Source organism: Paenibacillus sp. GCM10012306 (assembly GCF_042649265.1).
Taxonomy (GTDB): Bacteria; Bacillota; Bacilli; order Paenibacillales; family Paenibacillaceae; genus Paenibacillus_AQ.
Genome location: NZ_JBHRYW010000003.1, coordinates 115,344 through 230,686 on the forward strand (window position 1 = coordinate 115,344; position 115,343 = coordinate 230,686).

Annotated in this window: 112 protein-coding genes, 2 pseudogenes and 1 riboswitch (2 of these 115 cut by a window edge); of the genes and pseudogenes, 76 read left to right on the forward strand and 38 right to left on the reverse strand. The window is 46.0% G+C overall.

Annotation, left to right across the window (positions count from 1 at the left end):
- Positions 1 to 350, reverse strand: partial view of a LacI family DNA-binding transcriptional regulator gene (locus ACFORK_RS07795; protein ID WP_379197400.1) — the 5' end (the start) only. The gene continues 643 nt to the left of window position 1, outside the view; only the first 350 of its 993 coding nucleotides appear in the window; its start codon is at positions 348 to 350; its stop codon lies off the left edge, out of view.
- Positions 351 to 576: 226 nt separating this feature from the next.
- On the opposite strand from ACFORK_RS07795, the gene ACFORK_RS07800 reads away from it, so the two are divergent.
- A complete protein-coding gene (locus ACFORK_RS07800; RefSeq protein WP_379197402.1) occupies positions 577 to 1,071 on the forward strand; it encodes a class I SAM-dependent methyltransferase in 495 nt (164 codons plus the stop codon).
- Positions 1,072 to 1,183: 112 nt separating this feature from the next.
- On the opposite strand, the gene ACFORK_RS07805 is transcribed toward ACFORK_RS07800, so the two are convergent.
- The 3 genes from ACFORK_RS07805 to ACFORK_RS07815 all read right to left on the reverse strand — a co-directional run bounded on the left by ACFORK_RS07805 (position 1,184) and on the right by ACFORK_RS07815 (position 3,864).
- Entirely contained in the window at positions 1,184 to 1,750 is a 567-nt protein-coding gene (locus tag ACFORK_RS07805) for a hypothetical protein (RefSeq protein ID WP_379197404.1), read from the reverse strand.
- A gap of 16 nt (positions 1,751 to 1,766) precedes the next feature.
- A complete protein-coding gene (locus tag ACFORK_RS07810) occupies positions 1,767 to 3,197 on the reverse strand; it encodes a family 43 glycosylhydrolase (RefSeq protein WP_379197406.1) in 1,431 nt (476 codons plus the stop codon).
- Between the two features lie 199 nt (positions 3,198 to 3,396).
- The gene (locus tag ACFORK_RS07815; protein ID WP_379197408.1) at positions 3,397 to 3,864 is read right to left on the reverse strand and encodes a GNAT family N-acetyltransferase; all 468 of its coding nucleotides are present in this window, start codon (positions 3,862 to 3,864) and stop codon (positions 3,397 to 3,399) included.
- Positions 3,865 to 4,086: 222 nt separating this feature from the next.
- On the opposite strand from ACFORK_RS07815, the gene ACFORK_RS07820 reads away from it, so the two are divergent.
- From ACFORK_RS07820 to lgt, 3 genes are all read left to right on the forward strand, one after another.
- Complete coding sequence (locus ACFORK_RS07820) at positions 4,087 to 4,518, forward strand: BlaI/MecI/CopY family transcriptional regulator (protein WP_379197410.1); 432 nt, start codon at positions 4,087 to 4,089, stop codon at positions 4,516 to 4,518.
- Positions 4,515 to 5,312, forward strand: coding sequence for a M56 family metallopeptidase (locus ACFORK_RS07825; RefSeq protein WP_379197412.1), 798 nt, complete (start codon positions 4,515 to 4,517; stop codon positions 5,310 to 5,312). Before ACFORK_RS07820 ends, ACFORK_RS07825 begins: the two co-directional genes overlap by 4 nt.
- Positions 5,313 to 5,374: 62 nt before the next feature.
- Positions 5,375 to 6,172 (forward strand): prolipoprotein diacylglyceryl transferase, encoded by a 798-nt coding sequence (gene lgt, locus ACFORK_RS07830; RefSeq protein ID WP_379197414.1) that lies wholly within the window; start codon positions 5,375 to 5,377, stop codon positions 6,170 to 6,172.
- Positions 6,173 to 6,252: 80 nt separating this feature from the next.
- Here the strand turns inward: lgt and ACFORK_RS07835 are convergent, their stop codons facing one another.
- The gene (locus ACFORK_RS07835; protein WP_379197416.1) at positions 6,253 to 7,242 is read right to left on the reverse strand and encodes an alpha/beta fold hydrolase; all 990 of its coding nucleotides are present in this window, start codon (positions 7,240 to 7,242) and stop codon (positions 6,253 to 6,255) included.
- A gap of 205 nt (positions 7,243 to 7,447) precedes the next feature.
- On the opposite strand from ACFORK_RS07835, the gene ACFORK_RS07840 reads away from it, so the two are divergent.
- Together ACFORK_RS07840 and ACFORK_RS07845 are read left to right on the forward strand one after the other, a co-directional pair.
- Positions 7,448 to 7,879, forward strand: coding sequence for a DUF3888 domain-containing protein (locus ACFORK_RS07840; protein WP_379197418.1), 432 nt, complete (start codon positions 7,448 to 7,450; stop codon positions 7,877 to 7,879).
- Between the two features lie 92 nt (positions 7,880 to 7,971).
- Entirely contained in the window at positions 7,972 to 8,319 is a 348-nt protein-coding gene (locus ACFORK_RS07845) for a VOC family protein (protein WP_175374718.1), read from the forward strand.
- Between the two features lie 126 nt (positions 8,320 to 8,445).
- Here ACFORK_RS07845 and ACFORK_RS07850 read toward each other — a convergent pair whose 3' ends face one another.
- A complete protein-coding gene (locus tag ACFORK_RS07850) occupies positions 8,446 to 9,810 on the reverse strand; it encodes an LLM class flavin-dependent oxidoreductase (protein ID WP_379197420.1) in 1,365 nt (454 codons plus the stop codon).
- 298 nt (positions 9,811 to 10,108) lie between these two features.
- Between ACFORK_RS07850 and ACFORK_RS07855 the strand changes: the two genes are divergently transcribed.
- The 3 genes from ACFORK_RS07855 to ACFORK_RS07865 are packed head-to-tail and all read left to right on the forward strand — an operon-like array spanning position 10,109 to position 12,473.
- Positions 10,109 to 10,894, forward strand: coding sequence for a methionine ABC transporter ATP-binding protein (locus ACFORK_RS07855; RefSeq protein WP_379197422.1), 786 nt, complete (start codon positions 10,109 to 10,111; stop codon positions 10,892 to 10,894).
- The gene (locus ACFORK_RS07860; RefSeq protein WP_379197424.1) at positions 10,891 to 11,559 is read left to right on the forward strand and encodes a methionine ABC transporter permease; all 669 of its coding nucleotides are present in this window, start codon (positions 10,891 to 10,893) and stop codon (positions 11,557 to 11,559) included. Before ACFORK_RS07855 ends, ACFORK_RS07860 begins: the two co-directional genes overlap by 4 nt.
- Positions 11,560 to 11,618: 59 nt before the next feature.
- Positions 11,619 to 12,473 carry a MetQ/NlpA family ABC transporter substrate-binding protein gene (locus ACFORK_RS07865; protein WP_379198544.1) on the forward strand — a complete coding sequence of 285 codons (855 nt, stop codon included), beginning with the start codon at positions 11,619 to 11,621 and terminating at the stop codon, positions 12,471 to 12,473.
- Between the two features lie 232 nt (positions 12,474 to 12,705).
- Here the strand turns inward: ACFORK_RS07865 and ACFORK_RS07870 are convergent, their stop codons facing one another.
- Positions 12,706 to 13,149, reverse strand: coding sequence for a GNAT family N-acetyltransferase (locus ACFORK_RS07870; protein ID WP_379197426.1), 444 nt, complete (start codon positions 13,147 to 13,149; stop codon positions 12,706 to 12,708).
- A 246-nt stretch (positions 13,150 to 13,395) separates the two neighbouring features.
- Here ACFORK_RS07870 and ACFORK_RS07875 point away from each other — a divergent pair, with 246 nt between their 5' ends.
- Together ACFORK_RS07875 and ACFORK_RS07880 are read left to right on the forward strand one after the other, a co-directional pair.
- Entirely contained in the window at positions 13,396 to 14,445 is a 1,050-nt protein-coding gene (locus ACFORK_RS07875) for a serine hydrolase domain-containing protein (RefSeq protein ID WP_379197428.1), read from the forward strand.
- A 161-nt stretch (positions 14,446 to 14,606) separates the two neighbouring features.
- Positions 14,607 to 15,596, forward strand: a complete 990-nt coding sequence (locus ACFORK_RS07880) for a serine hydrolase domain-containing protein (RefSeq protein WP_379197430.1) — start codon at positions 14,607 to 14,609, stop codon at positions 15,594 to 15,596.
- Positions 15,597 to 15,630: 34 nt separating this feature from the next.
- On the opposite strand, the gene ACFORK_RS07885 is transcribed toward ACFORK_RS07880, so the two are convergent.
- Complete coding sequence (locus ACFORK_RS07885; protein ID WP_379197432.1) at positions 15,631 to 16,158, reverse strand: GNAT family N-acetyltransferase; 528 nt, start codon at positions 16,156 to 16,158, stop codon at positions 15,631 to 15,633.
- Positions 16,159 to 16,396: 238 nt separating this feature from the next.
- Between ACFORK_RS07885 and ACFORK_RS07890 the strand changes: the two genes are divergently transcribed.
- The 14 genes and pseudogenes from ACFORK_RS07890 to ACFORK_RS07955 all read left to right on the forward strand — a co-directional run bounded on the left by ACFORK_RS07890 (position 16,397) and on the right by ACFORK_RS07955 (position 29,438).
- Positions 16,397 to 17,257, forward strand: a complete 861-nt coding sequence (locus ACFORK_RS07890) for an ankyrin repeat domain-containing protein (RefSeq protein WP_379197434.1) — start codon at positions 16,397 to 16,399, stop codon at positions 17,255 to 17,257.
- Positions 17,258 to 17,379: 122 nt separating this feature from the next.
- Entirely contained in the window at positions 17,380 to 18,369 is a 990-nt protein-coding gene (locus tag ACFORK_RS07895) for an aldo/keto reductase (protein ID WP_379197436.1), read from the forward strand.
- Positions 18,370 to 18,416: 47 nt separating this feature from the next.
- Positions 18,417 to 19,784, forward strand: a complete 1,368-nt coding sequence (locus ACFORK_RS07900; RefSeq protein WP_379197438.1) for an LLM class flavin-dependent oxidoreductase — start codon at positions 18,417 to 18,419, stop codon at positions 19,782 to 19,784.
- Positions 19,785 to 19,832: 48 nt separating this feature from the next.
- A complete protein-coding gene (locus ACFORK_RS07905) occupies positions 19,833 to 20,615 on the forward strand; it encodes an ABC transporter permease (protein WP_379197440.1) in 783 nt (260 codons plus the stop codon).
- Between the two features lie 32 nt (positions 20,616 to 20,647).
- Positions 20,648 to 21,676, forward strand: coding sequence for an ABC transporter substrate-binding protein (locus tag ACFORK_RS07910; RefSeq protein WP_379197442.1), 1,029 nt, complete (start codon positions 20,648 to 20,650; stop codon positions 21,674 to 21,676).
- An 18-nt stretch (positions 21,677 to 21,694) separates the two neighbouring features.
- Positions 21,695 to 22,468 (forward strand): ABC transporter ATP-binding protein, encoded by a 774-nt coding sequence (locus tag ACFORK_RS07915; protein WP_379197444.1) that lies wholly within the window; start codon positions 21,695 to 21,697, stop codon positions 22,466 to 22,468.
- 29 nt (positions 22,469 to 22,497) lie between these two features.
- Positions 22,498 to 23,346: a sulfurtransferase gene (locus tag ACFORK_RS07920; RefSeq protein ID WP_379197446.1), complete on the forward strand. Its 849-nt coding sequence runs from the start codon at positions 22,498 to 22,500 to the stop codon at positions 23,344 to 23,346.
- Between the two features lie 603 nt (positions 23,347 to 23,949).
- On the forward strand, positions 23,950 to 24,750 hold the full coding sequence (locus tag ACFORK_RS07925) for a helix-turn-helix domain-containing protein (RefSeq protein WP_379197448.1): 801 nt from the start codon (positions 23,950 to 23,952) through the stop codon (positions 24,748 to 24,750).
- On the forward strand, positions 24,747 to 25,376 hold the full coding sequence (locus ACFORK_RS07930) for a GNAT family N-acetyltransferase (protein WP_379197450.1): 630 nt from the start codon (positions 24,747 to 24,749) through the stop codon (positions 25,374 to 25,376). Before ACFORK_RS07925 ends, ACFORK_RS07930 begins: the two co-directional genes overlap by 4 nt.
- Positions 25,349 to 26,434, forward strand: coding sequence for an alpha/beta hydrolase family protein (locus ACFORK_RS07935; protein WP_379197452.1), 1,086 nt, complete (start codon positions 25,349 to 25,351; stop codon positions 26,432 to 26,434). The genes ACFORK_RS07930 and ACFORK_RS07935 overlap by 28 nt, the downstream gene beginning before the upstream one ends.
- 29 nt (positions 26,435 to 26,463) lie before the next feature.
- Positions 26,464 to 26,550 (forward strand): annotated as a pseudogene (locus ACFORK_RS07940) (sulfurtransferase); the annotation flags it as partial.
- 200 nt (positions 26,551 to 26,750) lie between these two features.
- Positions 26,751 to 27,458, forward strand: a complete 708-nt coding sequence (locus tag ACFORK_RS07945) for an ABC transporter ATP-binding protein (protein ID WP_379197454.1) — start codon at positions 26,751 to 26,753, stop codon at positions 27,456 to 27,458.
- Positions 27,451 to 29,058 carry a hypothetical protein gene (locus ACFORK_RS07950; RefSeq protein WP_379197456.1) on the forward strand — a complete coding sequence of 536 codons (1,608 nt, stop codon included), beginning with the start codon at positions 27,451 to 27,453 and terminating at the stop codon, positions 29,056 to 29,058. The genes ACFORK_RS07945 and ACFORK_RS07950 overlap by 8 nt, the downstream gene beginning before the upstream one ends.
- A 122-nt stretch (positions 29,059 to 29,180) precedes the next feature.
- Positions 29,181 to 29,438 carry a nuclear transport factor 2 family protein gene (locus tag ACFORK_RS07955; RefSeq protein WP_379197458.1) on the forward strand — a complete coding sequence of 86 codons (258 nt, stop codon included), beginning with the start codon at positions 29,181 to 29,183 and terminating at the stop codon, positions 29,436 to 29,438.
- A gap of 238 nt (positions 29,439 to 29,676) precedes the next feature.
- Here the strand turns inward: ACFORK_RS07955 and ACFORK_RS07960 are convergent, their stop codons facing one another.
- The 4 genes from ACFORK_RS07960 to ACFORK_RS07975 form a co-directional block, all read right to left on the reverse strand.
- Positions 29,677 to 30,657, reverse strand: coding sequence for an ABC transporter ATP-binding protein (locus ACFORK_RS07960; protein WP_379197460.1), 981 nt, complete (start codon positions 30,655 to 30,657; stop codon positions 29,677 to 29,679).
- Between the two features lie 11 nt (positions 30,658 to 30,668).
- Positions 30,669 to 31,481, reverse strand: coding sequence for an ABC transporter permease (locus ACFORK_RS07965; protein WP_379197461.1), 813 nt, complete (start codon positions 31,479 to 31,481; stop codon positions 30,669 to 30,671).
- Between the two features lie 7 nt (positions 31,482 to 31,488).
- Entirely contained in the window at positions 31,489 to 32,289 is an 801-nt protein-coding gene (locus tag ACFORK_RS07970; RefSeq protein ID WP_379197463.1) for an ABC transporter permease, read from the reverse strand.
- A 206-nt stretch (positions 32,290 to 32,495) separates the two neighbouring features.
- On the reverse strand, positions 32,496 to 33,053 hold the full coding sequence (locus ACFORK_RS07975) for an AAA family ATPase (protein ID WP_379197465.1): 558 nt from the start codon (positions 33,051 to 33,053) through the stop codon (positions 32,496 to 32,498).
- A 280-nt stretch (positions 33,054 to 33,333) separates the two neighbouring features.
- Between ACFORK_RS07975 and ACFORK_RS07980 the strand changes: the two genes are divergently transcribed.
- The 9 genes from ACFORK_RS07980 (at position 33,334) to ACFORK_RS08020 (ending at position 43,881) form a co-directional block, all read left to right on the forward strand.
- Entirely contained in the window at positions 33,334 to 33,834 is a 501-nt protein-coding gene (locus tag ACFORK_RS07980) for a DUF427 domain-containing protein (protein WP_379197467.1), read from the forward strand.
- Between the two features lie 214 nt (positions 33,835 to 34,048).
- Positions 34,049 to 34,672 (forward strand): hypothetical protein, encoded by a 624-nt coding sequence (locus tag ACFORK_RS07985; protein WP_379197469.1) that lies wholly within the window; start codon positions 34,049 to 34,051, stop codon positions 34,670 to 34,672.
- A gap of 204 nt (positions 34,673 to 34,876) precedes the next feature.
- Positions 34,877 to 35,533, forward strand: a complete 657-nt coding sequence (locus ACFORK_RS07990) for an SDR family NAD(P)-dependent oxidoreductase (protein ID WP_379197471.1) — start codon at positions 34,877 to 34,879, stop codon at positions 35,531 to 35,533.
- Positions 35,534 to 35,800: 267 nt separating this feature from the next.
- Positions 35,801 to 37,768, forward strand: a complete 1,968-nt coding sequence (locus ACFORK_RS07995; protein WP_379197473.1) for an AraC family transcriptional regulator — start codon at positions 35,801 to 35,803, stop codon at positions 37,766 to 37,768.
- Entirely contained in the window at positions 37,755 to 38,804 is a 1,050-nt protein-coding gene (locus ACFORK_RS08000; RefSeq protein ID WP_379197475.1) for a FecCD family ABC transporter permease, read from the forward strand. The genes ACFORK_RS07995 and ACFORK_RS08000 overlap by 14 nt, the downstream gene beginning before the upstream one ends.
- Positions 38,801 to 39,808 carry a FecCD family ABC transporter permease gene (locus ACFORK_RS08005; protein ID WP_066369909.1) on the forward strand — a complete coding sequence of 336 codons (1,008 nt, stop codon included), beginning with the start codon at positions 38,801 to 38,803 and terminating at the stop codon, positions 39,806 to 39,808. Before ACFORK_RS08000 ends, ACFORK_RS08005 begins: the two co-directional genes overlap by 4 nt.
- Before the next feature lie 289 nt (positions 39,809 to 40,097).
- The gene (locus tag ACFORK_RS08010; protein WP_379197477.1) at positions 40,098 to 40,715 is read left to right on the forward strand and encodes a thioredoxin family protein; all 618 of its coding nucleotides are present in this window, start codon (positions 40,098 to 40,100) and stop codon (positions 40,713 to 40,715) included.
- A 196-nt stretch (positions 40,716 to 40,911) separates the two neighbouring features.
- Entirely contained in the window at positions 40,912 to 42,348 is a 1,437-nt protein-coding gene (locus ACFORK_RS08015; RefSeq protein ID WP_379197479.1) for an alpha/beta hydrolase family protein, read from the forward strand.
- 96 nt (positions 42,349 to 42,444) lie between these two features.
- Complete coding sequence (locus tag ACFORK_RS08020) at positions 42,445 to 43,881, forward strand: alpha/beta hydrolase family protein (protein ID WP_379197481.1); 1,437 nt, start codon at positions 42,445 to 42,447, stop codon at positions 43,879 to 43,881.
- 59 nt (positions 43,882 to 43,940) lie between these two features.
- On the opposite strand, the gene ACFORK_RS08025 is transcribed toward ACFORK_RS08020, so the two are convergent.
- Complete coding sequence (locus ACFORK_RS08025; RefSeq protein WP_379197483.1) at positions 43,941 to 44,942, reverse strand: MerR family transcriptional regulator; 1,002 nt, start codon at positions 44,940 to 44,942, stop codon at positions 43,941 to 43,943.
- A 162-nt stretch (positions 44,943 to 45,104) separates the two neighbouring features.
- On the opposite strand from ACFORK_RS08025, the gene ACFORK_RS08030 reads away from it, so the two are divergent.
- Positions 45,105 to 46,538 (forward strand): alpha/beta hydrolase, encoded by a 1,434-nt coding sequence (locus tag ACFORK_RS08030; protein WP_379197485.1) that lies wholly within the window; start codon positions 45,105 to 45,107, stop codon positions 46,536 to 46,538.
- A gap of 26 nt (positions 46,539 to 46,564) precedes the next feature.
- Here ACFORK_RS08030 and ACFORK_RS08035 read toward each other — a convergent pair whose 3' ends face one another.
- On the reverse strand, positions 46,565 to 47,593 hold the full coding sequence (locus ACFORK_RS08035; protein ID WP_379197487.1) for a MerR family transcriptional regulator: 1,029 nt from the start codon (positions 47,591 to 47,593) through the stop codon (positions 46,565 to 46,567).
- Positions 47,594 to 47,721: 128 nt separating this feature from the next.
- Positions 47,722 to 48,032 (reverse strand): annotated as a pseudogene (locus ACFORK_RS08040) (N-acetyltransferase).
- A 216-nt stretch (positions 48,033 to 48,248) separates the two neighbouring features.
- Between ACFORK_RS08040 and ACFORK_RS08045 the strand changes: the two are divergent.
- Entirely contained in the window at positions 48,249 to 48,674 is a 426-nt protein-coding gene (locus ACFORK_RS08045) for an exosporium protein C (protein WP_379197489.1), read from the forward strand.
- Between the two features lie 135 nt (positions 48,675 to 48,809).
- Here the strand turns inward: ACFORK_RS08045 and ACFORK_RS08050 are convergent, their stop codons facing one another.
- A complete protein-coding gene (locus tag ACFORK_RS08050) occupies positions 48,810 to 50,165 on the reverse strand; it encodes a DJ-1/PfpI family protein (RefSeq protein WP_379197491.1) in 1,356 nt (451 codons plus the stop codon).
- Positions 50,166 to 50,747: 582 nt separating this feature from the next.
- On the opposite strand from ACFORK_RS08050, the gene ACFORK_RS08055 reads away from it, so the two are divergent.
- From ACFORK_RS08055 to ACFORK_RS08085, 7 genes are all read left to right on the forward strand, one after another.
- The gene (locus ACFORK_RS08055; RefSeq protein ID WP_379197493.1) at positions 50,748 to 51,677 is read left to right on the forward strand and encodes a sugar ABC transporter substrate-binding protein; all 930 of its coding nucleotides are present in this window, start codon (positions 50,748 to 50,750) and stop codon (positions 51,675 to 51,677) included.
- A complete protein-coding gene (locus ACFORK_RS08060) occupies positions 51,674 to 53,125 on the forward strand; it encodes a sensor histidine kinase (RefSeq protein WP_379197495.1) in 1,452 nt (483 codons plus the stop codon). Before ACFORK_RS08055 ends, ACFORK_RS08060 begins: the two co-directional genes overlap by 4 nt.
- On the forward strand, positions 53,118 to 54,668 hold the full coding sequence (locus tag ACFORK_RS08065) for a response regulator (RefSeq protein WP_379197497.1): 1,551 nt from the start codon (positions 53,118 to 53,120) through the stop codon (positions 54,666 to 54,668). Before ACFORK_RS08060 ends, ACFORK_RS08065 begins: the two co-directional genes overlap by 8 nt.
- A gap of 55 nt (positions 54,669 to 54,723) precedes the next feature.
- Positions 54,724 to 55,830, forward strand: a complete 1,107-nt coding sequence (xylF, locus tag ACFORK_RS08070; protein WP_483874842.1) for a D-xylose ABC transporter substrate-binding protein — start codon at positions 54,724 to 54,726, stop codon at positions 55,828 to 55,830.
- Positions 55,831 to 55,935: 105 nt separating this feature from the next.
- Positions 55,936 to 57,063, forward strand: coding sequence for a sugar ABC transporter substrate-binding protein (locus ACFORK_RS08075; RefSeq protein ID WP_379197499.1), 1,128 nt, complete (start codon positions 55,936 to 55,938; stop codon positions 57,061 to 57,063).
- A 102-nt stretch (positions 57,064 to 57,165) separates the two neighbouring features.
- Complete coding sequence (locus tag ACFORK_RS08080; protein ID WP_379197501.1) at positions 57,166 to 58,686, forward strand: ATP-binding cassette domain-containing protein; 1,521 nt, start codon at positions 57,166 to 57,168, stop codon at positions 58,684 to 58,686.
- A gap of 12 nt (positions 58,687 to 58,698) precedes the next feature.
- The gene (locus tag ACFORK_RS08085; RefSeq protein WP_379197503.1) at positions 58,699 to 59,874 is read left to right on the forward strand and encodes a sugar ABC transporter permease; all 1,176 of its coding nucleotides are present in this window, start codon (positions 58,699 to 58,701) and stop codon (positions 59,872 to 59,874) included.
- An 83-nt stretch (positions 59,875 to 59,957) separates the two neighbouring features.
- On the opposite strand, the gene ACFORK_RS08090 is transcribed toward ACFORK_RS08085, so the two are convergent.
- Genes ACFORK_RS08090 through ACFORK_RS08100 form a run of 3 tightly spaced genes read right to left on the reverse strand, consistent with a single transcriptional unit; the run spans position 59,958 to position 63,169 of the window.
- Complete coding sequence (locus ACFORK_RS08090; protein WP_379197505.1) at positions 59,958 to 61,046, reverse strand: hypothetical protein; 1,089 nt, start codon at positions 61,044 to 61,046, stop codon at positions 59,958 to 59,960.
- 57 nt (positions 61,047 to 61,103) lie between these two features.
- Positions 61,104 to 62,507 (reverse strand): sensor histidine kinase, encoded by a 1,404-nt coding sequence (locus ACFORK_RS08095; protein ID WP_379197507.1) that lies wholly within the window; start codon positions 62,505 to 62,507, stop codon positions 61,104 to 61,106.
- Between the two features lie 2 nt (positions 62,508 to 62,509).
- On the reverse strand, positions 62,510 to 63,169 hold the full coding sequence (locus tag ACFORK_RS08100; protein ID WP_379197509.1) for a response regulator transcription factor: 660 nt from the start codon (positions 63,167 to 63,169) through the stop codon (positions 62,510 to 62,512).
- 132 nt (positions 63,170 to 63,301) lie between these two features.
- Between ACFORK_RS08100 and ACFORK_RS08105 the strand changes: the two genes are divergently transcribed.
- Entirely contained in the window at positions 63,302 to 64,339 is a 1,038-nt protein-coding gene (locus tag ACFORK_RS08105) for a phosphotransferase enzyme family protein (RefSeq protein WP_379197511.1), read from the forward strand.
- Between the two features lie 111 nt (positions 64,340 to 64,450).
- Here the strand turns inward: ACFORK_RS08105 and ACFORK_RS08110 are convergent, their stop codons facing one another.
- On the reverse strand, positions 64,451 to 64,873 hold the full coding sequence (locus ACFORK_RS08110) for a PilZ domain-containing protein (RefSeq protein WP_379197513.1): 423 nt from the start codon (positions 64,871 to 64,873) through the stop codon (positions 64,451 to 64,453).
- Positions 64,874 to 64,955: 82 nt separating this feature from the next.
- A riboswitch (purine riboswitch) is annotated at positions 64,956 to 65,066 on the forward strand.
- 73 nt (positions 65,067 to 65,139) lie between these two features.
- Here ACFORK_RS08110 and ACFORK_RS08115 point away from each other — a divergent pair.
- Positions 65,140 to 66,096, forward strand: a complete 957-nt coding sequence (locus ACFORK_RS08115) for an EamA family transporter (protein ID WP_379197515.1) — start codon at positions 65,140 to 65,142, stop codon at positions 66,094 to 66,096.
- Positions 66,097 to 66,347: 251 nt separating this feature from the next.
- Here ACFORK_RS08115 and ACFORK_RS08120 read toward each other — a convergent pair whose 3' ends face one another.
- The 3 genes from ACFORK_RS08120 to ACFORK_RS08130 form a co-directional block, all read right to left on the reverse strand.
- Positions 66,348 to 67,826 (reverse strand): 4-hydroxyphenylacetate 3-hydroxylase family protein, encoded by a 1,479-nt coding sequence (locus ACFORK_RS08120; RefSeq protein ID WP_379197517.1) that lies wholly within the window; start codon positions 67,824 to 67,826, stop codon positions 66,348 to 66,350.
- A 168-nt stretch (positions 67,827 to 67,994) separates the two neighbouring features.
- Positions 67,995 to 68,816, reverse strand: a complete 822-nt coding sequence (locus tag ACFORK_RS08125; RefSeq protein WP_379197519.1) for a VOC family protein — start codon at positions 68,814 to 68,816, stop codon at positions 67,995 to 67,997.
- A gap of 102 nt (positions 68,817 to 68,918) precedes the next feature.
- Positions 68,919 to 69,872 (reverse strand): AraC family transcriptional regulator, encoded by a 954-nt coding sequence (locus tag ACFORK_RS08130; RefSeq protein ID WP_379197521.1) that lies wholly within the window; start codon positions 69,870 to 69,872, stop codon positions 68,919 to 68,921.
- Positions 69,873 to 70,368: 496 nt separating this feature from the next.
- Between ACFORK_RS08130 and ACFORK_RS08135 the strand changes: the two genes are divergently transcribed.
- On the forward strand, positions 70,369 to 70,554 hold the full coding sequence (locus tag ACFORK_RS08135) for a hypothetical protein (RefSeq protein WP_379197523.1): 186 nt from the start codon (positions 70,369 to 70,371) through the stop codon (positions 70,552 to 70,554).
- A gap of 142 nt (positions 70,555 to 70,696) precedes the next feature.
- On the opposite strand, the gene ACFORK_RS08140 is transcribed toward ACFORK_RS08135, so the two are convergent.
- Entirely contained in the window at positions 70,697 to 72,085 is a 1,389-nt protein-coding gene (locus ACFORK_RS08140) for a cryptochrome/photolyase family protein (protein WP_379197525.1), read from the reverse strand.
- Between the two features lie 372 nt (positions 72,086 to 72,457).
- Between ACFORK_RS08140 and ACFORK_RS08145 the strand changes: the two genes are divergently transcribed.
- Positions 72,458 to 73,420 carry an Ldh family oxidoreductase gene (locus ACFORK_RS08145; RefSeq protein ID WP_379197527.1) on the forward strand — a complete coding sequence of 321 codons (963 nt, stop codon included), beginning with the start codon at positions 72,458 to 72,460 and terminating at the stop codon, positions 73,418 to 73,420.
- Between the two features lie 308 nt (positions 73,421 to 73,728).
- Here the strand turns inward: ACFORK_RS08145 and ACFORK_RS08150 are convergent, their stop codons facing one another.
- From ACFORK_RS08150 to ACFORK_RS08165, 4 genes are all read right to left on the reverse strand, one after another.
- Positions 73,729 to 74,604: a sulfurtransferase gene (locus tag ACFORK_RS08150; protein ID WP_379197530.1), complete on the reverse strand. Its 876-nt coding sequence runs from the start codon at positions 74,602 to 74,604 to the stop codon at positions 73,729 to 73,731.
- A gap of 142 nt (positions 74,605 to 74,746) precedes the next feature.
- Entirely contained in the window at positions 74,747 to 75,886 is a 1,140-nt protein-coding gene (locus ACFORK_RS08155; protein WP_379197532.1) for a toxic anion resistance protein, read from the reverse strand.
- 36 nt (positions 75,887 to 75,922) lie between these two features.
- A complete protein-coding gene (locus tag ACFORK_RS08160) occupies positions 75,923 to 77,611 on the reverse strand; it encodes a vWA domain-containing protein (protein WP_379197534.1) in 1,689 nt (562 codons plus the stop codon).
- Positions 77,612 to 77,625: 14 nt separating this feature from the next.
- Positions 77,626 to 78,321 carry a hypothetical protein gene (locus ACFORK_RS08165; RefSeq protein ID WP_379197536.1) on the reverse strand — a complete coding sequence of 232 codons (696 nt, stop codon included), beginning with the start codon at positions 78,319 to 78,321 and terminating at the stop codon, positions 77,626 to 77,628.
- Between the two features lie 328 nt (positions 78,322 to 78,649).
- Between ACFORK_RS08165 and ACFORK_RS08170 the strand changes: the two genes are divergently transcribed.
- From ACFORK_RS08170 to ACFORK_RS08190, 5 genes are read left to right on the forward strand one after another with little or no spacing between them, the layout of a single operon-like run.
- Positions 78,650 to 79,615, forward strand: a complete 966-nt coding sequence (locus ACFORK_RS08170; RefSeq protein WP_379197538.1) for an ABC transporter ATP-binding protein — start codon at positions 78,650 to 78,652, stop codon at positions 79,613 to 79,615.
- Positions 79,608 to 80,354, forward strand: coding sequence for an ABC transporter permease (locus ACFORK_RS08175; RefSeq protein ID WP_379197540.1), 747 nt, complete (start codon positions 79,608 to 79,610; stop codon positions 80,352 to 80,354). Before ACFORK_RS08170 ends, ACFORK_RS08175 begins: the two co-directional genes overlap by 8 nt.
- A 2-nt stretch (positions 80,355 to 80,356) precedes the next feature.
- Positions 80,357 to 80,731 (forward strand): GntR family transcriptional regulator, encoded by a 375-nt coding sequence (locus tag ACFORK_RS08180; protein ID WP_379197542.1) that lies wholly within the window; start codon positions 80,357 to 80,359, stop codon positions 80,729 to 80,731.
- A gap of 13 nt (positions 80,732 to 80,744) precedes the next feature.
- Positions 80,745 to 81,446 carry an ABC transporter ATP-binding protein gene (locus ACFORK_RS08185; protein ID WP_379198548.1) on the forward strand — a complete coding sequence of 234 codons (702 nt, stop codon included), beginning with the start codon at positions 80,745 to 80,747 and terminating at the stop codon, positions 81,444 to 81,446.
- The gene (locus ACFORK_RS08190) at positions 81,440 to 82,180 is read left to right on the forward strand and encodes a hypothetical protein (protein WP_379197544.1); all 741 of its coding nucleotides are present in this window, start codon (positions 81,440 to 81,442) and stop codon (positions 82,178 to 82,180) included. Before ACFORK_RS08185 ends, ACFORK_RS08190 begins: the two co-directional genes overlap by 7 nt.
- Before the next feature lie 75 nt (positions 82,181 to 82,255).
- On the opposite strand, the gene ACFORK_RS08195 is transcribed toward ACFORK_RS08190, so the two are convergent.
- Positions 82,256 to 82,636 carry a PilZ domain-containing protein gene (locus ACFORK_RS08195; RefSeq protein WP_379197546.1) on the reverse strand — a complete coding sequence of 127 codons (381 nt, stop codon included), beginning with the start codon at positions 82,634 to 82,636 and terminating at the stop codon, positions 82,256 to 82,258.
- Between the two features lie 126 nt (positions 82,637 to 82,762).
- Between ACFORK_RS08195 and ACFORK_RS08200 the strand changes: the two genes are divergently transcribed.
- From ACFORK_RS08200 to ACFORK_RS08220, 5 genes are all read left to right on the forward strand, one after another.
- On the forward strand, positions 82,763 to 83,368 hold the full coding sequence (locus tag ACFORK_RS08200; protein WP_379197548.1) for a pentapeptide repeat-containing protein: 606 nt from the start codon (positions 82,763 to 82,765) through the stop codon (positions 83,366 to 83,368).
- 661 nt (positions 83,369 to 84,029) lie between these two features.
- The gene (locus ACFORK_RS08205; RefSeq protein WP_379197550.1) at positions 84,030 to 84,833 is read left to right on the forward strand and encodes a glycoside hydrolase family 73 protein; all 804 of its coding nucleotides are present in this window, start codon (positions 84,030 to 84,032) and stop codon (positions 84,831 to 84,833) included.
- Between the two features lie 6 nt (positions 84,834 to 84,839).
- Positions 84,840 to 85,115 (forward strand): holin, encoded by a 276-nt coding sequence (locus tag ACFORK_RS08210; RefSeq protein ID WP_379197552.1) that lies wholly within the window; start codon positions 84,840 to 84,842, stop codon positions 85,113 to 85,115.
- A gap of 156 nt (positions 85,116 to 85,271) precedes the next feature.
- A complete protein-coding gene (locus ACFORK_RS08215; RefSeq protein ID WP_379197554.1) occupies positions 85,272 to 85,694 on the forward strand; it encodes a hypothetical protein in 423 nt (140 codons plus the stop codon).
- A gap of 195 nt (positions 85,695 to 85,889) precedes the next feature.
- Positions 85,890 to 86,387: a GNAT family N-acetyltransferase gene (locus ACFORK_RS08220; RefSeq protein WP_379197556.1), complete on the forward strand. Its 498-nt coding sequence runs from the start codon at positions 85,890 to 85,892 to the stop codon at positions 86,385 to 86,387.
- On the opposite strand, the gene ACFORK_RS08225 is transcribed toward ACFORK_RS08220, so the two are convergent.
- A complete protein-coding gene (locus ACFORK_RS08225) occupies positions 86,338 to 86,559 on the reverse strand; it encodes a DUF6199 family natural product biosynthesis protein (protein WP_379197558.1) in 222 nt (73 codons plus the stop codon). The genes ACFORK_RS08220 and ACFORK_RS08225 overlap by 50 nt on opposite strands.
- A 262-nt stretch (positions 86,560 to 86,821) precedes the next feature.
- Here ACFORK_RS08225 and ACFORK_RS08230 point away from each other — a divergent pair, with 262 nt between their 5' ends.
- The 4 genes from ACFORK_RS08230 (at position 86,822) to coaD (ending at position 90,473) form a co-directional block, all read left to right on the forward strand.
- A complete protein-coding gene (locus ACFORK_RS08230; RefSeq protein ID WP_379198550.1) occupies positions 86,822 to 87,115 on the forward strand; it encodes a CHY zinc finger protein in 294 nt (97 codons plus the stop codon).
- A gap of 1,040 nt (positions 87,116 to 88,155) precedes the next feature.
- Complete coding sequence (locus ACFORK_RS08240) at positions 88,156 to 88,413, forward strand: DUF3973 domain-containing protein (RefSeq protein ID WP_379197562.1); 258 nt, start codon at positions 88,156 to 88,158, stop codon at positions 88,411 to 88,413.
- Positions 88,414 to 89,362: 949 nt separating this feature from the next.
- Positions 89,363 to 89,971, forward strand: coding sequence for a 16S rRNA (guanine(966)-N(2))-methyltransferase RsmD (rsmD, locus tag ACFORK_RS08245; RefSeq protein ID WP_379197564.1), 609 nt, complete (start codon positions 89,363 to 89,365; stop codon positions 89,969 to 89,971).
- A complete protein-coding gene (coaD, locus tag ACFORK_RS08250) occupies positions 89,955 to 90,473 on the forward strand; it encodes a pantetheine-phosphate adenylyltransferase (protein ID WP_379197566.1) in 519 nt (172 codons plus the stop codon). The genes rsmD and coaD overlap by 17 nt, the downstream gene beginning before the upstream one ends.
- On the opposite strand, the gene ACFORK_RS08255 is transcribed toward coaD, so the two are convergent.
- On the reverse strand, positions 90,445 to 91,683 hold the full coding sequence (locus tag ACFORK_RS08255; RefSeq protein WP_379197568.1) for a nucleoside recognition protein: 1,239 nt from the start codon (positions 91,681 to 91,683) through the stop codon (positions 90,445 to 90,447). The two genes, coaD and ACFORK_RS08255, sit on opposite strands and share 29 nt — an antisense overlap.
- Before the next feature lie 158 nt (positions 91,684 to 91,841).
- On the opposite strand from ACFORK_RS08255, the gene ACFORK_RS08260 reads away from it, so the two are divergent.
- Positions 91,842 to 92,879, forward strand: a complete 1,038-nt coding sequence (locus ACFORK_RS08260; RefSeq protein ID WP_379197570.1) for a SepM family pheromone-processing serine protease — start codon at positions 91,842 to 91,844, stop codon at positions 92,877 to 92,879.
- Here the strand turns inward: ACFORK_RS08260 and ACFORK_RS08265 are convergent.
- On the reverse strand, positions 92,869 to 94,110 hold the full coding sequence (locus ACFORK_RS08265) for a nucleotidyltransferase (protein ID WP_379197572.1): 1,242 nt from the start codon (positions 94,108 to 94,110) through the stop codon (positions 92,869 to 92,871). The two genes, ACFORK_RS08260 and ACFORK_RS08265, sit on opposite strands and share 11 nt — an antisense overlap.
- A 160-nt stretch (positions 94,111 to 94,270) precedes the next feature.
- Between ACFORK_RS08265 and ACFORK_RS08270 the strand changes: the two genes are divergently transcribed.
- The 12 genes from ACFORK_RS08270 to ftsY all read left to right on the forward strand — a co-directional run bounded on the left by ACFORK_RS08270 (position 94,271) and on the right by ftsY (position 107,028).
- Positions 94,271 to 94,783 carry a YceD family protein gene (locus ACFORK_RS08270; protein WP_379197574.1) on the forward strand — a complete coding sequence of 171 codons (513 nt, stop codon included), beginning with the start codon at positions 94,271 to 94,273 and terminating at the stop codon, positions 94,781 to 94,783.
- Between the two features lie 62 nt (positions 94,784 to 94,845).
- Positions 94,846 to 95,019, forward strand: coding sequence for a 50S ribosomal protein L32 (gene rpmF, locus ACFORK_RS08275; RefSeq protein WP_026263995.1), 174 nt, complete (start codon positions 94,846 to 94,848; stop codon positions 95,017 to 95,019).
- Between the two features lie 263 nt (positions 95,020 to 95,282).
- Complete coding sequence (fapR, locus tag ACFORK_RS08280) at positions 95,283 to 95,879, forward strand: transcription factor FapR (RefSeq protein WP_379197577.1); 597 nt, start codon at positions 95,283 to 95,285, stop codon at positions 95,877 to 95,879.
- On the forward strand, positions 95,863 to 96,852 hold the full coding sequence (gene plsX, locus ACFORK_RS08285) for a phosphate acyltransferase PlsX (protein WP_379197579.1): 990 nt from the start codon (positions 95,863 to 95,865) through the stop codon (positions 96,850 to 96,852). Before fapR ends, plsX begins: the two co-directional genes overlap by 17 nt.
- 8 nt (positions 96,853 to 96,860) lie before the next feature.
- The gene (locus tag ACFORK_RS08290; protein WP_379197581.1) at positions 96,861 to 97,850 is read left to right on the forward strand and encodes a beta-ketoacyl-ACP synthase III; all 990 of its coding nucleotides are present in this window, start codon (positions 96,861 to 96,863) and stop codon (positions 97,848 to 97,850) included.
- Positions 97,851 to 97,930: 80 nt separating this feature from the next.
- Positions 97,931 to 98,854 carry an ACP S-malonyltransferase gene (gene fabD / locus ACFORK_RS08295; RefSeq protein WP_379197583.1) on the forward strand — a complete coding sequence of 308 codons (924 nt, stop codon included), beginning with the start codon at positions 97,931 to 97,933 and terminating at the stop codon, positions 98,852 to 98,854.
- Positions 98,855 to 98,915: 61 nt separating this feature from the next.
- Complete coding sequence (gene fabG / locus ACFORK_RS08300; RefSeq protein WP_379197585.1) at positions 98,916 to 99,665, forward strand: 3-oxoacyl-[acyl-carrier-protein] reductase; 750 nt, start codon at positions 98,916 to 98,918, stop codon at positions 99,663 to 99,665.
- A gap of 122 nt (positions 99,666 to 99,787) precedes the next feature.
- Entirely contained in the window at positions 99,788 to 100,021 is a 234-nt protein-coding gene (locus ACFORK_RS08305) for an acyl carrier protein (protein WP_019911228.1), read from the forward strand.
- 191 nt (positions 100,022 to 100,212) lie between these two features.
- Positions 100,213 to 101,451: a beta-ketoacyl-ACP synthase II gene (gene fabF / locus ACFORK_RS08310; RefSeq protein WP_379197587.1), complete on the forward strand. Its 1,239-nt coding sequence runs from the start codon at positions 100,213 to 100,215 to the stop codon at positions 101,449 to 101,451.
- 12 nt (positions 101,452 to 101,463) lie between these two features.
- Positions 101,464 to 102,168 (forward strand): ribonuclease III, encoded by a 705-nt coding sequence (gene rnc / locus ACFORK_RS08315; protein WP_066369703.1) that lies wholly within the window; start codon positions 101,464 to 101,466, stop codon positions 102,166 to 102,168.
- Between the two features lie 200 nt (positions 102,169 to 102,368).
- Positions 102,369 to 105,938 (forward strand): chromosome segregation protein SMC, encoded by a 3,570-nt coding sequence (smc, locus tag ACFORK_RS08320; RefSeq protein ID WP_379197590.1) that lies wholly within the window; start codon positions 102,369 to 102,371, stop codon positions 105,936 to 105,938.
- Between the two features lie 97 nt (positions 105,939 to 106,035).
- The gene (gene ftsY, locus ACFORK_RS08325) at positions 106,036 to 107,028 is read left to right on the forward strand and encodes a signal recognition particle-docking protein FtsY (protein WP_379197592.1); all 993 of its coding nucleotides are present in this window, start codon (positions 106,036 to 106,038) and stop codon (positions 107,026 to 107,028) included.
- 204 nt (positions 107,029 to 107,232) lie between these two features.
- On the opposite strand, the gene ACFORK_RS08330 is transcribed toward ftsY, so the two are convergent.
- Together ACFORK_RS08330 and ACFORK_RS08335 are read right to left on the reverse strand one after the other, a co-directional pair.
- The gene (locus ACFORK_RS08330) at positions 107,233 to 107,964 is read right to left on the reverse strand and encodes a metallophosphoesterase family protein (protein ID WP_379197594.1); all 732 of its coding nucleotides are present in this window, start codon (positions 107,962 to 107,964) and stop codon (positions 107,233 to 107,235) included.
- A 220-nt stretch (positions 107,965 to 108,184) separates the two neighbouring features.
- On the reverse strand, positions 108,185 to 110,371 hold the full coding sequence (locus tag ACFORK_RS08335; RefSeq protein WP_379197596.1) for an extracellular solute-binding protein: 2,187 nt from the start codon (positions 110,369 to 110,371) through the stop codon (positions 108,185 to 108,187).
- A 401-nt stretch (positions 110,372 to 110,772) separates the two neighbouring features.
- Between ACFORK_RS08335 and ACFORK_RS08340 the strand changes: the two genes are divergently transcribed.
- Positions 110,773 to 111,648: a glycerophosphodiester phosphodiesterase family protein gene (locus ACFORK_RS08340; RefSeq protein ID WP_379197598.1), complete on the forward strand. Its 876-nt coding sequence runs from the start codon at positions 110,773 to 110,775 to the stop codon at positions 111,646 to 111,648.
- Positions 111,649 to 111,916: 268 nt separating this feature from the next.
- Here ACFORK_RS08340 and ACFORK_RS08345 read toward each other — a convergent pair whose 3' ends face one another.
- Together ACFORK_RS08345 and ACFORK_RS08350 are read right to left on the reverse strand one after the other, a co-directional pair.
- Positions 111,917 to 112,306 (reverse strand): pepsin/retropepsin-like aspartic protease family protein, encoded by a 390-nt coding sequence (locus tag ACFORK_RS08345; protein WP_379197600.1) that lies wholly within the window; start codon positions 112,304 to 112,306, stop codon positions 111,917 to 111,919.
- Complete coding sequence (locus ACFORK_RS08350; RefSeq protein WP_379198552.1) at positions 112,303 to 112,563, reverse strand: hypothetical protein; 261 nt, start codon at positions 112,561 to 112,563, stop codon at positions 112,303 to 112,305. Before ACFORK_RS08350 ends, ACFORK_RS08345 begins: the two co-directional genes overlap by 4 nt.
- Positions 112,564 to 112,768: 205 nt before the next feature.
- Here ACFORK_RS08350 and ACFORK_RS08355 point away from each other — a divergent pair, with 205 nt between their 5' ends.
- Positions 112,769 to 113,215 carry a CcdC protein domain-containing protein gene (locus ACFORK_RS08355; RefSeq protein WP_379197602.1) on the forward strand — a complete coding sequence of 149 codons (447 nt, stop codon included), beginning with the start codon at positions 112,769 to 112,771 and terminating at the stop codon, positions 113,213 to 113,215.
- A gap of 235 nt (positions 113,216 to 113,450) precedes the next feature.
- Here ACFORK_RS08355 and ACFORK_RS08360 read toward each other — a convergent pair whose 3' ends face one another.
- Both ACFORK_RS08360 and ACFORK_RS08365 read right to left on the reverse strand, forming a co-directional pair.
- Positions 113,451 to 115,160 carry an ABC transporter permease gene (locus tag ACFORK_RS08360; protein WP_379197604.1) on the reverse strand — a complete coding sequence of 570 codons (1,710 nt, stop codon included), beginning with the start codon at positions 115,158 to 115,160 and terminating at the stop codon, positions 113,451 to 113,453.
- Positions 115,161 to 115,172: 12 nt separating this feature from the next.
- Positions 115,173 to 115,343: the end of an ABC transporter ATP-binding protein gene (locus ACFORK_RS08365; RefSeq protein WP_379197606.1), read on the reverse strand. It continues 846 nt past the right edge of the window; 171 of the gene's 1,017 nt are visible here — the last part of the coding sequence; its start codon lies off the right edge, out of view — the gene reads right to left on this strand; its stop codon occupies positions 115,173 to 115,175.

Genomic DNA, 115,343 nt, shown 5'->3' on the forward strand with positions numbered 1-115,343 from the left:
TCAACATATCTTTCTTGAAGTGAAGCGAGGTATTTACTTACCTTTTCTCGTTCATCATCTGTATTGCATAGAAAGATATTGAGTCCATAAGCATTGGCTACATCTTCAACTCCGCGGGCCAGCTCTGGAAAGAATGGGTTACTGATTGTCGGAACAAGTAATGCCACTGTGCTGGAAGTCCGGCTGGCCAAGCTTCGGGCTACCACATTCGGCTTATAGCCTAACTCTTTAATGGTTGCTTGCACTCTTGCTATGGTTTCAGGTGTTGCCTGACCTTTATTATTAATAATCCTCGATACCGTAGCCACAGAAACTTTTGCTTTAGCGGCAACTTCTTTAATTGTAGTCAATGAAACGCCCCCTGCATACGCACATACCTTTACGTAACCGATTTCCAAAAGCGTAACACTCTTTAAATTATCCTGTCAACAAGCCACGGCTTATCACGCTTTTAACTGCTGCAACAGCATTTTTTGCTTTTATAGGATAATCCTATTAAGGGTATAATTCTTATATATTTCCAATATTAACCTTTCGTATATAAAATGAAATTGTCATCATTCTTGAAAGGCATTCGTGAAACAGCGCTACCCGAATGCTAAGTTTACCTTGGTGGATTTGAGCGAAGAGATGCTTAAGGTTGCTCGTCAAAGGTTCGGAAAAGATCCTAATGTTCAGTACATAGCAGCGGATTACTGTAATTATCCTTTCACGGAGCAATATGATATCATCATCTCCTCTTTATCCATTCACCATTTGACTCACCCAGATAAAAGCACTCTTTTTCAAAAGATATACAATCTCCTGGCTCAAGGCGGTATCTTTATCAATGCAGACCAGGCAGCTGGTTCATCTTCTTATTTCGATAATCGGTATAAAGAACAGTGGCAAGAAGCCGTGCACAAGTCGGGGTTAGCAGAACAAGCCATTGAAGCTTCCATCACGCGAAGAAAACAAGACATCAACGCCACAGTAGAAGATCAACTTCAATGGCTGCGTGCAGCCGGATTTGCAGAGGTGAATGTTGTATATAGCTATAACGAGTTTACGGTATTTTTTAACTTGAAGTAATTGAATTTCAACTGTAAAAAGCACAAGGGGACTGCAAAAGGCTCTCCATTAGCAACCTGTCGCAGTCCCCGAAACAATGTCCGCTGTGACTTCTTTAGCTCTATTTCGAAAATTATTTACTCAGGAGCTTGGCCTTCTGTAAATCAAATTCTTCTCTTGTAATTAAGTCTTGTTTTAATAGTTCAGACATTTTTAATAATTCATCTGCCACTGAGCCGTTTGAAGTTTCTGGCTTATCAGTGATCTTATCTTGCTTAACATCGCTTTGCAACTCATTTTGTCTCATCAAGATGCTAATAATACTATTCCACTGGGCTACTTGTTCTAATGCTGCTTTTACAACAGGTTCTTCCTTACTTTCCGCAGAAGAGCTTTTAAAAAAAGGGACATAGTAATTTGGTTTTAGAGTATCCTCTACTGTGATCTTTAATTGTATGTTTTTAACTTTCTCCTCTGATACTCTTTCTTTAAAAGGTCCTTCCAATAGCATGTTACTACTAATGATAACTTCATCAATTATTATTTCTGACCCTATAATTTGTTTGAAATCATACAACTCATTATCAAATTGTGAAGTGAAACAAATTCTCTTACTATTTTCATCATAGGAAAGGAGTAAGCTTAGCTCCGGAGTAAAATAGCTTTGACTAGGTGAATATGAAAGTATATTTTGAAGCATACTTCTAAGTCTTCCTTTACGGAATCCGTGAGACAATCACACGAGAGACGTTAGCACCGCCCATTCCACCGCTCAGCTTAATTACGTTGTTCGTACCTGGTTGCAGATCGATTAGCCGGTTCGTCCGGCCGGTGTAATTGCCCCAGCCTCCTGTACCTGGAAGGGAGAGGAAGTACCCATCTCCAGCTGTATCACCGCTGCTATTCACTTTAAAGGCGGCTCCGCTGTCGCCGGAAGCATAAAGAACGGTAAGCAAGGCCTTGCCGCCGTTTGTCCCCCCATTGATGCCGGACAACTGGATGTAGGAGCCGCTAATATGCATATTTTCCACACTATTGCCGGATTTGATAGCCCCGCCTCCGACGGTGACGTTGCTGCTGGTAATCGGATACTCTGTTTTCTGAGTGTATTGATCAAAATTTTCGTTAATTAAGTCATAATACTTTATTTCCGTAGCATTGGAACGAGGACCGACAGCGGAGACTCCGTCTGTTGTCTGAATGACCTTCTGAATCGTTCCATCTGGATTAAAGAATAGCTGATCCACACAGACAGAACGGAGCGTGCCGTTTGAAGAGATTTTGGAATTGTGGTAGAACAGATACCAGTTACCTTTGTACTCTACGATTGATCCATGTGTAGTCTCACTGCTGGTAACCGGGTCCAGCATCACCCCACGATTGACCCATGGTCCCAGTGGGCTACTGCTGGTAGCGTACCGCATTTTGTTGGCACCGGGATTGTTGTCGGAGTACATCAGGTAATAGATACCGTTCCGTTTGAAGACCCATGAAGCCTCATGGAAGTCCTGCAGCTCGGTGAATTGCTTGACCGGGCCATCGATCGACACCATGTCGGCTCCCAGCTTGACACCATAGCTCGTCCCGCCACCGCCAGCATATAGATAGTAACTGCCGTCGTCATCACGGAACACCGCAGGGTCAATAAGGTTGCTACCGGGAAGTCCCTGAATATAGCCTTGGACGGTGAAATCGGCGGCTGGCTTATCGCTGGTGGCGACACCGATCTTCCAGGAGTTGTTCCAATTCGTATCACTTGGGTGAGGGAAGTAGAAGTAATAGGTTCCATCCTTGTAAGCAGCGTCAGGAGCCCACATAAAACCGCCTTCCGGTCGTCCCCACGGCACATCATCCGAGCGCAGGATTTCTCCTTCATCCACCCAGTCGACCATATTATCTGATGAGAAAACATGATATTTATCCATTAGATCGCTGCCTCTGGAAGGAAAGATATCATGTGAGGCGTAGACATAAATCCGTCCGTCATTCCAAACATGCGCAGAGGGATCAGCGGTAAAGATGCTAGTGAAAATAGGGTTTCCTGACTTAATGTCGTTAGCCGAGGCTGTAGAAGAGGGGCCGATCCCAGGCAAAACGGACAACAGCATGGTTCCTGTCAAGAGTAGACGAATAAGCTTTTTCTTCATAAGTGTTACCTCCTCGTTACATGTATTTGTAATACATTCCCGATTTGCAGATTCCAATTCATACCCTAAGCCTGCTTGGTAACGAAAAAGCGATAATCCTCTAATCTTCACCTCCTTAATATTTAAAGTGTAAAAAAATGTAAAATATGATTCAACATCAGTGTACAGCAATTGTAAGCGCTTTTATAATGAGGGAATCTTAAACTAACAAGGTCATTCTTAGCTTGATGAAACCAACTATATTTCGCTGAAGGGGATTGGTAAAAAGCTCCCACTGGCCTTTGAAGCGGTCAAAGACTTGAATTGAGGCATTCTCGGCAATACCGTTTCCTCTGAAGGGCTGCATCAGGAAGAAATCGTTCACAAAATAATCTGTTCCTTCGGAACAGTGGGGCGGAGTAGCAATAAGGGCAAACCCAGCAGGAATATCATCGACTCTGAATAAAAAAGGATACAGACATCCTGGTTTTTCCCACCAGATGTTCTGGACATCATATTGATCGATTAATGTTCTGAACTCCAAACTTTCTTCAAAGATTCCATGTATATTGGGGATGTGGCCCTCAGTCAGGCCATAATGTCCTGATAGGTCGTATAAGTAGAGTGGATATAGATTTTTAATAATGTATGCTTCGTCGTGACTAGTCAGGGTAACTTCTAATTTCATCATAAGACCTCTTTCTTGTAGGAGTAGGAGTAGGAGTAGGAGTAGGAGTAAATCGTTAATGTGCTCACCCCATTTTAAAATAGTAATGCAGATTGGTATGGGTACATTTTCGATATAGCTGATCTTTATACACGCGAACAAGCCATTTATCCACTCTTACGCGCAGATTGACATCAGGAGGATACTATACTACAATCCGTAGTATGATGGAGCGTGATGGTCATGAAGATTAAGAAAATGAATGTCGGCGGTGAGGGGCTGAATCGTTTTTTTGGGCCGCTCGAAGCGAAAATTATGGACATCCTCTGGTCCTCCGAGGGTCTCAAGATCAAGGAAGTACAGTCGATCCTGAATCAGGAAAGCACCATTTCGGTAAATGCGGTGATGACAGTGATGAGTCGTTTGGAGAGTAAAGGACATCTGAAGAAAATGCTAGTCGGAACTGGTAGAACCCAAGCGGCGCAATACAGCACTGTACAATCTAGAGAAGAGTTTGTGTCCGAACAGACGAAAGCTGTATCGCATGGGCTAATCAAAGAATACGGCAGTCTTGTCGTAAGCCACATGATTGATGCGCTGGACGAGGTAGATCCTGAGACTATCGCTAAGCTGGAACGCAAATTGGGTGAGATCAAACGAGGGAAAAAAGAATGAACGCTCGGCTGAAGCTAAGATGGATGTCGGCGCTTATGCTCGTCTTCATCGCTGTGTTCAGTGTACAGATGGGAATCTTCGTTACCCGCCAAGTTGGAGAGAGTAGTCTTAAGGCATGTATCATGTTGTACTGGGCATTCGATCTAATTATTGCCTATACGCTTATCCGGGTGATGTGGCGAATCACAGCGCAAGCGTATTTATCGCGAAAATGGAACAGGCTATTCGGCTCCATGAAGCACGATAAATTAACTAAGACGCTAAATTACAAATACCGCAGCTTGGGAACGGAAATTATAGTCGTGCAGGACGAAGCCTTTGTTGCGCTGGCGCTGGGTCTTTTCAAACCGAAAATTGTCATCTCTACCCATGTCCTCGAACAATTCAGCGACAAGGAAGTAAAGGCTATATTGCTGCACGAGTGGCATCATTGCCGCAATCGCGATAATGTGAAGCTATTTCTGATGACTCTGCTTACTGAGGCTTTCGGTTACTGGCCGATCATGAAGCCAATTTTTCGTTACTATGAGACGTGGACAGAACTGCTGGCTGATCGCTTTGTCATAACCCGGATGGGAACCGAGCTGCATCTGGCAAAAGTTCTGTTGAAGCTATCGAGGTGGGGGAAGATTCAGCCTGCTGTAGCCGTACATTTTGCAGCATCCGCTTTGAATTATCGTATGATACAGGTTCTGGAGCCGAATGAGACGGTAAAGGTTAAGATAGCATTGCTTAGACCCTTGTTGTTCTCAATATCCATGCTGCTGTTGCTCATGTTGGGCGGGGATACGTAAGTCCCCTTTTTTTGCACAATTGTACTACGTATTGTAGTTTAATTAACAGGAGGATATTCGAAATGAGAGTTGTTTTATTTACGATCGGAAATTACCAAGTCCATTCTTATGGAGTCATTGTGGCTTTGGCGGTTTTATTGGCACTGGGGATGGCACATTATTTGGCTAAAGGGAGCATATATCGGGAGCATATCTTCAATATAGTGCCCTATGTGGCTGTGGGGGCGATTGTGTCTGCACGGATCTGGCATGTGTTCTTTTTCCAATGGGGGTATTACTCACAGCATGTAATGGAGATATTGTATATTTGGCAGGGCGGCATTTCTATTCAAGGCGCGTTAGTCGGCGGTTTTCTTGCTATCATCTATTATACGAAAAAGCATCGGCTATCCTTCTGGGAATTTGCAGATATTCTCGCCCCGGCTATTATTTTAGGTCAGTCACTCGGCAGAATCGCTTGCTTCCTTAACGGAGACGCGTATGGTTCACCGACCGGATCGGGCTTTGGTCTTGTTTACCCTCCGGGTTCGATGGCGTATGACGCTTATGGTTCCCAGCCGCTTTGGCCGGCAGAAATATGGGAAGGGCAGTGGGATTTGGTTGTATTCGTCATTCTAATTCTGCTGAAGAATAGAAAATGGCCAACGGGAGTGCTGTTCCTGGCTTACAATATTTTGTATTCGTTCGGGCGGTTTAACCTGGAGTGGCTGCGTGGAGATTCACCGAGGTACATGTTTAACTGGACAGCAGGTCAGTGGACCAGCTTCAGCGTGATTATGGTCAGCGTAGGCCTGATTGTTTATCTGGTTCTGCATGACCGGAGTAAAGTGCAGCTTGCGGGTGCAGGGAAGGGAATCTGATTCATAATGATGAAAAAACGAGCCCTAGATTAATTCTAGTGGCTCGTTTTAATGATCTTTTTAAGGACGCTGTTTTATAACTACTTCATTTCAGTCATGAACGCTCGGAAGTTCTCAGCAATCGCCTTGGACTGGGTGTGGTGTAAATAATGGTCTCCTTCAAGCTTCACCAGTTTCCCGTGTTCAGATTGTTTAATTTGCTCTTCGTGCAGCGGAATCCAATCTTTCACTCCTGTGTTATTAGCGGCTACAAAGAGAATCAAAGGCAGATTTGGCGGGAAGCTTAACTTGCGGGCACCCACGAAATTGTCATAAAGATTCTTCAATTCATTCAAGGTTGTGTCTTCGTTGCTATTTCGGTTCGAAAGCATTTTTAATAGTTCTCTAGTATGTTCATCATAGCCTAGAGAAGCATAAGGGTCGCTGCCCACCTTCAGTATCAATCGGAGCAGACCAGACTTATTAAGAAATTTAAATCCTTGTATTGGTAATTTAGTGTCCATTCCGCCTTGTGTAGGTACACTGGTATCGATTCCGGCAAAGGCAGTGACTTCATTAGGATATTTGTTTACATAATCCAAACCGTATATGCCTGTGATGGAGTGCCCCATCAGAATGAAACGGTTAATGCCGAGCTGCTGCAAAGCTTCATGAATTTCACTCACAATATTATCTGTAGTGCGTTCCTTATCGGTCGGGTCACTCAATCCATAACCAAAAGGCTCTACAGCGACTACTTTATAGTGTGGAGAGAGTTCAGCGATCAGCGGCTTGAAATCTAAAGCTGGACCTGCAGTTCCATAGCCGGGAAGGAGCACGATGGTTTCATCGCCTGATCCCTCAATATATACGTTCATTTTTTTGCCGTCTACAGGTACTAGTTGGCCATAAGCGTTTTCTAACTTCTTTTCCTCCGCTTTGGTACTAATCTTATCAGCAATAAAAGTAATTGCTAGAAAAAGTATGACGGCTGCAATAATTCCGCCAATTACTATAAGAGAGATTTTCCCTATTTTTTTGGCTATCGATCCATTCCTCGTTTTTACTACATCTGTCTGTGTCACAGTCATCTTCTCCTATCCTGATCTGTATATTCAGCTGCTTGAAAGAGCCATTGCAATCAGTCTAACCAACGAACATGTACTCTTCATGACCCTAATATGAACTGAATATGAACAGGTAAAAAGAAACTACGGAACGGATAACCCCCTTTTGATTTGGGTAACTTAGTGGAAAATCGGATGTTTTTTAGACGACTAAACTAAGGGGGATAAGATGCGATTCATTCATATAATCATACTCGTTGTTTCGATGGGAATAACGCAGACTTCATATTGCTACGCAGTGGGGGAACAGCCAACAGAGGATTCGAGAGAACTACAGCTACAAGATATGCTTGTCCTGCAGTTGTTACCGTATATGGACGAAAAACTTGCAGAGGTCTATTCGAATACATTAACGGCTCCGCCTGTTTTGTACCCTTATTATGTTGATGTTACACATACTGAAAGAGTTAATGGATTTCGCGGGTTTGATTTTCTAATTACTCTTGATGCAACCCCAGTAGTTGGTCCTCATATCCCTGTCGGAGAGGATCTTTTTACATATCAGGTATCACCTTTCGGGGTGAAGCTTAAGAAATTCGAACATTTGAAAGGGCCGAATCCCCATGAGTTCCCTCCTAATTACAAGGATTTATTAAAGTAATGGGAGATGGATAGTAAAAAAGGAACTTGCACTTAAATCACGAATCCTAATGTAATAGATCCCTATAATTTAACAGACAGGAGTTAAATCCAATGATAAAAGGTTTCGGAGGCGTATTTTGGAGGACTAAGAATATTGAAGTTGTGAAAAAATGGTACAGTGAAGTGTTGAAGATAGAAATAGGAGATTGGAATGGAACGATGATAAAGCCTCAATCCGGAAATGAGACGATCTTTTCTTTCTTTACCGAGGATGACAGTTATTTTCCAACAGAACAACAAGTGATGTTAAATTTTGAGGTATATAATTTAGACGAGACTATTCAACATCTTGAACGAATTGGTGTTCCACTTGCCAAGAAAAAAGAGAGTGGCGAGTTTGGAAAATTTATATGGATTGAAGATCCTGACGGTCGACTGGTCGAGCTTTGGGAGAGATAGTTGTATTTATTGGCTATTGAGCTCTAACGCGACATGAAAGCCAGTAGTACAAATGAGGGCAGGCAAGTAAAGCCGAGAGAGCGGAGACGCTTGCTGCGGCCGATCCTTTGCCTGCCCTCAACTTTTTTAAGAACGAGTCTGATTTCCAATCACTTCATAGGCTGATTCGTCATAGCGGTTCGCAGGAATGGACAGACCCAAATGATCACGTAAGGTATTACCCTCATATTCGGTACGAACCAGTCCTCTTGCTTGCAGAATCGGAACGACCAAATTAACGAAATCCTCCAGTCCGTCCGGTAGAGACGGTGCCATCAACATAAAGCCGTCAGCGGCTTCCTCCTGGAACCAGCGCTCTAATGTATCTGCAATTTTCTCCGGTGTTCCGACGAGATCATTACTGCTGAAGGCCCCAGTCAGCATAGAATAAAGCTCCCGCAGCGTCGGATTATCTCGTGCGATGATCGGCTGATGCTTTTTGAAATCGGATTTGGAGAGTTGAACCGTATGTAATCCAAGCTCGTATGCTCTCGCATCCAGAGTATAACCGGTAAAGTCGGTATTCGGAAAATAATCAGACAAGAAGTGAAGACCTGCTTCTTCCGTGACGAGAGCTTCAAGCTGCTGCCGTTTCTGCTCGGCTTCTGCTTCAGTTTTTCCAATAATAGGGGAGATCCCTTGTAAAATAAAGACTTTCTCCGGGTCTCGTCCTACCTGTGCCAATTGGTTCTTATATGACCGGTAGAACTCTTGTGCGTCTTCAAGGCGATGTTTGATGGAGAAAACAACCTCGGCTAGTTGCAGCGAAAAGCTCTGCCCTGCATCTGACGTTCCGGCCTGAATCAGTACCGGATGGCCCTGTGGCGAACGGGCAATATTCAGCGGTCCCTCTACCGAGAAGAATTCTCCCTTGTGATTCAGCCGATGAAGCTTGGAGGAGTCAAAAAACTTGCCTTTCTCTTTGTCGTATGTAAAGGTATCATCCTCCCAGGAATCCCATAACCCCCGCACTACTTCCAGAAATTCTGCCGCCCGTTTATAACGGTAGCTATGCTCCAAATGGTCTTCTGCGCCAAAATTCCGGGCGGTATTGCCCGACAAATCCCGGGTAGTCACAATATTCCAGCCTGCGCGACCTTTACTGATATGGTCAACCGACATCAACAGACGCGCCAGGTTAAATGGCTCGATATAAGAGGTGGAGGCGGTGGCAACAAGCCCAATTTTAGAGGTAGCCCCAGCCAGGGCTGCAATGAGCGTAATCGGTTCAAAACGGTTCAAAATATTGGGATGAGAGACTTCATTGATCGCCAGACTGTCCGCCAGAAAAGCGATATCAAATTTGCCGCGCTCTGCGGTCTGGGCCAGTTTCTTATAGTAGTCGATATCAATACTGGAGTTTGCCTGTGCTTGCGGCAATCTCCAGGAAGCGGTATGCATCCCGGTGCCGACCAGGTAGGCAGAAAGCTTGATTTGTCGTTTATCGGTCATCTTATTCATCCTCCGTGCTCTATGATTTAAATATTTCAATAAGAATAGTTGGATTTAATTTAGCGCTTTATGGATGGCGTGTCAATTTAAACTTTCCCTAGAATTTTAATTTAAAACTATTGACGTTTGGAAGATGTGATCCTATACTTTGGGAATAAGCACACTAAAACACTAGGAATAGTTATTATTCGGTTGTGATCGAACATCTGACTTCGTCTAATAACTAATGTAGTGTGGGTTCACATCATATGAGTTGTTGAATCGACAGCCAAGATCAAGCGAGAGGGAGGTTGCAGCAATGATTACCGTTGAGGGACTTAGCAAGAGTTATAACACCGTGCAAGGCTCTATCCAGGTGCTGGACAATATTCAGTTGAATGTTAGACAAGGGGATATTTTCGGTATTATCGGATTTAGTGGCGCTGGCAAATCTACGCTGATCCGCTGCCTGAACCGGCTGGAAGAACCTGATACCGGGCGTATTGTAATCGGTGATGAGGAGATCACGGCACTGAAGGGTGCAGCACTTCGCAAGGCGAGACAGAAGATTGGTATGATCTTTCAGCAGTTTAACCTTTTGGATGCCAAAACGGTCTACCAGAATGTGGCCTTTCCGCTCGAGGTTGTAGGGCACGACAAGGCACTCATTCGCACAAGAGTAAGGGAAATTCTGAATCTCGTTCAGCTGTCTGATAAGGAGAACAGTTATCCTTCACAGCTTAGCGGCGGACAGAAGCAACGTGTCGGCATTGCCCGTGCACTTGCAAATGACCCGACTGTGCTGCTGAGTGATGAAGCGACTTCGGCGCTTGATCCGGAGACCACCTTTTCCATATTGGAGCTGCTGAAGGACATTAACCGTCAGTTGGGTCTGACGATCTTGCTTATCACGCATGAGCTGGATGTGCTGCAGCATATCTGCAATCAGATGGCAGTAATCGAGAAGGGGAGAATCGTCGAGACAGGTACGGTCGACAAGCTCTTCTTCAACCCCGAAAGTCAGACGGCCCAGCGCTTTATCAACATTATCCATCAGTATCAGAACAGGCGATTCGCTGTGGAAGGGGTAGGGTCAGGCATATGAAGGACGATCTGTTTGATTTACTGCTGGAAGGGCTGGGTCAGACGCTGTATATGGTGTTCTGGTCTTCGATCTTTGCGATATTATTGGGGCTTGCCTTGGGCATTAGTGTAGTTGTGACGGAAAGGGGAGGGATATTGCCGGCTCCAGCGGTACATAAAGTCATCGGAACCTTCATTAATACTGTACGATCACTGCCATTCATTATACTAATTGTACTCCTACTCCCCTTATCCAGATTTATCGTAGGTACATCGCTTGGACCGACTGCTGCGATTGTCTCGTTATCCATCGCAGCAGCGCCATTCCTGGCACGAATTATTGAGAATTCTCTCAAGGAGGTTGATACAGGCAAGATTGAAGCAGCCAAAGCGATAGGCGCCTCTCCATTTACGATTATTTTTCGGGTGCTTATTCCTGAAGCTTTACCTGCACTCATTCGCGGGCTGACCATCGCTGTCATCGCTATTACAGAGTTCACAGCTGTCGCCGGAGCGATCGGGGCTGGGGGACTGGGGAGTTTGGCTATTCGCTTTGGATACCAGCGGTTCAGGGAGGACATTTTATTTGCCACCGTCCTCATTATTATCTTACTTGTGCAGAGTATCCAGTGGACCGGGGATTATACGGCCAAGCGGATTGAACGCAAGCGTTTCAAGATGGACTAGAGAACAATTTTCATGAAATGGATCTATACTTTAGACGAAAGCAGGGATTTATAATGAAAATGAAAAAAACGTATGTACTGACATCTGCACTTATTCTCTTGTTCACGCTGGCTCTGACCGCTTGCGGTTCGAACAATGGCGGTAATAAGGAAAGTAAAGCAAACACATCGACCAAAGCAGAAGAACCAGCTAAGAAGACTGTGCTCAAGATTGGATCGGCTGCTGTACCGCATGCTGAAATCCTGAACTTTATTAAGCCAAAGCTGGCGGAGGAAGGCATTGATCTGGATGTCGTTGTCTTCGATGATGAAGGACAGCTTAACCCGGCGCTGAAGGAAAAACAGATTGATGCGAACTTCTTCCAGCACGTGCCATACCTTGATTCTGTGAAGGGCGAGCAGGGCTACGACTTCGCTGTGACAACAAAGGTCCATGTGGAGCCGATCGGTTTCTACTCCGAGAAGATCAAATCTATTGATGAGCTGAAGGATGGCGCACAAATTGGTATCCCGAATAACCCTTCCAATGAATACCGTACGCTGGTACTGCTTCAAGAAAAAGGTCTGATTAAGCTGAAAGACGGACTCACTACATATGAGGCGACTCCAAAGGATATTGTAGAAAATCCGAAAAACTTGAAGTTTGTTGAAGCTGATGTTCCTACACTTCCACGTGCTTTGAAGGACTTGGATGGCGCGCTGATTAATACGAATGTGGTACTGGAGTCAGGAATTGATCCGAAGTCGGCCCTGTTCCGTGAAGATGCCAATTCGCCTTATGCCAACGTAATCGTTGTGCGCAGTGGCGATGAAAATCGTGATGATATCAAAAAACTCGACGCGGCTCTAACCACGCCTGAAGTGAAGAAGTTTATTGAAGACAAGTACGGCGTAGCGGTTGTCCCAGCATTCTAATAAAAGGTTGCGCTCTGTGCGTTGTATCAATCGAAAAACCGGTTCGTTCTGCCTGATGGCAGAGCGACCGGTTTTTTTTATAATATAAGAATTTATATGTTTTACGCTATAAAGCATCCTTATATTTCTCGCAGAAACGGATATCGTCCCTTACCGGACGGTAAAGCCGTTTCTACTTGGGCTGATGTAAATGCTGAGATGGCACCTCAAGTTTATTTCAAACTCAGGATGATTATTGTAGTTTCTTCTTCAAGAAAAATTGTTTTATCCCGTCAGGATATTCATCATTCACGGCGAAAATCTCATAGCCCATACCTTTATAAAATTCCGGGGCTTGATAAGTAAATGTACATGTATGAGCGAAAATACAACCCAGCTCTTTTCCCTGGCGTTCAGCCTCAGCAAGCATGATCTTTCCGTAACCTTTACTCCGGTATTCATCCGCGATCCAAAATACATCAAGGTACAAGCCATAAGACCAGGTCTCACAAAACAACCCGCCGACCACGTTGCCTGCGTCATCTTTGAGATAGAGATTAATATCTTTCCCTGGTTTCTTGAGCAGCCCGTTAGTTGCACGAACATTGTATTCATAGAGATTATTACATACCTGTTCATAATCCGTGTCAGTAGACTCCGTTGTAATCTTGATATTGTCTAAAGTGATCTCCAGCATAATGCTCCCCCCAATAGAAAATCTGTGATTATAATTTGAAAATTATACCACGCCCGTTGTGTGCCTCTTTGGTAGAAAATAATTTAACCTAAAAAGTCCAAGGGGTATCGGATATCATGTTTGTTCTATACCACAATGCAAGTACCCCCTGGTTTTCATGCAAGAATAGTTTAAAGCATTTTTTACCAATACATTTGAAAGCTGACTGGTACAATGAAGTGGAGGAAAATATTGGGGGTGCTTCACATGGAACATGGATTGGATACATTATTTGACCAGTATGCTAGGGACCATCATTTTGCCGGAGCTGCTTTGATTAAAGGCAGGGAACAAACCCAGTTCGCCCGTGCATATGGCTTCGCACATAGAGGCTTCAAGATTCCGAATACGATCAGCACGATGTTCGATACGGCGTCTGTCACAAAGCTGTTTACTGCAGTAGCGATTCTGCAGCTTGTGGATCGGGGAAGTCTTAAGCTGGACGACCGTATTACAGATATTATTGATCTAACCGGTACGAGAATTCCACAAGATGTTACGATCAGGCATTTGCTTACACATACTTCTGGAATTGCCGACGATGCCGACGAGGAACTGGGGGAGAGCTACGAAGAGCTGTTCGTAGATAAACCCAACTATTCGATCAGAGATTGCGTGGATTTCATTCCGCAGTTTGCCTACAAGGAACCGAAGTTCAAAGCAGGAACGGATGTTAGCTATAACAATTGTGCGTTTGTTCTTCTTGGGCTTGTCATTGAAAAGAAAGCAAACACAAGCTACCGAAACTTTGTCATGCAGAATATTTTTCAAACTTGTGGGATGAATTGTACATCCTTTGCGGCTAAAGACGAGGGCGATATCGCGGTGGCGGAAGGTTATGCTGCAATTTTTAACGAGAATAATGAAGTGACGTGGAAAAAGAATATCTATTCATTTCCTCCGATCGGCACTTCTGATGGGGGAGCTTTTACAACCGTAGGTGATCTGGATCTCTTCATGCGGGCCTTGGTGAATGGGCAACTGTTGTCAAAAGAGAGCACAGCAGAAATCATGAAGCCGCAAACGGAGCACGTACGAAGATATGAATGGGGAAGTATCATCAACGGCTTTGGTTTTCATTTTGTCTACGATCAAGCAGGAAAGCTTATGCGCATGTACAAGGACGGTTCTAATGCGGGAGTAGCTGCAATGTTGGCCTACTATCCAGAGATCGAGACCACAAGTGTCATATTGGGGAACCAGAGCTGTAATATATGGGAGCTTCATTGGAAAGCAGAACAGCTGATAGCACCATGAAATTTTCAAGAATAAATAGGGGGTGGGTATGTTGAATTGGCAATCATCATCAACGGATATGATGTTCATGTGGTCATTGTGCAAGGAGATCAGACCTGAAAGGTATTGGACAGAACTCAAAAGCAGAACAGATGATAAAAGCGATGAAAGGACTTATTTAGATGCAAAAGAAAAACACGTGGCCGATATTAAGTCCAGAGAAGCATAACATGGATCAGGAGTATCTGGACAAACTCGATAAAGCTGTGAAGAAAACGCAAGTGAAGAGTTGTCTGATTCTGAAAGAAGGATCATTAGTCTATCAGTATTACAAAAACAATAAGATTAGAGACAATCTGCAGCGGCTCAATTCATGCACCAAAAGTGTGATTTCTATCCTAATCGGAATCGCAATAGAGAAAGGATTTATACCTTCGGTGCATATGACCATGGAGCATTATTTTCCGAAAATCGTGAATGCTCAGGTAGATACTCGTAAGAAAAATATTACGATCGAACACCTGCTACAGATGAGCGTAGGCTTGGACTGGCCGGAATTTGGCGAATGGAACTACATGCCGCCTATGTTTGTTCACGATGTAGTAAAGTTTGTATTCGACAGGCCGCTGGTGGATGAGCCGGGGGTACGAATGAATTATAACTCGGGCTGTTCTCATGTTCTTTCTGCGATTATTACGAAAGCAACGGGCATGAAAACGTCAGCTTTTGCTGAACAATACTTATTTGGGCCGTTAGGGATTAAGGATTATCTCTGGTTTGAAGATGCAAAAGGCATTAGTCAAGGCTCAGACGGTCTCCGGCTACTCCCATACGATTTGGCTAAAATTGGCCAGTTGTATTTGCAGGAAGGAATGTGGAAGGGGAAGCGGATTGTGTCTGAAGAGTGGGTTAAGGAGTCCACGGAGCCCCGCCTTTTGACTTATGATTATATTGGCCATTACGCTTCTCATTGGTGGGTAGCGAAGTTAGATTCTGATCAGGATGATTTTTCTATGAACAACAGAATGATTTTTGCGATGGGAAGGAGCGGGCAATTTATTATTGTCATTCCAAGTCTGCAAACGGTCGTTGTATTTACAAGCACGCTGGAGAATACGATCAAACCTTTGGAGTTCGTACGTGAGTATATTGTGAAGTCGATGGTTCCGTGAACATGATGACGTAGGATAAGTACATGCAAATTAGCTAACCATTAATATGAAATAAAACATGCTTGCTTAAAGGGCTGTCTATCTCAACTTTCGGGTGATTGAAGGTTGAGATAAAATGCATGCCGATTTTTTGCATTACATTTTTCGAAGGAGTATTCACGTCGGCAGTAAAACTATAAATATCGCTAAAGCCCAATGTGTTAAATCCATATTGTAAGCAAGCAGCGGCCCCTTCCGTTGCGTATCCTTTTCCCCAAGCCTCTTTCTTCAGTCGCCATCCAATTTCTACGCAAGGTGTAAAATCCGCCTCAAAGGTTGCCCTATGGAATCCTATAAAACCTATGAACTCGTTACTTTCTTTTACTTCAACGGCATATAACCCAAACCCACATTCTTTAAACTCGGAGAGTATTGTTTTATAGAATGCAGCTGTTTCTTCGAATGATAACGTTTTGGGGAAATAGGTCATAACCTCTTCGTCCGCATTTAGTCGGCTAAATAGCTCTAAGTCACTTTCTTCCCAGTCGCGGAATAACAATCTCGCTGTCTCAAAATATATCATGAGTGTGCCTCCTTATTATCAGCCAGTTATTTTGATGGAAGGGATCTTGGCGAATCTCGTTTTGAAACGATAACTATATAATACGCTATTTTCAGATCCTTATCTCTATAAGGGTTAATGGAGAATGTAGCAAAAATAAATCAAAGTAAAATAATATGAATTTAAGGCTATTCAAATTTTAAGGTTCATGTTATAGTAATTTTGTAATTTAAATTACAAGTAAGCGATGAGGAGAATCATGCCGAAGAAAAAAAGTACCGCAGTGCTCTCCATCAGACTGGACGAAGAGGCCATCAAGGCCGTAGATCTGCTTGTCGAGTCGGGGCTTGAATCCAATCGATCGCGAGCGGTTGCCCACTTCGTGAATATGGGGGTGCGCGCATCCCATGACCTGCTGGTGCGGGCAAGGGAACAGGCTGACAACCTGCAGCGATTGCGCAATGAGATGTTCGAAGCGGTTAAGCTGCGCGATATCGACAAGGTTGCCGAACTGATTCACAAGGATGTAAGTCTGGTGAACGCCAGTAATCAAAAGGGGGAAACTCCTGTTCTGCTGGCTACGTTCATGAGGGCAAATGACATTAAAGAACTGCTGCTGCAGAATGGAGCGGGCAAGCTGAACGTATTCGAAGCCGCAGCCGTTGGGTATAGCTCACGGGTAAAAGACCTGCTAGACCGTTCCCCAGAGCTGCTGAACAGCTACAGTCACGACGGATTTCCGCTGCTATCTCTGGCTGCACACTTTGGGAATACCGAGACAGTTGAGCTATTGCTTAGCCACAGTGTTGATATTCATGCCCGCAGTCGTGACGGCAGTCTTAACAATATGGCCATTCACGCTACCATATTCGGTGGATACGGACATCTCGTGGACTTGCTGATAGAGGCTGGAGCAGATATTCATGCCAAGTGTGAAGGCGAACTGAGAAAAGGCTTCAATGTTTTGCATGTTGCCGCTTATTTTGATAACGTGCCGCTTATTGAGAAATTCCTCAGCTATGGAGCCGATATGACAGAGACGAATGCCAATGGTGAGACACCTTATGAGCTAGCAATCTCTCTTGGTCATACAGCTTCTGCGAATTTACTGCAAATTTGACCTAAGACTACCATTTTATTTACATACGACAACTCGACCGAACAGACGGAGAGACGCTGAAATTGTGAAGCGCGCTCGATGTCTGTTCTTTTTGTTGTATCCAAAGGAGAGAGAATACGAAAATGCAGTACAGGAAATTAGGTAGAACGGGTGTGAAGGTATCCGAAGTTAGCCTGGGAACAATGGCGTTCGGAAGATGGATTGATGAGCAAGCATCTGGAGCAGTATTGGATACGGCGCTGGAAGCAGGAATTAACCTAATTGATACCGCAGATGTGTATGGCAGCGGGATGGATAACTTTGACCATACAAGATTTGGTGAATCCGAAGCCATTCTGGGACGGCTCTTACGCGGCCGCCGCGATGACATTCTGCTTGCAACAAAATTCAACGCTCATATCGGACCGGGCGTTAATGATGGCGGACAGAGCCGGTACCATATTTACCGGGCGCTGGAGAACAGCTTGCGCCGGCTGCAAACTGATCACATTGATCTTTATCAGGTGCACGCATTTGATCCTGAGACACCGATCGAAGAGACATTGCGGGCACTTGACGATCTGGTCAAGCAGGGCAAGATTCGTTATCTGGGCTGCTCAAACTATGCAGCTTGGCAATTGGCCAAGGCGCACGGAGTTAGTACGCTGCATGGTTTGCACCGGTTCGAGAGTGTCCAGCCGGAGTATAGTCTTATTACAAGAGGAATTGAACGAGAACTTGTACCATTCGCTCAATCCGAGAACGTCGGCATTATTAGCTACAGTCCGCTGGGCAGGGGGATTCTGAGCGGTAAGTATCGTCAAGGTGAAGCGCCTCCGACTGACTCCAGGCTTGCGCTGGGTGAGAAAAGACTGGAGCTGCTGCTCGAGTCCAATCCATCCTATGAGCTAGTTGAGAAGATCGCACCACTGGCCGAGGCAAGAGGGTGGACGCTGGCTCAATTCGCGCTCTCCTGGGTGCTAAGTCATTCTTATGTAACCTCTGCTATTCTTGGAGCGTCGAAGCCGGAACAGATTCGGGACGCATTGCAGCATGTCGAAGAGAGGCTGACGCTGGAGGAGCTAGCAGAGATCGATCATATTTCCCGCAGTATCGGTCTTTTTTCGGCCTAAAACATACTATTCATATAGAAAAAATTAGATTCAGGAGGATGAACATCATGACTCAAACGAAGCGGCAACTCCATCTCGGCTTGTTCCTGTTCTCAACGGGCTACCATCCAGCAGGCTGGCGGCTGCCGGAAGCGGTAACGGATGGAGCGTTCGATCCGAAGTTCTTGCACCGGGTCGCTCAGCGACTGGAGGAAGCGAAGTTCGACTTCTTCTTTCTAGGGGATGCTCTGGCAACAAGCCCGGACATGCAGCATACCTTCCCTTCACAGATGGTTCGTCTCGAGCCGTTCACGATGATTGCCAGCATTGCGGCGGTAACAGAAAAAATCGGCCTTATTGTTACAGCAAACACGACTTACTCGGAGCCTTATACGATTGCACGCCTGACAGCGTCGCTTGATTACCTGAGCGGAGGTCGGCTGGCATGGAATGTCGTCACTGGCGCAGATGGGCGTGCGGCGCAGAATTATAGCCGTGAGAAGCACTGGGACAACTCCAAGCGTTACGATTATGCGGAAGAATTCGTGGGAATTGTACAGGAGCTGTGGGATTCATGGGAAGATGACGCATTTGTTCGCAACAAGGAGAGCGGTGTGTTCGTAGACGGGAGCAAGGTGCACCGAATCAATCACGTAGGGGAACACTTCTCCGTTGCTGGTCCATTGAACGTGGCCCGGCCCCCACAAGGACAGATTCCACTTCTGAACGCGGGAACATCGGAGCGCAGCCGCGATCTTGGCGCCAAGCTCTCAAGTGCAGTCTTCTCGGGACAAATTCTGTTTGAGGTGTCCAAGCAGTTCTATGCTGAGGTCAAATCAAAGGCTGTGAAGTATGGAAGAAATCCTGATGAGGTATTCATACTCCCGGGCCTTGTTCCCCTCGTTGGTCATACCAAGGAGGAAGCACATGCCAAGTACCGGGAGCTCAACAGTCTGCTTGTGACGAACTACGATTTAGCGCCTCTGTCAGCCAGAATTGGTATCGATTTATCCCCTTATCACTTGGATGGACCGTTGCCGGATTTGTCATTATCGACCCTCTCGGGCGACGAAGCCAAGTGGCTTGTCGAATTGGCACAGCGAGCGGAAGGCCGTGAGGACATCACTGTGCGTGAATTGTTCCACTACTTCGCCGCTACATCAAGAGGTCATCTGCTAATTGTCGGTGATCCGGAGGAAATGGCAGATCAGATGGAAGAATGGTTTCTGCAAAAAGCAGCCGACGGATTCAATATTTGCCCTCCATATATGCCGGGTGGAATAGACCTCTTCATTGATTTAGTCATACCGATTCTTCAGGACCGCGGACTCTTCCGTACGGAATATGAGGGTGATACGTTCCAGGGACACTTCGGCCTCTCCCGTCCGGAGAACCACTTTTCCCGAAAGGCAGCGCTGGAAGGTGCAAGCGAGTAACGGAAGAAGCTACTGCAAGGCGGCGGGCTGGAAGAAGGAGAGAATGTTATGAGCAACCAGAATCATAGGAATCGCTATAGATGGCGTATTTTAATTGGACAAATCGTGCTCTTGATCGCTTGTCTGGGCATTATTGAATACCTCGTACGGGCGGGAATTGTCGGCAGTTTGTATCTGTCGAAACCAACACAAGTGATCGAAGAGATCTACAAACTGTTTTCGAATGGTGAAATCTTTCATCATTTAGCTATTACGCTTAAGGAATTCGCTGCGGGCTATCTGCTTAGTGCGTTCGCTGGAGTCGCAACGGGACTGCTTCTCGTACTTATTCCACACGCGGAAGTGTTCTTCCGGCCGTTTCTCTCAGCGCTTCTTGCCATCCCGAAGGTGACGATTATCCCGCTGCTGATGCTCTGGCTCGGCATTGGGTTGTCACACAAAGTCGCAATTGTATTTCTCTTTTGCTTTTTCACCATTGCGTTCAATACCATTACAGGGATCAAGCAGACAGCAGAAGCTCATCTCAAGGTTGCCAGGGTGTTCGAGGCTTCCAAGCTACAGACGATTATGAAGGTCATTCTTCCGTCAGCAGCGCCAACCATCTTTGTTTCCCTGCGGGTATCGGCGGCAACGGGGCTTGTCGGGGCCTTGTTCGGAGAGATGGTGGCATCGAAGGACGGACTCGGCAATCTGCTGGTGCAAGCGACGTCTTTGTATGATACGGCGAAGGCTTTTGCGATTATTACGATCGTGACGGTGATCTCTGTGCTTATTATTGCTGTGATCGATCTGCTGGAAAAGCGGATTGTGCTTAAATGGAAATCATCATAAAGAAGCTTTAATTATAGGAGGAGAAAGAAACCATGTTAAAGAAAAAATGGATAGGAACCGGAATCGCAACGCTGACACTTGTACTACTTCTCGCAGGCTGCGGCAGCAGCAATACTCCGCAAGGAGCTGCTCCTGAAGCTTCGAGTGAACCAACAAAGGCAAATTCAGCGTCGGATAACACTTCAGCCGGACTTCAGAAGATTAAATATGCATCATTTAACGGAGTGAGCGGCCTCGCTGTACGGTTCGGAATCGAGAAGGGATTTTTCAAGGAAGAAGGTCTGGACGTTGAGCTGATCTCTACGCAGAACCCGATTGAAGCTTTAACAAGCAATGATGTTGATATCGCCGACAGCGCGACAACGAACGTTATTGTGGCTGCCGGTAAGGGAGCACCGCTCAAGATTATTTCGTCGTTGTTCCGTACAAAGGGACCGTTCTATCTGATTGCGAAGCCGGGAATTGAGAGCATTGAGGATTTGAAGGGCAAGAAGGTCGGAGCGGCAGCACTCGGCAGCGGTCTTGACGTATATACCCAGACGATCCTGAAAAAACACGGCTTAAGCAAGAACGACGTTACGTATCTGGCCAACGGTGTGAATGATGCGGCCTATGCGAGCCTGACTTCAGGACAAGTGGATGCGACTATTATTCATGAGCCGTTCGCTTCTCTTGCAGAGAGTGAGGGTACAGGCAAAATTCTTGCCAAAGGTTGGGATTATCTGCCGACCTTCCATACTGGCGTGCTAGTTTCACGCGATAATTTTATCAAGGAACACCCCGATCTCGTAGAAAAGCTGTTGAGCGGATACTTTAAATCCCAGGAATATGCGAAGAGCCATCTGGATGAATACAAGAAATATTTCCTCGAAAATGTGAAGGTAGATGCGGCCGTAGCCGATAAAGCGTTCGCACGCGAGGACGTGCTCTGGGAGAACAACCCGGACGTGGATTTGCAGGCGCTGGAGGATACTCAGAAAATTCAAGTTGAGCTTGGCTTCCAGGACAAAATTTATGATGTCAAGGATTTGCTGGATCTAAGATTTATTCCAAAAAAATAAGTGGAGCGAGGTGATCGTATGGAGGGGTTCTCAATCCGTGGCGTATCCAAGGTATACGGGGGGGCGACTCCGACGGAGACGCTCTCGGATATCAATCTAACGATCGAAGACGGGGAGTTTCTCAGTATTCTTGGTCCAAGCGGTTGCGGTAAAAGCACGCTTCTGGAAATTCTGGCCGGACTCCAGCTGCCCACTTCGGGAGAGGTATGGTTCAGCGGGAAGAAGCTTAAGGGACCGGGGATTGAACGTGGGGTTGTTTTTCAAGATCCATCATTATATCCGTGGAGAACGGTGTATAAGAACGTCGAACTGGGGCTAGAATTCCGAGGGGTCGCCAAGAGTGAGCGTAGAGAGGCAGTCCAGCGGTATCTCGATCTGGTCGGGCTGTCAGGATTTGAGCACAAATATCCCCATCATCTATCAGGTGGTATGAAACAGAGAGCGGGTATTGCCCGGGCGCTGGCGAACAATCCTGAGGTACTGCTGATGGATGAGCCCTTTGGCGCGGTCGACCATCTGACGAGGCTGCAACTGCAGGACGATCTGTTAAACATCTGGGAAGCGGAAAAGAAGACGGTCGTGTTCGTCACCCATGACGTTTCTGAGGCAGTGTTTCTGGGGGACAGGGTGGTGTTGCTATCCCCGAGACCGGGGCGGATCAATCAAATCTTTCAAGTACCGAAGCCTCGTCCGCGTAAGCGGGACGACATTGAGCTGCTGAAGATTCAGAATGATATCTATGCGGCTATTCATGAAGTGAAGTCTTCGGACAGTCTTGAATTTACCATTTGAGAAATCAATACAGAGGAGTGTGCGAAATTATGTCATCTAACATAGTGAGCGTGGAGCAATTGAAAGCCAGACTGGAAAATGGAGAGCGAATCGTGCTGCTGGATGTTCGATTTAATCCGAAGGAGTCGGAGTATGGTCATGAGGCTTACGCTAAGGGACATATTCCGGGAGCATTATTTATCGACTTTAAGGCCGATCTGACCGATCCAGCCGAAAAACATGGAGGACGGAGCCCGCTTCCTTCGCCAGAGCGACTTGCAACATTGTTCGGGTCGCTTGGCATCGATCGTGATACGGCTGTTGTCGCGTATGAAGATGGCAATGGACCGGCCGCTTCAAGGTTATGGTGGGTGCTTCGCTATTTGGGTGCGGAGCAAGTTCAGGTACTGAATGGAGGTTATTCCGCTTGGACTGACGCGGGTGAAGCTGTTTCAGTGGAACAGGTCATCGTCACAGAACCGCGCGAATTCGTGGTAGCGCCGCAAGCCGATTGGCTCGTCGGCGTAGAAGAGGTACGCGAAGTGGCCGGTGGTCAAGGCAGCGCGAGACTTGTTGACTCGCGTGATGCCGCGCAGTACGCAGGACTTGAGGCGCCGTTCGATCCAATCTCGGGGCATATTCCTGGAGCGGCGAATTACTTCTGGAAGGACGCGCTTCAAGGTGACGGCTTCTGGAAATCGCCGGAGCAGCTTCGCCAGCGGTTTGCTAATCTACCGAAGGAAGACGAGATCATCGTCTATTGCGGTTCTGGCATCTCGGCAACTCCGAACGTGCTAGCACTGGACGAGGCGGGCTACGAGAATGTGAAGTTGTATGCGGGAAGCTGGAGTGATTGGATTAGCTATAGTGAGAATCCGATTGCGACTGGGGAAGAGTAGAAGTATTTAATAAATATACAGGTTATGAACTGGAGTACATCGCTCATGTGGCGATGTACTTTTTTGCGTAATGCAGGGATGTGCCGAAATCAACAGAAAGTCAACGCTTGTTTCTTAAAACATTTTCAGAAAGTCCCGAATCCCTGCCGTTGGTTGGTCATAATAAAACTACACGATGTATTCAATCCGTCTCCCTCGCTTACCTAAGCATAAATACAACGTTCTCTAGGAACGGTAGTTGAAGCGATGCATTCCCTTGGTGCATTCATAGTGATAACTTAAAAATAAACAAGTATCTGGGATGGTCAACAAGGAGTAAACAAAGCTTGTTCGAGAGTATCTGTTGTCTGCTAGTAGATATTAATTCTCACATATATTCCATATATGTGAGCTGTTGTCCTCAGTTATGGCAGCTGATGCACTAGAGAGATAAGTATAACGTTGATCATGAGATATCATCTTCTGATTACAATTATACATGTTATCGTTAGCAATTCTTATCAAGATGCGAGGAGATAGTTACTAATACTGACTTGACCTTAGGTCAAACCTAAGGTGTATGCTTCTTTATATAACCATGATTATTAGAAGGAGGTTATCTGGATGAAAAGAGAACTCACCATAAGCGAGTTAGCAAAACTGATGAACGTGTCTGTTCATCAAATTCGTTATTTTGAGGAAAAAGGCGTATTGTTTCCTGCTTACTTAGATGAAAACAAATATCGTATGTACGGTACTGACCAGATTTATCGACTGGCACATATATTACTCCTGAGAAAGATGGGGTTATCTGTACAAGCGATTGCAAGTTGGAGTGAAGATGGGACTCCAGATGAGATGCAGGATTTGCTTCTACAATCTGTCTCTAGAATAGAGTCTCAAATAGACCAATTGCAAACATTAAATAGTCTTATTCACAAAGTGTTGGATGAGCACAAGCGCTTTGGGCAAGAAACTTCTTCAATTAAAATCATTCATCGTGATGCATTTGTTCTATCGTCATGGTTCGAAACTGATCTCGAAGCGGACCTTGATGCACGTATGTTAGCTCAACAGGATAATGTGCTGCCAGAGTTGTTTGAAGCGGATATCCATTACGTGTATGGGGAGGAATCTCGATTAACAATTTGTACGGAAGCGAATGGTGTGGAAGGGGATATGATTCTGCCAGCAGGAGAATATTTGTCTTTTACGTTCTCCATTCAGAGTGATACAGACCTAGAGAGACACTTCGAGTTATTTCAAACCTTTGCTGAGAAATCTTCTTTTATTCTCACAGGTCCCGTAATTCTTGTGGAGAAATCGTATCTGTCTCTATTTGCTCAGGAAAGTATACATTATGAGTTACTTGCATGTATTGATCGTGGTTCCGATTTAGCTATTAAACAGGAGAAGAAACGATGAACATTCATATTGAGTGTATGAAAGAGGAGTATGGCGTTACAGTCAGCCAATTGCTTGTACAAGGATTTCGCAGCAAATTTCAGTTTGGTACGAAGATGAATGATATGAAATTGCAGTTGCTATTAGAAAAAATGCTTGTGTTGGACAAACAACTAGGCAAAGGCAAGCGTTTTGTTGCTGTACAGGAATCGTCTATAATAGGCAGCTTCTCAATAAAATTTCAGGAACAAGTGAAAAAGCAACACTCGAGTATGACGATCACAGAGCTGTTATCTTTCTGGAAAGGAATGAAAGAAGTTGGTTTGGGAAATGCGCTTGGATTTTCTGTACGATTAATATGCTTGAACCATCGTCTAAGACGTGGTGAAGTGTACATTTCTGATCTAGTTGTTCATGAGAGGTGCCAGGGATCTGGTGTGGGCAAAACCATGCTGGAATGGGCGATTGGACAAGCAGCATTGCAACCAGGAAACCAATTTGTTAGCCTGCATGTTTCTGATAGCAACGTAGGAGCCAAACACTTATATGAACGAATGGGATTTAGGACATTGGAAATTCAGAACAGCACACTTTTGGCATGGTTGATAGGCGAAAAAAAATGGAATTACATGATTTACAAAGGCTAAGACTATTATCAGAAAAGGAATTTCATAAAAGCATGAAAAAGAATTGGGGAATAAGTCTATTAATTATCCTACTGTTTTTGGGAGGTACAGGCGCGTATGTTTTGCACCAAAATACCTTTGCTATGGATGAAAAAACGGTGGTAATCGAGTCACCACAAGGTAAGTTGACGGGAATTCTCACGCTACCTAAGACATATAAAGACAAGGTTGGTCTAGTATTGTTCATTCACGGAGATGGTCCAATTGATGCGACCCATAATGATGGATATAAACCACTTTGGGAGCGCCTTGCCTCACTTGGTTATGCATCACTCTCATTGGACAAGCGAGGCATTGGAGGTTCAGAAGGCAACTGGCTAGATCAGAGTATTGATGATCGAGTGCAAGAAGCACAACAGGCGTTGGTCTGGGCAAGACAGCAACCAATAATCGATACAGATCGTATTGGCATATGGGGAGCAAGTCAGGCAGGATGGGTTGTCCCCAAACTGGCAGATAAAGAGTCACTAGCTTTCAGCATTCTTGTATCGCCTGCGATCAACTGGTTGAGGCAGGGTGAATACAATACACGCAGTCAAATGGTAAAGGAAGGACGATCCTCAGATGAGATTGAGCAGCAGGTGAAAGCAGATAACAAAGTCAAAGAACTCCTAAAATCAGGAGCTTCATATGATGAATACATGAGCCTTGTGGGTAAGAAAGATACCATGTCAAGAGAACGCTGGACGTTTGTTAGTAAGAATTACACAGCGGATGCAACAGAAGATATTGCAAATTTCAACTCCCCAGTCCTGCTTATGCTAGGTGATCATGATGGTAATGTAGACGTGAAGGAAACGGAGATGGTATATCGGGAACGTTTACGACAGTATGAATTATTGCGTGTCAAAGTGTTGCCCGATACAGAGCACTCCATGCTTCCTACCAAGACAGCCAACTCGCCGATACGTGCGTTGTTAATTAGCTTATTTGCGCCAAGGGACATTACCAAGAAGGGCTACATGGATGAAATCACAGATTTCCTACAAAACGATTTTCCTATACAAGGAATACAGTAGATAACATAAATTGAAATTCTCTGTGTTAAGGTATAGTCAATGCGAAAATGTATGCGGGTAGCTGGAGTGATTGGATTTCGTATAGCGAGAATCCGGTGGCGACAGAGGAAGAGTGAGAAACGGGAGTCCGTGACTGACGCGGGTTTAGGGGTTGTGACAGGTTGCTAAATGGTGACTTGTTGCGGCCCTTTTTGTTTTTTGTCAACAGCTTGCAAACAGTCCTCCCAAAGTCTACATGCCGCTTGAAACCTTGCTACTCCTTGTGTCGTAGAAAAACAAAGGATACGTTTCTTACGTACATATGGAGGTGTTACAATTGCGTTTGGTCATTGAGGATATCGTTAAACAATTTGGGGATAAACAGGTTCTTCAGGAAGCAGGATTCACTTTTGAAAAAGGGAAGATTTATGGTCTCCTCGGTCGTAATGGAGCGGGTAAGACGACGCTGTTCAACTGCTTAAGCGGAGAGATAGCTACAGAAGGTGGACAGATGCTTCTGGAGGACAATGGTCACATACGTAAGTTAAGTGGGCAGGATGTCGGGTATGTCTATTCGCTACCGATTCTCCCAGAATTTCTAACAGGTTATGAATTCGTCAAGTTTTTTATGGATATTAACCGGGACAAACTGCAGATGGACAAGAGGATTGACCATTATTTTGATATAATGAGCATGACCATGGAGGACCGACACAGACTTATTAAAAACTACTCGCACGGGATGAAGAATAAGCTGCAGATGCTGTTGTTTCTTATGACAAAGCCGCCAGTAATTCTACTAGATGAGCCACTCACTTCCTTTGATGTGATTGTTGCTTTGGAGATGAAGAATATGCTGCGGGAGATGAAGCGAGATCACATTCTGATTTTCTCTACGCATATCCTTCAGTTAGCCTCGGATCTGTGCGATGAACTGGTCTTATTGAACAATGGAAAATTATCTGGCGTGCCGTCTGAGCTGCTGAATAGCAATGAGTTTGAGCAATCTGTCATTAATCTGCTGAAGGACGATACTCATGTTTAGAACGATTAATATACTGTTGGCTATTCGCATATCCATTATGGTTAATCTGCTCATTTATTACAATCAGAAGTTGCCACTGATCGGCAAGCTGATAAAAGATAGCTTCTACGAAAATCGTAATTTCAAAAAAGTCGTTTCTGTCATCGCAATTTTGCTTACCCATTTGTGGGGATTTATGACTAGCTTCGCTTATGTAGGGATACTTGTCTACTTGCCTGTTGCCAGTTTAGGGGAAGGGTTGACAGAGGAACAAAGCTTGCGGCAGTTTGTTCATATTTTTGCACTTATCAGCTTTGTGGTGGCTAGCGTTAGCAGTGTGACCGTTCTAGAGCCGAAGCGGGAAAAATATGTAGCGGTGAAACTCATGAGACTATCTCCAACGAGGTACATGAAGGCTTCACTTGGATATCGTTATGTGACATTTCTAGTCTATCTATTACCTGCCGTGCTCCTGTTCACAACGCTTGTGGGAGCCACTATTACAGAGGGAGTTCTACTGACAGCCTTGGTAACGCTGTGGCGAATTTTGGCGGAGTATGCGCATCTCAAACTTTTTGAAAAAACTGGCATGGTGCTGGTCAAGCAAAATGTCATCGTCTGGAGCGTCATTGCTCTTGGATATGCTGTTGCGTATTTGCCGCTGCTGATCAACTGGGTACCGCCAACTGAAACGTTTCTGCTGAGTCTGCCTGCCTATCTCGTAATTGCGGCGGGTGGCCTATTAGCAGCGGTTAAGCTAGCCCGTTATTCCGGTTACAGAGAAGCGGTTGATGCCGCTAGCAAAAGGGATGACCCGCTGCTGAACCTAGGTAAAATGATGTCGGAAGCAGAGAAGAATAGCGTTAGAGTGAAGGACGGCGATTATAAGGCGGAGCGGGAGCAGCAGGGCAAGCTAGAGTCAAAGAGAGGCCATGCCTATCTGAACGCTCTCTTTTTCGTCAGACATCACAGTCTGATCAGAGGACCGGTTAACAAACGTTTAGCCATCATCGGTGCTCTCGGAGTAGTAGGTGTAATCCTTATGGTTGTATTTCAGGAGCTAGTACAGCGCCTTAATTGGGGATTGGAAAAAATATTCCCTCTCTTGAGTTTTTTCATGTATTTCATGACCGTAGGAGAAAAGATATGCAAGTCAATGTTCTACAATTGTGATCTCAGTATGCTACGGTATGGCTTTTATCGAAACGCGGCTTATGAACATTTTCGGATTCGGTTTGGAAAAGTGTTAGGAATGAACCTATCGATTGCGGCCGCCCTTGGGGTGTCAGTGACAGCTATCGCCGCTTCAGCCGGAGGAGAGTGGCTTAGTAGAGAACTCATCATGATTTGGATATGCGTTATTTCTCTGTCTGTCTTTTTCACTGTTCATCATTTATTTATGTATTACATTTTCCAACCGTATTCTACGGAGTTGAATGTAAAAAATCCTCTGTACTACTTAGTAAATATGGCCGTATCATCCGCGTGCGGAGTCAGTATTGTTTTGCCAACGCCAGGCCTCCTTCTTACAGAGATTATTTTTATTTTGACATTGATTTACCTATTAGTCGCGTTTGTTTTGGTACGCAAGTATGGGTTTCGCACTTTTCGCGTGAAGTAGCTACGTGCCCTGCTGCAGCCTTCTTTGGGCTTTTTTATCAATAGCTTTCAAACTTACTGAATTAATTTGTATTAGAGCTCCTGCATAAAGAAATCATGTTTAGAAACTATTCCAATGGCAAAATGGATACGGAGACCAGAGGGATATCAGAGTTTAGGGAGCTGGCGAAAAAGTCTGCAGAGATTTTTTCTAGTTGGTGTCAAACGGTCAATAACTATAGTGCTATTCCCGGCAAAGCCGAGGTACAAATTGATTATGAGGCGATGTTGTCAGTAGATTTACCCAATGGATTGAAAAAAGGAGATAGGCTCCAGCTTAAGGGGAAGTCTGTATTTGAAATCCTAGAAGGAAAAATATCGGTAATAGAAGATTATAGTTAAGTAGGCTGTATGGTTGGTGAAATAATGCGCATTGCCATGTAGCTACTTTCAATGAAAATATGACAGCTGGAGTGACTGGATTAGCTATGAGGAAAATCCGGTTCGATGATCGGCGCGCATCAAATGAATCTAAAGGCGATTTGTAACAAAACACCTTCAAGTCCCTGACTAGATCAGTGGGTTCTTGAAGGTGTTTTTAATTTTATTACAGTTACCATGTGCTGCTTTTAACCACATCTTACCCTGTTGTCCGATATACTTCACGGATTGCGTCCTCAATATCCGGCTCTTGAACGCTAAGGTCTCGAATTGGCAGCTTGCCTGAAAGGTCGGCGATCAGTTCAGCTGCCGTAATTCCAGCCTTGTCAAACTGATACCAGAGCTTTAGACCTTCCTGCCGTACAAGCTGTGCCCGCAAATGTTCCGGTGCCTGGGCTTCCTCTGACAATTCAATAACGAGCAGGCGGCTCGGAGCGAGCTTATTAACGATCGTATCCAGTGGACCATCTTCTACGATGTGGCCATGATTGACGACAAGCAGGCGTGAGCATAATTGCTCGACATCGTCTAAGTCGTGTGTGGTGAGGAAGACGGTCATGCGGCGCTCCCGGTTCATTGTCTTAATAAACTGCCTGATCGCATGCTTGGCATCAGCATCAAGTCCAATGGTGGGCTCATCGAGGAACAATACAGAAGGCTCGTGGATCATCGAGGCAGCCAAATCGCCGCGCATACGTTGTCCAAGTGACAGCTGTCGTACCGGTGTATCAATGAAATCCTGAATGCGTAGCACATCGTTTAACATGTCCAGCGTATGTTTGAACTTTTTATCTTCAATTCTATAGATCCGTTTTAGCAGCTCGAATGTTTCTCCAAGGCGCAGATCCCAGTACAGCTGTGTGCGCTGGCCGAATACGACACCGAGCTGTCGTACGACCGCTTTGCGTTCTTTTTGCGGAGACAATCCGCAGACTCGGATGTTGCCTGAGGTTGGGTGAAGGATGCCCGTTAGCATCTTGATTGTGGTGCTTTTTCCAGCCCCATTAGGGCCGATATATCCTACAATGTCGCCTTGCTCAATATTGAAAGATAGGCCATCTACACCTCTTACAATCTTCTTATCGGGCATAACTAGACTGCGTACAGCACCTGCTAGCCCTGTTTTTTTGCGGACAACAACGAATTCTTTAACCAAATCATTGACTTCAATAATGGACATCATCAAGCCTCCTATGAACCAGCACTTTCATACCTGCGCAACCCTTGGCGAAAAACCATATAAGCGACAGCCATACATACAAGCCCCACAATCAATGTTCCGATGGTCATATCTACCGGCAGCTCAAGCGATGTCTTTTTCTCCAGAAAGCTCTCTGCAGGGTAGAAGCTAATGAACCCGATAGGTAGCAGAAAAGTCAGAACTACTTGCACTACATAAGGGTATAGTGTGAGCGGATACATTGTTGTTCGTTCTAATGTTGCAATGGTCATCCCAATGAGGTTGCCGCTGCGTTTAGTCCAGAAAGCCACTGCCCCAACAATCGTATAGATGCCTCCCCGTATCAGAACACCGCCGATAATGGTAATGATAAGCTTAAGAATATTAAGCAGCTCCCAGTTGAAGCCTACTGCATGTGCAGCATACAAGAAGATGACAACACCTGGAATTAGATCAATCAGACCGATAAAGTTAAAGTAACCGGTGATGAATTGGAAAAATACGTTCAGCGGACGCAGCAGAAGTCTATCGAACTCTCCACGTAGTACCGCCGACTCAGTACCCCAGGTGGGAATGAAGAATACAACAACAAGCCCATGGCTTAATAGACCGAGACCATATAAGAACGCCAGATCATTGAAAGTCCATCCTTCTAAGGGCTGGAACTTGTCAACAATTATACGAAGCATCCATATTCCGGCAAAATACTGTGTCGGGATCATCAGCAGCCAACTGACGAGAAATAACGGATATTCAAGCTGCCGCTGAATCGCAAGCTTCGCATAGTAGCCAAATACAGTGAAATAATGTTTGACCCCACTCATGACTGTATCATCCTCCTTGCACCATGACTTTGCCGCGCGCTCTTGACCATATCCAGCTGAGTAGAGCACTGAGCAGAACGATCCAAATCAACTGTATGCCCATTCCGCGTAGTGCTGCCTCTGGCTTCATGAGTCCGATGTACACACTGAGCGGCAACTGGTACGTATACTGAAACGGCAACCAAGCCGATACTTGCTGCAACCATTCCGGAAACAGCCATAGCGGAACAAGACTTCCAGATAGTATACGGATAAAAGCATCCTTCACCATTCCGAGATTACCTAGCTCTGACACCCAGAATGCAACAAGTCCGACCATGGCACTCATCAGCCATAGAATCAGAAAGCTGAGTATGCAGCTGATAACGAACAATACTGCTGCTATCGTACTATCAGGCATCGGAAAGCCAAATAGCAGGGTAGCCATCAGTACGAGCGGAATGGCTTTATTCATCACTGAGCTGACTATGTTGCCTAAATCCTCGGAAAAGTAGATGGCAAGCAGATTCAAAGGACGCATGAAATCAAGAGCGATGTTGCCATCGCGCACTTGGTGGTAGATAGTATCCTGTACACTGGTACTAAATACTGAAGCCATTAGCGTAGAGACCACCGTATACGTAATCATACCGTTCAGTCCGATCACGGAAGCGCCTGAGCCGAGAATGTCACCACCGTAAGCTGCTTTCCAGATGAATACTGACGCTGCAAGCAGAATAATATCGCCGATCATACCAATCCACACATCGAAACGATAGGCGAGTGCAGTCAGCATTCGCATTTTCATCAAATAACCGTAAGCTCTCATTTGCAACCTCTCCATAATTAGAAAAATAAGGATAGCAAAAAATACAATATCAGAGAAAGAGAGATCGGTCACGGTAAATTTTACTTTAATGGGTTTTTTACCAAATGATAATCGAGCTTGTATTACATAAAGCTGAAAACGAAAAAAGCGGCTCTTGTGTATGCAAGGCCGCTACTTGGATATTTTTGAATCGACGATTCTGTAGGTTAGAGAGCGAATCTGTTTTTAATGATTTCGGCAACTTCATCAGGGTTTAGCTTCGTGTTGTTAATTCTGATATAATTTTCCCGCTTAATTTCGCCTTCGAATGAGTTCAATCGATGATGCTCCATCGTTTGTTTCAGATCATGTTCAGAGCGAGCAATATCCCTCTTTGTGGGTTTATGTTCAAGTCTGTGAGGGGTTTTATTACGTTCAATTCTCTCTTCAAGATCGGCTTCAAGTTCAACAAAATAAATTTCTCTGCCTTTGTCTTCGAATATTTTACAAACACCATCTATATAGTCCCAGTCGTCCTGCATATCGAATGCCCACACATAAGTGAAAATTATTCCATGCATATCGCTTGCAGCGGTAGCTTCAAAAATGTCTTGCCGAAACTTACTTACTAATATCCACATTTCAGGACTAAAGTTAAAATAGGGAGCTAACAATTCAATAGTCATATGGTTGTGGAATAACTTTAACTCAGTGATCTTTTCAAGCTCATGTCCGACTGTCATTTTCCCTACTGCCTGCGGACCAAATATTACAACAAATTTCATGAGGCCACCCCTTTGGAATATATTACAATATAGTATCATAATTCGAATCAAGCAGGGTGTTTTTAACAAAACATCTTAATCCGATCGGATAAAATTAAATTAACATTGACAAGGAAAATTGCGGAATGTAATATGAAACCATAGTTATCTACTATTAATAATTTATTACCGCATAACGATACTCACCATACAGTTGGAGGTTCGGAAATTTCGTTAACAGATGGATGTTAACGGAGTTCTGCTGACCTCCTTTTTGTATGCAAAAAAAGGAGTGGAAATCATGAGTAGTCAGTCCAATCAGAACAACTTTCCAAATGCTGCAGAGGCATGTGGGCGAAGCGAGGAGGATTCCCTATCCCAGCGTAGCGTACTGAAGTTGAGTGTTTGCCAATTTTGCGGTTCGAAGATTAGGCTTGAAAAATTTGAAGGGCGTCTGCAGGTGCTCGTGGCTGATGAAGTGATTGCCGACAGCACACGCGCGATCTTGTTCCGTGAAGCGGAGCGGCCGCCTGCCGTGTATTTCCCTCCTGAAGATGTACGTGTTGACTTGCTTCAGCCAACGGATTTACAGACGGTTTGCTATTACAAGGGAGATGCTTCTTACTGGTCCATCCATACAGGCGAGCGTGTAATAGAGAATGCAGTTTGGAGCTACAAGGATGCGTCGGAAGATAGTGTTGCTATTCGCGGATATTTGTCATTTTATTGGAATAAAGTGGATGGATGGTTGAAGGACGGTGAGCCTTTCGAGGATCGTCTTCAGTCTTTATACGCAATATAATGCTCCTAGTAGCTATCAAAAAAACGGAGACCCCTAGTGGTCTTCGTTTCATTTTCTGGTGATTACAACTAAGAAGAGCCCGAAGGTCTTAGCTTTTGGACTGTTCGTATACTTTACTACATCATTAGTGTTTTTATGTTATTGCTATATTATATAAAAGTTATATATATTAGGATGTGTGGGGGTGGAGTATATTTCCGCTGGAGGAGATGCAATGAAACGTATTTACCTGTTGCTAGGGATTTTATTTACTCTTAGCGCATGCGAACAGGCTAATACAAATATTAGCGAAAAGAACACTGCCGTTGTGGCGGGAGATGTTAATACGAAGGATGCTGAAAACACAGAAGTATCATCCATCACGAAAGAGGATTTATCGAAGAATCCCTCTGTTTTTTTAGCTGAAGACGAAAGCGATCCCTTAGTTTGGGATTTTGAAACGGCTTATAAAATGTGTACGGAGGCTCTGTCTGAATATTATAAGGCGATTTGGAATGGCTCGGATATTGATTTGGATACTTATATCGATAACGAAAACCTTAAACAATACATGCACACAAAGATAACTTCTCAATATGAGCTTTTCCTCAAGAACAAGCTTACAGATAATCTGGTGACCGGTATTGATATTAATGCTAGCAAAGTAGAGCAAGTTGGCGGGGATAAGCGTTTTTTCTATTTGAAATTAGATGCACGAGTTGAAAAGGATGTAGGCAGCTTTGCTGAACCCACTGAATTTCTTGTGCAGTATTTGAATGGAAGGTTAGTTATTGTGGATTGGTATACCAATGGAAAGGATAGTTATGATTCTATTGTACGTGAGAAAACCAGACTATAGATAATCCTGAGATCTGGAATAATAATGATTGGGCAAAAAAACTAACGAATTAAATTTTATGTGCGAAAGATCTTTTCGGCTTGTTTCAAAAACTAATGAGTGCTGCCGCCCAATTTGGCGGTCTTTTTTAAAATTACGTTCTATTGTATAATACCAAGTAAGTATATATGTATTATATAATATGGCGTATAGGAGGGCGAGGGCATGAGTAACAAACTAGCGGTAATTCTAGGCGCAGGACCAGGGGTAAGTCTGCATGTAGCCCATAAATTTGGTCAGAATGGCTTTCGCGTTGTATTGGCAGCACGCAATAAAGTCGCTCTTGAGGAGTTTACATCGCAACTACGAGAAGAAGGTATTGCCGCCGACTATATCCTCGTGGATGCGGGCAGCACGGCTTCCATTGAAGCTGGCTTCAAAAGTATCAAAGAGCAATATGGCTCACCAGATCTATTAATTTATAACGCAGCAGTTATTGCGGGCGGCAAGCCGTCTTCCTTGACAAGCGAAGTACTCACTCAGCATTTGCAGGTGGATGTTGTTGGAGCGCTGGAAAGTACACGTCAAGTATTGCCTGATTTACTTGCCAAGAAATCCGGCACCATTTTGTTTACGGGTGGCGGCCTATCCTTGTTCCCTTCAGCCCAGAATGCTTCTTTATCGATTGGCAAAGCCGCAGTGCGCAATTTCGCGCTAACACTTGCTGAGGAATTGAAGCCAGAGGGGATATTTGTCGGTACAGTAACCATTGCTGGTACAGTGAAGCCTGATACGTATTATGACCCGGCGATCATAGCAGATGCTTATTGGAAGTTGTATACCGAGCGCGAGGAACATGAAATTCTGTTTAAGCAGCCATAATAACTAATCTTTTATAGAATAGATCAGGATTTAAGCCAGTCATTCTCATGTAGAGTGAACTGGCTTTTTTGCTTTATATCTGATCAATGACTCACATAGAACAGGTACCTATTTTTGACGAACTGACTCACATAGGCCTTGTTCACATGATATGAAACGACGATTGACAAAATAGAGGATCTACCTAATACTAATTGATAATGATTATCAATAATTGAGATAAAAACCTTACATAGATTGTGGAGCAGAACGGAGTGAAAGGCAAAAATGAAGCTGGAAGATCATATTGTCGCATGGAATCATGCTGCTGTTAAAGTATTGGACATCCGACACACTGTGATGGAGCCTGGGGACAAGCTGCAAGGCTATATATTACCTGCATGTGGATTTATCTATACTGTGAAGGGCAAGGCCAGCATGAATCTGGGCGGCATAGATTACGACGTAGACAGTTACTTTATTATGCATGGTGGCAAAGGAATGAGACTCAGCATAGAACCAGAGGAGATTTTTGAATATTACCTATTATTCTATAGAGCTTCGTTGCCAGGGAGAAAGGATTTAGCAAGACTTTTGGAACGCAGCAATCCATTTCGGATGCAGTATGGCTTCGAGTTATTGGAGCCATTGCCATTGCACTATCAACTAATGGCAATGGAACAACTCTGGGCCCAAGGAAGTCTATTGGATAGAATCCAAGTTAAGGGCTTGTTCTATCAGTTCGTGCATGAATTAATGAAGCAGTTTGCCAAGGATGGGATTAACCGCAGGCAACCGGATGTTATTGGGCAGGTTGTTCGCTATATCGAGGAGCATTATCGTCACAATTTATCGCTAGAATCTATAGCCGAGCAATTTAATTACAGCCCGCGTCATTTATCGACGCGCTTTAAGGGAGAGACGGGCTTCAGCTTGATCGAATATTTGATCCGATTCCGGCTTCAACAAGCAGAAGAACTATTACGATTTACCGATGCTCCACTTCGCGCTATTGCAGAAGAAGTTGGATATAACGATGTATATTATTTCAGTCGTATGTTCCGTAAATATAATGGTCAATCTCCTATCCGATTCCGCAAGGAAAGCAGGCAGATGATCCCATCGGAGAATTCTCCATTTACCGCCGCCGGATTGTCCATTGGCGAGAACATATCATCTCGCTATAATGTGTTTGAATATGATAATCATTATCAACACAAAAATATCGGAGGGTCTTCACCTATGCGAGTAACAAAGACATCAAGTTTTATTGTAGTGATGCTATTGAGCTTTACCTTGCTTTTAAGTGCATGTGGATCTGCAAACGTGGGCTCGAATGCCGCGAATTCTAATGGATCTAAAGCTTCAGAAGTCACAACATCAGCAGCTAATAATGCAACTGACCATACCAATAAGGAGGCACAGACAAGAACCATCTCTACGCTGAAGGGAGATATTGTCGTGCCGGCTAATCCCGAGCGGGTTGTCGTGTTATATCTTCAAGGAGATCTTATTGCACTTGGCATTAAGCCGGTAGGTACTTCGGATGTCTTTGAAGGAGCGCCCTTTGCAGAAATGATGGAGGGTGTTAAAAATCTGGGTGCATGGTATGAGCCTAATCCAGAGGCTATTATGGCACTAAAGCCGGATTTGATCTTAGTTCCTTCTGAAGAAACTTACGATAGGGTTAAGGATATAGCACCGACCGTTTATATTCCTCAAGATACAATGGCGACGGATGAACGTGTAATGAAGATTGGCGAAGTGTTTGGTAAGGAGCAGGAGGCACAAGCTCTATTAGATCATTTCCACGAGAAGGTGGAGAAGAGCAAGCAGAAGCTTGATGAACTGGGAATTTTGGATAAGACAGTAACCATTATCGAAGGCGGCAAAAAAGAGATGGCGGTGATCGATAGCAAGCTTTACGGAAGGGGCTCTCAGATTATCTATGAATATTTAGGACTAAAGGCGCCAGAAATTATTCAGAAGAAGATTGATGGAAGAGAGAAGGCTACTGGAGGGTTTGTTTCCTTAGAAGTGTTACCTGAGTACATAGGAGACTTCGTGTTCCGTTCTGTATGGGATGGGGCTGATGATTTGACGGACAATCCAATTTGGAACAGCATTCCAGCCATCAAAGAAGGTAGATTGATCGAAATTGGATTTGATTTTTCATATTATTCCGATATCTACTCTCTTGATAAACAGCTCGATTTTGTAGTTGAGAAGCTAGTGTCAGCGTATGAAAAAAAATAGAAAGCTAGATGATAGAACAACCGTAATACCTCATCTTGAGCGGAAATCGTATTTCGGTCTGTTTTTACTCATAGGGATACTGCTGCTGCTGCTTTCGGCAGCAGCTTCTATCTCTTTTGGTTCTGCTTCCATGAGCCTGACAACGGCATGGACAGCGATTTTTAATTTTGATCCAGAATTGACTGAACATCAGATTATTCATGCCCTTCGTATTCCGCGTACGGCGGCTGATATTATTGCAGGCATGTGTCTCGCGGTAGCAGGAGCGGTTATGCAAGGCTATACGCGAAATCCGCTGGCTGATTCGGGATTAATGGGAGTAAATGCAGGAGCAGCTTTTGCAATGGCCGTTACACTAGCTTTCCTTCCAGGGCAGCTGCAGACAACTACACTGCTAGTTAGTTTTATTGGCGCAGGGCTTGGTGCAGGATTAACGTATCTTGCCTCTTCATTGAATCGTTCAGGAATGACGCCGCAACGACTGGTGCTAGCTGGAATGTCAATTACTATGCTATTTGGCGCTATAGGATCATTTATCTCATTAAACTATGGAATTGGTTATGCCCTTGCTTATTGGACATCAGGTAGTGTGGCAGGAGCGACATGGATGGAGATAAAACTAGTCATTCCTTGGTTCTTGGGTGGGCTGGCTTTGTCACTATTCATTTCACGCTCCATTACTGTTTTAAACTTGGGAGAAGAGATCGCGAAAGGATTCGGGCAACGGATCGGTTTCGTTAAGATGCTAGCTACGCTTGCAGTTCTTTTACTTGCTGGTGTATCTGTTGCACTTGTAGGGCCAATCGGCTTTGTAGGGTTGATTGTACCGCATATCATGCGTTTTTTTGTAGGCGTAGATTATCGTTACATTATTCCGGCGTCAGCCATTTATGGGGGCGTACTTATGGTTGTAGCGGATATTGCGGGAAGATTGATTAATCGTCCGGCAGAGACAGCGCTGGGCATTATTTTTGCAATGATTGGTGTGCCTTTCTTCTTGCTAATTGCGAGTAAAGAGAGGAGAGCTGTCAAATGAGTGTTGTTAAATCTTATAAGGCGACAATATGGGTTCTATCTCTCTTAATACTGCTTATTGTAGGAGCTATTCTAAGTCTTAATATGGGGAAAATGTCTCTCAATCCACTTGAAGTATTCCAAGTATTGATTGGACAGGGCCCTGAAGAGCATCATCTCGTTGTTTATAAGTTTCGTCTTCCGCGAATTGTATTAGCGATACTTGTTGGATTTGGGATGGCCCTGGCAGGCGCTGTTATGCAGGCGCTGTTGCGCAATGATCTAGCTGATCCCGGCATGCTTGGTATTAGCTCAGGTTCAGGTCTTATGGTGCTATTAATTATCTCGACTGTAGGCATTCAAGGTGCCACTACAGCATTTTTATTGCCGTCTATGGCATTCGTGGGTGGTTTGCTGGCAGCCGCGCTGATTTATGTTCTAGCTTATAGAAAACATCGTATGATTTCATCTACACGACTTGTTCTGACTGGCGTTGCGATTAATGTGGGGTTAAGTGCACTAACGTTATTTCTGACGTTAAAGCTGGATGACCAAAAGTATGAGTTTGCACAGCGTTGGCAAGCGGGATATTTATGGGGAGACAAGTGGCCCTATATTAGTTTGTTGTTACCATGGGTATTGTTATTATTCATATACATTGTGGCCAATGCACGAATATTAAATGTTTTGGTGTTAGGCAATGAAACATCGATAGGACTAGGAGTTGCTTTAAAGCGGAAATTTCTATGGCTGTCGATTGCGGCTGTCGCCATTGCTTCTGGTTGTGTAGCGCTGGGGGGCTCCATTTTCTTTATTGGCTTGATTAGTCCGCATGTGGCTCGCAAGCTGGTAGGTCACGATTACAAAGTACTTCTACCAGCTTCAGCGCTAATTGGTGCGATATTGCTGCTTGCAGCGGATACGATTGCTCGAACGGTCAGCTTTAAGACGGATATTCCCGCAGGGATTATTGTTACGATGCTGAGTGTGCCTTACTTCCTATATCTATTAATGCGTTCCAAATGAATATGGATTATGTTAAAAGTCTTTGAGCATGCTCGAAGGCTTTTTGGCATACGAAAAAGATACGAAGCTGTTTGACAGTGAGCTGTAAGCTAGCAATGCATAAATAAGTAGTAGCAGGGCTGTATTTGTTGTCTATGCTGAGCCTAATTCGGGGTTTTGGAGAGCTGTAGAGGCAATGTTATTGCATCCATTTTCGGGAGAGAACGTAGCTTATCTTTCATGTTTCTGTTTTTTGACGTATAATACCAAGTAAACAGATGCGCATTTTATTTATTGGGAGGGTATACTTATGAGTACACAACAAACAGCAATTTCAGCTGAGAGATTGCAAAAGGCTTTTGCAGAGGCGCTGACATTTGAACAGTTCGTCGATCAGGCTGAAGTGAATCAGGAAAGATTACAAACGAATTTTGAAGGCTTTGCGCTAAACGATGAAGATCGGGCTTATTTTGCATCATGGGCTGAACCGGTAAATGTGCTGGTGTTGGCTCACGATTGGTGCGGCGATGTTGTGTCCAATTTACCGCTCTTCGCAAAAATTGAGCAGGAAACCGGTAAGCTGAAGCTGCATATTTTGAACCGTGATCCTGATAATTTAGATATCGCAGAATTATACCCGCATCCAGACGGCAAAAGCCATATTCCTACTTATGTATTTTTTAATGATAAGGGAGAAGAGCAGGGCATCTTTATTGAAAGACCCGAACAAATTACAGCTTTGTTCCCTAAGTGGGGAGAGCAGTTCTGGGACCTGAATCCGGAATTGGAAGGACGGAATCAAGCGATTGCTGAATTAGACCCGGCAGTGAAACAGGCTTATTATAAATATTTGCTTTCACAGCGTGCAGATACTAAGGATGTCGAAAAACAAGGAATCATCAGCATCATTCAATCCATCGTAAAATAAAGCTTTTTTACTTTAATAATACTGACATACTGATTAATACCGCCGCAGTTTGGCGGTTTTTTTGTGCAGTCACAAACGTTAAATGGTCTTTACGAATCATTTTCCTAGGAAGGACTTGTACCTCCACCCACTGGAGAATGTAAGCTGTGTTTTAGCTAGCGGCTAGCATTTAACTATAAACGGAGGTTCAATGCTTATGAGGTTATTTGAAGTTTTGATTATTGTTTTCAATATATTGTTGATCGGCTGGATTCTATTATTCAAGAACAAATCGCAACGAGGACTGCTTATGGGCTTCGGTGTTTCCGCCATCATTATGTTGGTGCATGGGGTCGTTGAAGGGATGCGCTGGCCGATGATTCCGGCTTATGTCATGACGGCGTTGCCACTCGTGATCTTCGCTGTCAGATTGAAGTCGAAGTCTCGCCAAGCGGGGGAACAATCAGCTCGAAAAAGATCCATTGTAAAGCTCGTCTTGCTGACCTTGCTGACCGTTATTTATTCAGCAGTTACGGTAGCCTTGCCGGTATTACTTCCCGTATTCACCTTTAACAAGCCGGCAGGTCCTTACAAAATCGGCACAGTCACTTATGATTGGAAAGATGATCAGCGGGACGAAGTCCTCACGCCAGATACGAGCGACAAGCGCGAGTTAATGGTCCAAGTCTGGTATCCTGCTGATGCAAAAGCGAAAGGAAAAACAGAATTTTATCATCCTGAGCCTGATATTTTTGCGGAAGGATATAGTAAAGTTTTTAAGATGCCCAAGCTATTGTTTACGGCTTTCGGTAAGGTCCGTACACATGCCATAGAAAATGCGGAGATTTCCAATGCGGAGTCGTCTTACCCGGTGCTTATTTTTTCGCATGGCTTGAGCGGAACTAAAATGCAGAACACCTTTCAAATTGAACAATTAGTTAGTCATGGTTACATTGTAGTGGGCATAGATCATACCTACAGCAGTACAGCTTCCATTTTCCCGGATGGGCGTGTGGCGTATTATCAACCGATAGACATGACCTCCACTGGCCCTATGGACCAATTGAATGATCAATGGGTAGGGGATGCTGAATTTGTGCTGGATCAAGTGGAGAAGCTGGCGGCGAATGATCCGGAACATCGTTTTACAGGCCGAATGGATATGAATAATGTGGGGATGTTTGGCCATTCCTTTGGCGGGGCAACAAGCGTTCAAATGGTAATGAAGGATGCTAGAGTGAAGGCTGCTATTAATATGGATGGAGTGTTATATGGTAAACTGCGTATTCCGGAAGAAGGACTGAACAAGCCGTTTCTGATGATGAGTGCGGATAGCAGTCTGGAGGCTTTACAAAGCACGGATAATAGTGAGCTCTCTTATCTTGGGAAGAAGCTCATGGAGCGCTTTGATCATATAGCTGACGGCGGTAACTACTGGATGACCATAAAGAACATGACACACATGGGCTTCACCGATATTTATCTGCTCTCACCACTGTTTCAATTGCTTCAAAAGGGTGATATTCGAGAGGCGCACAGCCTTATTAATGATTACTCGCTGGATTTCTTCGATCATTATTTAAAAAAGAAGCCACTTCGGCTATTAGAGCAAAATATTGGTGAGCATCCGACGTTCACGCTTCAAAAAGACTGATATGAAAAAAAGACTTGAATCTCCACCTACTGGAGATTGTAAGCTGTATATTAGCTAGTGCTAGCAACTTACTATCAACATGGAGGTTCAATGCTTATGAGGTTTTTTGAAATTGTGTTGCTTGTTTTCAATATTTTGCTGATCTGCTGGATTTTATTTTTCAAGAACAAGACACAGCGTAATTTGCTAATTGGATCCGGGATTTCCGTCATCCTCTTGCTGCTGCACGGGGTCATCGAAGGTATGCGCTGGGCGATGGTTCCGGCGTATGTGTTGACGGTAGTGGCATTATTGTTGTTCGTTGTCAGATTGAGATCGAAGTCTCGTGAAGTGGGGGAACAGCCTGCTCGAAAAAGATCCATTGTAAAGCTCGTCTTGCTGACCTTGCTGACTGTTATTTATTCAGCTGTAGCGGTAGCCTTGCCGATATTACTTCCCGTATTCACCTTTGATAAACCTACGGGCTCTTACAAAATCGGTACAGTTACTTATGATTGGAAAGATGATAGTCGGGACGAGGTCCTCACGCCAGATCCAAATGACAAACGTGAGCTAATGGTACAAATCTGGTACCCTGCTGATGCCAAAGCGAAAGGGAAGATTGCGGCCTATCATTCGGATGCCAATGCTTTTGTTGAGGGATATAGCAAGATGTTTAACTTCCCTAAACTGTTATTTTCATCTATAGGTTATGTCAAGACGCATGCTATAGAGAATGCAGCGATTTCTAATGCGGAGCCGTCCTACCCGGTGCTTCTATTTTCACATGGTCTGACTGGAAATAAAATGCAGAACACTTTCCAAGTCGAACAATTGGTTAGTCATGGTTACATTGTGGTCGGCATAGACCATACCTATAGCAGTACCACTTCTGTTTTCCCGGATGGACGGGTAGCACCATTAATTATGCAAGACATAAAGTCTATTACCGATCTGGATAATGCCAATGAACAATGGGTAGAAGATGCCAAGTTTGTATTGGATGAGGTCGAGAAGCTGGCCGCGAATGATCCAGACCAACGTTTTACCGGCCGGATGGATATGAATAATGTGGGGATGTTCGGCCATTCCTATGGGGGAGCGACAAGTACGCAAGTGTTGATGGCGGATTCCAGAATCAAAGCAGCCATTAACATGGATGGTGTGTTATATGGTCAGCGGCGTATTCCGGAAGAAGGGCTTGGCAAGCCGTTTATGATGATGAGTGCAGATTCCAGTGTAGAGAATATTAACTCCACTACAGAAGGCAGCCCGATCGATATGAAGCAGGAAGTCCTGCCGCGGTTCGCTAATATCACTAAGGGTGGTAACTACTGGATGATCCTGAACAAGACGACGCATATCAGCTTCACTGATTTTGTTTCGTTCTCACCACTTTTCCAACTGATGCAAGGACGCAATATTGGGGAGGCTTACAGCCTAATTAACGATTATTCGCAGGATTTCTTTGATCATTACTTGAAAAATCAGCCTTTCCGGCTATTGGAGCAAAATATTGGAGAGCATCCGGATTTTACAATTTTGCATGACTAATGAAAACTGCGAACAGCCCGAAGCCTTAGCTTTTGGGCTCTTCGCAGTTATAGGTCATATTACAAATTCATTTTTCGCTGCAAGTTTTGAAAGAACACGAGATTCCCTTCTGAGAATAAATTTATTTGCGGACTCATGATGGAACATAACCTGTTGAGGCGTTCAATAAGAGGTGTACGAGTCTGCCGGGCATGTTTCATATAGGATTTAAGGAAATCCTCGTTATAGATGGTTTGTTCAACATTGCCGTATAGCGAGAACGACTCTTCAATGATCGCCTGAACTTCAGGACTGTCAGCTGATTTTTTTGTCTCCACCGCCTGGGTCAATCGAAGATAGAAATGATCCAGTTTCTTGATCCATCTAGCTGCATCATAACGGGGCTGAAGTTCTTTAATGAAGAATGTATAGTTAGTGTTCTTCACATCTTCGAAATATTGAGGATCATTTAAGATTTCTTGCAGCTCATTCCAGGCAGCTATTTGTTTCGCTGTTGTTTTCTCTTGATTGACAATATATTTATTGAAATAATGCAGCATAGGATCCTGCCATTCTGCGGGAACTCCATCAAAGAGATCAGAAGATTCCACTTTCTCGCCAATAAATTGTTTGCGTTTATCAGTATTCGATGCTTTAGCTTGAACAAGATCGTAAATGTAATTAATGGACGAATCCCCTTGTTGCTGCTTTGCTTGTTGTAAAATAGAGATCATATTCGTAAGTGCGCTAACCTGAATGGACAGTGATTCAATCTGCCAATCGAGTGCTTTGTCAACCGATAAGGCTCCAGATAAGAGCTGACTGATATCTTCAATACTAAAATCCAAATAGCGCAGCGTTGTAGTAAGCTCTAAACGCCGAATATCTTCCATCGTATATAACCGGTGCCCTCCCTCCGTATGAGTGGAGGGCTTAACCAATCCAATCTCATCATAATAGCGGATGGTTCTGACCTTAGAGCCAATCATTTTGGCAACTTCCCCGATTGAATAGGTCTGTAGTTCTGTATCGCTGTCTGAATACAAATGCTGTACCTCCAATGCTAGAACTTCTGTCTTCATGATTAAAGTTTTACTGCAATTATACTGCGCACTGCTCATTGAATTCCAGCCGTATTTCCTGCATTAAGATAGAATCAAAAGGACTCGAATCTCACCTACTGGAGATAATAAGTTGTATTAGCTAGTGCTAGCAACTTACAATCTGCATGGAGGTCATTACATATGAGGTTTTTTGAAATTTTGTTAGTGGTTTTCAATATTTTATTGATCGGCTGGATTCTATTCGCTAAGAACAAGACGCAGCGTGGCCTGCTCATTCTATTCGGGATTTCCGTCATCATCATGCTGATGCATGGAATCATAGAAGGTATGCGCTGGCCGATGATTCCGGCGTATGTGCTTACGGCTGTGCCACTTTTGTTTTTCGTTATCAGATTGAGATCGAAGTCTCACAAAGCTGGAGTACAAACACCTCGAAAAAGATCAACTGCAAAGCTCATTTTGGTGACCTTGCTGACCGTTATTTATTCAGCTGTTACGGTAGCCTTGCCTTTGTTACTTCCCGTATTCACCTTTGAGAAGCCGCGAGGTCCGTACAAAATTGGTACGGTTACTTATGATTGGAAAGATGATAGTCGGGACGAGGTCCTCACGCTTGATCCTAATGACAAACGTGAATTAATGGTACAAGTCTGGTACCCTGCTGATGCTCAAGCGAAAGGGAAGGTTGGGGTCTATCATTCGGACATCAAAGCCTTTGCTGAGGGATATAGCAAGGTGTTTCATGTCCCTAAGATGTTGTTTACTTCTATAGGTTATGTGAAGACACATGCTATAGAGAATGCAGAGATTTCTAATGCAGAGCCGTCCTACCCGGTGCTTCTATTTTCACATGGTCTAACGGGGAATAAAATGCAGAACACCTACCAGGTCGAAAAATTGGTCAGTCATGGTTACATCGTGGTCGGCATAGACCACACCTATAGCAGTACCGCTTCTGTGTTCCCTGATGGGCGGGTGGCACCATTAATCCAGGAAGAGAGCAAATCCATCACCGATCTGGATCATGCCAATGAACAATGGGTAGAGGATGCCAAATTTGTACTGGATCAGGTGGAGGGGCTGGCGGCGAATGATCCAGACCAGCGTTTTACCGGGCGGATGGATATGAATAATATGGGGATGTTCGGTCATTCCTACGGCGGAGCGACCAGTGTGCAAATGTTAATGACGGATTCCAGAATCAAGGCAGCTCTTAACATGGATGGTATATTATACGGACAGCGGCGTATTCCGGTGGAAGGCTTAGGTAAGCCGTTTCTGATGATAAGTGCGGATTCCACTGTAGCGTATATTCACACAACCACAGATGGCCCGATTGATATGAAGAAGGAGGTCCTGCCGAGGTTCGCTAATATCACTAAGGGCGGAAACTACTGGATGATTCTGAATAAAACGAGGCATGGCAGCTTCACCGATTTTGTGCTATTCACACCGGTTTTCCAATGGATGCAGGGAAGCGATATCCGAGAGACCCATGATCGCATTAGCGATTATTCGCAGGATTTCTTTGATCATTACTTGAAAAAGAAGCCTTTCCGGCTATTGGAGCAAAATATTGGAGAACGTCCGGCTTTTACGATTTTACATGACTAAATATAACTACGAACAACCCAAAGGCCTTAGCTTTTGGGCTGTTCGCTTGTCTGGTTGTGTGATTCCAGCTTCCGTTGCAAGTTTTGAATAAACACAAGGTTTGCTTCTGTGAGCAAGTTTAATTGTGGGCTCATTATGGCACATAACCTGTCTATGCGTTCAATAAGCGGTGTACGAGTCTGCTCGGCCTGTTCGAGATAGGATTTAAGGAAATCCTCGTTATAGAATGTTTCCTCCGTATTCGCATACAGCGAGATTGTTTCTTCTATAATGGCCTGAACCTCAGGACTGTCAGCAGATTTCTTTTTCTCCACCGCTTGCGTCAATTGGACATAGAATAGATCCAGCTTCTTGATCCAGGTATCTGCATCATAACGGGGCTGAAGTTCTTTGACAGAAGAGGCAAAGCCCGTATTTTTCACATCGTTAATAAACTGGGGATCATTGATGATTTCTTGCAGCTCATTCCAGGCGGCTATTTGTTTTGGTGTAGTTTTTTCTTGTTGAACAATGCATTTATTGAAGAAATACAGCATGGGATCCTGCCATTCCAAGGGAACTTCGTCAAAGAGTTCAGTAGCGGCTACCTTTTCGGCAATAAACTGTTTTCGTTTTTCAACATTTGAGGCTTTGGCTTGAACAAGATCGTACAGATAACGCATGGAATCCCCTTGCTGCTGCTTCGCTTGCTGTAAAATAGAGATCATATGAGTAAGCGCATTAACCTGGATGGAGAGGGATTCCATCTGCCAATCGAGTGCTTTATCGACAGATAAGGACCCTGATAGGAGCTGGCTGATCTCTTCAATGCCAAAATCCAGATAGCGCAGCGTTGCTGTAAGTTCTAGACGCCATATATCTTCCATTGTATATAAGCGATGCTTACCCTCAGTATGGCTAGTGGACTTCACTAATCCAATTTCATCGTAGTAGCGAATGGTTCTGATTTTAGATCCAATCATCTTGGCCACTTCCCCAATCGTAAAGGTCTGCGCCGGAAGGTTTGAATCCATGCCTTCTTGATCTTGCAGTTCGGTCTCGGTGTGCGAATACAAATGATTTCCCCCCTAATGATATCACTCTCTATCACTATCAACTATAGGTTTAGTAATCATTATACTGCTCAGAGCACTCATCTTCTACTTGGGGGAGTATTCCAGATTAATATATGCCAAATGGGATGTTAGTTTAATTTTTTTGTAAGGAGTATTTCCAATGGTTGTGTATCAAGGATTAAGCATCCTGCATCTTTGTAGCCTAGTTTTCTATAAAAATGTTGGGCTTCCTCATCAGCCTGAGTGGATGTCATAATCAGATTGTAGTCCTTTTGTTTCATTTCTTCTTCCCAGAAAAGCCGATATTATTTTCATCCTGATTTCGCAGAATGTATATCTCTTTTTCCTTTATTTTTGATAGTATTAAGCTCTCAGAAATATGCTGGTCACGGTTTCGGATGTATTCATAGTCTGAGTCATTTGCATAGACGATCCTCAACTTTATTCCTCCTATATACGATACTAAAATCTAATGATATTCTAACAAAACCCAATTAACACAAACAATAAAGAACGTTTTTAATTAAACTCTACTGTCCGTTAACTTAATACCTTCGACAGTCTAGTGCTTTATTTTTCGATCTTAAAGAATCGCCCAATCGTCCTCTGTTTACATAGAATACATTAGAGATATCAATCTTGAGGAGCTGATATTTTGGTCCGTATTCTAGATAAAGCTGCTGTCCAGCCGCGTAACAAATTCAACTTAGCAAATTCATTTATAATCCGACGCTCACCAGCAAAAAGCCGCATTGCAACAATCAATATTCGGATCCCAAGAAATGCTCAACCTAATCGGGTAGATTTGGTAACAACCGTGGGTGTGCGTGGTGTCACTGGCATTGCGCAAATTCTCTTTAGAATCTTCCGTGATGGAAAAGAGATATTCAACACACTACAAGGTATTGAATCTGTTGGTTCTGAACAAAATTATGCAGTTACGTTCCAAGCAGAAGATCGGAATGTAAAAGCGGGAACGCATGTTTACACAGTCACAGCAGAAAACCGTACTGCCAATACAAGGGCTGATGTTGTCGGTCCTATATCGTTTAGTGGATTAGCCGTAAAAACGAGAACCTAAAAACCACTTACATTAATAACATCTCTAGTTGTCTCATTTTCGTTGCCGGGGAACTGTACTTCATGCTTATATGAAAAGAGGTTGCATGAAAAGCCACTTCATGATGAAGTGGCTTTTTTAAAAGACCGATGGGTACTATCCTTGTTTTTTTCTACCAAACAAACGTCTATCAATAAATGAGGCGATAATTATAGCTAGCATACTCAGTAAAGCAGGTAGACCAAAGGCTTCAATGGAAAAAGGTTTACCTTCCAGCTTCAAGTGGTCTGTAGCACGATATTCAAGACGTTTTGCGGCAAATTTGGCAGTTTGGATATCCTCCTGTTTGGCTAAATCCTCAAACGCAGGGTCCATTGCAAAGCGCTCGGACATATCACGGTGCAGGAACAATAGCTCCGCATTATGGTCACTGTTATTCCATTGCTTGATGTCGTCAGCTGCTCTCGTCTCAGCATCGTGACCAACGACAATCATTTTACTGAGCTTAGGTGCATTCGGTGTTTGATAACGCGCGACTAGGTTCAGACCATGTTTCGTTACGATGGGTTCATTTTTATTGGATACCGTTAGTGTTCTTGTCGTACCGGAAGCACCATATGTATCAAATGCAGCAGATAAATCCAGTTCATCTGCGCCATTGTACAGGAGTACGCCTACGTTGGCTTTTTTCCATTGAAAAGCATTATTTAATACGTATGTGATATCGCTAAGTCCGGCATTAAAGGGTTTCATATTTGGATCTAATACATACTTATAAGAAGGATAGTTCATATTATCTGCTACTTTTTTTGCAGCTGCATCGCCCAACTGCTGGGAGATGACATATAACGTAGCATCAATTCCTGATGTCAGACCCGCGGAAGATACGATATTTCCTTGCGGAACATAACGTTGATCCTTCACCCACTGAATGTCTGGATATTTTTTAATAAGTCGATTAATGTCTCCCCAATGTGTAGCAGCTGATTTACCCTTCAACAAACCAGTATCGGCCAAGTTCTCTGCCCCGTTACAAATAGAGAGTAAAATCGTTTGCTTATTCGCATGCTTTTGAATCCATTCTCGAACAGGAGCATGCTTCTTATCGTCTAAAATCGGCATGAATGGAATGACAATAATATCTGGACTTTTACTTAACAGCTGATCCATCTCGTCGAATGAATAGTGAGGTATAACATCGAGTCCCCCAGTAAGAGATTTGATTTTACGGTCAGGTGCAACCCCATATACATTGTAAGACTCTGTCATCGCAAACATTTCGTAAGGAACGAGGAAATCGAACACCTCTGTCACTTCGTTCGCTAGTAGTACAGCCACTGTTGGTTTTTTAGCGTCATATTGTGGTATTTGGACATTCGTTAATGAGGGCGGGGTTTTATCGTAAACTGACATACCGGAATTCATTGTATTGATAAATCCGACGGCTCCTGTTCCTCCCACGATTAATATAAAGACGATTAGATAGATGGTGATGCGTAATACGGTTTTCATTTGTTGATTCTCCTTCGCTGTATGAATATATAGATTGAACCTAGGAGTATACATGGGGAAGTTTGGCATTGCGGAAAATGTTTGGACTTTCGGCCGCTGTTGTCTCCAGATTTCTTGGGATTGTACCGCTATTTGCGGATGAAATCCGGAGAGCTTAAGCTACCGAAGCGAGCTTTCCTTCGGAAAGCTTTTAGGCCGTCGCTAGCGCTCCTTCAGTTCCAAACTTTTCCTCCATTCGCTCTCCTTATGTTGAATTTTTTAATTCAATCTATCTAGCTAGTAAAATATAACAAGCGGGGCGGGATTTATCATCAGTCTCGGGAGTGTAACGGAGCTGGACCTAAAGAGGGGAAGGGGCTAGCCTTAAGTCTGTGCTGTTTCTTTCACAAGACTATTTCGGGCATTGTGATCCTTTTATTGTGAAAAATCTCGTAGGATTACCTCAAGAATAACTCCTTGCGGTGATTGCTAGAGATGATATAATACAGTCACCATAAATTATGGAAGTGAGGTATCTTGTTGAGAAAAACTGTAAGTATATTACTTGGAATAGCCTGTCTTATCTTTATAGTCCTTACTGTCATGTCAGCCAGCCGCCTATTCTCGCTTGACCAAAAGCTTGTTCAATCCTCGAATCAAGTGCAAGAAAGTGACAAGCAGGCGCAATACCGGCTGGTTCTGATCACGCGGGATCTGGACACACCATTCTGGAACCAGGTGAGCTATGGAGCCAAGAAGGAAGCAAAGAAGGATGGGGCGAATGTTGAAGTGTGGGGGAGCTATGGAGAGGATCAGGATAATTTCCTTAAAGGGATTGAAATTGCGATTGAATCACGGGTCGACGGAATTATTGTTCAAGGTCTGGATAGCGATGAATTCAAGAACTTGACCAAGATCAAAGCAGCTTTCTATGGCATTCCGATTATTACAGTTGCCAATGATGTCCCTATGAGCGAAAGTCTTCGTAAGACATATGTTGGCTCTGATCAGTATTTAGCTGGAGAGATGATTGCTAAGCAGCTGGTTGCTGATATAGATAGTCAGGGGATCGTTGTAGTCATAGGGGACAGCCGTAACGAATACTATCAGCAGCAACGGTTACGGGGCATACAGGATGTTCTTCGCGGGTATCCAAAGATTGTGTCGGAATATGTGTCAACGGGAGCTGCAAGAGAACAGGTGATAGCGTCTATACGCGAAACGATGAATATGCAGCCTGGTGTAAACGCGTTTATCTCAGTGAATGCTAATATTACGGGTTCAATGATTCAAGAGATCAGCAGAAGGTCCCGAATTGAGCCCTATGCGATCTATTCGTTCGATGATAGTCCAGATGCGATGGTCTTACTCAAGGAGGGTAAGCTTGACGGAATACTCAAGCAATCTCCGGAGGAGATGGGGAAGATAAGCGTGGAAATGATGATGAAATGGCTAAAGGGTGAAGTCGTTCCCTTGAATACGGCGGGATATCTAACGGATATAGAAATCCTGAAGGAAGTAGGCACCCCATGATTAGTATCCAGCGTAAAATATGGACACTTGTTGCCGTTATCATTTTTTTTATGGCTGCGATCTGGATTGCTCTAACCTATTACAATCAGAAGACGCAAGACCAATATAATCATATTCTGCAGCGGTATTTAAGAATGAATGAGGTGACAACAGCGAGTCAGAAGACAATTGCTGCGCTTTATAATTTCCTGAAAGACCCTTCGCCAAGCAATCGCCAGCAACTGCATTGGAGTGAGGAGCAGCTCCGGAGTGCCAAGGATAGTATAAGCATTTTGAAAAACAATGAGAACGCTTTCACTTTAATGAATTATATAAATTTAATTGACAGTTTGTTGGAGACTGCAGATAGGTCGGTGCTATTTCAGACTGAGAAGGAGACAGAGGACTCCAGTAACGCATTTTCAGAGGCGACGCGTATCTCGAACTATATATCTGAGATGACGTTGTCCCTGCTTAACTCGGAGCTTAAAACCTATGACCGTTTCTATCGCGGCATTATTGAACAATCTACAGAGCTGAAGAAGCTTGGTATATGGCTGTTGCTATCCATCACGTTCTTCCTCCTGTTATTCACTTATTGGTTCTCGCTAGGCATTACCCGGCCGGTTCTTAAGCTGACACAGGCGGCGAAGGAGCTGTCCAGAGGGCGCTTTGATCTGAAAGTAGAAGTATCCTCAAGGGATGAAATTGCTTTTCTAGCAAGAATGTTCGAGCAAATGAGAGTTAACATTAACAATTTGTTTCAGGAAATCAAGGACAAAGCACAGTTAGAGAAGGAATTGCAGCAGAGCAAGCTGCTGCTCCAAGAGAGTCAGTTACGTAGCCTGCAAAGCCAGATTAATCCGCATTTCTTGTTCAATATGCTGGATACCATATCCAAGAAGGCATATCTGGAAGGCTCTGAGGAGATTAGCGATCTGCTTGTCAGCATAGCTGGGCTACTTCGTTATAACTTGAAGCGACTGGACCGTTCAGTGACACTTTATGAAGAAGTTAAAGTATTCAAGCAATACATGGAAATTCAGTCCGCTCGATTTACGGATCGACTTAGGCTGATTGTTGACATAGAGGAAGATTGTCTACATATTCAAATCCCGGCACTTACCTTACAGCCGATTGTTGAAAATGCGGTTATTCATGCTATTGAGCCTAGTGAAGACGGTGGCATCATTAACTTTGTCATTCGTGATGAGGGAGAACGCGTAAAGATTGTTATTAGTGATGATGGTCCTGGAATGGCTGAGCATAAAATAAAACAGATATTAGAAGAAGAACCTTCGCCTGAGAATGAGGGACATTCCACGGGGATTGGGTTCAGTAACGTTGTACGCAGGCTGAGATTATTTTACGGCCTGGAAAATGTTATTGATATAGACAGCCGGTTAAATGAAGGAACCAAGGTGATATTGCGCATACCGAAGACAAGGGGGATCGGCGGACATGGTTAAGCTTATGATTGTAGATGATGAGCAGGTGGTACGTGAAGGCTTGGTAGCGATATTGGGTAAAGGGTTTCCAGAGCTTGATCTGGAGATCTGGCAAGCAAAAAACGGTAAGATGGCAGTTGAGATGGCTCGACTGCACCAGCCGGAGTTGATACTGATGGACATCAAAATGCCGGGAATGGATGGTCTTGAAGCGACAGAAGAGATAAGCAAAGAGCATCCTGCCATCAAATTCATTATGGTAACTGCTTATGACACCTTTGATTATGCAAGAAAGGCAATTCGCCTTGGAGTGAAGGATTATTTGCTTAAGCCTAGTAAGGCGAGCGAGATTATAGCGGCTGTAGGAGCGGTATTGGCACAGATTGAAGAGGAACAACTGCTTCACTCCGTTAGTCAGCGTGAACGAGAAGCATTACAGAAGGTATTGCCTGTTGTAGAAACGGATATCGTTACCCAATTGTTATTCGATCATGTCCATGAGGTTCATTCCAATGAGTTAATGGCGCTGCTCGGAGTGACGACAGCGGATGCTATGTTTACTTTGAATGTGCTGTTGCCCCCTGCGTCAGAGGGATTGTACCCGTTAGTGAAGAGCAAGATCAGAAGCATGGGCAGCGGCTGGGTAGGCGCCTTGTTTGGCCGCCAAATTGCTGTCATTGTATTCCGTGAACAAGGGAAGACATATCGAAGCCAGGCAACAGCTACAGTTCAAGAATTGTTAGGCTTGGCTGGACGTGCGAAACCTCAAGCAGGCTGGTTTGTTGGCATTGGCGGAGAATGCCGGTCACTGGACCATATTCGCCAATCCTACCAGGAGGCCATGCTGGCTTCAATGGACCTGACGCTTCCTGGCAGGTATCGTTTCTATGAAGATATGCCAACACTCGGCGTTGTCCCTGATGGAAACTCAGCTATGCAGTGGGAACGTAAAATCGCTGAACGCATTCGGCTGGGCGAATGGGAGCAAATCCAGGAGATCATGCTGGAGATGATTCGTCGTTATGAGAGTGAAGGTGCAAGTCTGCTGCAAACTCAGCAGCGAATGCTGGAGCTGGTATGGGTAGCTGCCAGGGGGATGATGGAGATGGGAATTGAATTTGAGAGACCGTTATATTCATTCCAAGCCCAGGACTATCGCCAGCTACGAAGTGAAGCCAAAGCTCTGCTTAAGGGCATGGAGCGGACTTGTGCAGGACACTTAGAGCATATGAATCCTGATGCTGTTCAACAGCTAAGACAGTTTATTGTTGAACATTCACATGAGGACATTACTCTGGAGAGTATGGGGCAGATGGTAGGACTAAGTCCATTTTACATTAGTAAGATGTTCAAGGAGCAACTCGGGATTAATTATATTGATTTTTTAACGGAATGCAGAATTGAGCATGCCAAGCGAATGATGAGTGATCCCGCCAAAAGTCTGAAAGAGATTACCTTTGAGATAGGCTACCATGATCCCAATTACTTCAGTAAAGTGTTCAAGAAAATGAGTGGTAAGTCTCCAACTGAATATCGCAAGCAACTGCTAGGAGGTAGAGGTTGAGATTCAGGAGCATGTCCTGAGCAGAAGCAGCGAATAATCGAAGGGGGCAGTGTAGATGAAAGTGAATTGGAGATGGGGAAGTGCAATATGTGGTGTACTGTTGGTGCTGCTGCTGATTTCGTATTTCCCTGCCCCAAGCAATCCAGAAGATCCCAGGGATGAGTCTGATATAGTAGAGACCTCCAAGCCAAGAGAGCACAAAATCAAGGTGGGTTTTGCAATGGATACATTGATCGAGGAACGGTGGTTAAAGGATCGGGATTTATTCTGTTCAGCTGTTGAAGCTTTAGGGGCTGAGGTAGTGGTCATGGCGGCGAGCGGCGATGATGCCTTGCAGATCGCGCAGGTGGAGACAATGATTAGCGAAGGCGTAGATGTGCTCGTTATTGTGCCACATAATGCCGAAGCTATGGCAACGATTGTGAAAAAGGCGCATGCAGCTGAAATTAAGGTACTGTCTTACGACCGGCTGGTGAAGAATTCCGACCTTGATTTGTATGTGTCGTTTGATAACGAACAAGTTGGGCGTTTACAGGCCTTAGCCATGACAAGATGGGTTCCCAAAGGCAAATATGTCTACATCGGCGGGGCTGATACCGATAACAATGCACTTATGTTCAAAAAAGGGGTGTTTGAGGTGCTGCAGCCATACATTGATAATGGGGATATTGTTGTGGTCTATGATCAATGGACCAAGGATTGGAGACCTGCGAATGCGCTGGAGAATATGCGGCAGGCACTGAAGGCCAATCATAACGATATTGATGCTGTAATTGCAGCTAACGATGCTACCGCCGGTGCAGTCGTCAAAGCACTCGCCTCTCAAGGGCTGGCAGGAAAAGTTCCGGTTGTAGGGATGGATGCGGATCTTGCAGCCGCCCAGCGAATCGTAGCAGGAACACAAGCGATGACCGTCTACAAACCGATTAAGCAACTGGCTATCGAGGCGGCTGTGCTTGCCGTGCGGTTGGCACAGGGAGTAAAGGTGGAAGCCAATAGTAAAGTGAATAACGGCAAAATTGAGGTGCCTTCCGTCCTGTTATCTCCGATCGTGGTTGATTATACGAATCTGAAGGAGACTCTCATTAAGGACGGATTTCACCGGCAGGAAGACGTATACGGTGTAACTCACGAGAAGGACGAGCCTAGCATAAAAAAGTGAAGATGTTTACAAAAAAATGCTAATGATAAGCGCTTTCAAGCCCCGGAAGAGATGATATAGTTGCTCTTGTTAGAACAACAGATCATATCGAAAGGGGCTTATTAAATGAAGAGAAGGTTCAAAGTAATTTCCCTGTTATTGATCATTACAGTATTTGGGGCCATGCTGTCAGCTTGTAATAACGGTAGCGGCAGTGGTAGTGGCAGTGGCAGTGGTAAGAAGGTAGATGTGGGGATCGTACTCCCGACAAAGGATGAACCAAGATGGGTGCAAGATGAGCAACGCTTCAAGGATGCGTTGTCGAGTACGAAATATTCTACAGATATTTTATTCAGCCAGGGCTCATCTGCTAAAGAGAAAGAGAATGTGCAGACTTTAATTAACAAGGGCATCAAAGTATTGATTATTTGCCCTCAAGATGGAGATGCGGCAGCATCAGCTGTAGAAGAGGCTAAGAAAGAAGGCATTACTGTAATCGCTTATGACCGTCTGATTACGAAGACAGAAGCCGTTGATTACTATGTAACTTTCGACAGTAAGGCCGTAGGAGCGGCGCAAGCACAATATTTGGTGGATCACGCCAAAGGTAATGGTCAGCCGCTCTACCTTTATGCAGGTGCTGCATCTGACAACAATGCCTTCCTATTCTTCGAAGGTGCTTGGACAGTGCTGCAACCTAAAATTGCTGACGGAACGTTTAAAATTGCTAATTCCAGTGAAGCTGTAGCTCTGCAAGGGTCTAAGGAGCTATCCCGTGACCAGCTTGGCAAAATCATTGGTCAGGTAACAACGAACTGGGATGCGAATGAAGCCAAGAACAAAGCACAGACTCACCTGACTTCTGCTACAGCTGATCTTAAGGGAGATGTCTCGATTCTAGCTCCTAATGATGGTACGGCTCGTTCTATCGCCGATGTATTCGCTGCAGATTCTGCGATTACTAGCTTTGTTGTTACCGGGCAAGATGCTGAGAAGGCTTCCATTCAATACGTCATTGATGGTAAACAATCCATGACCGTATTCAAGGATGTACGTACACTCGTTAAGGATGCCATCAATACAGCAGTTAGCGTTCTGGATGGTCATACGCCAGAGACAACCGGTGAATACGATAACGGGACAAAAAATGTTAAGGCGAAACAAACGGATGTTATTAGTGTGGATAAGGGCAATGTGAAGAAGGAAATCATTGATTCCGGTTATTACAAAGCAGATGAATTCACAGGATTATAAGATTTCCTAGCCATTATACCGCAATAGGAACGAATAGTGATAGCGGCGTCCTAGCTCTATCACTATTCGCTATCGAAGTTGTTCAGTAAGGAGAGCAGAGCTATGAGCGATTACATTCTGGAAATGGATAATATTTCGAAAGAGTTTACCGGGGTCAAGGCACTGACCGATGTGAATTTCAAGGTTGGCAAAGGAGAGATTCATTGTCTGATCGGTGAGAATGGTGCCGGGAAATCGACGCTAATGAAGGTGCTTAGCGGGGTCTATCCTTATGGAACGTATAAGGGTGACATCATCTTTGAAGGCCAGGTACAGAGCTTCGCCAAAATCAGCGACAGCGTCAAGGCCGGGATCGCGATCATCTATCAAGAGCTGGCGTTATTCCCGGATTTGTCGGTGTACGAGAATATATTTGCCGGCAACGAAATTGCTAGACGTTCGGTAGTGAATTGGAACCAGACCATTATTCAAGCGAAGGCTTTGCTAGGTAAGGTGAAGCTGAATGTGAATCCGGAGACTCTGATTAAGGATTTGGGGGTTGGCAAGCAGCAGCTTGTGGAGATCGCCAAGGCACTTAGCAAAAATGTGAAATTGTTAATTCTTGATGAACCAACCGCCGCGCTGAACGAGAATGATAGCGAGAATCTGTTGGATTTGCTGCGGGAACTGAAGAACCAGGGCATTACTTGCATTATGATCTCGCACAAGCTGAAGGAAGTCATCTCGATTGCAGATAAAGTCACTGTGCTGCGGGACGGGAGAACAATATGCACTTTAGATGCTGCGCAAGGTGAGATTTCGGAGAACGTCATCATTAAACATATGGTCGGCCGGGAAATAGAGGATATTTATCCGAAAAGGGAGCAGAAGCGTTTTGGTGATAAGCTTCTGGAGATCCGAGACTGGAGTGCTTATGACAGCAAGCTGGGAAGAGCTGTTGCTGCTGATGTTAATCTCCACGTAAGAAAAGGTGAGATCGTAGGCATTGCGGGTCTCATGGGGTCAGGGCGAACCGAGCTGGCCTTGAGCATTTTTGGGAATCCGAAGCATTATAGGCTGAGCGGTGAGCTGCTCGTAGACGGAGAAGCACAGGTATTCCGCCATACAAGTGATGCGATCGCCAAGGGCATCGCTTACGTTACGGAGGATCGAAAGGGAGATGGGCTGTTCCTGATTCAGGATATCAAGAGCAATTTGACAGCTGCAAATCACGGAGGAATCTCCAGTAAGGGCGTTATTAATGATAATGAAGAGGTGAAGATAGGGAATCATTACAAGACATCATTGAATATCAAAGCGCCAACGATCGAACAACTGGTAGGTAATCTGAGCGGGGGGAATCAGCAGAAGGTGTCACTGGGCAAATGGATGTTCGTTGGTCCTAAGCTGTTGATTCTGGATGAACCTACTCGGGGTATTGATGTCGGTGCGAAATTTGAAATCTATACCCTTATGAATCGGCTTATTGATGAAGGGATGAGTATTATTATGATCTCGTCCGAATTGGGCGAGGTACTCGGCATGAGCGATCGTATTTATGTGATGGCTGAGGGACGGATTAAGGGTGAACTGCCTGTAGAAGAGGCAAATCAGGAAAAAATCATGCAGTTTGCTACGCAATAGGAGGAGCGCACCATGGATTTTTTGAAGGAAGCTAGATCATTGTTGAAGGTAAATATTCGTGAATATGGGATGTACATTGCACTGCTAGTTATTATTCTCATCTTCTCAGTCATGACCGACGGTTTGTTCATTTCATCCCGTAACCTTAGTAATTTGCTTGATGCTACCGGATATACGGCGGTGCTTGCGGTAGGCATGACATTGGTGATTGTAATTCGGCATATTGACTTATCGGTCGGATTCGCAGCAGGTTTCATGGGAGCGATCTGTGCGATTATGCTGACACAGTGGGGCGTTCCAGTCATTATAACTGTCCCCGTCATTCTGATTCTGGGGATCGTTATTGGAATGTTCAACGGGGTGCTCGTTGCTTCAATCGGAATCCCATCCTTTGTGGCCTCATTAGCAGGGATGTTGATTTTCCGGGGTGCTCTGCTACAGGTAACAGAGAAATCAGGTACAATCAGTATCAAGGATGAAACTTTTAATGCAATTGGAACAGGGTATATTCCTTCGATTGCCAAGGTTGGCGGGCTAACGATGCTCTCGTTACTACTAGGGATTGCAGTTATCCTATTGTACATTTATTTCGAGATTGTCAAGCGCAGGGATAAGCTGAAATACAACTTCGAGGTCGTATCAAAAGGCATATTCACGCTGAAGCTTGTATTCGTATCCGCTATTATTGCTTACATTACCTGGATTATATCTGGTTATAATGGATTCTCCTGGACGGTCGTTATTATGCTGCTTGTCGTTGTGATCTATCAATTCTTGACTACCAAAACGGTTTTGGGAAGGCATATTTATGCAGTAGGCAGCAACCCGGAAGCTGCTCATTTGAGCGGTATTAGTGTGAAAAAGATTACGTACATCGTATTTGGATCGATGGGAATGCTGTCAGCACTATCTGGTATTATGTACACAGCACGACTGCAGTCGGCTACAACAACGGCAGGTACGTTGTTTGAGCTTGATGCGATTGCTGCTGCTTATGTCGGTGGTGTATCTGCAGCCGGCGGTGTTGGTAAAGTGACTGGTTCCATCATTGGTGCCATAGTCATGGTGTCGTTATCCAATGGTATGAACCTGATCGGGGTAGGCATTTCGTATCAATACATTATCCGTGGTGCAGTGTTAGCTTTAGCGGTAATCTTCGACGTTATGACTCGCAAGCAAAGAGCGTAATAGTTGTAAATGTCATGCGGCTAATCAAGAACCTTCAAGAGAATGAAACCTTGTCGTGATAAGGTGGATATCTTGAAGGTTTTTTACTTCTTAGCCTTTGCTTCTTCATAGAGAAGGCAACGAAGCGTCTTATCCGGGTAGCGCAACTCTGCAGTATAGCTGCTGCCGTCTTCGAGTAACATTTTGACGTCTACCATACCGCGACTATCATTTTTGTCGGTATCTACCAGGTAGGCCATAGTGATTTTTCGGGTCTCTCCTTGCTTGTCAGTTACTATTTTCGTAGCCTCGTGAATCCAGGTTGCGTCCTTTTGGATGGCCTTGGCAGCTTCAGCACTGATCGGGGTTCTTTTTAGAGTGAAATTTGCGGCTGTCGTATCCACTACCGTCCGTGTAGGGTAATCAACGATTACTGTATATTGCCAGAATTCCTTACCTTGTGCTCTTAAAGTGTCCGATTTATAAGGAGCAAACGTAATCATCCAAGATTTTTTATTTAATAATATGATATCATTTAAATTAGCATATACTTCCAATTTGGAGACATCAGCACCAAATAGCTTCCTTACACTTGTAGTGGCGAGGGCGACGGCATCAGCCTGACTCAAATCTTTGGAATCCAGCGGTGTTACAATGTTCCGTTTGGAGAGGGCATAGTTCATCCGGTAAATCCAGTCTGTAGACTCCAAGAGTTCCTCATCAGTCAATGGTCGATTCGGATAATGGATCTTGTTTTTGTCCAAGTCCCAATAATACTCCGATTGTCCCGGATTTAACGGAAGGGGCTGCTTCGGGCGGAGACCGTCATACAAATACTGGTCTTGCAATATCAGCCTCCGATTCGCTTCATCCTCGGTCATCTCTCTGTTGGAGGTAAGCTCGTTATCGGGCTTGTCCACAAAATTATAAATTTGCTGGAATTCTTCTTGGGTCATCAGCTGCTCCAACTCTTTGTTTACGTCGGTGACCGTAGTCTTTGGGTTTTCTGCCTCAACCTTTAAGACAGTCGTCTTGCTGCTGATCAAGGTCTGCTTGCCCGTGTCCTGCACGACAGGAATGCTCTTGGCAACGCTGGTATTCACAAATCCTGGGACAATCATTGCGCTGACCACTAACACGCTTCCAGAGAACAAGAGCACTGTGAGTGTAGTTGAAATCTTCTTGTTGTTCATTAACTTAACCTCCATAGGGATTGGATGATGAATCTACCTAACCTTAATCCAAAGATGTTATAGAGTAGGAGGGCAGTTGTTATGGAGTTGTAAAAAGATACGCACACAAGTCCCCTTGCCAAGATCAGAGTCTAAGGTTAACCTGGCCTGATGTGCTTCGGCAATTTGCCGGCATAAGGATAATCCTAGGCCAGCGCCGCCGTATTCGCGTGAACGCGCCTGATCTCCCCGGTAGAACGGTTCAAACACGCGTTTAGCCTGTTCTGCAGAGAGTCCGACACCCGTATCGCGGATTTCCAGCACGGCTTCTCCGCTCAGCTCATAGGCCAACATATAGATCTCGCTACCTCGCTTGGAGGCATGAATGGCATTTTCAATGAGATTGACTAAAAAAGAAGCCAGCAAATCTGCGTCTCCCCAAACAGTAGCGATCTTATGTTGAACAAGAAGTCGTATGTCTGCACTCGCTAATTTGGGGTGTTCCGTGTGTTGGACCGTTTGAAACAGTTTCGGAATGTCCACCTGCCGGAGTGTCAGCGGTTGACGCCGGAGGACAGACAAATCCAGCAGCTTAAAGGCCAGGTTCTTGAGACGGAGAGTTTCGCTAAGAATATAGTCGCCCGCAGTTTGCTGTTCTTCCTGTCCAATGTTGGCCGTGGTCAGAAACTCGGCGAATCCCTGCATGCTGGTCAACGGTGTACGCAATTCATGGGCCAAATTATCTACCATCCTCTGTTTCTCCTCAGCCATGTCCGAGAGTTCGGTGACCCGCTGCTCCACAGCCTCTGCCATCCGGTTGAAGTTCAGGGCCAATTCGCCAAATTCATCCTTACTGCGCAGCTGCACCCGTCTAGTATAGTCGCCTTCGGCGATCGTTTTGCTGGTCTCGGACAGGAGATTCAGCGGCTTACTTAGCTGTCGGATCAGCAGATAAAGTAATAGCAGCAGTACTGGACCCGCGATCCAGTTAATCATTACAAAAAAGCGGCTCAGCTCCTGTTGCTTGGTGAAGAGCTCGCTGATATCACGCTGATAGACAAGCTGCAAATGCTGATAAGGAGCAGGAAGCGGGGTGGAGAGCTGAATAGACCGAACGTCTAAGGCTTCAGGCTCGCTGCCGTTTCCCGAGCTTTGCGCTGTCAAGTTTCCATTCTGAGGAGGATATATCATCCCGTCGCTGTCCCAGAGCTGCAAATAGATTCCTTGCTTACGATAGTAATCACCATAGGATTGAGCGACACTTGTCAGTAGTATAGGGGTCAATGGGTTACCCCGCGCCTGAATAGAATTAAGGTTCTCATAAATATTGTTGGCGATTAACAATTGCTCACTAGAGGCTCTGTGCGTCTCACTATCCATATTGAGCTGCCAGCTTTTTTTCATCACCATAATCACACTTACATCCAGAGTGATAATGAAGAGGGGGAGTACCGACAGCAGAATTTTATGCCAGAATCTCATGATTAACTCTGTACTTCCAGGCGATAGCCTAGTTTGAAAATGGTTTTAATCCGTTCTTCCCAGCCCAGTTTTTTGCGTAGCTGGCGGATGTGGACATCAACGGTGCGAGTGTCGCCCTCAAAATCATAACCCCATGCTAATTCCAGCAGCTTTTCCCGCGATAATGCAATATTACGATTACGGATTAACACCTCAAGCAGTTCGAATTCCCTGACAGTCAAATCAACTGGCGTCTGATCCACCAAAACCTGACGTTCCAGGTAACGCACCTCAACGTTATCGCAAATGAAGCTGGAAGTACCTTTTTCACCCCTGCGCAGCACTACGTTGATTCTTGCCAGCAATTCAAGGATTTCAAAGGGTTTGATGATATAATCATCCGCGCCCAGTTCGAAGCCTTTGATCCGGTCGGCCAAAGAATTTTTGGCGGTGATTAGAATCACTGGGATCTGCAAAGGTGCAATCCGCTGCATAACCTCAAAACCATCCAGCTCTGGAAGCATAACATCCAGCAGAATCAAATCGATTTTCTCACGCTCCAGAATTTCAAAAACCTCTGGTCCACGGTAAGCCTTGCTATATGTATGTCCAACCAGCTTCAGATTCATTGTAATTAAATCACTGATTGCTCGTTCATCTTCTACTACTAATAGATTTGCCATTCCGTATTTCTCCTCCTGATTCCCTTACTGACGAAGTGCCGCTTCCGTTATACACTATATACAACTAGAGGAAGGATTGTCCAGAAATTTACTAGTTTCATCAGGCGCTGTTACCTATTAGAATAGAAAAGAATGTTAAAGAGAGAGGGGCACAAGTCTACGAATAATATAATCAGCGAGGTATGGCCCGAGTGGAATGGGGAACTGCGAAAGCAGCCCGGGGGCTGGAATAATACAACCTATGTAGTGGAGAAAGAAGGACAACGCGCAGTGCTGCGCATCTATGATACGCACAGGGATAGGCATAAAATCGAATTTGAGCATGACGTGCTGCAAAAGCTGGGAACCATGGATTTGCCGTTTAAAGTGCCTTCACCAATTCTTACCTCCGCAGGAGAGTCTTTGGTTCAGTTAGAAGAGTATGACGGCAAATTTTCCTGTTTATTTACATATATCGAAGGAGATTCGCCCTTAGAGGAGAATTCTGATTTTTATGAATCGTTTGGTGAAGCGGCTGGAACATTGTCCGTTGTATTGGCAGAAATTGATCCGGAACTGCCTACGGCGTACCTTCCGTATTATGAGCTGGGACAGTCCTATCCGCTATGTACAAGGGGAACAATTCGGGAATTTTACTTGAATCCACCCGAGTCCTTCATAGATCTTACCCAGGAACTAAAGTTTCTTAGTGACACGATTGAGAACATTGAGGACTCGCTGTGGGAATTAAAGAGACTTCCGCATCAGCTGGTACATGGGGATCTGAATGCTTCCAATTTGCTGGTGGAGACAGCCGATCCCGGGCAAGTAGCCGCGCTGCTTGATTTTGAATTTTGTACATATGACGTGCGGGCAATGGAAGCGGCAGTTATCCTGTCCGGATTGCTGGGGCATGCAGAAGAAAGAGCTGTGATCCGGGATTTTTGGCGGGGATATAGTCGTCAGGTCCATCTCTCTCATGATGAAATCCAGGCTATCCCACTGCTGATGCTGCTGAGAAAAATGGACATTTTCCTTCATTTTCTTACCCGCTATCTGGAAGGAACTGATGAAGCTGGTGTTCTGCGCGAACACGTAAAGAGGTTGGCGGTAGAGGTGCCGCAGCTGGCAAGCGACAGTGCAGAGCTTCTGGGGATTTTGATGGAGGATTTGCCAGAAGGAAGAGAGTGATGGGAAAGTTACGAGGGGGTTAATAAAAAAGTGAATCCACCGCCAGGGTGTGTGCCTCACAATTTGGTAGATTCACTTACTCTCTTTACGAGGAATGCCTTTATTAACATGTCAGCGGACCATTATTTTGCCCTCGCCAGCCAGCTTACGAAGCACCCCTGGAAGACGATCACGGTCGGACTCCGGAATGTCTAATTGGATACCGTAGTGAAAACTGCCGTCCTGTTCCTTATTCCACTTCATTGTGCCTTCTATGTATATAGGTTCTACTGTAAGATCTATCTCTATGCCAACGCGTACTAGATTATTTTCCAGACTTATATTAACGGGAAGCGATAGTTGACAACCGGAACGGCTGATGTCTAACAGAACAGCTCTTACTGGTTTTGGGGGGACTGGAATATCATTGATAGTAAGGATATGAAGATCAAACGTAAAAGGTTCTTTAAGGGTATAACGAAAAGGTTCAGTTCTACGATTAGTATTCATATTTTCCTCCATACTTTTCCAAGTGTATTCTAAGTTTATCGACATGAAGGCGTAATAAGTGAAGAGTTGGTATTAAAGGTTGACATCTGTTTACTTGCCGTGTAGCATATGAAAGGTCGTCATGATGATAATTGTCACATATTGTTCTCGTATAACTCCGCATTCAGGAAATGTCACAAGGGCGGAGGTTTCTACAGGAAGCCTATTCTTCCTAACTACGATGATAAGGAAAATGATTCAGTTCCCTTATCGCATAGTTAGGTTTATTTGCGTTATATCAACAGTTTGGAATAATGTGGAGGTTCGAAAGTATGAAAGATTTGAAGTATCTAATATCCGTCCTGGTGGGGGCTATGAGCTACGGAATATTATCAACAATTGTGGTATTGGCTTACGATAAGGGGTACCAATTGGGTGAAGTGGTCGGAACCCAGCTCTTGACGGGGTGTATACTTGCCTGGCTGTTGGCACTGTACACAAAGGTTAGAGAAAAGCGTATGCAAGGTAGACAAGGTGCAGAGAGTGGTAATTCAGCTGTAATTAGAAGTGGATTATCGTGGAAAAATAGAATAGTGCTTATGTTGGCTGGAGCGCCAACAGTCGTAACAGGCTTGATGTACTATCAATCCCTTCGTTACATCCCGGCTTCACTAGCGATCATTCTACTGTTTCAGTTCACTTGGATCAGCGTGCTGATTCAAGCGGTCAGCAAACGCAAATGGCCTGATAAGGTCACACTGCTAACCTTACTGTTGCTGTTCGGGGGAACGTTGCTGGCAGCGGGGATTATGAATCAGGGCGAAGCTCGTTTCCATGTCATGGGTGTTTCTTTGGGGCTTCTGTCCGCAGTAAGCTATTCCATGTTTATTATTTTCACGGGTAAAGCTGTTCCTGCCGTTCATCCGGCCTACCGAAGTGCATGGATGATTACCGGAGGAATGTTACTGTTGTTTATTTTATTTCCGCCATACTTCCTGTTTAACGGGTTGCTTTGGAGCCAGTTATTACTGTTTGGTTGCTTACTTGGTTTGTTCGGAGCGTTTATCCCACCTGTGTTATTTGCGATAGGTGTGCCTCATATCGGGGGCGGTATGGCGGGAATTCTTGGTGCTGCTGAGCTGCCGGTTGCCGTATTGCTGTCCTCATTCGTGCTTCATGAGCAAGTCAGCGGACTTCAGTGGGCCGGAGTTGTCCTGGTGCTACTGGGTGTCGTGCTTCCGGAGCTAAGCAAGTTACGCTGGAATAGTGTTGACGCAAAGAAATTATAATTCATTCTTTTTCACTAAAACGCGAAGCCCTCAGTACAACGTTGTAGATAATGGTAGCTAAAGGGCTGTGTTTGGAGATAATGGGAGTGTTAGATAATTGCTCATGTCTCAAAAAAACAGCAGTCACCGTAGCCGAGCGGCGTTTATTGAACCGCTAAATTTCCTTACCTAAGAGTTACAAGTATAAAAGTATACAAAAAGGAGCACTCTGGCGCGCTAAGCACCGGGTTGCTCCTTTTTCATTAGAAACTTCATTCGTTTGTTGAATCAGTTTGCTGGTTTTGTGTTGCAATAAATTCGCGAATAATTTGGCGGAAGTATTCGTGATTATCATAGCTATTGTACATGCGGAAGGCCAAGGTATGGGAATTCCCGAAAAATAACCGCTCAAACTGGGTTTGCCGACCGCCGAATGCTCCCGCTCCCAGTTCCCAAGCTAGCCGGAATAAGGCATTTCGATACCAGGCATCCGAGACATTACCCTTCAAATACTGATTGAGGTACGAACCGACACTTGAAATGAAGTCGGATTCGGAGGGGATCATGATGAGGCCGCTTGAACTGAGCTTTTGCACCATTTCGACCATCTCCGGATAAAACTCTGAAAAGTGAATAGTTGAGGCCAGAAGTGGACCTTTATCCGGAATAAGATATCCAAATTTGTCTGGGGAGGCCCCAATTTCAGAAGCGAGTCTTAACGCTTTGAATGTTTCTAAGAACGTTATTATTCTGGATGTAGACTGAAAGCTGTAGGACTCAAAGACAGAATTTTGTTCTTCCGCCAATGATTCTATTACACCGAGAAAAAATTCGGTTTTTGCAATATAGCGGGTGATAATTTGGTGAGCCATATGAGTATGAAAGTGACTCTCGTCGAACAATCGGGCACAGTACACTTCATCTCCGTAATAAAATACACGATCATGAGGAACAAGCACACGGTCAAATATAACAAGCGTATCCATTTCTTCATATCTTGAGCTTAACGGATGATCGTAGAGGGATGAAGCTGCGTAGCTTTCACGGCAAAAAAATGTCATCCCAGGCAGATCATTGGGTACTGCAAAGGCAAATGCGAAGGGATTATCATCATCCACAAGTGATGGTGAAGGGCTCGGGAATACTAGCATTTCGTCGCATGTAGCGCCTTGTGTGGCCATCATAAAAGCACCAGTTACAATGATTCCTTCTTCATTGATTTCTACGACTTTAGCGGCAATAGAATCCTCTGTAGAATCAATCTGCCCCGATATCTTGCTTGCTTGAGGCTGAATGAATGCATGGGATAATGTAATGTCTTGATCTCGGCAGTAGGCGTAATAATTCCTGAGGTTCTCAGCATATTTCGGATTTAGGTCTTCAAGGATATCGGCAGCTGTGTACAGAGACATGATGGCCGTGTTCATATAATCGGGGGAACGTCCTAAAAACCCGTGATGTCTGCTTGACCAGAGTTCAATCATTTTTCTCCGGCGCTCTAAATCTTCAGCAGTTTTGGGCGGCAGAAAAGATAGACCGACAGGTTCTCCTGTTTCTGGTGAAGGATAGGTCATCTGTGCCAAATATTGCTCATCGCACTGCATGTTGTACATTTCGGCTTGAGTTTGTATGAGACCTTGAAATGCAGGGTGCTTGGATAAAGGCCCCTCGATACGCACCCCTTTGTAACAGATATTGATATTTTGCCGGTCGATTCGCTCGATGTATTGATCACCCGTTTTAACAGGCACACGATTCACCTCTCTGGACAGCGTCTTGTACTATATAAAGCTGTGTTATTGCTTATAATGTACGCAACTATGACCATCCTTGTACATTGTCCATAAAAGGTAGGGCATCCCCATTCGCCTACAGGCGGTGGAATACCCTATGATCCAGTCTTTATACATCGAGCAATGTTATATGCTGCTGAAATTCAAACGGTTACCGTCGGGATCATACGCATGAAAGCTGACCATTCCTCTGGTTATAAATCCGCCAATATCCGAGGTATCGATACCGCTGTCAGACAGGAACGTATGATAATTGAAAAAATCCTCACGATCAGTAACCCAGCAAATTGGCCGAACAGGTCCATCTACCTTTCCAATATATACGTCTTCTGTTAACTGCTCTAATACCCATAAGGATTTTTGATCTCGTTGATGGTTTAACTGTAGGCTCATGATGACATAGCCATCCTTGCTCAGATCGTACTCCACTTCCATACCCAAGTAATCCCGATACCACTGAACGGATTTTTCCAGGTCGCTAACGCCCAATCTAATCCAGGAGGGGACGAAACCTTCTTCTTGTATTTCTTTATCTTCTTGAGCCGTGAATCTAATTCCTTCGTATGTAGCCCAGAAGTCAAAGTAAGTTGTACCGCCCGGCCCTTTATAAATATCTGTCACCCGAACCCCGCTTGATTTATAGTGTCTGTGCAGTTGTTTCAGGTTTCGAGTTCTCCAGCATAATCGGATGTTGGATTCCACTGTCCCTCGTTCAGCAAAGTGATGGGGCAATCTTACCGTCGATAGGCTTGAGATCAGCCAAGTACCCCAATTCATTCGCGTCATTCTGCCGTCCGTACAGCGTGGATCAGGCTTCCAGTCCTCCTTTTGGTCTACCTCCCACAGCATGAACTTTTCAAACCAATGAATAGCCTCTTCATGGTTGTCCCAAAGCACGTCAACAACCGAGCCATCAAAATATAATTTCGGTACCGTAAAGGTTGTCATAAGCAATCTCCCATCTTGCTATTTTGAAAGATTTCCCTGCCCCTTATTTTAAACAAACCCATTATGTATGGTTTGACGAATCTTGCTATTTTAAAAAAATTGCTATTTACCTCTGATCGGCAAGCACCACTGGCTGCGGAAATGCCGCTCAGGATCTGTGCGCGGATTGTGAAAGTGTTTTTCAATAATAGGGCGATTATCCAGTACATAACCACTCTGCGGCAACCAGCTTTGGGCAAGAAGTCCGCTGAGCAGCCAAAGGAGATGAATACTGCCTCTAATTTCAATTACGGCATACTTGCCGCCGGGCAAGGTTGCAATCTCCAGATCATCTCTGGATTCTGAATGGGGCGTGACGGTTACACATGCATCATATCGACACTTTTCAAGAGGGACCATGTAAGGATCGTCGTAGGATACGCCGATAATCTCAGGCTCAGAAGAGAGCAACCCATTATGATGAGCCTGACGAAACGCTTTATCGAAGGCATGAGATAATTCCGGGGTCAATCCCGTATCAGATAGACCGGAATGACGTATGGAAAATACTTTGACAGGTGGGAAATGGACAATCTGAGCTGTATGAACGTAATGGTGTGCCCACCTGATCGTTTCGTCTATATCGATTGAAAGATACCCAGCAACCTGCATTTTGTGCCTGAAATGCTTCTCTGCGAAAGTTACGCTACGTGGCTTAAATATATTAAACTGTAAACGGTAATTAGTGGGAGACATCCCGTAGAATATTTTGAACGAACGGGAGAATCCTGCACTGGACGAAAATCCGCATTCCAATCCAATTTCAGTGAGCGACATGTTTTCATGAAAAACAAGGAGTTTGGAGGCTTTCTCAATGCGAACCCGGTTTACATATTTATTCAGCGTTTCTTTGACGACATGTTTAAACATTCGATGAAAATGATATGGAGAGAATCCAGCAACCTCAGCTAGTCGCTCCAATGAAAGATCATCGTCCAGATTGGTGTGAATATAATCTAGAACAGCATTCACTTGTCTAGTATAAATGGTCATTTCATGGATGTTCGGGGATTTCAATAGACTATCCTCCTAGCTGTATATCTGTCTGTATTTTCTGATTGAAATATTCTATGTAATTTTGGACTTTTCTGATTTTTTCATTATCACCAAGGCAAATGCACGTGTGGTTTCTGCTAATGCTGCGGTATGATTACCATCTGCTGCGTAACATTCAGCTAGCTTAGTGAAATATAACTACTCAGGGATTTGATTCAATGGGGATACAGCGATTTCATATTCTCCCTTTGCATTATAACCATAGGCCAGAAAACGCAGTGCATCATAGTTTACTTCAATGTCATTTGAATATAGAGTAGGGTATCCTGATGCTCAACAACCGCTTAAGCGATTAAAAATCAGCTCCAAGTTGAATACAGGAAAAGTAATCGGCGCTTGTTTAATGTTGATTAGCTAGACTCCAATAGCAGTATCGATTAATCTAGATAAATGGAAACGGGAATTTGCTTGAATCATGGAATTGAACTCATGGTGTAAAGAAGAAAGGAGGCTGGCTATGACTTATTCACAGATGTGGAACAACGCAGGAAATGAAGCCGAGATTCTCTATTTGGAAGAGCAAGTTGAGGTTGTCAAAAAAGAAATAAAACGAGCAGAAGCCGCAGGGCTTCAGGAAATATTGGATCAAGCGAATCACAAGTTGGCTGAACTGGAAGCGAAGCTGGATGAGCTAGAGGAGTAGGGGCTAGCTGCCCCTAGTACTCGATTACTCTTACCCAATAGCGATTGGATTTCTCTCATAAGAAATCCAATCACTCCAACTACCCGCAGGAGCAGCAGAAATTTTGAAGATATTGCAAGAAGACCAGGGAAGCGTAAGCAGGCTATAGCTCATTTCTGCTATCAGGTTGCACTGTCGTTCCTTTGCTGTTCAGGATATTTTTATACACCTCAATCGCCAGCGCCCGTGACTGCTTAAGATCAACGATAGCATATGGTCTAGGCAGGTGGATAGCTTTATCGGACAAATCCGCCAGCTCTGGTAGCCAGGTGCGTATATAATCTCCGCTCGGGTCATGAGTCTGGGACTGGGTTACCGGATTCATGATCCTGAAGTAAGGGGAGGCATCGAATCCGAGCGAGGAGCTCCACAGCCAACCGCCACGATTCAGCACATTATCATAATCGCTTAGCTTCAGCCGGAAGTAACGCTCCCCGTAAATAAATGGACAGCCCAGATTTTTGGTTAGAAACATTGCGGTAATCATTCGCAACCGGTTCGGCATCCAGCCGGTTGTGTTCAGTTGGGTCATGGCGGCATCGATTACCGGAATGCCAGTTCTTCCTGAAGCCCAGGCCTCAAAGTATTTCGTACCCAGAGTGCTCAAATCATACACCTTCTCATAGCTGAAGAAATCAGAATCGAGCCGGGCCTGATACAGATAGAAATCCCGCCAGGCCAGCTGTCGCAGCCATTCTTCCCCACCGGTTTCTTCATCCGCCAGCCGAGTATACACAGTGCGTGCAGAAATGGTACCCGTATTGAGGTATCGGCTGATCCGGCTGGTGCCCTCCTGTGCATATTTGTCCCGGCTCACATGATAGTCCCGTAAATGCAAGTCTATAAATTGCTCAAGCGTATCGTTTACATCTATCTTCTTTCCTGAAGGTGCTAGCTCTTCAAACTGTAGTGTGATCTCTTCAGGAATCTTGAAATCTTCGGCAATTCTCTCGTCCAGCGTGGAAGTTGACAGCTCAGCTAAGGTCGAAGAATAGGGCGGATGAAACCGCTCTGCCAAGTAGCTGCGCCAGCGGCGGTAGAACGGTGTGAACACCTTGAAAGGCTCTCGCCGTCCACTCCAATCCATGAAGTCTTCCAGATCGCAGAGCATGCTGTCATGATAAATCTTGAAACGGATGCCGAGTGCAGCCGATGTTTCGCGCAGGCTCATGTCTCTGTGTGATGCATAAGGAGTGTAATCGGCATGAACCATCAATTCCTGAATAGGGTAGGTTTCGCTAAGCCTCTTGACAATAATATCAGGCTCGCCATACAGAATATGTAGCTGCTTGCCCTCAGTGGCGTACTCCTGCTGAAGTCTTGAGACCTGCGTCAGGAAGTTAATCCCGCTATGCTCAAGATAACGTTGTTTGCGCAGTAGGAAAGGTTCCAGAATCAACACATGAAGGCTGCGCGATCCAGAAGAACGTATGGCCTCAAAGGCGGGCAGATCGCTAGTCCGCAGATCCTTGCGGTGAATGAAGAGAATCATAAGAAGTATTTCCTTTCTATTATCTGAGGGAAAAAACCTCCTGTCCATAATACGATAGATTTGAAGTTTTGGCGATGAGCTGTTCCTGCTGCAAGCGGAGGAGCAGTCGGCTACGGGAACACGTTTCGAAAATTTACGGTCTATCATTTGCTAGAATATTGGTGTGCTGCAGCAAGTGAAGAATGGCTCCGCAAATGCAACCGGAAAACTCAGCGGAAACTGATCTTTCCTAAAGAACTACTACTAATTTCCATGATATAATCATTAAAATCTATATTCACATGGAAAGAAGAAATTTCAGTCGGGAGCGTGATGAAATGCTGAGAGGAAACAAGAAAGCAGAAAATATATCGGGTTTCAGGGTAATAGCCAATGCGATACGATCTTAATAGCGCAAGAGAGTTGGCTATTCGTGTGTGTGTTGCTTCTGGTGCAAGCAAATCAGTAGCAAGTGCTCTTGCAGAAGCAACTATTGCTGCAGAATGTGCCGGTCGTAGTTCGGTTGGATTTGCTCATCTTCCTGATTATCTGGAAGGCTTTTTGGATGGTCGCATTACTAGCACAGAAGAGCCTGCGCTCTTTTTTCCAGCTCCAACTCTCATTCAGGTCGATGCCAAGGGTGGTATCGCCCAGCTTGGTTTTGATCGTGCATTCGAGGAATTACAAACACGTGCAAACACTTATGGTGTAGCCGTATTTGCGTTAAAGAACAGCTATACGGCAGGAGAGTTGGGCTATTACGTAAGGCGTCTCACCCGCAAAGGATTGGTAGCGTTGGCTGCGGCCAATGGATCTGCCTTAATGGCTACGGGACAAAGTAAGGAGTCTGTTTATGGTACCAATCCTCTCTCATTCGCTGCGCCTGTCGACAACAGAGCTCCCTTGGTTATCGATCAGGCGTCCAGTGCCACGGCCTTTGTTAACATACGGCAAGCGGCAGAACGCGGTGAGATGATCCCTGAAGGCTGGGCCATCGATGAGAAGGGGAAAAGCACTATGGATTCGCGTGCAGCGATCAAGGGGGCTTTGCTTGCTTTCGGCGGTGCGCGTGGTGCCAATATCGCACTCATGGTTGAAATACTCGCCGCAGGTACGACAGGTGCGAACTGGTCACTTGATGCTCCGTCCTTTGAGGAAGGGAGCCACTCGCCTGGTGTAGGCCTGTTCATTGTTGCCCTAAACCCTGAACTACTCGCTCCAGGTTTTTCGGCTCGTATGGCGGATCAAATCGAACGTTTGTCCTCCAAAGGCATTCACATTCCCGGGGGCAGCTTTGTTAAGGAAGAAATAGATCTCCCGTCTTCACTTGTTACAACCCTTGAGAAGTATTATTAGAACTAGCAATTATTAAAGCTATTATGACATGAAACGGAAACCACCTAAGATAGCCAAGACAAAGGTTTGGACAGATAAGTAACGCGTTACCTTTTTAGGATACGCCAAACCCTATCGTTACTACATTAATAACAAGAGGCTCTCTTTTTGCATGCAGGTAGACACTTCTAAGCTGACTTCTAGGCTTATTAGCCGCCGTTCTCAGGGGGAATTTACGTTTGACTTCGTTACACCTCAGCATGACGCAAAAAAGTACATCGCCACGTGAGCGATGTACTTTAATACACAACCTGTATCCCTGCTTAACGCTACTTTTCGTCCCCCGTCGCAATCGGATTCCCCTCATAACTAATCCAATCACTCCAGCTCCCCGCATACAACCGCACATTCTTGTACCCGGCCTTTTCCAGTGCCAGTACATTCGGGCAGGCAGTCACGCCGGAACCGCAGTAGACGATGATTTCCGCATCTTTGTCCAGATTAGCAAAGTGTTCTTGCAACTCTTCGGCGCTCTTGAGGCTGCCATCTTCATTCTGTGTCTCTTTCCAGAAGTAGTTAACGGCGCCAGGAATGTGCCCGGCTTTTTTGTCCAAGGTTTCTTCGAGACCTAAGTACCTTTCCCGCGCACGGGAATCAATTAAAACGGGAAGAGCAGGGGATGGAGCCGAACCTTCAATATCCGTTACCGTGCCTGTGGACACCCGGCGCACCTCATCGACACCCACCAGCATTTGCGGCTGGACGTTTGGTTCGAATGAGCTTGGTATCCTAATTGGCTGATGATCTGTGACCGGGAAGCGTTCGGCCTTCCAAGAGCTGAAGCCACCTTCCAGGATGAATACTTGTTCATGTCCCAAATAACGCAGCAACCACCAGAGCCGTGCGGCGTTCATACCACTTTCATCGTCATAGGCGACTACTCGCGTTGTGTTGCCGATACCAAGCTTCGCCAGGCGTGCAGCCAGTAGCTGTGGGTCGGGAAGAGGGTGGCGTCCACCATGCTCTGATACAGGGGCGGACAAGTCCAGTTCCAGATCGAGATAGACTGCGCCGGGAATATGCTCCTGCTCATAACTTTCTTTGCCAGCCTGCGGTTTACCTAGCGTAAATCGGCAGTCTACAATGGTCTGCTCGGGTTCATAGAGTCGTGCCAGCAGCCAGCGTTTGGAAACAGTAGCTTCCATAAGTATCCCATCCTTTGCTTGAATCAATATAAAAATCATTATAGCAAAATATGAATGTCCGTGGAGTTATAGTCAACGCAAAAAATCCTAACCGCAGAGGACAGGGGAAGCTGCCCTTGCAGTTAGGATTACAGGCTACTATTTACAATCCAAGCCGATTACCCTTCTCCAGACGCAGAATTTGCTTTTCACCATTGTCAGCCAATTCCCGGAACTGGACGATGGTATCACGCATTTTAGGGAGAGCCTCCTGCTTGTAGGTGCTGATGGAATCCAAAGCCGAGAGCACATCGGTGAACGCCTGTTTTAGCGTGTCAGCGGAAACGCTGGTTTCCAGCGACTGCTTATGAATGGCTGCGCCTTGTTCCTTAAGCATTTTTGAAGTGCCACTGATCAGGGTGTCAGTGGTCTGGTTAAGCAGTTCGATTTTTTTCAGAACAATTCTTTGATTATAAAGTGCACTGGCGACCGTAACCGAAATTTTCAGCGCTGACACTGTAACGTTTCTGGCTCTGTCCACACCGCGGATCAGTTCTTTATTATTGCGGATAACCACTTCGATAGCCATAATGCCTTGCTGGTTGACCACCAGCATTTGCTGCAGATCCATCACGCGTTGGCGGAGAGGGAAGAGGACCTCTTCCGTGATGAAGCGGATTTTATCTTCGGACTCACCTCGCACCTTGGCGGCTTCGATCTGGGTTTCAATCTCTTGGTCCATTAACATACCGAGTTGAATCTCTTTTTGCAGCCTTTTCGTCAGCTCCCGCAGGGTCTGCTGCTCAATCTCCAGTGTCGTATTGTCGTTCCGCAGAACGGTTTTGCCTTTATCCAGGGAGATAATAATATCCGATATGACGGCATCGGCCTTCTGGAATTTGGCAAAGTAAGCACGCAGCGGATTGAAGAGTTTGCCTAGCAATCCACTCTTAGCAAAATCAACGACACTCGGATCCAGATCCTTCAGCTGCAATTGCAGCTCGGTTAAGCCTTTGGCAACATCCCCGCCTTCATCGCCTGTTTTGGACAGATTACCTACGGTTACTTGCAGCATGGCGTTTTTATCGGAAGAGGAGCGCATCGTTCCCATGCCGAAGCTGTCAATGGACTGTAGTACGGCTCTTCGCTTTTCCAACGAATCAATGTCCATTTCCAGAATGGAAGAGACGTTGTTGATCGCGAGTTCCTTCAGCTGTGTGACTTCTTCCGGCTCTGGTTTTACCTGTTCTTCAATAACCGACTTCAATTTCTCTGCACTTGGCACTTCCATAGTGAATGACATGGCAATCCTCCTATAAGTAAATGATTATTAACAAAATTACATTTGTACATTGAGCAGATTGCCGATTTTGTACACGACATCATCTGTATCTGCATTGATATTGGCAGCTTCATTAATGCTGGATATGTTCTCCAGCGCTTTAATATTCGCATTGTACCCAATGGTATAGACCGGAATTTTATAGGTTTGAATAAGTCCTCTGATCTCGTCCAGCGAATGTCCCTCGTTGGTCTCCCCGTCACTTAGTACAAAGATTAGCGGCTTGATCCCCGGGTTGGCCTTGATTTGATCTTGAAGCATCTTCATGGCTACGACCATCGCGTCAAATGTTGCGGTGCCTCCCGAGGCTTGAAGACTGTTAATGGCACCTACGAACATGGACTGCTGATTAGTATCGTATTTGGCAATAGGAAGATTAATGGTCACGTCACTGGAGTAAGAGACAAAGCCGATGCTGTTGTCTTTTCCTAAGTACTTCTGACCTTTAAGCAAGGATTCTTTCAGACGATTAAGGGGTTCGCCAGCCATGCTTCCCGAGACATCGGCCACAAATACCGCGGCAATCGGTGTATTCCCGTCTTTCTTTTCCTTCCAGAGCTTCTGGGCCGATGAGAGTACACTGCCATCAACTGGATCAAGCTCGGCAACATAATCATTCAGACCGTTAAATCCATTGCTTGCTCCAGACTTTTGATATTTATCCTGTTCAACAAAGTCAGCGAATTTCTTAATGATCTCCCGCTTTTCCTTAGATAAATTACCAAGCGCGTACAGCGGGCTGTCATGTCTTACGCCGAATGGAGTAAATACATAACCGCCCTTTAAATCGGGTGTGTTGACATAAGTCTGGTATTCCAGCACGAACGCATCGAGTCTGCCTGTCTTTGCCGCTTCACGCATTTGCAGGGTGGTCGAGGCAATGAAGGGAACATTGGCTTGGAACTTCTCAAAGCCTTGTACCGCCTTATCACTCAGCAGGTCAGAATTGTCAAAGGTAGAGAGAGCCGTTACCAGGAAGTTCAGTCCGGTGGAGCTGGCAAAAGGATCTGTGTACCCCATCGCCAGCTCGTTGTCAGCGATAGCATCTGTAATGGTTTTGACATTGAGGGATCCGTACTTGCCCACAAGTTCATCATACTTCTTCTTGTTGGTCACGACCCCGGCTACATTACCGATCAGACGTTTGGCAACAAGCTCAGTCGGAACGCCGCTTGCTTTGACGATTTCTCCCCACAATTCATTGGAAGGGGTGTAGGCGTCCGGTACATATTTACCGGATCTTATGTAATCGGCAGCTGTGCCTGAAGCGATATTACGGATTTTGACCGAAACGGGTTTGCCGTTTATAAGTGTATTAGAGGCATTGAAATCTTTAGCTACGCCATTCAACCATCCGTCGTTACCGGTTCCGGATTTCTCAACAGAAGAGAAGATTTCAACAAAGTTATCGGTTGTAGGCTCTACGGAAATCGTGAATTTGGAAATATCGGGAAGGGAATCACCGACCGCTACAGGATCAAGATCGATCTGCCCTTTGATCAGAGGCGCGTTGGTTACTCTAATATCTTTATAGAGCTTCTCCAGTCGTTTTGTGGCATCCTCCTCCGAAATTTCGATCTTGGATTTACCCAAGTTAGAGGTAAGGGTGATTCCAAAGTATACAAGTGCAAAGACCGATACCGCAATAATTGCTAATACGGCAATTGTTTTTCCTTTCTGCGCCATCCTCATCTTCCTTTCTATTGCTGGTAAAGTTTCGTTTGTTTGATTAAGTCATTAATTTCTTTCATGCAGGGCATTTCTTCGATGGTCTTGTAGTCTGTACTGTCCAGCAGGGAGATTTCCAGCACTAGCTGATCAAGCTTCAACAGTATTTCTTCGTTGGCACCCAGATAGCCGGCTACATAGGCAAAGTATTCATTGAAAAGATCTTTTTTCTGCTGCACCAGCTTATCCGAGAACTGTCCAGGGGTATGAGCATCCGTAAAAAGCGAGAATTCTTCAGCATCGAAAACGCTTAGCTTATTAAGAATTCCTCTGATATTGGAATAAAAGAGTGTTTCAACGGACCCGATCACCGCGATAAACTTTTGATAACTCAGTTCTGTTCGTTCAAAGCGCTGCGACAGGACATTCAGCAAAGTGTCCTTCTTCTTGTCGATCCGCTCCAGCTGATCCAAGGCCAGGACTACATCTTTTTTAAGTACTTTAACATTGCGGTATTTATGAAGCTCAGCTGTATAATCCTCCTGGGACTCCAGCTTCCGAATGGATTTCACAGGTGAAGGCTTGAATAGCAGGGTATAACTTCCGTATAGGACAATCAGCAGACTGAGGACCAACAGAGTTATGCCGAAGGCAGTCTCTAAGGCACTTCCGCTGACAATGTCCACGCCCAGCAGCCCCGGTGACAATACCGCGATGTTCAGAAACACAATGCCTGCAATCAGGCCAAGCAGTTTGAAAAGTCTTGAGCTGTTCAGGGTTCACACCTCCTCCAAAAGTATATTTTGACATGACTCATTCTGATTCATTTTATCAGAGAATGGCGGAATTGGCTTTCAATTCTTTCCAATAGGGCAGGAGCTTTACGGAAAAATAAGGACTGATTAGTGAATATTACGTGAAATCAAGGATATTTGTTTCAAAATAAAATACTAAAATGGGCTTTACATGATTATAATGCTAGTGTACTATTTAACTATGACACTGACACAATAAACGTATTACTATTTCAACCTGTCCAAAGAGGGAGGCATATACATGAATCAAGGAGATGTGCAGCAAGCGCAACACGGAGGGGAAGACATTGTCCTGCGGATGAATGAAGTTAGCAAGATCATTAAGGGGAAGACCATTGTTGATAAGCTTTCTTTCCAAATTCGCAAAGGTGAGATCGTGGGGCTGCTTGGACCGAACGGTGCGGGGAAGACGACAACGATCCGCATGATGACTGGGCTGATTCGGATGAGTGAAGGAGATATCGAGGTGCAAGGCCACAGCATCAAGCAGAATTTCAAATCGGCTATTGCCCACATCGGCGCCATTATCGAGAACCCGGAGTTCTATCCCTATATGAGCGGGCTCGATAATCTACGGCAGTATGTGCGAATGACTGACAATGTGGATGATGATCGGATTGAGGAAGTGGTTCAGCTCGTGGGACTGCAGGAGGCGATGAACAAGAAGGTCAAATCTTATTCGCTGGGGATGCGCCAACGGCTGGGGATTGCACAGGCTCTGTTGCAGCGGCCCAAGTTGTTGATCCTGGATGAGCCAACTAACGGACTTGACCCGGCGGGTATTCGGGAAATGCGTGAATACATGCGAACCATTGCTGAAGTGGAAGGCATCTCTATCCTGATCTCCAGTCATTTGCTGTCGGAGGTGGAGCAGATCTGCCACCGTGCGGTTGTGATTCAGAACGGAAAGCTCGTGACGGTGACAGCACTTGGAACAGAGACCAACGCTTCAGAAGAAGTTACGTTAACATTCCGAGTAGATGCTCTAGAACCAGCCATTGCGGTTGCTCATGGAACAGAAGGTGTTGAAGTGGTGCGGACTGACTTTATTAAAGACCAGTTGACGGTAATGATGAACAATGAGCGTGTTCCGGAACTGGTGGTGGCTCTGAGCGCAGCAGGTGTCGGTCTGTACCGGATTGAGGAGAACAGGCAGCGCCTTGAAGAAGATTTCTTGAAATGGACAGGAGGGAACCGCATTGCGTAACCTGAACCGGCTTCTGGTCAATGAATGGTTGAAATTATTCAAGAAACGCTCATTCTTTGTACCATATGCCCTTTTAATAGGAATGTCTTTCATAGCAGGCTACGTTATACAATCTTTTATGAAAGGGATGTTTAGCTCGGTCTATGATTTTACAGCAACGATGTCCTACACCCAAGGACTGGGACAGGTCGTAACTATTATGGCGATTATCGGTTCCTCCGGGATTGTAGCCAAGGAGTACAGCCAAGGAACCATTAAATTTTTGCTGATTCGTGCTCGCAGCCGGACATCTATACTGGCTTCCAAATATATAACAGCATTGCTCTACGGCTTGTCATTAACGCTTGTAACAGGGGGTGCGCTGTTCATCTCAGGGTCGATCTGGTTTGGCTTTAGCGGCGCTGAAGGAGGATGGCTGGGTATCCTTAGTTCACTTGGGTATAGCTATGTGTATACCTTGGTCTATATAACGCTTGCGTTTATGCTTGGAATATTAACCACCTCAGGAGGGGCAACGATAGGGATTACGATGCTCATGCTTATGCTCGACAAGACGGTTATTCAGAAGGAATTTTATAAATATTGGTTGTTCCCCAACCTGGATCTATCCGTCTATAGAGATGGAGGAGTGCCGCTACCGGGAATGACACTATCCTTCTCTATCGCGATACTTGCTATCTATGTGCTTCTATTCCTCCTTGCCGGATTTATGGTGTTCAGACGAAGGGATGTTGCATAACTATGACAATCGAATTTGATAACAACCTGCCTATTTACATCCAGATTATGAATTATATCAAAGGTGAGATTGTGACTGGAAAGCTGAAGCCGGGGGATAAAATTCCTTCGGTACGTGAGCTGGCCAGTGAATTGCAGATCAACCCCAATACGGTGCAACGGACCTTTCAGGAACTGGAGCGTGAGACAATCGTGGAGACAAGACGCGGGATGGGACGATATGTGACAAGTGAGGAAGGTAAAATCATGACTATTAAGAAAGAAATGGCCAAGGATGTGCTGGACCGGTTTATCCGCGGGATGCGAGAGCTCGGTTTTCAAGGAGAAGATATTGTTGCTGCCGTAGCAGAGAGCGTGAGTCACGAAGATGGAGAATAAGGGGATGTATAGTGTGGAGGATATTCTTCAGGTACAGCAAGTCAGCAAGAAGTATTGGTCGAAGCAGGCCGTTCGTGATATTTCTTTTACATTAGGCTCTGGCAAAATCATTGGTCTCTTAGGTAGCAACGGCAGCGGTAAAACTACGATTATGAAAATGATCGCGGGTCTGGCTCATCCAACCTCTGGAAGAATTTCCGTATATGGTAATCCGGTAGGTCTTGAGACCAAATCCTTAATCTCATTTATGCCGGACCAGCCGCTAACCGAGTCGTGGATGACTGTGGGTGATGCACTGCGTTTCTACAGTGATTTCTTCCCGGATTTTAACCAAGAGAAGGCGGAGCGGATGCTGGACTTTATGAAGCTGTCGCTGGGTGACAAAGTCAAATCTCTGTCCAAAGGGATGAATGAACGTCTGCAGCTAACATTGGCTTTGTCGCGTAAGGCCAGTCTCTATCTGCTGGATGAACCGCTGGGGGGTGTAGATCCCGTGGCGAGAACCAGAATTCTGAATGCTTTGGTAGAGTTCTATGAAGAGGATAGCAGCATTCTAATCTCGACGCATCTGGTATCTGATATTGAGCGGATCTTTGATGAAGTCATTATGATCAAGAACGGTGAGATGGTCATGCACGGGAATGTGGAAGAACTCCGGCTGCAGCATGGGAAAAGTATAGATGAACTGTTCAGAGAGGTGTTTGCCGAATGCTAAAGCTGTTGAAATATGATTTTAGACGAAATCGTGATCAGATTCTGGGGCTGTATGCAGTCACACTGCTGCTTGAAACTGTGATATGGATTGTGGCGGAGGTCTACGATTGGGAGAAGCTTAGCATGTTTGTGCTTCAGGCCGCTATTTATGTCTCTGCTGCTGTCTTCCTTGTAGTTCTGGCTTGTCGGACTTATAGCACCAATTTGAAATCCTATGGCCGCAAACTGCTGCCGCTAAAAACATATTATACTGTGCTGTCCCCACTATTGTTGAATCTGATTCTATTCTTAGCTCTAATTGTTCTAGCAATCCTCCATGTAGCCATCTATGGCTTTGTCTATCCAGACATCCTGCCAGCAGATTTCTGGTATATTTCTTTCATCAGCATACTGAATACATTAGGTGCAGCCATAATCTTTTTGATCGCGCTGATATTCTCGATTACGCTCTCCCATGCTCTATCTTTCCGCAGCAAGGTCTGGATCGGGATTCTCACACTGTTTGTGTTGAATCTGATTCTGGGGCTAATAGAAGGTAAACTATTCCCTAATTCAGAGGGATGGCTGGATCTTGTTTTCCGATATAACCTCACATCTGGAGAGTATGTGGAACCTAACCGCATTGAAATGTCCAGTAAAGCTTTTGACATAGGTTCGTTTCTATTTGAAATGGTATTTTGCCTGATTCTATTGTATGCATCCACCTGGCTCGTTAAAAAGAAAGTAGAGATCTGATTTCTTCGCTCTCTTCTATATATAGTATAATAAACAGACGCCTCTCTAAGCGGAGGGCGTCTGTTCTATGTCTATCTACATTCTCTCCGCGCTGCGGCCATGGGTCCATGACTCCAGCTCGCGGATCAGCATTTCTTCTTCAGCTACACTCAAATCCAGTCGAACACCATATTTGTACTGCCCAAGTCCGAACATCCAGCCCCAGCGCACGCTGCCTTGTAACCTGAGTTTGTGTTCTTTCAGCTGGAAATGAATAATCAGCCTCGTATCTCCGGCTGTGAAGCGAAGGTTCAGGGAAGATCGCACCTTACATCCGGAACGGCTAAGATCGAGCATTACGCCTTCGGTCAGCTTCCCGGCACCGGGTCCGGAAGTGCCGGCCGGCACTTCAAGCCAGCATTCAATCGGTTGGTTCATGACATACCGGAATGGTTCTTTTCTGCTCGGCCCGTCCATAATTTACCTCCGCTAGTTTATTTGCTATTATATCGAAATGCAGAGAGTGCGACAATCTACTAAAGTGTTATTTTTCAGAATTGGTAGTAAAAATTTACATTCATATCGAATAAAGGTGGGTCAGACATGTATCAATACGACAACGAAACTTTTCGCCAGCATCAATTTGACCATGGTAATCTGCAGGATGGTGAACTGAACGGTTGTACCTTCGAGCAATGCTCCTTCAAGGGTGCTTCTATGGAAGAAATGACCTCTACGGGATGTCATTTTATTGATTGTGATTTCACGGGAGCTTATCTGAATGCTTCTCTGCACAGGGGGTCTGCGTTCACGAATTGTAAATTCAGCGGAACTAATCTGTTTGTCGCCAAATTTGAAGATTGCAAAATGGTCGGCTCGGATTTCTCCAACGCAGCGCTTGATGGACTGACGATTACAGGCGGTGACTGGTCATACACCAATCTTAGACACGCGAATTTGAGCAAGCAGAATCTGCGCGGGATTAAATTTTCAGAGGCGGATCTGTTTGGTTGTGATCTGCAGAAAAGTGACCTTCGCGGAGCGGATTTAAGCAGGGTGCAGCTTGGTCAGTGCAAGTTGAAGGGAGCAGACCTCCGGGATGCAAAGCTGGAGGGGATTGACCTGAAAAGCCTTGATTGGCAAGGGGTGCGGATGGAGGTAGATCAAGCTGTACTTCTGGCGCGCTCGCTTGGTGCGAAGGTGGGCTGAGCTGGGGGACATAGCATCCTCCTGGGGATGAACAAATGGACCCTGGAGGATATTAGTTCCATCCTAACAGTCTAGAATGTGGAAGTCGGCAGAACACACTCGAGACGATACGTCTCGCGGATGAAGTCCTTTATATATTCAAACGTACCGGAAAAATCGGATTTAGTTCGAAGTGAATTCATAATCAAACCTAAAAGGCTGCTTGAGCACTAGTGCACTGTATCCCCGGCAAGGGATGGGGTGCCATACTGCTTAACGCAGCCTTTTGCGCGGTTTCGCCCACCATTTAATCCAGAGATAACCTTCATCATCCCGGAAATATTTGATTCCTATCCAACGCAGAGGCGTCCAAACTTCTTTGAAATAATATGATGGCATAGTCTTTTAGACCCTCCCTAATAGTTATATCATACTATATTTTACGCTATAATTATGAAAATTTCAACATTTATTTACTTAAAATTTCCACATTATGAATAAAAACACCTAAATGAATCTATTAAACCGTCCTCCTGACATCATGGTTGATCCACATAGTTCTTTTGCACCTTATTTTAAGTATATATCTCTCCAATGACGGGGGAATGACAAATTAACAGGGGATAAGCACAAGCAATTTGTGCGGACTGGCATTAAATACTAGTAGAAAGGATGTGATGATATGAAAGAGGCGGATTTCATCGCGAAAATTGCACCTTTTGCGGTGGATAGCATGCGAAGCAGCAAGGTGGCGGCGTCCTTGACGATTGCGCAGGCCGCTCTTGAATCTGGCTGGGGTAATAGCGGACTTACGGTAAAAGCCAATAATTTGTTTGGTATTAAAGGCAGCGGGCCGGCTGGAAGTATCACCATGCTGACAACAGAATATGTCAAGGGAAAGGCAGTCCAGGTTCAGGCAGCCTTTCGTGCCTATAACAATTGGGGCGAATCTGTCGCCGACCACTCCAAATTGTTGGTAAACGGAGTGTCATGGAATCCTGGAATCTATACCAAAGTCATTGGAACTACTGGCAAAGCAGCAGCTCAAGCCATTGCCGCTGCCGGCTATGCCACCGATCCGGGTTATGCAGCCAAGCTGATTTCAATGATGGACACCTATAATCTTTACCTATTCGATGAGCAAGGAAAGGAGGATGACGAGATGTCGGCTGAAGATAAGCAGAAGCTCGCAAGCCTGGAGGAGCAAGTCAAAGCGCTTAATAGTTTGATAGCCAGTCTTAATGTCAGCAGGGATACACTAAAGACTGGCATGCAGGAACAAGGTCAGGCGATCAAGAATGTGACCGATCGAATTGCTGCTGTCGAGAATCGGGCGGTCATGAATGTCCCGGATTGGGCCGAGCCAGCGGTTAAAGCCGCAACCGCAGCCGGGCTACTGGATACCCCGTCTGGGGGAAGTTATGATTTTTATCGTATTTTGACGGTATTGAATCGTGCAGGCCTATTAATAACGAAGAAGGGATGATCCTAGATGAACACTGAGCTCAATACCGTGCTGGCTTTTGCTTCGATGCTCGCTGTATTTGTAATGGCTCTTGTGCAGCTGGTGAAGAACAGTTTTAACCTGCCACGTAATGTGGTGCCTGTTGTGGGCCTGGCGCTTGGTCTGATAGTAGGCGTAGTATCCTATCCGTTTACCAATATGGATTTGATTATGCGCCTTTGGGCAGGTGGACTGGCTGGGTTATCTGCTACAGGATTATTTGAACTGGCTTTTAACAAACGTGAGGGTACAACCAAAGAGTGATAGAAGGAGAGATATGATAGGTTGCGCACTCATGTAAAGCTTGCATAAACTTGTAACTCTAGTAAAACAAGCATTTGATAGAGGAGATTCAACCAAGCCAACAAGGAATGCGGTTAATACAATAGAGTATGTTAGAAAGAAAGGAGGTGCATTCTCATGGGAACCTATGTTGATGGCAGAACATCACAGAATGCAAGCTACGCCAACTCGATTTCAATCCCGATTACGTTCGCTAATACTCCACAGCTCTTTGGTCAAATCGGTCTGGTGTCAGCCGGCATTGGTGCTAACCCTCGCGTAATCTTGAAGGGAACGATAGCCGTGCAAGTTCCGCTGAATTTGGTAGGAATTACAATTAGTATTGTTAGAGGAACGCTCCCCACAGATCCAGCTGTATATTCTGCGACCTCTACCTTTGATCTCAGCGTCTTGGCTCCACAGGTTATCACCTTCTCGGCCGCAGATTTTGACCCGCCGGTCACACCGGAGATCGTGTATACAGCTTTCGTCTCCTCATCATTGCTGGGAACCGTTCGTGTCGGTCCTGAAAGCTTCGATGGTATTCTCGTTTCGGATTAAGACATTCCCGGCAAATTAATCAAATCTTTATATTCTTTTCAGGTAGATTTAAGCTGGAATGAGTATAGTAATCACATGACCCCCTTATAATATAGACTTTGACCCTGCCGGATCTCGGTGGGGTCGCTTTTTTATATGGACACCCGGTAGAATGAAGTCATAATATTAATACGGAGAGCAGGTGATGTCATGGTTGTGGATATCAGAAAGATGGGACCGCATGAAGCTCCCCCGATAGAGCTGCTACTGTTGGCCGATCCCTCGGTGTCAGTAATTGAAGGGTACATGGAAAGAGGAGAGTGTTACATAGCGTTAGTCGGGCTGGAAATTGTCGGCGTGTATGTGCTGCTTCCAACCCGGCCAGGAATGGTAGAATTGGTCAATGTAGCGGTGGTGGAACATCTTCATGGTCAGGGCATTGGGAAACGACTGGTACAGCACGCTATAGCGAGAGCCAAAGCGCAGGGCTATACAACGATAGAAATTGGCACGGGGAATTCCAGTCTGCATCAGTTAGGTCTTTATCAAAAATGCGGTTTCAGAATCATAGGTGTGGACAGGGATTATTTTATCAGACATTATCCTGATCCCATCTTCGAGAACGGCCTGCAGTGTATCGACATGATTCGGCTGGCACAAGATCTCACAACAGATTCAGGATGCCTCCCAGGAATAGAAATGAACCAAGAATGATGGTTATTAAACCTCCGAATTTGGCCATGTCCTTATAGGCTTCGCTGGGTTCGGAGTCACCTTTAACTTTCCAAGCTTCGTTCATCCTCCACCCGAAAGTGGGCTTGCGAATCGTAAAGATGCCCAGTGAAATAATCAGACTGCCTAGAATGATGAGAAAATAGCCATTCAACTTAGGAGTCTCTCCTTTCGTTATGAATTACCTAATCATATTCTATTTTTGCCGGGATATCCAAATACGAATGCCCACCGTAAGCAGAACAAAAATAATAATAAAGGTTATTAATTGAGACATATGTATTCACCTCCAATGTAATTGTAAACGATTGGAAGGTATGGAGCTATGAAAAAAAATCCAAGGGGATGATAAAGTGTCGGTTACTCCTGAACAACATTGCATGAACATACATGGCGTAAAAGTATACGGGGTTCAAATGGATTCCCAAACCCGCTGCAGGCATTACCATTCTCCAATAGATATTATTGCGATCCGTTTTCCATGCTGTGATGCGTATTATCCTTGTTACAAGTGCCACGAAGAAGTCGGAGGTCATGCTGCAGCGAGGTGGGGAAAGCATAAGAGAGATGAGCAGGCAATACTGTGCGGGGCTTGTGGTCACCAGTTAACCATCCATGAATACATGGCCTGCGGCTCATCGTGCCCTGCCTGTAAGGCTGCATTCAATCCAGGTTGTCAAAATCATTATCATTTATATTTTGAAATGTAGATTTGTTATTTGTTGAGTTGTATCCAGTCTTTAGATCGATCTCACCAAGCATAAAGCTGTAATGGAAGTTTTTTTATTAAACGGAATGGGCGCTCGTTATGATTTACCGTTGGAAAGTAGAACATACCGTGATTGATGGTCGCCGGCAAAGGTTTGACGGTACTGCAATACAACTCTTCGGAAACTGGATTAAGTGGTGGATTCTGTGCGTTATTACTGTAGGTATTTATTCTTTTTGGTTGTTCATAAAACTGGAACAGTGGAAGGTAAAGCATACTCATTTTTAATACATATGGCTAAATGATCATAAGCGTCGAAGCAAGCTGCCCGGATACATGGACAAATACCCGTCAACCTTAAGTGGTGACGGGTATTTGTTTTATATTGCAGCAATGGAAGCCTGCTGAGAGCGTGAGGGCAGATGATTAAGTATCCCTTGACTAGTTATCAGTGCTACGAAAAAGTCGGAGGTCATTTTGCAGCGAGATGGGAAAAGCATCAGAGGAATGAGCAAGCAATTCTGTGCGGGGCCTGTGGTTATCAGTTAACCATTTTTATGGAATGAATATAATTCCTAACAGTGATTTGAAAATCGAGTCATCATCATATCTCTCAACAAGCGTTGAAGTTTTCTCAACACGATCTCAATGGACCTGCACTCATCTCAACACTTTATCATATGCTGATTTCAAAATAGGTTAGGGTGGTGAAAATCAAAAATGATGTCATACAATTCATCCGTTCTTATTAGTGGTATTGCAGCATTTGCCGATGGGGTACAACAAACGTAATCAGTTTACGTTCAAATTACCCAATCTGGAGGTCACAACCAAACCACACGAGCTAACCAGGCTAACGAGAAGAAAACCACACAAGCTAATAAGAATCACATCACACAAGTTAACGAGAATCAAACTCCACAGACTAATAACTAGAATCAGACCGATCTGAATATTCATCATATCTAGAATATCGGGGGGAGCATCCTAGCCTCCGGAATATATGTTTGAATTAAAAATTATATGAAGAGGTGATTATGTATGTATTATTGCATCGTTTGTTCACAAATACATCAAGGGGAAAATAGCCAAGGAAGTGTTTTCAAGAAAGGACTTTATGTAGACCCAGGAACTGGGGCAATGATTCATTTGGGGATGTGCGAAGAAGAACATAGAGGGGCACAAGACAATATACAATTAACAATCAGTGATAATTATGTGCAATTAAAAACCATTAATAGTTGGCTACCGGTGCAGCAATCAGCTATAGAACATTCAGAATTTGGCGAATATCATTAGGTGGCAAAACGAGGTGGCAAAAACGGGTGATATCCTCAATGGAGGACAGCATCCGTTTTTTGTGTGCATTTATATAATCCATTTCATTTATTTAATCTATTTAATCTATTTCATTTATTTAATCTATTTCATTTATTTCATCGATTCATCTATTTGCATCAATTGCATCGTAAAGTTGGCCTAGCTCGCGCTGTTCCTAACTAAGGGCAATTTCGTACCTTATTTTTACCTTTTTGGACCAAATTAATGGAATAAGGGCATTTTTGCATGCTATTTTATGGAGATTCCGGATAAAAGCATGATATCAGAAGATTTAAGGTGCAAAAATGCTCTTAATTTGAGCTCATCATCATTTTCACACAATTTAAGGTACAAAAATGCCGTTATTTACACTTTGGTGAGGTACAAGGCGATCTCCGTTTTATTCGAGTGGCACATTTTGCAGTTAGAGTGCCGAGTGGTACATTTTGCAACTAGAGTGCTTTGTATCTGCTTTCTTTTGTCCATCGTACAAAGTTAACATTCTTATGGAAAATCGTAAATGGTGTTTTATAAATAGGGGCTCATAAAATGGACTCATGTAAATATAAATTTGGTGTATTGAAAATGAAATCCCCTTGCTACGTAAGGGTTCGTAAACGAAAAATCGGGCACCCCTTTCGGAGTGCCCTTTCATGGGAGAGGAGAAACCGGACGAAGAGCTTATGGGGAAACGTAAGCCTGCTCCGCGGTTGTCTACGACATTTTGTGATGTCGATAATTACATGATGTCCCGGCTTGCTCGTTCTTATACATACGACTTGAGAAATTGCTTGGAAAAGATGGGAGACCGCTCGATCCGACATAATGATACAAACTTTTTATTTCGGCGGGCGAATGTGGTACGATAGGCGTGAACTTGTGCCCTTTTTGGCATAATAAACAGAGATATAAGCAGGTGAGCAAAATCGTGAGAGTGGTATCGGGAAGTGCAAAGGGGAGGCCCCTCAAAAGTGTTCCGGGAAGTGGGACAAGGCCAACAACCGACAAGGTCAAGGAAGCGATATTCAGCATGATTGGCCCTTATTTTGACGGGGGATCGGCGCTTGATTTGTTTGCCGGTACAGGCGGATTGGGGATAGAGGCCCTGAGCAGAGGTATGGACAACGCCGTATTTGTAGACATGGAGCCTAAAAGCATAGACACTGTGCGTGCCAATCTGAAGGCAACCAAGCTTGAGGGTCAGGCAGAAGTATACCGAAATGATGCGGGCAGAGCGATTAGCGCTTTGGAAAAGCGGGGGAGACGGTTCGATCTAGTGTTTTTGGACCCGCCCTACAGGCTGAAGCATGGGGAGGAACTGATGCTGGCTCTGGCCGAAAAAGGGCTGTTGGAAGAAGATGCGACGATTGTCCTTGAGCATGAGTCAGGATATGACTACCCTGAGGATATCAAGGGATTCTACAGAGCGCGGCAGGCTGTGTACGGGGAAACAACAGTCGCGATTTATCAGTATGAAGCCGCTGGACCGGATGAAACCGGAAGTGGTGGGGAGGAACAGGATGAGTCAGCCAATTAGAAAAGAGCGCATTGCCATATATCCGGGAACGTTTGATCCGGTCACCATGGGGCATATGGATATTATTCATCGTGCGGCCAAGCAGTTTGACCGTCTGATCGTGGCAGTGCTGAACAATTTAAGCAAAAATCCGCTGTTTACAGTGGAGGAACGTACTGACCTGCTGCGCCAGGCTACAGCGGACATTCCTAACGTGGAGATCGACAGTTTCAGGGATCTGTTAGTTAACTATGTCCGGCAAAAAGATGCACAGGTCATCGTACGTGGAATACGCACCGTAACGGATTTTGAATACGAACTGCAGAATGCTTCCATTAACCATAGTCTTAGTCCGACTGCGGAGACTATTTTTATGATGACTAACCCGAAATATTCGTATCTGAGTTCCAGCGTGGTGAAGGAAATTGCCCATTTTGGCGGCAATGTCACGGAATTCGTCACACCAGAGGTAGAGCGGGCGATGAAGCTGAAATTCAACCGGAATGTCGACGAAGTAAAGTAAAGAGGTACACTGCACCAGAAAGCAGCATGAGCAGGACCAACAGAGCGGTTTGCAAACCGAGCAGCTGTGGGAATGCGCTCCATAACATATAAGTCTGTACGTCTCCGGCGGGCAGAGTTTGTGTTCCCATAAAAGCTGGCAGAGTCTTCTCTTGCAGTGACATCAGAGGCTTCCAGAGCAGCAGAGTTAATACAAAAGCATAGCCGCCATGCAGTAGACGGACTGCTGCGAAGGGCAGGAACCGTATGCCTGCCGGTTTTAGCAGTGTCAGCACCTGAAGCTGTGCACAGATGCCGCTCCAGCCCAGCGCCGCCGACAACAAGGCGAAGCCCAGAATACTAGGTACTCCGTTCGTAACTGAAACGGTGGCACCAGCTGTGCCAGTCATGCCGGTCAAAGCCTGGGCACCCAGGTGAAGCTCTAGCAGACTGGCTGGCAGTGCTGCGGGGAGCCAGGGGAATAAGCGGACCAGAATGTTGATGATCACGGCGAAAATAATAATAAAACCGCCTACGACCATCAGATTTTGTACTGCAGTGCCTACAGCTTCGCCTAGTAGCTTGCCGAAGCTTCGGCCATCCTGTGCCCGGGCATGTGCAGCAGCATTTGTGACCCGATGATATAGAGAGTCGCGTTTGTTGTGTGATACGGTGACTGAAACAGCAGGCGTTGAGAGCTGCCACCCCAGCCGGGCGGCAGTGAAGCCTGCCAGCAGGCCTCCGAGCCAATGCAGAACCAGCAGGCTATATCCTGCTGCTGGATGGTGCAGCAGCGCTGCTCCGATAACGATAAGCAGCGTTACAGGGCTTGCAAAATGGACGAGCGAGGCGAGTCTTCCCGCTTCTTTACCGGTAAGGCTGCCCTGCTTGTGAAGCTGGAGGACGCCGCCAGCACCGCCGGGGAATCCGGCGGTGGCACCGAGGGCTAGCGTCCAGCCCCCGGCTCCGGGCAGCCGAAAGACCCGGGTCATAAGCGGTTCTAGCAGCACGCCTATGCCGTGAACAAAGCCGGATGCGGTCAGCATCTCTGACAGCATCAGGAAAGGCAGCAGCGCCGGGAAGACGAGGCTCCACCAGAGCTTCAGCCCTTGTAGCGAGGCTGCAAAGGACGACTCCGGCGAAGCCACGATGGCAGCGGCGAGGAGAATGGCCAGCATCCCGGAGAGAAACGGGATGGACCGGGAGCCAAGCCTGCGTATTTTAGTGTTCATTTCTGGGATCACCTCTTCATAACTTAGGACAGGGTAGTAATGTTATCAATTTATGCAGGGGAGACAACCGTCATGCCAAAGGCTGGTGGCGGTGTTTTTTTGAAAATATAAGGATTTATATGTTTTAGGCTATAGTCAGGGGAAAGAAGGGAACAACCGTGAAACAACTGAAGCGCCGGGCAGGACTTCGCTCTATAGTCTACCTTTGCACGTTTATTGTGGTCGTTTATGTATTTGTATTTATGAGTACGCCATACATCATGTACCAGCCGGGCAGCGCTTCGGAGGTCGCTCCGATGATTAAGGTGGAGAATGGTGATCCCGCCGAACAAGGAACCTTCATGATGACGACGGTTTCGGCCAGTTATGCCAATGTGGCGTTGCTCGTGGCCAACATGTTCAACAGCAATGCAGAGATTGCCCGCAAGGATACGCGGCTTGGAGATAAGACGGAAGCGGAATATGCAGCCGAGCAGGTCTACTATATGAACAGCTCTCAGTCCTTGGCAGTGCAGGCGGCGTATCATGCAGCAGGCATTCCGTATAAAGACATTACGGACTATCTCTACGTGTTCTCTGTTCCTAACCAGGACAATAAGAGCCAGTTCCAGCCGGGAGACAAGATATTGAATGTGGATGACCATGCGGTAACCGATCCGGCGGCCCTTTCTACCCTGCTATCTAAGCGGAGTATTGGCGATAAGGTGAAAGTTACATTGCAGCGTGGGGACAAGAAGCTGGAGGAAGAAGTTACGCTTGTGGAGGTCAAAGATAAAGACGCGGCGGCTGGACGTCCAGGCCTTGGTGTGGTCATTGGTGCGGTTCAGAGGGTGGAGCCCAAGGACCCTGGCAAAAGCGTAAGCTTTGTAAACACTGATGTTGGCGGTCCTTCGGCAGGTCTGATGTTTACTATGGAAATCTACAACCGTTTGACGCCTGGTGATCTTACCAAAGGCCACCGGGTAGCCGGAACTGGCACCATCGATGCAGATGGCACGGTAGGACCAATCGGCGGGGTGAAACACAAAATTGTAGCTGCCGACCGGGCTGGAGCGGAGTTTTTCTTCGTGCCTGTTAAGAATTACGATGAGGCTAAGGAGAAAGCAGACAAGATCAGCACAGCCATGAAGCTGGTACCCGTATCTACGCTCACAGAAGCACTGGACTATATGAAAAAGCTTCCGGTCAAACCCTGACCGGAGGCTCCAGATAATCGCGGTATAGGTCCGCACGCAGTGGCTGCCTGAAGGCACCAGCATATGCAGTAGCGGCCTGAATATCACGGGTAAGCTGAGGATGAGGGCAAAGCGCAGGTCGCAGGACGACGGGCAGGGAGGCGCTTTGCTTCATTTTTTTGAGCAGGGGCCGACCGCTTTCCCGAAATCCGAGCACACGGATGTAGCCGGGACCCTCAGCCAATACGGTAGAGGCCAATTCCTCCTTGCTATGCCCCAGCAAAAGATGGAGTAGTAGGCGCTGAAGGCGAGTACGGGTGTAGCGTTTGCTCTTCACCGCTTGAAGCAGGTCCTCTACCCGGAACTGCTCCAGCTCAGGCATGACGCGCAGCAGTCTGTTCTCCAGCCCTTCATTCATGTCATGGAAGGCCCGCAGCTCGTCTGCGGTGCGGGTGGAGAGCAGATGGAGCAGAGGGCTGCGGAAGCTCTCCCAGTCCAGTGGGCCGCGGCCAGCCGCGACTTCGCGCTCCAGGATGGACAGGCTGTATTCCGGCATATATGGCGCCGGAGAACCACCTTCCTGCAGCAGCCGGCGGATAGCCGTGGCGCTGGCGATCGAGGAGCCAGGCTCTAGCGGATCATGGAAGCCTGCGCCGGTCCGCGGCACAGTAAGCGGAGTGATCTTGCTCTTTAGCCGCCGGAGGGCGATGAGGTAATGCAAGCCGAGGCTGTTGTTCGGCTGGCGCAGAAGCTCAGCCGCGCCGGTTTCCGGTTTCTCCTCTCCCAGGAGAAACCCTTCCCAGGCGGCCGCCGCCGCTGCGCTGTAGGCGGCGGGGAAGCTCTCTCCGAGCGCCATGCGGCGGCGGATTTCGCTCTGAAGCTCGCTGCTCTCTTCGGCAAGGTATGCCGCGAGGGGCAGCAGCGAGCCCAAAGTGCCTGCTTCGGACCCGAAGCACAGGCTGTCCACGACCCCGGTCGCTTCCAGCAGGGCCACGGCCCCGTAGGCGAACCATTCTGCCGGTTGAACGGCATAGGCCACCGGCAGCTCAATCACGAGATCGGCGCCCATATGGAGCGCCATCTCTGTCCGGGCTTGCTTGCTCACCGCCGCCGGCTCGCCGCGCTGGGTGAAGGGGCCGCTCATCACTACGATAGTGTGCTCGGCCCCGGAGAGTTTTTTCGCCTCTCTGTAATGATGAACATGCCCGTTATGTAAAGGATTGTATTCTGCAATAATACCTACCGTTGTCACCGGTACCTCACTCCTGTATTGTTATAATAGTCGGCTTTTGGCTCCTGCCAATAGTTATATCATAATTCTCCGTCTTTTCTGAAACAATATAAAGGGAAAATGGTTGACAAAGCTAACCAATGCTAGGTATAATAATTTTTGTTTGTTTGGAGTGATACTGATGAAGATTCACTTTCGCAAAATTGCGAATGCCGACGAACCCTTGCAGATCCATGAAACTATGGATGTAAGCGAGGTAGTCAGAGGGCGTAAGGATATTCTGGACATTAGCCCCCTCTCAGTTAACCTTAATGCGCTGCCCGCGGGTACCGATCAGGTGAACGTGGTGGGTACGCTGAGTGGAGATGTGGACATGTTATGTGGCCGCTGTCTCAATGAGGCTCATAGTCATTTGAAGATTCCTTTTGCCGAGACTTTCAAGTGGCTGAAGCAGCCAGATCTTCCGGAGGAAGACGAAGATGATGAACTCATCTACGTTAAGGACGAGATTGTGGATCTTGTTCCGTACCTGGAAGAAACTTTCGTACTGCACTTGCCGGATTCGGCATTGTGCAAGGCAGACTGTCTTGGTCTTTGTCAGACTTGCGGACAAAATTTGAACGAAGGCACCTGCAGTTGCGACAACACAGTAGTCGATCCTCGACTTGCTGGGTTGAAAGACTTTTTCAAATGATACATTGAATGAACCTGTCTTCCGCGCTTCGCGGGTTAAAACAAATTAGGAGGTGGAATCACATGGCAGTACCTCAACGTAGAACGTCCAAGACACGCCGTGACAAACGTCGCACTCACTTTAAATTGGCTGTGCCGGGCATGGTTAAATGTGAACAATGCGGAGAATTGAAGCTTGCTCACCACGTATGCAAAGTGTGCGGAACGTACAAAGCAAGAGAAATCATCAAGCAATAGTTTTTGGCGAGATGACGAGCGCTCTCCTTTTATTATAAGAGGAGGGCGTTTCTTTTAACCTCAAGTTACATAGTATAGATACAGATGAGAAGCCGCTCTGGAAGTCAATGCTTTATTTTTCCGGCGGCATGCTTTATACTACATATTAGTACCTGGTTCTAAAATGAACTTATAAGATTTTATATCCATATGGACAGCGGTCATTGTGTGGCCGGATGCTTTTGTCTTCAGCACGTGCCAGGAGGTGAGTCGCCATCGAGCGGATGTCTAAAAAGGATCGTCAGCAGCATATGCTTCAGATTATCGGAAGCAATCCTTTCATGACTGATCGGGAATTGACCCGGCAGTTGAAGGTAAGTATCCAGACGGTTCGTCTGGATCGAATGGAGCTAGGAATTCCGGAGCTGCGTGAGCGTATGAAGCAGATGGCTGAGCATTCCTATGATCAGGTGCGCTCACTGCCTGCGGATGAAGTGGTCGGGGATATAGTAGACTTGCAGCTCGACAGGAGCGGCATTTCCATATTTGAGATTCGTGAGGATCATGTCTTCTCCAGAAATGGCATTGCACGCGGACATTACGTATTCGCCCAAGCCAATTCGCTTGCAGTAGCCGTGATCAACGATGAGATTGCCCTGACGGCTTCAGCTGATATTCGTTTCTTGCGTATGATTCATCTGGGTGAGAAATGTATTGCCAAAGCTCAGGTGCGTTCGCTCGCCGGGCGTGGCGGTAAGGCTGAAGTGGATGTATTCACATATGTTGGTGAGGAAATGGTGTTTCAGGGCCATTTTATCGTGTATCGGTCTGCAGTTGAAGAAAACAGCGAAGGGGGAAACCGCAGTGCGGATCGCCATTGATGCCATGGGCGGGGACAATGCTCCTGAATGTAACGTAGAGGGTGCATTGTCCGCGGCCGCGGAGTGGCAGGATACACAGCTGGTGCTCGTCGGAGATGAGGCCAGACTGTTACCACTGCTGAAGAATATGCCGTCTAACGTGACGGTGCGTCATGCAGGAGAGGTTATTGAGGCAGATGAAGAACCTGTAAGAGCGGTACGACGCAAAAAGGACTCCTCGATGGTCGTTGCCGGACGTATGGTGCGCGAAGGAGAAGCCGACGCCATGATCTCGTCCGGTAATACGGGGGCTCTTATGACTACCGGGTTACTGGTTGTAGGTCGGATGGAAGGCATCGAGCGTCCTGCACTGGCACCGATGATACCAACGCTGGACGATGTCGGTGTGCTTGCTCTGGATCTTGGCGCCAATATGGATGCCAAGCCTCAGCATTTGGCACAGTACGCCCTGATGGGCAGCATCTACCGCAACAAGGTGCATGGAATTGCCAAGCCGCGAGTCGGGTTACTTAACGTAGGTACAGAGCCAGGGAAGGGCAATGAACTGACGAAGGAAGCCTATCCGCTGCTGGAGAATGTGCCAGGTATTCATTTTATGGGGAACGTTGAAGCACGTGATGTACTGACAGGCAACTGCGACGTGCTCGTCTGTGACGGCTTTGCTGGCAATATATTGCTGAAATCGCTGGAAGGGACAGCAGGGGCGATCTTCTCACTTTTGAAGGAGCAATTCAGCAAATCGCTTAAGACCAAGCTCGGTGCAGCGATGCTGATGCCTGAACTGCGGAGTCTCAAAGGCAAGATGGATTACAAGGAACACGGCGGTGCGCCGCTGCTCGGTCTTAGTGGACTGGTCGTCAAAGGCCATGGTTCATCCGACGGCAATGCGGTCAAGAATGCGGTCCGTCAGGCGCGCATTGCACTTCAGGCTGATCTTGTGCCAAGCATATCCAAGGAAATTAGCGGGAAGTGAGTGACTAGATGAAGAATTTGCGGCCAGTTGGGATTATTGGAACAGGAAAGTATGTGCCCGAGAAGATCCTGACCAACAGTGACCTGGAAAAGATCGTGGACACCAATGATGAATGGATTGTGAGCCGGACAGGTATTCGGGAACGCCATATTGCAGCTCCACATGAAGCAACCTCTGATCTGGCGTATGAAGCTTCGCTGAAAGCGCTGGAATCCGCTGGGATGAAGGCGGAAGATCTGGATCTGATTATCGTAGCAACGATTACGCCAGACAGTTCATTTCCTTCGACAGCCTGCATTCTGCAGGATAAGCTTGGAGCGAAAGGTGCTGCAGCCTTCGATTTGTCCGCTGCTTGTTCAGGCTTCGTATACAGTCTGGCAACAGCTGTGGGCTTTATTCAGAACGGAATGTACAACAACGCGTTGATTATTGGCGCCGACACGCTTTCTCGTATTACGGATTATACTGATCGCAACACTTGCGTGCTGTTCGGTGACGGTGCGGGTGCGGTAATTATCGGTGAGGTGCCGGAAGGTCGCGGCTTCCAGTCCTTTGATCTCGGTGCTGAAGGTTCCGGCGGCGATCTTCTCAAACAAGAAGCGGGCGGGTCCCGTCTCCCAGCTTCGCATAGCACTGTGGAGGACAAGAAGCACTACATCTACATGAATGGTCGTGAAGTGTTCAAGTTCGCGGTCCGCATCATGGGGACGGCTACAGAACGCGTGCTTACCAAAGCTGGTCTGAGCAAAGAAGATGTGGATCTGTTCGTGCCGCATCAGGCGAATATCCGTATCATTCAGTCGGCCATGCAGCGGTTGGACTTGCCACCAGAGAAATGTGTAATCAATGTAGATAGATATGCCAATACATCGGCAGCTTCCATCCCGCTTGCACTGGTTGAAGCGGCGGAAGAAGGCCGGATGAAGGAAGGCGACAAAGTACTTATGGTCGGCTTCGGCGGAGGCCTCACATGGGGCGCATCCGTTCTGGTATGGTAATATAACGTTGAACTGAAGAAGATAAAGGGTAGACCGCGCGGAGTTTGGCTGCTACCTTTTACGGGAAGGGGATCAACATTATGGGTAAAATTGCATTTGTCTTTCCCGGGCAAGGTGCGCAGGCAGTTGGCATGGGTAAAGATGTGTATGAGGCAATCTCGGATAGTCGTGCAGTATTCGACAAGGGGGACGAGGTACTCGGATTTCCACTGAGCACGCTGGTATTCGAAGGCCCGGACAGTGATTTGAAGCAGACAGTGAACACTCAACCTGCGCTGCTGACAGCGAGTGTGGCGTATCTTGAGGCGCTACGCGGACTTGGTGTGAAGCCGGATTATGTGGCTGGTCACAGTCTTGGGGAATATAGCGCGCTTGTAGCGGCAGGTGTTCTGTCCTACGAGGATGCCGTTAGACTTGTGCGCCTGCGCGGTCGCTTCATGGAAGAAGCTGTACCAGGTGGACAAGGGGCTATGGCCGCGGTGCTTGGTGCGGAGCGTGAAGCGCTGGCAGAACTGTGCCGCAGTATTTCTGAAGAAAGTGGTCTGGTAGAACTGGCAAATGTGAATTGCCCGGGACAGATCGTTGTATCTGGCTCTCAAGCCGGCGTAGAGAGCGTTGTGCAACGCGTCAAGGAAGCCGGCGGTAAGCGGGCCATTCCACTCGAAGTCAGCGGACCGTTCCATTCTTCTTTAATGAAAGAAGCGGCGGATCGTCTGGCCGACGAACTGAAGAATATTACGTTCAATACGCCATCCGTCCCTGTCGTTGTCAATGTCACAGCATCACCGGTCAGTGATCCTGAAGAAATTCGTGAATTGCTGGTTCGTCAGGTGTATTCACCAGTATTGTGGCATGATAGTGTAGAGTGGATGATTAGCGAAGGTGTAGACACTTTTGTAGAGATTGGTTCCGGCAGCGTACTGACAGGCTTGATCCGTAAAATTGACAAGAGCGTTAAGCTCGTCAACATCAATAGCCTGGAGAGTGCGCAAACATCCTGGTAAGCTGCTCGCTGATTAGGTGTGATAATAGCAGGAAGCATATCTAATGAAAGGGGATAAAACTATGTTCTCAGCATTACGGGGCCAGACAGCCCTCGTTACCGGCGCTTCGCGCGGCATTGGTCGCAGCATTGCGCTGGCGCTGGCGGAGCAAGGCGTGAAGGTGGCCGTCAACTTCGCCGGCAGTGAAGAAGCGGCACAGGAGACTGTGGCGCGGATTGTCGAGCTGGGCTCGGAGGGCATAGCTCTTCGGGGCAATGTCGGCAATGCTCAGCAGGCAGACCAGCTCGTGAAAGAGGTGCTGGACACCTGGGGGCGGATTGACATTCTTGTCAATAACGCTGGCATTACCCGGGATAATCTGATTATGCGCATGAAAGAGGAAGAGTTCGATCAGGTCATCGAAACGAATCTCAAAGGCGTGTTCAACTGTCTGAAGGCAGCTACACGTCCGATGATGAAACAACGTTACGGACGGATCATTAACATCTCCTCGGTTGTGGGTGTGACAGGGAATCCTGGTCAAAGCAATTACTCGGCAGCCAAAGCAGGCATTATCGGCCTGACGAAGTCTGCGGCGCGTGAACTGTCCTCACGGGGAATTACCGTGAACTGTATCGCACCGGGCTTCATTGATACCGATATGACCCGTGAGCTGTCCGAGGAAGTCCGCAGCGGACTGGTGGAAGGTATTCCGCTGGCTCGCCTGGGACGGCCGGAAGACATCGCTAATGCGACAGTATTCCTGGCTTCCGAAGGGGCTGCTTACATGACAGGTCAGACACTTCATGTGGATGGCGGTATGTACATGTAAGCCCCGAAATGGGTCCAAAGCCTTGCTGGACAAGGGATTTGAGGAAGCCGGAAAGCGTTTATAACCGTCTATGGCATTTTGACTTCATATCTCGTATAATACCAAAAGAGGAGGTGAACCGGATGTCCGATGTATTGGAGCGTGTAAAGCGCATTGTCATCGACCGCTTAGGTGCCGATGAAGCTGAGGTAACATTAGAAGCGTCTTTCAAAGATGATTTAGGTGCTGATTCTCTTGATGTAGTAGAATTGGTTATGGAATTGGAAGATGAATTCGATATGGAAATCTCTGATGAAGATGCAGAGAAGATTACGACCGTGGGTGAAGTTGTGAAGTACATACAATCTCATACCTAGAGTCATATGATTGAGAGTCCCGATCCTGCTAAGGCGGGACTTCTCCTCATTTTTGCATCTTAATGGGCTTTGCAGGTGCTTATGAGCGCCGCTTATGAAGATAATTACTGAACCGCAGATGCGTTATTCTGCTGCGGAAATTGCAGTTTATATAAGTTTGATTTTACAGTTAACAGATGAGGTGATTGCGTTTGAGTCATAGAGTGGTTATTACCGGAATGGGCGTAGTGACGTCATTGGGCAAGGATCTGGATACCTTCTGGGACAGTCTTATGAATGGCAAATCCGGAGTGTCCTTGGTGGAAGCATTTGATGTTAGTGAATACCCAACGAGAATTGCAGCTTCTATTAAAGATTTTGATCCGGAAGAGCGCTTTGGCCGCAAAGAAGCCCGCAAGATGGACCGGTTTGTACAGTTTGCAGTAGCAGCCGGCGAAGAGGCACTGAAGGATAGTGGCCTGAAGATTGGCGAAGATATCGACGCTGAGCGGATTGGCGTAGCTGTCGGTTCAGGGATTGGCGGACTTGGTACATGGGAAGATCAACATAACCTTCTGCTTGAGAAGGGACCTAAACGTGTCAGCCCGTTCTTCATCCCGATGATGATCGCCAACATGGGATCTGGACAAGTATCTATCAACCTCGGCGCTAAGGGCCCGAACACAACAACAGTAACTGCTTGTGCAACGGGTAGCCATTCTATTGGGGAATCTCTACGGTTGATCCAACGCGGGGATGCGGATGCTATGATTTGTGGCGGTGCAGAAGCGACTATTCGCCCGACAGGTATGGCCGGTTTCTGTGCAATGAGAGCGATGTCGACACGCAACGACGAGCCAGAGAAGGCAAGCCGTCCGTTTGACACTGACCGTGACGGGTTTGTCATGGGTGAGGGCGCAGGAATCCTGATTCTTGAATCGCTGGAGCATGCACAAAAGCGCGGCGCGAAGATTTACGCGGAAGTCATTGGTTACGGTCTCAGTGGTGACGCGCATCACATGACAGAGCCAGATCCAGACGGAGCGGCACGCTGCATGAAGATGGCCATCCGCGATGCTGGCATTAAGCCAGAGGAGATTGATTACATCAATGCTCATGGTACATCGACTCCGGTTGGGGACAAGTCGGAGACTGAAGCTGTTAAGAAGGCACTTGGAGATCATGCTTACAAGGTAGCCATCAGTTCCACTAAGTCGATGACAGGTCACCTGCTCGGCGCAGCTGGCGGGGTGGAAGCAATCATCTGTGGGCTTTCTCTGCAGAACGGTATGATTGCACCAACCATCAACCTGGACAATCAAGACCCGGAATGCGATCTTGATTATGTACCGAATGTTCCGCGCAAAGCGGACTTGAACATTGTAATGTCGAATTCATTCGGATTCGGTGGACATAACGCAACCGTTATTTTGAAAAAATTCAATCAGTAAGGGGACAGTGCGGTGAAAGGAGACCTGAAGCAGTTACAGCATCAACTTCAAATCCAATTTCACGATTCTGTGCTTCTGAAGCAGGCCTTTACCCATGCGTCATACGTGAATGAACACCGATTTAATCAGCATCAGGACAATGAACGTCTGGAATTTCTGGGCGACGCTGTCCTGGAGCTGACAGTCTCCGAGTATCTGTATAATCTGCTGCCGGACAGGCCAGAAGGAGAACTGACCAAGCTGCGGGCCGCAATTGTCTGCGAGCCATCATTGGTCAAGTTCGCTGAAAGTCTGGGCTTTGGACGGTATGTGCTCCTGGGAAAAGGGGAAGAACTTACGGGTGGACGTACTCGCCCTGCCCTGCTTGCAGATGTGTTCGAATCTTTCGTGGGAGCGCTTTACCTGGATCAGGGGTTGGAGGCAGCACGCTCCTTCCTGGATAACCATGTCTTCCCTCTTGTGGAAACGGACGGCAAGCTTCAGATGCAGATTAGCGATTTCAAGACGGAACTGCAGGAACTGATTCAGCATCACAACATGGGTACGCTGGAATATCGGATCATTGAAGAACGGGGACCTGCGCATGAGCGCGAATTTGTCTCCGAGGTATACATGGCCAGCCGTTCACTTGGCCGGGGAAGCGGACGCTCCAAGAAAGAAGCGGAGCAGCAAGCAGCAGCAGCGGCGCTGTTGCGTCTCAAGGAAGACGGTGCCTGATAATGCACCTGCTACCACTTCGAAAGTGGTGGCCGATGGGAGAGAGCAGCAATGGTCTGAATGCCGGCGTATAGGCGGAGGTCAGACCGTTGCTGCTCTTTTTTTTGAAATATAAGAAACTAAAGAAACACAGGCACAGGTGAGATTGTTTTAGGGTGCTGAACGCTATGGTATAATGGGTCAGAGGTGATTGGCGAGTCATGTTTTTGAAACGGATTGAATTAGCGGGCTTTAAATCATTTGCCGACAAGACGGAAATGGAGTTTGTACGCGGGATTACGGCTGTAGTTGGGCCTAACGGCAGCGGCAAAAGTAACATCTCCGACGGCATCCGCTGGGTGCTTGGTGAACAAAGCGCCAAATCGCTGCGCGGTGGCAAGATGGAAGATATCATTTTTGCCGGAAGCGATGCACGCAAAGCAGTGAATTACGGTGAAGTCTCGCTGACGCTGGACAATGAAGACCATACGCTGCCGCTTGATTTCAGCGAGGTCACAGTAACCCGGCGTGTTCACCGCAGCGGAGAAAGTGAATATTTGATCAATAAGCAGTCCTGCCGCCTGAAGGACATCACGGAATTGTTCATGGACACAGGGATCGGACGGGAAGCATACTCCATTATTGGACAAGGCCGGATTGAGGAGATTCTCAGTACCCGTTCCGAGGATCGGCGAGGAATCTTCGAAGAAGCCTCAGGTATTGTCAAATACAAATCGCGCAAGAAGGATGCTGGCCGCAAGCTGGATGAGACTGAGCAGAACCTGCTCCGTATCCATGACCTGCTTAGTGAGCTGGAGGATCAGGTGGGTCCGCTGAAGGAGCAATCCGAGAAGGCGATCCGCTACAAGGAACTGCGTGAGCAGTTGAAACAGCTGGAAATCTCGGTCTATGTGCATCAGATTGAAGGCATTCATACGTCCTGGCAGGAAGGCAATGCGAAGCTTGAAAAGCTGCGTGACGAGCAGTTAGAGCTGGCGACAGTAGTCTCTGCTCATGATGCGAAGCTTGAGAGCGGTCGATCCGCCCTGCGAGCGCTTGAGGCACAGGTTGAGGAGCAGCAGGAGCAGTTACTGCGCTACAGTGAAGCCTATGAGAAAAGCGAAGGCTTGGGCGAGGTGCTTAAAGAACGTCACCGGAACCTGGAAAGCAACCGTGAACAGTTACTGCTTACGCTCGGTTCTGTAGGTGAGCGTTCAGCGGATCGTCAGCGTGAGCTGGCTGCCTTGGAGCAGAAGCTGGAGCAGTCCAGGCTGGCGCTGGCTGAGCTGCGGGGCCAACTGAGTGATGAAGAAGCGAAGCTGGAAGGCGTTGCGGACGGTATCAGCCAAAGTAAGGAAGAGAAGCTCAAAAGCGCCTTGCTGGAGCTGATGAACCTTATGGCCCAGGCCCGCAATGAAATCCGTTATGCGGATCAGCAGAAGGAGAACCTGGAACGGCGGATGAGTCGCAGCGAGGAAGAAGGCGACAAGTGGAATGTTCGCCATGAAGAGTTGATTTCTGCCCAGAAGGGGCTCAAGGATAAGATTGCTCTTCTCGGCAAGGAGCTTGGCGAGCTGCGCAATGCCTATATTTCCGAGAGCGAGCAGCTCAGCAAGCGGCAGAAGTTGATCGAAGAGACCGGAGCGGGCTTACGCAAGTGGGAACAGAAGCGAGAAGCTCAGGTCTCTCGTCATGAGACCATGAAGGAAATGCAGGATGACTTCGATGGCTTCATGCTTGGGGTCAAAGAAGTGCTCAGGGGTGCCCGTAAAGGCCAACTGAGCGGGGTGCACGGTGCCGTTGCCGAGCTGATCTCGGTACCTGAGAATTTAGAGCTGGCAGTAGAGACCGCCATGGGAGCGTCTTTACAGCATGTCGTGATGGAGAATGAGGCGGTATCCCGTCAAGCGATTGCTTTTCTGAAGCAGCGCCAGCTTGGTCGGGCAACGTTCTTGCCACTCGATGTTATCCGTCCACGGCAGATTACGGGTAGTGACCGTAGCCTGGTGGAAGGTGCAGAGGGCTTTGTCGGGATCGGTTCCGAACTTGTCGGCTTCGATGACCAATATGCCAACATCGTGGGCAGTTTGCTTGGCAATGTGGTCATTGCCGAAAGTCTGGAGCAAGCCAACCGGATTGCGGCGAAATGTCAGTATCGCTACCGGGTCGTAACCCTTGAAGGCGATGTTGTTAATGCCGGCGGTTCGATGACCGGTGGTAGTCAGCACAAGAAGAACAATAGCTTGCTGAGCCGTAAACGTCAGCTGGATCAGCTGAGCGGCGAGATTGAAGAGACGGAACGGCAGATTGTCAAGCTGAAGCAGGGCATTGACCGTCTTCGCGAGGAGCAGGAGAAGGCTAGCACGAAGCTGGAGGATCTGCGCCATGGCGGGGACGAGAAGCGGCTTGAAGAACAACGTGTTTCCGGCGACTTGAAACAGCTGGAGCAGGAGCTGCGTCATGTGCTGGAACAGGTTGAAAGTGCTGGCGCACAACGCAGCAGCTTTGAGACTGAAGCTCGCAACCTGGAAGAGTCGCGCAAGCAGGCTACGGCCGAGCTGGAACGGCTGGAAAAGGAAGAGAAGGATGCTCATGAGGCCATCCGCAATGCCGAATCTGCTCGCAAAGCGAACGAATCAGCCAAGGAAGAGCTACAGAGCAAGCTGACTAGTATGAAGGTCGCGGAAGGGAAGCTCGATCAGGAGATTTTCTCCCTGGAGGAACAGCTCCGCCGGATGAGACAGGATGTCGGCTCACAGGATAAAGAACTGCGTCAGAATCGGAATTTGCTGAATACGATTGAACAAGATCTTGCCGACAATGAGCTTAAAGCCGTCAAGCAGAAGGAAGATATGAACAGCTACCGGATCAAGAAGGAAGAAACAGCCGGGAAACTGGATTTCTCCCGTGCTGAGCGGTCTGCGTTGACCCGCAAGCTGGAGCTGGAAGAAGGCGAGACTAAGGATCAGCGGCAGGCGCTGAAGGTCGTGGATGACAAACTGCGCTCTACAGAGGTAGCTGTTGGTAGACTCGATGTGGAACTGGACAACATTCTGCGCAAACTGAGCGACGATTACGAGCTGAGCTATGAACTGGCGAAACAGCGTTACCCGGTTCCAGAAGATGTCCCTGCCACGCAGATGGAAGTACAGCGTCTGAAGCGCAGTATTTCTACACTTGGTGAAGTCAACCTGGGCGCTATTGAGGAATATCAGCGTGTACATGAACGCTTCACGTTCCTGAGTGGCCAGAAGGATGACCTCGTGGAAGCTAAGACAACCTTGTATCACGTGATCCGTGAGATGGAAGAGGAAATGTCGAAGCGCTTCAAGCAGACCTTTGATGCCATCCGCAAGGAGTTCGGGACTGTGTTCACGAAGCTGTTTGGCGGAGGCCGAGCCGATCTGCAGCTGCTGGACCCAGACCATATGCTGGATACGGGAATCGACATTGTCGCTCAGCCACCAGGGAAGAAGCTGCAGAACTTGCAGCTGCTCTCCGGTGGAGAGCGTGCACTTACAGCAATGGCCCTACTCTTCGCCATTCTGCAGGTCAAGCCGGTACCGTTCTGTGTACTGGATGAGGTCGAAGCCGCACTAGATGAAGCCAATGTGGTACGTTTTGCCCAGTATTTGCGTGAGTTCTCAGAGCAGACGCAATTCATTGTTGTTACCCACCGGAAAGGCACAATGGAGGAAGCAGATGTGCTATACGGGGTCACGATGGAAGAAGGCGGCGTATCCAAGCTGGTGTCGGTGAAGCTGGAGGATGAGGAAGCGGAGATTGCTTAATGCAGGAGAGTTGCGGTTGAACGCAACTATATGTAGCCTGACACGACAGAGAAAGTGATGAACAAGCTTTGCAATATGAGTGGAGTGGGGGAAGACAATGAGCTTTTTTAGAAAACTAAAAGAAAGCATCGCCAGCAAAACGGAGAGTGTAACCAAGCAATTCCGCGACGGACTGGAGAAGACACGTCAAGGGTTCGTCGAGAAGGTAGCAGATCTGATTACCCGTCGCAAAAAAATTGATGAGGAGTTCTACGAGGAGCTCGAAGAAATTCTGATCGGTGCTGACGTAGGCGTCAATACGGTTATGACACTGGTAGAAGAGCTGCGTGCAGAGGTCAAGAAACAGCGGATCGAAGACGCCTCAGAGCTGCGGCCGATTCTGTCAGGCAAGCTGATGGACCTGCTGCGTGGAGACGATGACAACAGCCTGAAAGAGAACCCTGACGGTATCACCGTTATTCTCTTCGTCGGCGTTAACGGTGTTGGTAAAACGACGACGATCGGCAAGCTGGCGCACCGCTACAAACAACAAGGTAAAAAAGTTCTTCTTGCCGCAGGCGATACCTTCCGTGCGGGAGCCATTGAACAGCTGGAAGTATGGGGACAGCGTGCAGGTGTGGACGTGATTAAGCAGCAGGCGGGTTCCGATCCGGCAGCAGTTATGTACGATGCCGTGCAGGCCGCGAAGCAGCGTAATGTGGATATCTTGATTTGCGACACCGCAGGCCGATTGCAGAATAAGAGCAACCTGATGGAAGAGTTGAACAAAATCTTCCGCGTCATCCAGCGTGAGATCCCAAGTGCACCGCATGAGGTGCTGATGGTACTGGATGCGACAACTGGGCAAAACGCGTTAACTCAGGCCAAGCTCTTTGGCGAGAAAAGCGGTGTAACTGGTCTGGTCTTGACCAAGCTGGACGGAACAGCCAAAGGTGGTATCGTTGTAGCGATTCGCCAGGAGATGAACCTTCCGGTGAAGCTCGTTGGACTGGGTGAGAAAATGGAAGATCTACAACCATTCGATTCCCAGCAGTTCGTACATGCTTTGTTCGCAGGTATGATTGATGAGGAGGAGAAGGCGGAAGAGTAAGCCGCCAGTGTTTAGGATCGTCTAGAATTACAGAAAAACAATTTTTAACCAATGGCTTCGCCCTTTGTTTTCAGAGGGCGAAGCCATTGGTCGTTTTTAAGGGAAATACTTATCGCCATATGAAGCAGTAAAAAATAGATTTGTGCGATGCAAATAAAAACAGCGACTGATCTAGTGGGTAGTCCACTGTTTTTTTGGTAAAACTTACATGTACCCCGTCTCGATGGCGATTGCATAATCCTCTCGCCCATTGAATCGAGCTAGCTGTACAGCTTCAGTCCAGTTGTAAGGCACCTGGATATGTGACACTGTCCAGTGACTCTCCATCCCTTCCAATAGTAAGTAGCGAGCATGCGGGGAACCCGATTCCATTTGATGAGGATAGGGCAACTCGTCATCATAAGCAGGGAGGCCAACGCTGCCCGCATTGACGATAAACTTTCCGTCTGGCAGATACATGCTTCGTCCCATATGACTGTGCCCACATACGATTAATCGACTAGAGCATTCCGCAAGCTCCTTTTGAAGTTTCGCTGGGTCTTTAAGTTTTACTCCTGTTGCTGTTACTTCCTCCAACAGATAATGGTGATTGGAATAAGGTGTACCGTGGCAGAACAATAAATCCTTATAAGTCCATGTGGGCAGGAATGTACTTAGCCATGTTTCATGCACGGATGTCAGCAGTGGTTTGACAAAATCAAACGTACGTTGTCCGGTGGCTGCAGTCAGTAAAATTTGATCGCAATTGCCCATAATGTGTATCATATTGGGATAACTCATTAGCAGCTCAGTTGTTCCAAGCGGATCAAGTGGGCCGTAGATTACATCCCCAAGCTGAACGATATGTTGAACACCTCGGCTTTTGATATCCGCCAACACGGCTTCCAGCGCGAGACGGTTGCTGTGAATATCCGAAATTATTGCAATTTTATCCATTGAAAAACCTCCTCATAATATTCCCTTTAATAAAAACTCTACGGTGTCTTATGTACGGTATCAATTGAAAATATCTTAATAGTCATACTCTACCAAATCAGCCGAACGATAACATAGCTTTCATCATAATAAAAAAGTGCGGAGAAGAGGAAGGGTCCTCATGCTCTGCACTTTTTTCTAATTCATGAGTTGCAACCATTAATTCGGTGTCAAACAATTTTTAATCGCTGTGCACATTTTCTTTATTTTCCGAAAAATCAGCAAGCTGACGATTCATCTCATCGATCGTTTGCTCAACACTCAGCACGCCTGTCAGCATTTTTTCAAGAGATAACCCGATTACCAGTTCCAGCTTCTTGGTGTTAATTCCTGTGCCGTCCAGAGTTTTGGTTTCCCTGATCCCCTGAGCGCTCCATTTGCTCGCATCCTGAAGCCAAGGGTACAGCGTGCGGATTGTATAATTGTTATTGATCTCTGTCTTGCCAGTTGTCCCCCCAAGTAGGCTGATCTGCTCCGCAATTTCAGTTTGATTGACCCATTTCATGAACTGAATGGCGGCGTCAATCTTATTACTGTTCTTCGAAATCCCGATTACGCCACCACCAAGTAGTGGAGCATTCCCCGGAACAGGCGCCGAGCCGATAAAAGAGCCGACATCACTGTGCGCTATACGCGAGACATGGTTCATAAAGCCGATGACCATCGCCGTTTCGCCCCTGGCAAAGCTATTGACCGACTCTCCCCACCAGGCTTCATCCAATTTCTGAGCTACGTTTAACGTTTCTATAAAGTTGTGTAGCGCTTGCGTAGCCTTCGGCAAGTCCAGCGTCATCCCATTGCTGTTTAATAATCGGCCGCCCTCAGCGTAATAGCGGGTCAGGAACTCAAGCGCGATAATTTCCGGTCTGCCAAGCGTCACGCTTGTACCATACGGTGTCGGAGACTGACTGAAGCAGGACTGTGTGAAGAAGGTCACCAGTTTAGTGTATGCTTCATAGTCTGCGGGTTCCGTTAACTGCTCTTTATATTTTTCAAAGTACATCCGCTTGATCATCTGATCTTCAAACAAATCTTTTCGGTAGAAGAGCATCTGAACGCTGGGGTCAAAAGGAAACGTGTATGCGACCCCTTCGACATTCATATAGTTGTCTTTAATGTGAAGCGGGAGGGCATCAATAATCTCATCGAATTCCTCGTCCAGACCGTGGAGCGGATGAAAGGACGTCTTACCGAACCAAGATAACCACGCCATATCCATCCGGACGATATCATAACCTGAATTGCCTGAAGCTTCTGACAGGATTTGATAAATCTCCTCATAGGTGTGAATGGCGAGTGATACATGAATGCCTGTTTTCTTGCTGAAATGAGGGAGTAGCTTCTTCAGCGCATCTGTTGTCGGACTGGGGATCGTTAGCATCGTCAGGCTTGCCCCGCTTTGATCGTTCACTGTCGGCGAATTTACCAGCTCTAATCCGTTGTTCGGGAAAATCGTATGCTTCGCAATTTTTTCCTGTCCGTTCACTTGCTTCATTAAAGAGTCGGCAATATGATGCCCGAACAGCTGATAATTTTGCTGATACTTGATGAACTGGTCGTCAAAAGCTGCTTCGGTTGGCGTCAGGCATAGGATCGGCGGCTGCGAATCATCGGAACCGTAGTAATGAGCGTTCTTCAGGAGCTGAGCCCGGCTCAGGCTGGATGTCACAATAATGTCTGGCGTCCCATTTTCCCAAAATTCAAACGCTCTGCTATACGACTGCCCCATGGGAGAAGCGATTATTTTGACCGAAGCTTGCTTCATGTTCTCCGCTATAGCCTCAGCGAACTGCTGCTCGCTTGAATATTTCTGTTCATCCACAAAAATCCCGATCGATTGATACCCTTGTTCTGATAGGTAGCTTGAAACATCTTTCCCGGCCTGTACGAAGTCAAAAGCAGCAAATGCCTTGCTGTTCTTAATTTTCCGATTCACAAACAGAATATTCTCTTTCGGAATATTGAGTTCATTGTAATAGATAGAGGCATCGTCCAGGCAAGAGATGGTGATAATTCCGGTAACGCGTTCTTCGGCAATTTCCTTCAGTATGTTTTGTTCGTTCAGCTGCAGATCGTAGGTTATGTAGAGATGGGTGCGATAGCCCCATTCGGTCAGCGTCTTATCCAGACCCTTGTACAGTTGGGCATACTCCTCTGATTCAATGCTCGGAATGATGATGGAGATTGATTTGGTTACGCCGGAACGCAGGGACTGCGCCTTGTAGTTGATTTTATATCCAAGCTGCCGGGCAGCCTCTTCTACCAGCCGGATCTTCTTGGCACTGACGTTGCCTCTTCCGTTCAATACATTGGACACCGTTCCATGCGAGACGCCGGCTGCTTTTGCAATATCCTTGATTGTAGCCATGTTACAATCCTCCTACTTTTTTGGCTCAAATAAAATCAGTGCTTGAACTACTACGTGCTAGCAGCCGCTACGGGCGCGAAGGGTTCTTCCGATCGCTGTTAAAGCCCGATTTCTGGAATGAAGCATAGAGGGGGTGAAATCGGTCTTTAAAGGCGAACGCTACGCTTCTCCAGAATCCCTTCGCCCCTCCGCTCCGTTTCGACGTTAAGTAAAACACTGATTTTCTGCTGAGCCCATATTCCTTCATCATAACTATAATAAATTTTACGTTCAATAAGAGATTTGTAAAAAGATGAAAGGACGTCTATAGTATGTTCAAATCACTCTAAATTGACACGTTCCAATTAATTTGATAAGATGAATTTGAATCCAGTACACTCAGGAGCAGGAGGCACATTTAGATGTTTGGAAAAGCAATATTCAGCAAGATCAATGGGTTGCTTAATCAACGCTTTAATGAACGAGGAATTTTGATTGCCGTACATAGAGGAAGCTTCGGCGGCAATATTATTGAAAATACGCTTCCCGCGTTTAAAATCGCACTGCAGCAGGGCGGCGATATGATCGAAATCGATTTGGCCAAATCGACAGATGGCGCAATCTACTTGTTTCATGATGGCGGAGAGCCCCGGCTGCTGAACGAGACTGATAATATCACCACGATGGATTCTTCCCGAATTGACGGGTTATCTTACTACAATAGTTTATTTTGTCGTACGAACACCAAGCTGGATCGTCTGGAGCAGGTGTTGCCTCATTTAAAAGGTGATACGTTGATTAACATCGACCGTGCCTGGGATTTCTGGCCTGAGCTGGTGGAGATTCTGGACCAATATGACATGATGAATCAGTTGCTTTTAAAAGGACCTGTGAGTAAGGAAACACTGGAATTTTTCGATACTTACGAGAAAAAGTATATGTTTATGCCGATTATTCACTCTGCCCAGGAGATCGAGACCGTGTTGTCTTACACCAATATTAATCTGGTGGGTATGGAATTGATCGTGAAGACAGACAGCGACCCGCTGTTCCAGGACAACGTTATAGAAAGACTTCATGAGCAAAATCTTTTTGTATGGGCCAACGCCATTACACTGGATGATGACACTGTCCTATACGGCGGCTTGGATGATGATACATCGATTATTCAAAGCCCTGATCTGGGTTGGGGAAAAATAATCGAGAAGAAGATCGACATTATTCAAACGGATTGGCCTTCACTATTATCTCCTTACCGGAATGAACGACTGAAAGAGACAGAACTTCAACGTTTATAAATAACAATAAGTAACCCGCCCTGGATAGACCAGTGGCGGGTTTTATAATATCAAGCATCAACCAATCCGTCAGTGAGTGATCTGTCGATGCTAGCTATTATCTGAAATTCAAGTGAGTCGAGATGGTGATATTCAGGTGATGACGACCTTTGGGTTGTCGTTGCAGGATTTGGAATCAGACAATAAGGAACAGTGCAATTAGCATAAGACGCTGTATATAAAAATAGACCAAGTGATTGTTGTCCATAGACGGACGGAATCATTTGGTCTATTTTTCAAGCACTATATCCATGGATTCAAAATCCACTTTGCATTTCGCTCTTATCATAAAATCAATCCCAACAATTCCATCAAAGCCATAAGGCTCTTGAATCGAACCAAGCTGAATTGGAAAATCAGTCAGAACAATATGTTCAATGCAAAGGTCGGGGATATGCTGTTCATAGCAAATTTCACTTGTTCCTCCTACTCCATACATCCGCTTGGCTCGTCCATTAATAAAATCAATGTGGATGCTTATTGCAGCTAATGCATCAGTATCAAAGACGGTTGCCGCACAGCCTGTATCAAATAGAACATTGTGCAAAATGATGGATTTTTCTTTATGGCTTAAGGTCAAAGAAACGATGGGCAAGCCATGTAGCAGTTGTAGCTTCATGTTCGCTGCCGCACTCCTGAGAAAAACTCCTCTACGACCTCAACATCGTTTCTGCTCGTATGAAATACATATAGCTCACGAGTCGGGTGGAGCTTGTGTAGCTCTTTATAGCCGTTCCACGCCTCTTGCGGATTATCGTAGTCTTGAATGACCGCCATATCCTCTAATTGACGCACACGGTTGCTTGAGCTTACCTTGATTGCTTCCACCAGTACAAAACGACCTGGGTGTAAATCGGTAATCTCTTCCCATTTCATTGGCTTCACCTCGCTTGGATTATTCTGTTTTATTATAACATAGCTACCCAAGGATGAATGAAGTAAGTGTGGGGAATGGTGTGTTAAGCCTGGCGATGGATGTGAACAAGTGATTCAATCCATCTATGGGTGGACTTAATCCATAGTGAATTCGGATAAACTAAATGTACACCGAAGAACACATGGAGAAAGTGAGGAAACAAACATGATGAATATTCTGATTGTAATTGTAATTGTCCTGCTGTTATCGCTTAAGGAAAAAGAAGTAAATACCACGCGTTTATGGCTTTTACCTGCCATTCTAGCGTATGTAGTGTTTACCAGCATAGCCCAAACAACGTTGACCGTGAGTAGTATGCTGCTATATATTCTTTTTCTAGTGATCGGTTGTGGTATTGGCGCATGCCGAGCCTATTTGGAACGGATTCGAATTCATCCGGAGTCTGGGAAAATTATGTTGAAAGGATCGTTGGCCAGCAGCATTCTCTTGATCGTGGTTTTGTTGCTACGCCAGCTCGTCAGTTCACTAGATGCGCATAATACTTTCCACATCCTGAGCAGTGCGCTACTGTTTCTTCCCTTGGGAAGCATTGCTGCTCGCAGGTACTTCCTGTATACCAAAGTTCGGCGTTTACAGGAACGAGGCGTTTAATCTAAAGTAGCTCGCAAAGAAAGGATACACATGCAGATAGCAATACCCTGTTTTTTGGATAATCAGCAGACCTTTATGTGGCAATCCTATTGTTTGTTTTTCAAGTAGATACGTATAGCTTGTTTATTCGTAATTTTAAATTCTACAGGATTTTATTTGTTGGTTATACTTGGTTATAAAGCCCCTATGATTGCAATAATCAATAGGGGCTTTATTTTTTACCGTCACCAGAACCTTAAGCCTTTGACTTCCTTCCATAGACCAAATACAGTGCCACAGAGGAGATTACCATTAACATGACCGAATATACGAGCCCGAGCGCACGGGTATCGGAAGCGGTTTGGCCGTTTGTCGCATTTTGAATGGCGATGCCCAGCGGTTTGAACAGTGGGTGGTACAGGAAGACGGTCAGATCGTAGTCCGCTAATTGGCTGTTAAAGTTGAGTGCAAGCACTGCAAGCGTCGAAGGAAGAACGATGGGGAGCAGAACCCTTCTGAACGTGTAGAAAGCACTGGCACCGAGACTCCGGCCAGCATCTTCTAGAGAGGCATCAATGGTAAAGAAAGCGGCTTTGAGCATCCGCAGCGTGAACGGGATCAGCACAATAATATAAGCGATCATCAAGATCCACATCGAGCCGGTTAGCACCTGGTTGGCCAGAATCCATTTTGGCGAGTCATAAGTAAGGATCAATCCCAGCGCAATTAGCGTAGAAGGCAGCAGCCAAGGAATCAGCATCGCATACTCCAGCGCTGTAGTAAAGAGATTGCTGTACTTATGGAGAATGCGAGAAACAAGAAGTGACAAGGCGACAACGATCACGGCAGCCCCAGCAGCGTAAACAATACTGATCAGATACGGTTGATACGCGTCAGCGTTGGTAAACAGCAGCTTGTAGTTGCTGAGCGTAAAATGATCCCAGGACAAAGTGGAAGTTGAGATGCTGTAAGCGTCCGTAAAGGAAAAGATGACTGTCAACAGAACCGGCACTGTATAGATTACAAATAGAAGATAGGCAATGACGTGAACCACGGCGTTCAGCGTCTTGTTGCTGATTTTTTGTTTAACGATTTCCGATTTTACCTTGGAGACTGAGATAAAGTTCCCTTTTTTCTCAGCCTTACGGAGAAAGGTCAACAGAATCAGAGTAGCAACCCCTAAGATGATCGCCAGCACGGAAGCCATGTCGCGCGAGGTTGGGCTTTTTGAAAAGGCCAGAATTAACGGGGTAATCGTCTGGAATTCAGTTCCCCCAACAATCAGCGGCGCGGAGGTTGCGCCAAGACCGGTCAGAAACAGCAAGATCGTAATCGCGAACAAAGAGGGCTGCAGCACTGGCAATACGACTCTACGTAAAATGTAAAAGGGGGAAGCGCCCATATTACGTGCGGCCTCCACAGTTTGGTAATCGATTTTGCGAATGGCATTCGACAAGAACAACACATGATTGGACGTACAGGCAAAGGTCATAACGAACAGCACTGCCCAGTATCCGTGGAACCAGTCCGCCGGGAAAGAAGGGAAGAGCAGGAGCAGAAATTTCGTAATAAAGCCCCGCTCGCCGTACAGAAATTTGTAGCCTGACACTAGCACGATGCCGCTGTATACAAGTGTAGTATAATAGCCGATTCTCAGCAGTTTGGAGCCTTTAATATCGAAATAGTCCGTAACGAACACTAGAAAAATGCCAACGACATTCACTGTAATGACCATCGAGACGGCCAGAATAAAGCTGTTTAGCAGGCCCTTCAGCGCTCTTTTAGAGTGCAGCAGCTTTTGAAGAGGTTCGATCGAGAAGCTTCCGTTCGCCCAAAATACGCTTTTTAGCAAATTAAGATTCGGATAAACCAAGAAAGTAACAATAAACCAGGTCAAGAACAAACCAGCAATGAGCAGGGAGAGCCTCCCCGGAGTTACGTATCTTCTTATGCGCTCTATTGTCATGGGGAAAGCCTCCTAATATTGCAAAATATCGTCCGGGCGAATATAGATGTCTATTTCATTTCCAATGTTGTAGCGGTTTCGTCCGTCCTCAATCTCCACCTTTTTCAGGAGGGCCCCACCTATTTCAAACGTATATTTCGTGTACAAGCCGTAGTATTCAGCGTCGATCACACGTGCCGTCAG

Bases quoted from the DNA above. Each gene is read 5' to 3' on its own strand.
- ACFORK_RS07805 (WP_379197404.1), bottom strand. From the start codon at position 1,750: ATGCTTCAAAATATACTTTCATATTCACCTAGTCAAAGCTATTTTACT.
- ACFORK_RS07810 (WP_379197406.1), bottom strand. From the start codon at position 3,197: ATGAAGAAAAAGCTTATTCGTCTACTCTTGACAGGAACCATGCTGTTG.
- ACFORK_RS07815 (WP_379197408.1), bottom strand. From the start codon at position 3,864: ATGAAATTAGAAGTTACCCTGACTAGTCACGACGAAGCATACATTATT.
- ACFORK_RS07820 (WP_379197410.1), top strand. From the start codon at position 4,087: ATGAAGATTAAGAAAATGAATGTCGGCGGTGAGGGGCTGAATCGTTTT.
- ACFORK_RS07825 (WP_379197412.1), top strand. From the start codon at position 4,515: ATGAACGCTCGGCTGAAGCTAAGATGGATGTCGGCGCTTATGCTCGTC.
- lgt (WP_379197414.1), top strand. From the start codon at position 5,375: ATGAGAGTTGTTTTATTTACGATCGGAAATTACCAAGTCCATTCTTAT.
- ACFORK_RS07835 (WP_379197416.1), bottom strand. From the start codon at position 7,242: ATGACTGTGACACAGACAGATGTAGTAAAAACGAGGAATGGATCGATA.
- ACFORK_RS07840 (WP_379197418.1), top strand. From the start codon at position 7,448: ATGCGATTCATTCATATAATCATACTCGTTGTTTCGATGGGAATAACG.
- ACFORK_RS07845 (WP_175374718.1), top strand. From the start codon at position 7,972: ATGATAAAAGGTTTCGGAGGCGTATTTTGGAGGACTAAGAATATTGAA.
- ACFORK_RS07850 (WP_379197420.1), bottom strand. From the start codon at position 9,810: ATGACCGATAAACGACAAATCAAGCTTTCTGCCTACCTGGTCGGCACC.
- ACFORK_RS07855 (WP_379197422.1), top strand. From the start codon at position 10,109: ATGATTACCGTTGAGGGACTTAGCAAGAGTTATAACACCGTGCAAGGC.
- ACFORK_RS07860 (WP_379197424.1), top strand. From the start codon at position 10,891: ATGAAGGACGATCTGTTTGATTTACTGCTGGAAGGGCTGGGTCAGACG.
- ACFORK_RS07865 (WP_379198544.1), top strand. From the start codon at position 11,619: ATGAAAAAAACGTATGTACTGACATCTGCACTTATTCTCTTGTTCACG.
- ACFORK_RS07870 (WP_379197426.1), bottom strand. From the start codon at position 13,149: ATGCTGGAGATCACTTTAGACAATATCAAGATTACAACGGAGTCTACT.
- ACFORK_RS07875 (WP_379197428.1), top strand. From the start codon at position 13,396: ATGGAACATGGATTGGATACATTATTTGACCAGTATGCTAGGGACCAT.
- ACFORK_RS07880 (WP_379197430.1), top strand. From the start codon at position 14,607: ATGCAAAAGAAAAACACGTGGCCGATATTAAGTCCAGAGAAGCATAAC.
- ACFORK_RS07885 (WP_379197432.1), bottom strand. From the start codon at position 16,158: ATGATATATTTTGAGACAGCGAGATTGTTATTCCGCGACTGGGAAGAA.
- ACFORK_RS07890 (WP_379197434.1), top strand. From the start codon at position 16,397: ATGCCGAAGAAAAAAAGTACCGCAGTGCTCTCCATCAGACTGGACGAA.
- ACFORK_RS07895 (WP_379197436.1), top strand. From the start codon at position 17,380: ATGCAGTACAGGAAATTAGGTAGAACGGGTGTGAAGGTATCCGAAGTT.
- ACFORK_RS07900 (WP_379197438.1), top strand. From the start codon at position 18,417: ATGACTCAAACGAAGCGGCAACTCCATCTCGGCTTGTTCCTGTTCTCA.
- ACFORK_RS07905 (WP_379197440.1), top strand. From the start codon at position 19,833: ATGAGCAACCAGAATCATAGGAATCGCTATAGATGGCGTATTTTAATT.
- ACFORK_RS07910 (WP_379197442.1), top strand. From the start codon at position 20,648: ATGTTAAAGAAAAAATGGATAGGAACCGGAATCGCAACGCTGACACTT.
- ACFORK_RS07915 (WP_379197444.1), top strand. From the start codon at position 21,695: ATGGAGGGGTTCTCAATCCGTGGCGTATCCAAGGTATACGGGGGGGCG.
- ACFORK_RS07920 (WP_379197446.1), top strand. From the start codon at position 22,498: ATGTCATCTAACATAGTGAGCGTGGAGCAATTGAAAGCCAGACTGGAA.
- ACFORK_RS07925 (WP_379197448.1), top strand. From the start codon at position 23,950: ATGAAAAGAGAACTCACCATAAGCGAGTTAGCAAAACTGATGAACGTG.
- ACFORK_RS07930 (WP_379197450.1), top strand. From the start codon at position 24,747: ATGAACATTCATATTGAGTGTATGAAAGAGGAGTATGGCGTTACAGTC.
- ACFORK_RS07935 (WP_379197452.1), top strand. From the start codon at position 25,349: ATGGAATTACATGATTTACAAAGGCTAAGACTATTATCAGAAAAGGAA.
- ACFORK_RS07950 (WP_379197456.1), top strand. From the start codon at position 27,451: ATGTTTAGAACGATTAATATACTGTTGGCTATTCGCATATCCATTATG.
- ACFORK_RS07955 (WP_379197458.1), top strand. From the start codon at position 29,181: ATGGATACGGAGACCAGAGGGATATCAGAGTTTAGGGAGCTGGCGAAA.
- ACFORK_RS07960 (WP_379197460.1), bottom strand. From the start codon at position 30,657: ATGTCCATTATTGAAGTCAATGATTTGGTTAAAGAATTCGTTGTTGTC.
- ACFORK_RS07965 (WP_379197461.1), bottom strand. From the start codon at position 31,481: ATGAGTGGGGTCAAACATTATTTCACTGTATTTGGCTACTATGCGAAG.
- ACFORK_RS07970 (WP_379197463.1), bottom strand. From the start codon at position 32,289: ATGAGAGCTTACGGTTATTTGATGAAAATGCGAATGCTGACTGCACTC.
- ACFORK_RS07975 (WP_379197465.1), bottom strand. From the start codon at position 33,053: ATGAAATTTGTTGTAATATTTGGTCCGCAGGCAGTAGGGAAAATGACA.
- ACFORK_RS07980 (WP_379197467.1), top strand. From the start codon at position 33,334: ATGAGTAGTCAGTCCAATCAGAACAACTTTCCAAATGCTGCAGAGGCA.
- ACFORK_RS07985 (WP_379197469.1), top strand. From the start codon at position 34,049: ATGAAACGTATTTACCTGTTGCTAGGGATTTTATTTACTCTTAGCGCA.
- ACFORK_RS07990 (WP_379197471.1), top strand. From the start codon at position 34,877: ATGAGTAACAAACTAGCGGTAATTCTAGGCGCAGGACCAGGGGTAAGT.
- ACFORK_RS07995 (WP_379197473.1), top strand. From the start codon at position 35,801: ATGAAGCTGGAAGATCATATTGTCGCATGGAATCATGCTGCTGTTAAA.
- ACFORK_RS08000 (WP_379197475.1), top strand. From the start codon at position 37,755: ATGAAAAAAAATAGAAAGCTAGATGATAGAACAACCGTAATACCTCAT.
- ACFORK_RS08005 (WP_066369909.1), top strand. From the start codon at position 38,801: ATGAGTGTTGTTAAATCTTATAAGGCGACAATATGGGTTCTATCTCTC.
- ACFORK_RS08010 (WP_379197477.1), top strand. From the start codon at position 40,098: ATGAGTACACAACAAACAGCAATTTCAGCTGAGAGATTGCAAAAGGCT.
- ACFORK_RS08015 (WP_379197479.1), top strand. From the start codon at position 40,912: ATGAGGTTATTTGAAGTTTTGATTATTGTTTTCAATATATTGTTGATC.
- ACFORK_RS08020 (WP_379197481.1), top strand. From the start codon at position 42,445: ATGAGGTTTTTTGAAATTGTGTTGCTTGTTTTCAATATTTTGCTGATC.
- ACFORK_RS08025 (WP_379197483.1), bottom strand. From the start codon at position 44,942: ATGAAGACAGAAGTTCTAGCATTGGAGGTACAGCATTTGTATTCAGAC.
- ACFORK_RS08030 (WP_379197485.1), top strand. From the start codon at position 45,105: ATGAGGTTTTTTGAAATTTTGTTAGTGGTTTTCAATATTTTATTGATC.
- ACFORK_RS08050 (WP_379197491.1), bottom strand. From the start codon at position 50,165: ATGAAAACCGTATTACGCATCACCATCTATCTAATCGTCTTTATATTA.
- ACFORK_RS08055 (WP_379197493.1), top strand. From the start codon at position 50,748: ATGTCAGCCAGCCGCCTATTCTCGCTTGACCAAAAGCTTGTTCAATCC.
- ACFORK_RS08060 (WP_379197495.1), top strand. From the start codon at position 51,674: ATGATTAGTATCCAGCGTAAAATATGGACACTTGTTGCCGTTATCATT.
- ACFORK_RS08065 (WP_379197497.1), top strand. From the start codon at position 53,118: ATGGTTAAGCTTATGATTGTAGATGATGAGCAGGTGGTACGTGAAGGC.
- xylF (WP_483874842.1), top strand. From the start codon at position 54,724: ATGAAAGTGAATTGGAGATGGGGAAGTGCAATATGTGGTGTACTGTTG.
- ACFORK_RS08075 (WP_379197499.1), top strand. From the start codon at position 55,936: ATGAAGAGAAGGTTCAAAGTAATTTCCCTGTTATTGATCATTACAGTA.
- ACFORK_RS08080 (WP_379197501.1), top strand. From the start codon at position 57,166: ATGAGCGATTACATTCTGGAAATGGATAATATTTCGAAAGAGTTTACC.
- ACFORK_RS08085 (WP_379197503.1), top strand. From the start codon at position 58,699: ATGGATTTTTTGAAGGAAGCTAGATCATTGTTGAAGGTAAATATTCGT.
- ACFORK_RS08090 (WP_379197505.1), bottom strand. From the start codon at position 61,046: ATGAACAACAAGAAGATTTCAACTACACTCACAGTGCTCTTGTTCTCT.
- ACFORK_RS08095 (WP_379197507.1), bottom strand. From the start codon at position 62,507: ATGAGATTCTGGCATAAAATTCTGCTGTCGGTACTCCCCCTCTTCATT.
- ACFORK_RS08100 (WP_379197509.1), bottom strand. From the start codon at position 63,169: ATGGCAAATCTATTAGTAGTAGAAGATGAACGAGCAATCAGTGATTTA.
- ACFORK_RS08105 (WP_379197511.1), top strand. From the start codon at position 63,302: ATGTTAAAGAGAGAGGGGCACAAGTCTACGAATAATATAATCAGCGAG.
- ACFORK_RS08110 (WP_379197513.1), bottom strand. From the start codon at position 64,873: ATGTCGATAAACTTAGAATACACTTGGAAAAGTATGGAGGAAAATATG.
- ACFORK_RS08115 (WP_379197515.1), top strand. From the start codon at position 65,140: ATGAAAGATTTGAAGTATCTAATATCCGTCCTGGTGGGGGCTATGAGC.
- ACFORK_RS08125 (WP_379197519.1), bottom strand. From the start codon at position 68,816: ATGACAACCTTTACGGTACCGAAATTATATTTTGATGGCTCGGTTGTT.
- ACFORK_RS08135 (WP_379197523.1), top strand. From the start codon at position 70,369: ATGACTTATTCACAGATGTGGAACAACGCAGGAAATGAAGCCGAGATT.
- ACFORK_RS08140 (WP_379197525.1), bottom strand. From the start codon at position 72,085: ATGATTCTCTTCATTCACCGCAAGGATCTGCGGACTAGCGATCTGCCC.
- ACFORK_RS08145 (WP_379197527.1), top strand. From the start codon at position 72,458: ATGCGATACGATCTTAATAGCGCAAGAGAGTTGGCTATTCGTGTGTGT.
- ACFORK_RS08150 (WP_379197530.1), bottom strand. From the start codon at position 74,604: ATGGAAGCTACTGTTTCCAAACGCTGGCTGCTGGCACGACTCTATGAA.
- ACFORK_RS08155 (WP_379197532.1), bottom strand. From the start codon at position 75,886: ATGTCATTCACTATGGAAGTGCCAAGTGCAGAGAAATTGAAGTCGGTT.
- ACFORK_RS08160 (WP_379197534.1), bottom strand. From the start codon at position 77,611: ATGGCGCAGAAAGGAAAAACAATTGCCGTATTAGCAATTATTGCGGTA.
- ACFORK_RS08170 (WP_379197538.1), top strand. From the start codon at position 78,650: ATGAATCAAGGAGATGTGCAGCAAGCGCAACACGGAGGGGAAGACATT.
- ACFORK_RS08180 (WP_379197542.1), top strand. From the start codon at position 80,357: ATGACAATCGAATTTGATAACAACCTGCCTATTTACATCCAGATTATG.
- ACFORK_RS08190 (WP_379197544.1), top strand. From the start codon at position 81,440: ATGCTAAAGCTGTTGAAATATGATTTTAGACGAAATCGTGATCAGATT.
- ACFORK_RS08195 (WP_379197546.1), bottom strand. From the start codon at position 82,636: ATGGACGGGCCGAGCAGAAAAGAACCATTCCGGTATGTCATGAACCAA.
- ACFORK_RS08200 (WP_379197548.1), top strand. From the start codon at position 82,763: ATGTATCAATACGACAACGAAACTTTTCGCCAGCATCAATTTGACCAT.
- ACFORK_RS08205 (WP_379197550.1), top strand. From the start codon at position 84,030: ATGAAAGAGGCGGATTTCATCGCGAAAATTGCACCTTTTGCGGTGGAT.
- ACFORK_RS08210 (WP_379197552.1), top strand. From the start codon at position 84,840: ATGAACACTGAGCTCAATACCGTGCTGGCTTTTGCTTCGATGCTCGCT.
- ACFORK_RS08215 (WP_379197554.1), top strand. From the start codon at position 85,272: ATGGGAACCTATGTTGATGGCAGAACATCACAGAATGCAAGCTACGCC.
- ACFORK_RS08230 (WP_379198550.1), top strand. From the start codon at position 86,822: ATGGATTCCCAAACCCGCTGCAGGCATTACCATTCTCCAATAGATATT.
- ACFORK_RS08240 (WP_379197562.1), top strand. From the start codon at position 88,156: ATGTATTATTGCATCGTTTGTTCACAAATACATCAAGGGGAAAATAGC.
- coaD (WP_379197566.1), top strand. From the start codon at position 89,955: ATGAGTCAGCCAATTAGAAAAGAGCGCATTGCCATATATCCGGGAACG.
- ACFORK_RS08255 (WP_379197568.1), bottom strand. From the start codon at position 91,683: ATGAACACTAAAATACGCAGGCTTGGCTCCCGGTCCATCCCGTTTCTC.
- ACFORK_RS08270 (WP_379197574.1), top strand. From the start codon at position 94,271: ATGAAGATTCACTTTCGCAAAATTGCGAATGCCGACGAACCCTTGCAG.
- rpmF (WP_026263995.1), top strand. From the start codon at position 94,846: ATGGCAGTACCTCAACGTAGAACGTCCAAGACACGCCGTGACAAACGT.
- fapR (WP_379197577.1), top strand. From the start codon at position 95,283: ATGTCTAAAAAGGATCGTCAGCAGCATATGCTTCAGATTATCGGAAGC.
- ACFORK_RS08290 (WP_379197581.1), top strand. From the start codon at position 96,861: ATGAAGAATTTGCGGCCAGTTGGGATTATTGGAACAGGAAAGTATGTG.
- fabD (WP_379197583.1), top strand. From the start codon at position 97,931: ATGGGTAAAATTGCATTTGTCTTTCCCGGGCAAGGTGCGCAGGCAGTT.
- fabG (WP_379197585.1), top strand. From the start codon at position 98,916: ATGTTCTCAGCATTACGGGGCCAGACAGCCCTCGTTACCGGCGCTTCG.
- ACFORK_RS08305 (WP_019911228.1), top strand. From the start codon at position 99,788: ATGTCCGATGTATTGGAGCGTGTAAAGCGCATTGTCATCGACCGCTTA.
- smc (WP_379197590.1), top strand. From the start codon at position 102,369: ATGTTTTTGAAACGGATTGAATTAGCGGGCTTTAAATCATTTGCCGAC.
- ftsY (WP_379197592.1), top strand. From the start codon at position 106,036: ATGAGCTTTTTTAGAAAACTAAAAGAAAGCATCGCCAGCAAAACGGAG.
- ACFORK_RS08330 (WP_379197594.1), bottom strand. From the start codon at position 107,964: ATGGATAAAATTGCAATAATTTCGGATATTCACAGCAACCGTCTCGCG.
- ACFORK_RS08335 (WP_379197596.1), bottom strand. From the start codon at position 110,371: ATGGCTACAATCAAGGATATTGCAAAAGCAGCCGGCGTCTCGCATGGA.
- ACFORK_RS08340 (WP_379197598.1), top strand. From the start codon at position 110,773: ATGTTTGGAAAAGCAATATTCAGCAAGATCAATGGGTTGCTTAATCAA.
- ACFORK_RS08345 (WP_379197600.1), bottom strand. From the start codon at position 112,306: ATGAAGCTACAACTGCTACATGGCTTGCCCATCGTTTCTTTGACCTTA.
- ACFORK_RS08350 (WP_379198552.1), bottom strand. From the start codon at position 112,563: ATGAAATGGGAAGAGATTACCGATTTACACCCAGGTCGTTTTGTACTG.
- ACFORK_RS08355 (WP_379197602.1), top strand. From the start codon at position 112,769: ATGATGAATATTCTGATTGTAATTGTAATTGTCCTGCTGTTATCGCTT.
- ACFORK_RS08360 (WP_379197604.1), bottom strand. From the start codon at position 115,160: ATGACAATAGAGCGCATAAGAAGATACGTAACTCCGGGGAGGCTCTCC.